79 protein-coding genes and 1 pseudogene are annotated in these 89,751 nt (G+C 61.8%); 32 read left to right on the forward strand and 48 right to left on the reverse strand.

Translation table 11 applies throughout. The features are described from left to right. The 4 genes from ACEK02_RS12910 to ACEK02_RS12925 all read left to right on the forward strand — a co-directional run. Positions 1-336 (forward strand): flagellar basal body P-ring protein FlgI (locus ACEK02_RS12910; RefSeq protein ID WP_371422087.1); only part of this gene is annotated, 336 nt, incomplete at its 5' end. Continuing rightward, entirely contained in the window at positions 336-683 is a 348-nt protein-coding gene (gene flgJ / locus ACEK02_RS12915) for a flagellar assembly peptidoglycan hydrolase FlgJ (protein ID WP_371422088.1), read from the forward strand. The genes ACEK02_RS12910 and flgJ, both read left to right, overlap by 1 nt. Before the next feature lie 17 nt (positions 684-700). Continuing rightward, positions 701-1,195: a hypothetical protein gene (locus ACEK02_RS12920; RefSeq protein WP_371422089.1), complete on the forward strand. Its 495-nt coding sequence runs from the start codon at positions 701-703 to the stop codon at positions 1,193-1,195. 164 nt (positions 1,196-1,359) lie between these two features. After that, positions 1,360-1,746, forward strand: coding sequence for a hypothetical protein (locus tag ACEK02_RS12925; RefSeq protein ID WP_371422090.1), 387 nt, complete (start codon positions 1,360-1,362; stop codon positions 1,744-1,746). A gap of 9 nt (positions 1,747-1,755) precedes the next feature. Here ACEK02_RS12925 and ACEK02_RS12930 read toward each other — a convergent pair whose 3' ends face one another. The 10 genes from ACEK02_RS12930 to ACEK02_RS12975 all read right to left on the reverse strand — a co-directional run bounded on the left by ACEK02_RS12930 (position 1,756) and on the right by ACEK02_RS12975 (position 14,712). After that, the gene (locus tag ACEK02_RS12930) at positions 1,756-2,115 is read right to left on the reverse strand and encodes a hypothetical protein (protein WP_371422091.1); all 360 of its coding nucleotides are present in this window, start codon (positions 2,113-2,115) and stop codon (positions 1,756-1,758) included. Positions 2,116-2,210: 95 nt separating this feature from the next. Further along, positions 2,211-2,576: a flagellar biosynthesis regulator FlaF gene (gene flaF / locus ACEK02_RS12935; RefSeq protein WP_371422092.1), complete on the reverse strand. Its 366-nt coding sequence runs from the start codon at positions 2,574-2,576 to the stop codon at positions 2,211-2,213. Between the two features lie 3 nt (positions 2,577-2,579). Further along, positions 2,580-2,957, reverse strand: a complete 378-nt coding sequence (flbT, locus tag ACEK02_RS12940) for a flagellar biosynthesis repressor FlbT (protein WP_089265190.1) — start codon at positions 2,955-2,957, stop codon at positions 2,580-2,582. Positions 2,958-3,216: 259 nt separating this feature from the next. Then, complete coding sequence (locus ACEK02_RS12945) at positions 3,217-4,815, reverse strand: flagellin (RefSeq protein WP_371422093.1); 1,599 nt, start codon at positions 4,813-4,815, stop codon at positions 3,217-3,219. A gap of 375 nt (positions 4,816-5,190) precedes the next feature. Continuing rightward, entirely contained in the window at positions 5,191-6,765 is a 1,575-nt protein-coding gene (locus ACEK02_RS12950) for a flagellin (protein ID WP_371422094.1), read from the reverse strand. 281 nt (positions 6,766-7,046) lie between these two features. Then, positions 7,047-8,660, reverse strand: coding sequence for a flagellar biosynthesis protein FlgL (locus ACEK02_RS12955; protein WP_371422095.1), 1,614 nt, complete (start codon positions 8,658-8,660; stop codon positions 7,047-7,049). Between the two features lie 7 nt (positions 8,661-8,667). Next, a complete protein-coding gene (gene flgK / locus ACEK02_RS12960) occupies positions 8,668-10,569 on the reverse strand; it encodes a flagellar hook-associated protein FlgK (protein WP_371422096.1) in 1,902 nt (633 codons plus the stop codon). A gap of 58 nt (positions 10,570-10,627) precedes the next feature. Beyond that, positions 10,628-12,484 carry a flagellar hook-basal body complex protein gene (locus ACEK02_RS12965; RefSeq protein WP_371422097.1) on the reverse strand — a complete coding sequence of 619 codons (1,857 nt, stop codon included), beginning with the start codon at positions 12,482-12,484 and terminating at the stop codon, positions 10,628-10,630. A 217-nt stretch (positions 12,485-12,701) separates the two neighbouring features. After that, a complete protein-coding gene (msrB, locus tag ACEK02_RS12970) occupies positions 12,702-13,208 on the reverse strand; it encodes a peptide-methionine (R)-S-oxide reductase MsrB (protein WP_371422098.1) in 507 nt (168 codons plus the stop codon). Positions 13,209-13,338: 130 nt separating this feature from the next. After that, a complete protein-coding gene (locus ACEK02_RS12975; RefSeq protein WP_371422099.1) occupies positions 13,339-14,712 on the reverse strand; it encodes an NAD(P)/FAD-dependent oxidoreductase in 1,374 nt (457 codons plus the stop codon). A gap of 135 nt (positions 14,713-14,847) precedes the next feature. Between ACEK02_RS12975 and ACEK02_RS12980 the strand changes: the two genes are divergently transcribed. Beyond that, positions 14,848-15,384 (forward strand): histidine phosphatase family protein, encoded by a 537-nt coding sequence (locus ACEK02_RS12980; RefSeq protein ID WP_371422100.1) that lies wholly within the window; start codon positions 14,848-14,850, stop codon positions 15,382-15,384. A 59-nt stretch (positions 15,385-15,443) separates the two neighbouring features. Beyond that, a complete protein-coding gene (locus ACEK02_RS12985; RefSeq protein WP_371422101.1) occupies positions 15,444-15,902 on the forward strand; it encodes a universal stress protein in 459 nt (152 codons plus the stop codon). Here ACEK02_RS12985 and ACEK02_RS12990 read toward each other — a convergent pair. Further along, a complete protein-coding gene (locus tag ACEK02_RS12990; protein WP_371422102.1) occupies positions 15,871-16,485 on the reverse strand; it encodes a hypothetical protein in 615 nt (204 codons plus the stop codon). The genes ACEK02_RS12985 and ACEK02_RS12990 overlap by 32 nt on opposite strands. A gap of 70 nt (positions 16,486-16,555) precedes the next feature. Here ACEK02_RS12990 and ACEK02_RS12995 point away from each other — a divergent pair, with 70 nt between their 5' ends. Beyond that, the gene (locus ACEK02_RS12995; protein WP_371422162.1) at positions 16,556-16,990 is read left to right on the forward strand and encodes a hypothetical protein; all 435 of its coding nucleotides are present in this window, start codon (positions 16,556-16,558) and stop codon (positions 16,988-16,990) included. 70 nt (positions 16,991-17,060) lie between these two features. Here ACEK02_RS12995 and ACEK02_RS13000 read toward each other — a convergent pair whose 3' ends face one another. Continuing rightward, the gene (locus tag ACEK02_RS13000; RefSeq protein ID WP_371422103.1) at positions 17,061-17,567 is read right to left on the reverse strand and encodes a ferritin-like domain-containing protein; all 507 of its coding nucleotides are present in this window, start codon (positions 17,565-17,567) and stop codon (positions 17,061-17,063) included. A gap of 402 nt (positions 17,568-17,969) precedes the next feature. On the opposite strand from ACEK02_RS13000, the gene ACEK02_RS13005 reads away from it, so the two are divergent. Together ACEK02_RS13005 and ACEK02_RS13010 are read left to right on the forward strand one after the other, a co-directional pair. Beyond that, positions 17,970-19,046 carry a YbhN family protein gene (locus ACEK02_RS13005; RefSeq protein WP_371422104.1) on the forward strand — a complete coding sequence of 359 codons (1,077 nt, stop codon included), beginning with the start codon at positions 17,970-17,972 and terminating at the stop codon, positions 19,044-19,046. Between the two features lie 79 nt (positions 19,047-19,125). Continuing rightward, positions 19,126-21,084 (forward strand): hypothetical protein, encoded by a 1,959-nt coding sequence (locus ACEK02_RS13010; RefSeq protein ID WP_371422105.1) that lies wholly within the window; start codon positions 19,126-19,128, stop codon positions 21,082-21,084. Between the two features lie 60 nt (positions 21,085-21,144). On the opposite strand, the gene ACEK02_RS13015 is transcribed toward ACEK02_RS13010, so the two are convergent. Then, on the reverse strand, positions 21,145-22,689 hold the full coding sequence (locus tag ACEK02_RS13015) for an MFS transporter (protein WP_371422106.1): 1,545 nt from the start codon (positions 22,687-22,689) through the stop codon (positions 21,145-21,147). Positions 22,690-22,847: 158 nt separating this feature from the next. On the opposite strand from ACEK02_RS13015, the gene ACEK02_RS13020 reads away from it, so the two are divergent. After that, on the forward strand, positions 22,848-23,705 hold the full coding sequence (locus tag ACEK02_RS13020; RefSeq protein ID WP_371422107.1) for a LysR family transcriptional regulator: 858 nt from the start codon (positions 22,848-22,850) through the stop codon (positions 23,703-23,705). Here ACEK02_RS13020 and ACEK02_RS13025 read toward each other — a convergent pair. The 3 genes from ACEK02_RS13025 to ACEK02_RS13035 form a co-directional block, all read right to left on the reverse strand. Then, positions 23,702-24,271, reverse strand: coding sequence for a DUF4865 family protein (locus ACEK02_RS13025; RefSeq protein ID WP_371422108.1), 570 nt, complete (start codon positions 24,269-24,271; stop codon positions 23,702-23,704). The genes ACEK02_RS13020 and ACEK02_RS13025 overlap by 4 nt on opposite strands. A 268-nt stretch (positions 24,272-24,539) precedes the next feature. After that, entirely contained in the window at positions 24,540-25,157 is a 618-nt protein-coding gene (locus tag ACEK02_RS13030; RefSeq protein WP_371422109.1) for a DUF2147 domain-containing protein, read from the reverse strand. 251 nt (positions 25,158-25,408) lie between these two features. After that, the gene (locus tag ACEK02_RS13035; protein ID WP_371422110.1) at positions 25,409-26,437 is read right to left on the reverse strand and encodes an NAD(P)/FAD-dependent oxidoreductase; all 1,029 of its coding nucleotides are present in this window, start codon (positions 26,435-26,437) and stop codon (positions 25,409-25,411) included. Between the two features lie 199 nt (positions 26,438-26,636). On the opposite strand from ACEK02_RS13035, the gene ACEK02_RS13040 reads away from it, so the two are divergent. After that, on the forward strand, positions 26,637-27,089 hold the full coding sequence (locus ACEK02_RS13040) for an acyl-CoA thioesterase (RefSeq protein ID WP_371422111.1): 453 nt from the start codon (positions 26,637-26,639) through the stop codon (positions 27,087-27,089). A gap of 19 nt (positions 27,090-27,108) precedes the next feature. On the opposite strand, the gene ACEK02_RS13045 is transcribed toward ACEK02_RS13040, so the two are convergent. Further along, entirely contained in the window at positions 27,109-27,429 is a 321-nt protein-coding gene (locus tag ACEK02_RS13045; RefSeq protein ID WP_371422112.1) for a 2Fe-2S iron-sulfur cluster-binding protein, read from the reverse strand. 166 nt (positions 27,430-27,595) lie between these two features. After that, complete coding sequence (locus ACEK02_RS13050) at positions 27,596-27,943, reverse strand: Hpt domain-containing protein (protein ID WP_371422113.1); 348 nt, start codon at positions 27,941-27,943, stop codon at positions 27,596-27,598. Positions 27,944-28,368: 425 nt separating this feature from the next. Here ACEK02_RS13050 and ACEK02_RS13055 point away from each other — a divergent pair, with 425 nt between their 5' ends. After that, complete coding sequence (locus tag ACEK02_RS13055; protein WP_371422114.1) at positions 28,369-33,780, forward strand: hypothetical protein; 5,412 nt, start codon at positions 28,369-28,371, stop codon at positions 33,778-33,780. 108 nt (positions 33,781-33,888) lie between these two features. Here ACEK02_RS13055 and ACEK02_RS13060 read toward each other — a convergent pair whose 3' ends face one another. Genes ACEK02_RS13060 through ACEK02_RS13080 form a run of 5 tightly spaced genes read right to left on the reverse strand, consistent with a single transcriptional unit; the run spans position 33,889 to position 38,144 of the window. Next, positions 33,889-34,293, reverse strand: a complete 405-nt coding sequence (locus tag ACEK02_RS13060) for a GFA family protein (RefSeq protein ID WP_371422115.1) — start codon at positions 34,291-34,293, stop codon at positions 33,889-33,891. Positions 34,294-34,346: 53 nt separating this feature from the next. Next, entirely contained in the window at positions 34,347-35,222 is an 876-nt protein-coding gene (locus ACEK02_RS13065; protein WP_371422116.1) for an aldose 1-epimerase family protein, read from the reverse strand. Between the two features lie 30 nt (positions 35,223-35,252). Then, positions 35,253-36,176: an MlaD family protein gene (locus tag ACEK02_RS13070; RefSeq protein ID WP_371422117.1), complete on the reverse strand. Its 924-nt coding sequence runs from the start codon at positions 36,174-36,176 to the stop codon at positions 35,253-35,255. A gap of 19 nt (positions 36,177-36,195) precedes the next feature. Continuing rightward, positions 36,196-37,008, reverse strand: coding sequence for an ABC transporter ATP-binding protein (locus ACEK02_RS13075; protein ID WP_371422118.1), 813 nt, complete (start codon positions 37,006-37,008; stop codon positions 36,196-36,198). A 5-nt stretch (positions 37,009-37,013) separates the two neighbouring features. Then, a complete protein-coding gene (locus ACEK02_RS13080) occupies positions 37,014-38,144 on the reverse strand; it encodes an MlaE family lipid ABC transporter permease subunit (RefSeq protein WP_371422119.1) in 1,131 nt (376 codons plus the stop codon). A gap of 254 nt (positions 38,145-38,398) precedes the next feature. On the opposite strand from ACEK02_RS13080, the gene dgcA reads away from it, so the two are divergent. Continuing rightward, positions 38,399-39,370, forward strand: a complete 972-nt coding sequence (dgcA, locus tag ACEK02_RS13085) for an N-acetyl-D-Glu racemase DgcA (protein ID WP_371422163.1) — start codon at positions 38,399-38,401, stop codon at positions 39,368-39,370. Here dgcA and ACEK02_RS13090 read toward each other — a convergent pair. Then, positions 39,340-40,551, reverse strand: a complete 1,212-nt coding sequence (locus ACEK02_RS13090) for an MFS transporter (RefSeq protein WP_371422120.1) — start codon at positions 40,549-40,551, stop codon at positions 39,340-39,342. The genes dgcA and ACEK02_RS13090 overlap by 31 nt on opposite strands. Positions 40,552-40,627: 76 nt before the next feature. Here ACEK02_RS13090 and ACEK02_RS13095 point away from each other — a divergent pair, with 76 nt between their 5' ends. Beyond that, complete coding sequence (locus tag ACEK02_RS13095; protein WP_371422121.1) at positions 40,628-41,863, forward strand: hypothetical protein; 1,236 nt, start codon at positions 40,628-40,630, stop codon at positions 41,861-41,863. 15 nt (positions 41,864-41,878) lie between these two features. On the opposite strand, the gene ACEK02_RS13100 is transcribed toward ACEK02_RS13095, so the two are convergent. From ACEK02_RS13100 to ACEK02_RS13115, 4 genes are read right to left on the reverse strand one after another with little or no spacing between them, the layout of a single operon-like run. After that, positions 41,879-42,865 carry a threonine/serine dehydratase gene (locus tag ACEK02_RS13100; RefSeq protein ID WP_371422122.1) on the reverse strand — a complete coding sequence of 329 codons (987 nt, stop codon included), beginning with the start codon at positions 42,863-42,865 and terminating at the stop codon, positions 41,879-41,881. Between the two features lie 53 nt (positions 42,866-42,918). Continuing rightward, a complete protein-coding gene (locus tag ACEK02_RS13105) occupies positions 42,919-43,968 on the reverse strand; it encodes a glycosyltransferase family 4 protein (protein ID WP_371422123.1) in 1,050 nt (349 codons plus the stop codon). A gap of 14 nt (positions 43,969-43,982) precedes the next feature. Beyond that, entirely contained in the window at positions 43,983-44,780 is a 798-nt protein-coding gene (locus ACEK02_RS13110; RefSeq protein WP_371422124.1) for a UDP-2,3-diacylglucosamine diphosphatase, read from the reverse strand. Positions 44,781-44,836: 56 nt separating this feature from the next. Beyond that, on the reverse strand, positions 44,837-45,496 hold the full coding sequence (locus ACEK02_RS13115) for a class I SAM-dependent methyltransferase (protein WP_371422125.1): 660 nt from the start codon (positions 45,494-45,496) through the stop codon (positions 44,837-44,839). Between the two features lie 469 nt (positions 45,497-45,965). On the opposite strand from ACEK02_RS13115, the gene ACEK02_RS13120 reads away from it, so the two are divergent. Next, entirely contained in the window at positions 45,966-47,693 is a 1,728-nt protein-coding gene (locus ACEK02_RS13120) for a methyl-accepting chemotaxis protein (protein ID WP_371422126.1), read from the forward strand. A 41-nt stretch (positions 47,694-47,734) separates the two neighbouring features. Here ACEK02_RS13120 and thiD read toward each other — a convergent pair whose 3' ends face one another. After that, positions 47,735-48,535: a bifunctional hydroxymethylpyrimidine kinase/phosphomethylpyrimidine kinase gene (gene thiD, locus ACEK02_RS13125; protein WP_371422127.1), complete on the reverse strand. Its 801-nt coding sequence runs from the start codon at positions 48,533-48,535 to the stop codon at positions 47,735-47,737. A gap of 211 nt (positions 48,536-48,746) precedes the next feature. Between thiD and ACEK02_RS13130 the strand changes: the two genes are divergently transcribed. Then, entirely contained in the window at positions 48,747-48,983 is a 237-nt protein-coding gene (locus ACEK02_RS13130; protein WP_068735543.1) for an Lrp/AsnC ligand binding domain-containing protein, read from the forward strand. Between the two features lie 24 nt (positions 48,984-49,007). Here the strand turns inward: ACEK02_RS13130 and yfcF are convergent, their stop codons facing one another. Both yfcF and ACEK02_RS13140 read right to left on the reverse strand, forming a co-directional pair. After that, complete coding sequence (gene yfcF, locus ACEK02_RS13135) at positions 49,008-49,643, reverse strand: glutathione transferase (RefSeq protein WP_371422128.1); 636 nt, start codon at positions 49,641-49,643, stop codon at positions 49,008-49,010. Positions 49,644-49,772: 129 nt separating this feature from the next. Further along, positions 49,773-50,384, reverse strand: coding sequence for a MarR family winged helix-turn-helix transcriptional regulator (locus ACEK02_RS13140; protein WP_371422129.1), 612 nt, complete (start codon positions 50,382-50,384; stop codon positions 49,773-49,775). A gap of 75 nt (positions 50,385-50,459) precedes the next feature. On the opposite strand from ACEK02_RS13140, the gene ACEK02_RS13145 reads away from it, so the two are divergent. The 4 genes from ACEK02_RS13145 (at position 50,460) to ACEK02_RS13160 (ending at position 55,798) form a co-directional block, all read left to right on the forward strand. Then, the gene (locus tag ACEK02_RS13145) at positions 50,460-51,527 is read left to right on the forward strand and encodes an amidohydrolase family protein (RefSeq protein ID WP_371422130.1); all 1,068 of its coding nucleotides are present in this window, start codon (positions 50,460-50,462) and stop codon (positions 51,525-51,527) included. Then, positions 51,499-52,848 (forward strand): MFS transporter, encoded by a 1,350-nt coding sequence (locus ACEK02_RS13150; protein WP_371422131.1) that lies wholly within the window; start codon positions 51,499-51,501, stop codon positions 52,846-52,848. The genes ACEK02_RS13145 and ACEK02_RS13150 overlap by 29 nt, the downstream gene beginning before the upstream one ends. A 242-nt stretch (positions 52,849-53,090) precedes the next feature. After that, the gene (locus tag ACEK02_RS13155) at positions 53,091-53,561 is read left to right on the forward strand and encodes a (2Fe-2S)-binding protein (RefSeq protein WP_371422132.1); all 471 of its coding nucleotides are present in this window, start codon (positions 53,091-53,093) and stop codon (positions 53,559-53,561) included. Next, on the forward strand, positions 53,558-55,798 hold the full coding sequence (locus tag ACEK02_RS13160; RefSeq protein ID WP_371422133.1) for a molybdopterin cofactor-binding domain-containing protein: 2,241 nt from the start codon (positions 53,558-53,560) through the stop codon (positions 55,796-55,798). Before ACEK02_RS13155 ends, ACEK02_RS13160 begins: the two co-directional genes overlap by 4 nt. Positions 55,799-55,894: 96 nt before the next feature. On the opposite strand, the gene ACEK02_RS13165 is transcribed toward ACEK02_RS13160, so the two are convergent. Beyond that, positions 55,895-58,279 (reverse strand): transketolase, encoded by a 2,385-nt coding sequence (locus ACEK02_RS13165; protein ID WP_371422134.1) that lies wholly within the window; start codon positions 58,277-58,279, stop codon positions 55,895-55,897. A 152-nt stretch (positions 58,280-58,431) separates the two neighbouring features. On the opposite strand from ACEK02_RS13165, the gene ACEK02_RS13170 reads away from it, so the two are divergent. Further along, entirely contained in the window at positions 58,432-58,893 is a 462-nt protein-coding gene (locus ACEK02_RS13170; protein ID WP_371422135.1) for an Lrp/AsnC family transcriptional regulator, read from the forward strand. A 10-nt stretch (positions 58,894-58,903) separates the two neighbouring features. On the opposite strand, the gene ACEK02_RS13175 is transcribed toward ACEK02_RS13170, so the two are convergent. From ACEK02_RS13175 to urtA, 10 genes are all read right to left on the reverse strand, one after another. Then, positions 58,904-61,321 (reverse strand): EAL domain-containing protein, encoded by a 2,418-nt coding sequence (locus tag ACEK02_RS13175; protein ID WP_371422136.1) that lies wholly within the window; start codon positions 61,319-61,321, stop codon positions 58,904-58,906. Positions 61,322-61,568: 247 nt separating this feature from the next. Then, entirely contained in the window at positions 61,569-62,522 is a 954-nt protein-coding gene (locus ACEK02_RS13180; protein ID WP_371422137.1) for a DMT family transporter, read from the reverse strand. Between the two features lie 186 nt (positions 62,523-62,708). Beyond that, positions 62,709-63,548, reverse strand: coding sequence for an aldo/keto reductase (locus tag ACEK02_RS13185; protein ID WP_371422138.1), 840 nt, complete (start codon positions 63,546-63,548; stop codon positions 62,709-62,711). A gap of 68 nt (positions 63,549-63,616) precedes the next feature. Next, positions 63,617-63,958: a zinc ribbon domain-containing protein gene (locus tag ACEK02_RS13190; protein ID WP_371422139.1), complete on the reverse strand. Its 342-nt coding sequence runs from the start codon at positions 63,956-63,958 to the stop codon at positions 63,617-63,619. A gap of 79 nt (positions 63,959-64,037) precedes the next feature. Further along, a complete protein-coding gene (gene fmdA, locus ACEK02_RS13195; RefSeq protein ID WP_371422140.1) occupies positions 64,038-65,267 on the reverse strand; it encodes a formamidase in 1,230 nt (409 codons plus the stop codon). Between the two features lie 49 nt (positions 65,268-65,316). Continuing rightward, a complete protein-coding gene (gene urtE / locus ACEK02_RS13200) occupies positions 65,317-66,006 on the reverse strand; it encodes an urea ABC transporter ATP-binding subunit UrtE (protein WP_371422141.1) in 690 nt (229 codons plus the stop codon). A 10-nt stretch (positions 66,007-66,016) separates the two neighbouring features. Next, entirely contained in the window at positions 66,017-66,772 is a 756-nt protein-coding gene (gene urtD / locus ACEK02_RS13205; RefSeq protein ID WP_371422142.1) for an urea ABC transporter ATP-binding protein UrtD, read from the reverse strand. A gap of 11 nt (positions 66,773-66,783) precedes the next feature. Then, a complete protein-coding gene (urtC, locus tag ACEK02_RS13210) occupies positions 66,784-67,929 on the reverse strand; it encodes an urea ABC transporter permease subunit UrtC (protein WP_371422143.1) in 1,146 nt (381 codons plus the stop codon). A 36-nt stretch (positions 67,930-67,965) separates the two neighbouring features. Next, positions 67,966-68,892: an urea ABC transporter permease subunit UrtB gene (urtB, locus tag ACEK02_RS13215; RefSeq protein WP_371422144.1), complete on the reverse strand. Its 927-nt coding sequence runs from the start codon at positions 68,890-68,892 to the stop codon at positions 67,966-67,968. 133 nt (positions 68,893-69,025) lie between these two features. Then, positions 69,026-70,285 carry an urea ABC transporter substrate-binding protein gene (gene urtA / locus ACEK02_RS13220; protein ID WP_371422145.1) on the reverse strand — a complete coding sequence of 420 codons (1,260 nt, stop codon included), beginning with the start codon at positions 70,283-70,285 and terminating at the stop codon, positions 69,026-69,028. A 159-nt stretch (positions 70,286-70,444) separates the two neighbouring features. Here urtA and ACEK02_RS13225 point away from each other — a divergent pair, with 159 nt between their 5' ends. The 11 genes and pseudogenes from ACEK02_RS13225 (at position 70,445) to ACEK02_RS13275 (ending at position 83,514) form a co-directional block, all read left to right on the forward strand. Continuing rightward, the gene (locus tag ACEK02_RS13225) at positions 70,445-73,819 is read left to right on the forward strand and encodes an ATP-binding protein (RefSeq protein WP_371422146.1); all 3,375 of its coding nucleotides are present in this window, start codon (positions 70,445-70,447) and stop codon (positions 73,817-73,819) included. Beyond that, complete coding sequence (locus ACEK02_RS13230) at positions 73,809-74,732, forward strand: response regulator (RefSeq protein ID WP_371422147.1); 924 nt, start codon at positions 73,809-73,811, stop codon at positions 74,730-74,732. Before ACEK02_RS13225 ends, ACEK02_RS13230 begins: the two co-directional genes overlap by 11 nt. Before the next feature lie 193 nt (positions 74,733-74,925). Further along, positions 74,926-76,131: pseudogene (locus ACEK02_RS13235) on the forward strand (ABC transporter substrate-binding protein). Positions 76,132-76,137: 6 nt separating this feature from the next. Then, positions 76,138-77,865, forward strand: coding sequence for an FAD-dependent oxidoreductase (locus tag ACEK02_RS13240; RefSeq protein WP_371422148.1), 1,728 nt, complete (start codon positions 76,138-76,140; stop codon positions 77,863-77,865). Continuing rightward, on the forward strand, positions 77,862-78,632 hold the full coding sequence (locus ACEK02_RS13245; protein ID WP_371422149.1) for an SDR family NAD(P)-dependent oxidoreductase: 771 nt from the start codon (positions 77,862-77,864) through the stop codon (positions 78,630-78,632). Before ACEK02_RS13240 ends, ACEK02_RS13245 begins: the two co-directional genes overlap by 4 nt. 27 nt (positions 78,633-78,659) lie before the next feature. Further along, a complete protein-coding gene (locus ACEK02_RS13250) occupies positions 78,660-79,445 on the forward strand; it encodes an IclR family transcriptional regulator (protein ID WP_371422150.1) in 786 nt (261 codons plus the stop codon). 55 nt (positions 79,446-79,500) lie between these two features. Beyond that, positions 79,501-79,782, forward strand: a complete 282-nt coding sequence (locus tag ACEK02_RS13255; protein ID WP_371422151.1) for a type II toxin-antitoxin system HigB family toxin — start codon at positions 79,501-79,503, stop codon at positions 79,780-79,782. Continuing rightward, entirely contained in the window at positions 79,770-80,195 is a 426-nt protein-coding gene (locus ACEK02_RS13260; protein WP_371422152.1) for a type II toxin-antitoxin system HigA family antitoxin, read from the forward strand. Before ACEK02_RS13255 ends, ACEK02_RS13260 begins: the two co-directional genes overlap by 13 nt. 225 nt (positions 80,196-80,420) lie before the next feature. After that, positions 80,421-81,743 (forward strand): ABC transporter substrate-binding protein, encoded by a 1,323-nt coding sequence (locus ACEK02_RS13265; RefSeq protein ID WP_371422153.1) that lies wholly within the window; start codon positions 80,421-80,423, stop codon positions 81,741-81,743. Next, positions 81,740-82,699: a carbohydrate ABC transporter permease gene (locus tag ACEK02_RS13270; protein ID WP_371422154.1), complete on the forward strand. Its 960-nt coding sequence runs from the start codon at positions 81,740-81,742 to the stop codon at positions 82,697-82,699. The genes ACEK02_RS13265 and ACEK02_RS13270 overlap by 4 nt, the downstream gene beginning before the upstream one ends. A gap of 2 nt (positions 82,700-82,701) precedes the next feature. Next, on the forward strand, positions 82,702-83,514 hold the full coding sequence (locus tag ACEK02_RS13275; RefSeq protein WP_371422155.1) for a carbohydrate ABC transporter permease: 813 nt from the start codon (positions 82,702-82,704) through the stop codon (positions 83,512-83,514). 4 nt (positions 83,515-83,518) lie between these two features. On the opposite strand, the gene ACEK02_RS13280 is transcribed toward ACEK02_RS13275, so the two are convergent. The 6 genes from ACEK02_RS13280 to ntrB all read right to left on the reverse strand — a co-directional run. Beyond that, a complete protein-coding gene (locus ACEK02_RS13280) occupies positions 83,519-86,224 on the reverse strand; it encodes a molybdopterin-dependent oxidoreductase (RefSeq protein WP_371422156.1) in 2,706 nt (901 codons plus the stop codon). Beyond that, on the reverse strand, positions 86,224-87,441 hold the full coding sequence (locus ACEK02_RS13285) for an NAD(P)/FAD-dependent oxidoreductase (RefSeq protein WP_371422157.1): 1,218 nt from the start codon (positions 87,439-87,441) through the stop codon (positions 86,224-86,226). The genes ACEK02_RS13280 and ACEK02_RS13285 overlap by 1 nt, the downstream gene beginning before the upstream one ends. 9 nt (positions 87,442-87,450) lie before the next feature. Beyond that, positions 87,451-87,876, reverse strand: coding sequence for a globin family protein (locus tag ACEK02_RS13290; RefSeq protein ID WP_371422158.1), 426 nt, complete (start codon positions 87,874-87,876; stop codon positions 87,451-87,453). An 85-nt stretch (positions 87,877-87,961) separates the two neighbouring features. After that, positions 87,962-88,387: a globin family protein gene (locus ACEK02_RS13295; RefSeq protein WP_371422159.1), complete on the reverse strand. Its 426-nt coding sequence runs from the start codon at positions 88,385-88,387 to the stop codon at positions 87,962-87,964. Between the two features lie 74 nt (positions 88,388-88,461). After that, positions 88,462-89,256 carry an ABC transporter ATP-binding protein gene (locus ACEK02_RS13300; protein WP_371422160.1) on the reverse strand — a complete coding sequence of 265 codons (795 nt, stop codon included), beginning with the start codon at positions 89,254-89,256 and terminating at the stop codon, positions 88,462-88,464. Between the two features lie 25 nt (positions 89,257-89,281). Next, positions 89,282-89,751: nitrate ABC transporter permease (gene ntrB / locus ACEK02_RS13305; protein ID WP_371422161.1), on the reverse strand; the 470-nt coding region annotated here is incomplete at its 5' end.

The following is an 89,751-nucleotide window of genomic DNA, read 5'->3' on the forward strand; positions in this document are numbered from 1 at the left end:
ATCATCGACGAACGCTCCGGCATCATCGTGATGGGCCGCGACGTCCGCGTCGCTACCGTCGCCGTGGCGCAAGGCAATCTCACCGTGACGATTTCGGAGAGCGCCAATGTCAGCCAGCCCAATGCATTCTCCAATGGCCGCACTGTCGCCACGCCGAGCACGCGCGTCGGCGTGACCGAGGACGGCAAGAAGTTCGCTTTGGTGAAGGACGGCGTCTCGCTGCAACAGCTCGTCGATGGTCTCAACGGTCTCGGCATCGGCCCGCGCGACCTGATCGGCATCCTGCAGGCCATCAAGGCTGCCGGCGCCATCCAGGCCGACATCGAGGTGATGTGATGAACGTCAACACCGCTGTCGCCGCCTATCAGACCAAGCACCCGACGATTAACGGGCGTCCCGACCAGACGCTGATCGATGCCCTGCAGAAAGTGTCGCCGCAAGCTCAGGCCAAGACGCGCAAGCAGTCCGAAGACTTCGAGGCGATGTTCATCAACACGATGTTCTCGCAGATGACATCGGGCATCAAGGGCGAAGGCCCGTTCGGCGACACCACCGGCACCGGCGCATGGCGCTCGATGCTGACCGACGAGTATTCGAAGTCGTTCGCCAAGGCTGGCGGCGTCGGCATCTCCAACGAAGTCTTTCGTTCGCTCATCATCCAGCAGGCCAACCGCGCCAGCTGATCGCAGAGGACACCGCCATGAACAACGCGCAACGCAAGCAAGCCGCACCGATCGTCGCACCGCGTTCGGTCGCGACGCTGATGGAAGCCCGCCAGCTCGCCGACGAACTGATGAAGGTGATGAACGAACTGCTCGCCGTCATCGAGCAGGAGACGACGCTGGTCCGCAACGGCCATATCCGCGAGGCTATCAAGCTCGAAGCTCCGAAGGCGGATATTTCGCGTCGTTACATCGCGATGATCTCGCTGCTCAAGATCAGCCAGACATATCTCGCGCAGACGACGCCAGACCTGCTCTCGGCCTTGCGCAAGCACCATGACGTGTTCCGTGCGATGCTACAGGTCAATCTGACCGTGCTCGCCACCGCGCATGCGGTGTCGGAAGGCATTGTCCGCGGCGTCAATGCCGAGGTTCAGAAGCGTAATATCCCGCAGACCTATACGGCGGCCGGTCGACAGGCTCAGCCCGGCCGAGCCAACATGACGCCCATTGTCGTCAGCAGGTCACTTTGATCGCATAGTTGGTCATACGACTGTGGGCGCGTGAGACGCGCCGCGGCATTGCTGTCTTTTGAATTAAATTGCAACGCGCAGGTAAGCACCGGATTCAGCCGTTCGGTGCATAATGTCGTTTGGGAACGGGTCGGGATTGATCTAATGGAGCCAGGAGGGCTGCCATGGGTGCCGACTTCAATATCAAACCGGTGGGGGCACCGGTTGCCACGCCTGTCATCAGACCCGCACCAGAAGCGGTGCGTGAAGCCGTGCCTACGCAACTGCCACCCGACAAGACTGTGTCGGCAGCGCCCCGCGTGCTGCAGCCCAATATCTCTGCGGCGAACTATCAGCAGATGGATAGCGACCGTATCTCGAAGGAAGTCGTCATCGACAAGGGTGCAGGCGAGATCGTCTTTGTGTCCGTGGACAAGAAGTCCAACCAGGTGATCGATCAGTACCCCGAGGAATCGCGACTGCGTTCCCGGGCCTATCTACGCGCCATGGATACGCTCAAGCAGGACGCGAAGCAGCAGAATCGACGCATGGAGACAGACCGCAGCATCTAATGCTGCTGATCACACGTTGCGCGTTGCGTAAGCCGTATCAAGATACGTACCGCCGGTGGCGGCATCGGTCACGACGTTCTTGATCGTCGCCTTGTTGTTGGCCGTCATCTGAAACTTGGTGTCGCCCACGCGAAACGAGTTATCCTTGATCAGGACCTGCTGATACTTGACGGTCCCCTCGCTCTGATACTTCACCTGCGCGCGAAAGCCTTCGACTTGCGAAATCGCGATCTCGAACTTCTTGCCGTTGGCGTATTTGCCTTCCCAACTGCCCTTATAAGCCTCAGGATCCACGGCCACATACTTGCCTGGGGTCACCGGCGTCGTCGTCTTGTAGGCCGTCGCCAGGATGCTGAGAGCGTCTGCCATTGCTGCCTCGTACCGCGCGGTCCGAATCACCGCGCATCTCTGCCGGCGATTAGGCCGCTCAGACCGTTAAGCTATCGTTACGGAGCCACTCAGGCTCACGGGCGACCGGACAGTCCCGCCGCAATATTGCGGTTGATATCGATGAGCGCTTGCAGATGTTCAACCTGGCGGATCTGCTGAAGCGCGGTGCACTGCGTCAGAACGAAAATGCCGATATTGGCGATGTTCTGACGGATCTCGATCGATTCCGGATTCTGGTCATTCATGGCATCGCCGACGAAGATGGACCAGAGCTTGCGGTTGAAGAGAAGAGCCTCATCAAGGCCAGCATCGGTGTGGGCCCAATTGGTCACCACGTCCTGCAGCTTGCGCGCTGCCTTCAGAAGGGCTTGGGCTTCGATGTCTCTCGGTGTCGCCGTGGTCTGGGCAGTACGCGCGTAGGCTTGAGCACCGATCGACATTCGCTACCTCAAAAACTCTTCTTCCCGCTTGATCAGCGGACGCAATTCCTTGAGTGCTTTGTAAAGTGCGCCGCTTAAAATAAGCTTACTGACGTCCTCAATCGTCTCGCGAAAACTCGGAACCGCTTCAATCAATTCCTTGATGAAGCCGAGATACAGTTCCTGATAGGCGGGGATATCATTCTCCAGATACATCATCTGCACGCAGAGATAGACGCGCTTGACCGGTGTCGTTGCAGTCTCCGCGGTGAGGATGTCCTTTTCACGCATGATTGGCGCATCGCCATCAATCAGGAACGCCGTGCGCGTATCGGAATTGGTGATCACGCTTTGGCCGATGATGATTCGCTCACCCGGCTTCAATTCGACTCGCAAAGGCATTCAGCTCTCCTTTTCCCTCACCGGCTCCCCAGAGACCGCATGCAAAAGCCGGCGGTATCTGGTGCCGCGCTTCGGGCGGGCATGCACTATCCAGGAACCCGGAAAATACGCTTGCGATATGAATAATACCAGCGTTCAGCGGCGTACATCTCAGGCCCGGGAAAGCTCCAGCCCCGACAAAGCGCCGCTTATGATGCGCTACTAACGAAAAACGGCGGGGTTTCCCCGCCGTCCGATAATCCCAGTGCGGCTGTCAGACTTACTGGAGCAGCTTGAGCACGCTCTGCTGCGACTGGTTGGCCAGCGCCAGCGCGGACACCGCTATCGACTGCCGGGTCGACAGCGCCTGACTGTTGGCAGCCTCCTCGTTCGTGTCTGCCAGCGTCAGGTTGGACGAACCGGTCTGCAGCACATTGATCAGGTTCTTGGCAAATTCCTGACGGATCTGCACGATCGACAGGTTGGAGCCGAGCGCCGAGGCCTGCGCGCGGAGAACCGAGCTGGAGATATTAAGCGCAGCCAGCGTGTTGTTCGCCGATGTGTTGTCGAGGAAGTCCGCGCCCTTGGCGAGCTTGCTGAGGCCCAGACCTGCCGGCGTCAGGGTCGTGCCGGCGATGTTGAGCGTGGACTTGCCTGTCTCGTTGAACACCAGCTTGAGCTGATCGCCACCCAGCAGGTTGATGCCGTTGAAGGAGGCATCCTGCGACGTGGTCGTGATCTGGTCGATGATGTTGTTATACTGCGCGACGAGATTGGCGCGCGAGGTCTGCGACGCGAAGTCTTGAACCGGCGTGCTCGGCACCAGGCCGTTGAACAGCTTGCCGACGCCCGCGGCTGTGCCGCCAATGGCGCCGATCGTCGACGACGCAGCATCGTTCGAGGTCGTGATGGTCATGAAGCCGGCGGGATCGATGACCGCCTGCAGATTGTTCGGTGCCAGCGCCGCGTTAAGCTGCGCCAGTGTCGAGACCTGACCGCTCGCAGTGCCGAAGGTGATGTTCGTCGCGGCGCTCGATGGATTGGTTGCCGCGATCGTCAGCGTCAGCGCAGGCGGACCACCCAGGGCCGTCGGGCCTGAAGTTCGCGCCTGGGTCACCGACGTACCCAACCCGAGCCCGGCGAGCGCGGCGGTGTTCGAGCTCGTGATCGACAGATCGGAAGCAGTACCCGTGTGCAGCGTGATCGCTCCAATGGGCGCTGCCGTGTTGACTGCCGAGCCGGCACCACCCGACAGCGCATCGATCTTGCTCAGCAGCGTGGTGACGCTGTCCGTGATATTGATCTCGTTGGCGCCCGAAGCGCCCGACGCTCTGAAGGTCAGGCTCTGACCATTGACGGTGATGGTGTCGTTCACCGCGAAACTGGTGGCGATCGAATCGGTCGCCGCTCCGCCCGACAGCAGCGTGGCGCCCGTAATGGCAGCCGCATTCTTGTTATTCGCGATGGTACCAACGAAGGTGTTGTCGGTCTTCGCGGATGTACCCAACAGATTGTCCGCGGTCGCGCCCGGATTGATCGGCGTCGTGATCGACGACTTGGCGTTGTAGCCGACAGGTATCTGCAGCGCCTGATTGGCGATCGATTTCGCGGTATCGACCAGCTTCTGCAAGGAGGTGATGCCGGTATTGGCCGCCTGCAGCACCTGCACGCCGTTACCGATGCCGTCGAGCAGGCTGTTGATGTCGCCGGCGCGGCTATCGAGCCCTGCTGCCGTGAAGAAGTTGGTGGGGTTGTCGAGCGCGGTGTTGACCTTCTTACCGGTCGCAAGACGATTCTGCGTCGTGGACAAGAGGTCCGCCGTCGACTGCAACGACAGCAGGTTCTGGCGAACCGAAGCCGAAAGAACGATGCCTGACATATGGAAACCTTCCTGTTCCCAGCGCGGTCGACCTTCAGGTCGCACAAGCGCATGGTGCATCTGACGAGACCCATCTCGCCGCGACGCTGCCGGTTAAATTTGACGCCCTTCTGGAAGAGGAATCTCGGTCCGCCTTGCGGCAATGCCCGGATTAAACGCGGCCGATTCTCGGCCTACCTGCTTCCTACTCAGGCCGAATATGACCGACGACCATTTAAGATATGGTTAACAGCGGATTAAGGCTTTCGTAAAACTGCCCCAAAACGGCAAAGCCCCGGAAAGCTTAAGCTTTCCGGGGCTTTGCGACGATTGGACAACGAAAAACGGCGGGGCTTTCTGCCCCGCCGCCTTCTGTTTCGACTAGTCCGCTGAAGTTTAGCGGAGGAGCTGGAGAACGCCCTGCTGCGACTGGTTGGCCAGCGACAGCGCGGAGACGGCGATCGACTGGCGGGTCGACAGCGCCTGGCTGTTGGCCGCTTCCTCGTTGGTGTCGGCGAGCGTGAGGCTCGATGCACCGGTCTGCAGCACGTTGATCAGGTTCTTCGAGAAGTCCTGACGCATCTGCACGACCGACAGGTTCGAGCCGAAAGCCGAAGCCTGCGAACGCAGCGTGGAGCTGGCGGTGTTCAGCGAGGCCAGGAGCTTGTTGGTACCAGCGTTATCGAGGAAGTCGGTGCCCTTGGTCAGCGACGCCAGACCGAGGCCAGCCGGATCGAAGGTGACGCCGGTGATGCTCAACTTCGACTTACCGGTCTCGTTGAAGGTCAGCGCGAGCGTATCGCCGTTCAGCAGGTTGACGCCGTTGAACGACGAGTCGCTTGCGGTGGTCTTGATCTGGTCGATCACCGTATTGTACTGCGCGACCAGGCCAGCGCGGGTGTTCTGAGCGTTGACGTCAGCCACCGGAGCGGAGGTGTTCAGCGCGCCGAACAGCTTGCCCGAGCCGGTCGCCGTGCCACCGATGATGCCGCTGGCCGTCAGATCGAACGATGCTTCATCGTTCGTGGTCTGGATGGTCAGCTTTCCGGACGTGTCGAGCGTCGCCTGCAGATTGCTGGTTGCCAACTTCTTGTTCAGATCGTCGAGCGTATTGACCTGATTGGCGCCCTTGCCGAAGGTGATCGTCTGGGCAGCGCTACCGTCGATCGCACCGATCGTCAGCGCCTGACCAGCGAACGAGCTCGTCGCTGCCGTGGTGCCAGCCGTGAGGCCCACCTTGGCAAGCGCACTACCACCCAGGACAATGCTGCCCGTGGCGTTGCTGTTCGTCAGCGTGAGCTTGTTGCCGGTGATCGACGCGGCCGCGGTGCCACCACCGAGAGCCGTCTTGATTGCAGCGGTCAGATCGTCAGTGGTCGCTGCAGTGGTCGCGGTGGTGTTCAGGTTGATGGTGCCGTCTGGATCAGTCGTGGACGCAGCGGTACCAGCACCTGCAGCCGTGATCTTGATCGTCGTACCGTTCACGATGAGTGTATCGTTGGCCGCAAAGCTGCCGCCAGCCGCAGTCGTCAAAGCAGAAGCAGCCGCAAGAGTACCAGTCGCCGTGCCAGTGAGCGTGGCTGCGGTATCGGGCGTGCCGAGCAGGTTGGTGGCAGTCGCACCGGCGATCGTCGAGGAGAACTGCGACTTGGTCGAATAGCCCGAGGTCGCCTGCAGCGCCTGGTTCGCAATCGACTTGGCGGAGTCGACGAGCTTCTGCAGCGAGGTGATGCCGGTGTTGGCGGCCTGCAGGATCTGCACGCCGTTACCGATACCATCGAGCAGGTTGTTGATGTCGCCAGCGCGGTTGTTCAGGCCCTGCGCGGTGAAGAAGTTCGTGGGATTGTCGAGCGCCGAGTTGACCTTGTTGCCGGTCGCGAGGCGGTTCTGGGTGGTGGAGAGGAGGTCCGCGGTCGACTGCAGCGAGAGCAGGTTCTGACGGACGGAAGCCGAGAGTGTAATGCCGGACATGTTTGGTTACCTTCCTGGTAGACACAACGAGCGACCTTCTTGGTCGACAGAGGGAAGATGAACCGCAGGTTCTAAAATTGCGTAAAGGGAACTGTGCGGATTTAATGCTCCCTGCGCGTGTATTTAGCTACCTGCACCCGCCCCGGAAACGACAAAGCCCGACTCGTGAGAGTCGGGCTTTGTCGTTTGTTATCAGTGCTTTTGTGAAGCTGGGAGGTTGGCTTCCCGGACTTTGGCGAAGAAGCCAAAGCCCGGCGAAGTTGTAAACACGAGGCAACCCGTTAAAGAAACTTAACCAAGCTCATCTGATAAAGATTTGACGTTGTCTGATACGAGGCCTGCAAGGCGGTCTGCAGCGCCAGAATTTTGGTCGCGACCTCGTCGTTATTAATGCCCTCGATGGAGTCGAGCATTGTCTGGGCCATCGCCTTGGTCTGCACCTGGCGATCTGTCGTCGATTTGATCGATGCCTGCGCGCCGGCAAAGTCGGCCTGGATGTCCTGAATGGTCTGCTGGCCAGGGACAGCCGCCAGATTCTGCGCCACGCGCTGGTTCAGCGCCGCGATCTGCGCATTGGCGTTTTTTGCATAGGTCGCATTGCCGAGTTGTGCCGGATCGACGGCCACGGCCGCGAACACCGCGACGGTCTGCAGTTGCGAGCGCAGGGCCTGCTCGTCGGCGCGCGCGCCATATTGCACCGTGATCGATGTATCGATCTGGGAGATTGCCGATCCGCGGGCCGAGCCATTGGCGGCCGTGTTCTGCTCGCCCTGATACCAGATCACGGTATTGGCAGCCGTACCGGCAACCAGCGACGTCGCTGCGCTGGCGGGCGAGCCCTGCACGCGCATCGGCGGCTGATCGAAGAATTCGTTACCGGCCTGGATCGACGAAGCCGCGACCAACGGGCCGTTGGCAAGGCTTTTCACCGCCGATGTCAGCGCTGTATTCAGATTGGCAGCGGTGACCGCCGATGACGGGGCCACGGGAGGCGTCGCATTCGGCTGCCCCGGGTCGATCGCAAACGAGCCCGCCGGCGTTGGCGTCGCCGACGACGCGGTCAGAACGATGTCTTCGGTGGTGCCGTCAGGCAGGTTGAATGTGAACTTGATCTGATCGCCATCTTTCGGATTGGTCGCGCCGAGATCGACCGACATCGCAAGCGGCGACGGTGGCGTGGTGGCCGGCGGTGTTGCGGTCGGCTGGGTGACCGTCGCACCGGTGATCGTGGTCGAGATCGCATTCAGCTTGAGGCCGAACGGCGTCGCTGCGACTGGCGGCGTCGCCGTTGGATCGGCAGCGAAGTCTTCGCCGATCTGCACCGAAGTGGTGGTCGGCTGCGACAGCAGCATGTGGCCCATACCGGATGCTCCGAGGTCGGCCTGGTTGCGCTCCGAGATCACCTGCTTGAGGCCGGCAATCGCCGCACCGTTACCATTCATGATCTGGTCGGCCGGCGCGACCGGTGCCGTGTCGGTGGCCCGCCCGGAGAACAGGTAACGGTCGCCCGACTTGGCATTGAGCATGTCGACTGAGTCATAGAAATCGAGCGAGGCGGTCTTCTGCCCCGGCGTCTGACCGGTATTGTCGAAATTGCTGCCGGCGCTGACGGCAGCGCCCTTCACTTCCGATCCGATCGCAACGAGCCGCTGCAGCGACAGATTGGCCACGCCGATGCGCGTGTTCAGATTGACTGCGGTATCGGCATAGGCGGCCACATTGCTGATCTGCGCGCGCAACGCGATCGCGAGACTGCGACCGCTGCCCTGCCCTGCATAGGTGTTCGAGACCTTGCCGCTCGACAGCTGCTGCGTCAGCGTATCGAGCTGATCGCGCAGACTGGTAATTCCGGATCCGATATAGGATGTACGTCCGCTGACACCGCTGATCGTCATGATTACCTCAGAATGCCTGCATCAGGGTTTTGTACAATTCGTTGACCGTCGACATCACGCGCGCATTGGCCGAATAGGCGTTCTGCAGCGACAGCAGATGCGCCATCTCGTCATCCATATTCACGCCGGACGCGTCTGCCATCTTCTTGTCGAGTGTGTTGAGAACGACGTTCTGGCCATCCGCCAGTTGCTTGGCGGAATCTGCAGCAGCGCCCTGCTGCCCGACGAACTGGCGCATATAGCTCAGCAGCGTCCCCTTGAACGGCGCCGTAGCGCTGCCAGTTCCCGTCGCCGGCGAATAAGTGAAACTGGCATTGTTCAACTGGTTGAGCAGGAGGGCCGACCGCGTCGTGTCGCCTGCTGCCGTCGATCCGCTGTAAACCACCAGCTTGGACGGATCGGCGACGATCCCATTGTTGATCGTCAGCCGGCCCGCGAGACCGGTCATCTGCGAACCGTTCTTGCTGATGCCACCGCTATAGGCGGCGCCGTTATCGGTGAACAACGCCAGCTCCGGGCTGCCGTTGCTCAGATCGTTGGGACCTTGCGTGACCGTCACCGACGCCGCGTTGATGTTGGCGAATGCGGGATTGTTGACGACGGTGAGTGCGCCGGCCGTGCCGGAGAACGTAGCCTGCCCGCCAAGCGCCGCGTTCAACTGATTCAGAACCGAGCCGAAGCCCGAAGAAAAATCGAGGCCGATGACGGTATCATTCGGATTGGTTGTTGCCGTGTTCGGCAGCGGCAGCACGCTGGGATCATCGACCCGCATGAACGAAATCTCGCGCTGCGTGTTGGTCGCCGTATCCGTATACGTGAAGTGAATCACATTGCCCGGCTTCATCTGCGAGACATCGAGCGTAAAGCCGGTCGGCGTCCCCGGAGGCAGCGCCGTCGGCGGCACCGTCGGCACGGGAAAGACGCTTCCAGCTGTCGTCTTGTCCGAGAGCGCGCTCGAGATCGACCCAGCGAACTGATCGAGCTGGTTCTGCGCCTCGACAAGCGTCTTGTCGCGAAGTTCGGTATATGCGGCGATCGTGCCCGACTTGATAGCGCCGGTGGCAGTCAGATCGATCGATCCGCCATTCGGAAATTCGATCACCACCGAGCCGAGATTACTCTTGCTGGGATCCGCGCTCCACGTCGTGCCGGCCGATACTGTGCCCTGGGCATTAAACGCCAGTGTCGCCGCTTCGTTGCCCACCAGCTGCACACCGGAACCGGTGAAGATGGTAACCTGATTGGCGCCATTGGTAGTGACGCGGATATCCATCAGCTGCGAGAGCTGCGTGACATATTGATCGCGCTGATCGAGCAGCGCGGCGGTGTTGGAGTCCGTCGATGTCCCGCCTTGCGGATTGGCCGTCAACTGATTGTTGATCGTGGCAATCTGCTTCATCAGAGTGTTGGCGGTCGTCACGGAATCCTTGATGCCGTTTTCCGCCGCGCCGCGCAGGTTCTGAATGCCCTGCGTCATCGAATTCAATTGTTGCGCAAGTGTTTGCGCGGCATTGAGCACGCCGATCCGTGCCGACTGACTGTCCGCACTCGTAGACAGCGCCTGCACTGCCGTCGTCAGGGCGTTGAAGGAATATTCGAGCGAGCCGACTGAACCAGGATCGCCGTAGAGGCTCTGCATCTGCTGCAGGAAGCTCGAACGGAGCGTGGCATAGCCCGCGCCCGACGTTTCGGTGCGGAGCTGCGCCTGAATATACTGATCGAGCTGGCGATTGACGCCGACGGTGCGGACGCTGCTGCCGTTGCCGGAATTGACTGCGACCTGATCTGTCGACTTGCGAATGTAGCCGGGCGTTTCCGCATTGGCCACATTCGAGGATACCAGCGACATCGCGGCCTGATTGGCGCGCAGGCCGGACATGGCGATGGAGAGTGCGTCGTTCAGACTCATAACTAACTGTCGCTCTCAAGGTTCACGCGGGAAGAAGGCCGCAGCCGCGGCTTTCCGGTTAACGCATCACGTTCAGCAGATCCTGAACCATGGTGTTGGTGGTCGTGATCACCTTGGTATTGGCTGAATAAGCCTGCTGGGTGACGATGAGCTTGGTGAATTCATCGGCGATATCGGTGTTGGACGACTCCAGCGACGAGCCGGAAATGCTGCCACCCTTGCCGTACAAGGCTTCGCCGGATTCGTTGGTCGTCTCGAATGCGCCACCGTCGATGCGCTTGAGGAAGTTGGCGCCGTTGAAGGTGGCAATGCTGACTTCGGCAAGATCGATGTTGCGGCCGTTGGAGTAGCTGCCGACCACACGTCCTTCATTGCTGACCGACACGCTCTGCAGCTGCCCCGCAGCGTAGCCGTCCTGCTCGAGCTGATTGACCTGGACGTTGCCGTTGGTGTCGGCGAATTGCGTGAGACCACCGGTGCCGAATGCCATGGTGACATTGCCAAGGCTCTTGCCGCTGACGGTCAGGCCGGTCAGCGTGATCTGGCCGACGACCGGCTGCATCTGGCCGTTCGGCCCGAACTTGAAGTCGGTGCCGACATTCTGCCAGGCAGCGGTCGCGCCCGTGGCCGCGGGGTCGGTCTGGTAGAACAGGTTCCAGGTATCCGTTCCGCCCTGCGTAGCGGATTCGACTTTCGCCCACCTGAATTGCAGGCTGACCGGCGCACCGTTGCCGTCATAGACCGTCTTGGCCCCGCCGCTGATCGATTCATCGAGGAAGGTCTGAGAGTCGCTGCCGATCACGATGCCGGTGCCCGCCGTACCGCCGCCCGAACGAAGGCCGGTGACGGTGCCGGTGAAACCCAGGGCCTGGAATGCGGCGACCGCCGTGGTCGTCGACCCTGCCGCCAGCGTAAAGTCGTTCGCCGTACCGGAGTTCAATGTGATCACACCGGTGGGGGACACGCTCGATAGCGGCGACGTGTTGCCGGTCGCGGTGTCGATGGCGGTGAGCACGTCGCCGACAGTGGCCGTATCGATCGGGATGAAGGTCGTGCCTGGCACGGGCGCGGGAGCAACGCCGCCCGTGTAGAACGAAAGCGTCTTGGTCGTGGTGACGCCGGCACTTGTGGTCTTCAGGACGAGCGTATCGCCGTTCGCGAAGCCGACCGGCAGCGTATCGCTGCCGGATACGGGCGCGAGTTTGGTAGCCGCCGAGATCGGCGCCGGCGTCGTCGCGAAATTGTTGCGCGCGTTGCCGGGAACACCCGTATTGCCGAAAGGCGTTGCCGCGGTGCCCAGCACGCGCGGGTTCGACACGAAGTCGGCCGATCGCAACAATTCGGAACCAGGCACCGACGTCTGATGCTTGGTGGTCAGCGGATAGCTGGCGAGGTTGGCGCGGTAGTCGATCTTGGTGGTGGCCTGCGACGGCAGGAAGTCATTCTGGAAGCGCAGCACTTCCGGCGTACTGCCGGCCGGGTTGCCGGTCGAGGGATCGATCTTGACGCCCTGCAGATAGTAGCCAGCGCCGTTGACGAGATAGCCGTTCTTGTCGAGCGAGAAGTCGCCGCGACGGGTGTATTTGTTGACGCCGTCAAAGATCGGCGTGGAGTCGGAGACGTTGCCGGGCTTCTGCACCGCAAAGAAGCCGTCGCCGTTGATCGCCATGTAAGTCGCGACCGAAGACGACTGCACCGAACCTGCGATGGTGTTGGTGCTGCGCGATTGCGCCGTCACGCTGCCGGCCACCTGTGCGGATGTGCCGGCATCGGGAATGAGGTCGAGGAAGCTGGTATCGATCCGCTTGAAGGCGGTGGTCTGCGAGTTCGCGATGTTGCCGGAAATGTTTTCCAGCGCATAGGAGTTCGCCCGCAGGCCCGCAACGGACGTGGTGAGAGCGCCGAAGATACCCATTACATCGTCTCCAACTTCGATCCGGGCGGCCCGCCGGATGGTGCCAAATTCGCAGCCGCTGTCGGAGGAGATGTCGCAAGCGCCGTGCCAAGGGGATAAATGCAACGAATTCAACGCACTAAACAAAGAACCCCGGTCCATGGACCGGGGCACATTTGCCTAGCAGGGTAATAATTGCCGGATCGGCGCCTGATTTCGCCGGGGTCTGCGCAGTTGCTCAGGTCGCCGACGGCGCGGCCGGTTTGAAGATCATCGCGAAGCCATCCATGCAGTAACGCAAGCCAGTCGGCTTCGGGCCGTCATCGAAGACGTGACCAAGATGGCCGCCGCAGCGACGGCAATGAATCTCGGTGCGGACCATACCGAGCGTCGAATCCTTGCGCTCGCCGACCGCGTTGTCCAGCGGCTTCCAGAAGCTCGGCCAGCCGGTGCCGCTCTCGAACTTGGTCTCCGACGAGAACAGTGGATTGTCGCAGCCGGCGCAGGCAAAGGTGCCCTTGCGCTTTTCCTTGTTCAGCGGGCTCGAATATGGCCGCTCGGTGCCTTCCTTGCGCAGGATCTCGTATTGCTGCGGCGTCAGCTGCTTGCGCCATTCCTCATCGGTCTTCATGACCTCGAACTTCTCGTCCGAGGCAGCCCGCGCCGGCGAAGCCGTCAGCCATTTCAGCGACAGCAATCCGCCCAGGCCAGCAGCGGTCGTCAAAAGAAAGCGGCGGTCGATCATGGTTGGTCTCCCTGACAATCGAGACGATCATCTCGTTCGCCTGAAATACGGGCGGACGGGGCGGAAGTTACATGCCGGTTCAGAAATATTACTCACGTTTTGTTGCGCGCCGGAAGCCCGGCGGACCGGCCTAGCCTGGCCGCGGGCCACGTGTTCCCGCGCGCAGATTGGCCTCGGCCAGCCGCGCCTCGCGGATCCGCTCTCGCGCCCGCGCCCGTTCGCGATACCGGGCCAGCGTGCCGGCCAGCGCCGAACTCTGCCGCTCCCATAGCCCGACCGCGTGGCCAACGGCCCGCCCGGTCCTGCCGCCGGCCCAGACCAGTTCGAACGGCGCAAACAGCTTGAAGCGATCATCGTAAGCCAGCATGCCCCCTGCGATCAGCCGACCTGCCATGGCGGTGGTATTGAGGCCACGATGGCTGAACCCGCTGGCGACCCACAGTCCCTGACGGAGTTGCCCGATCTGCGGCATGCCATGCACGGTCTGACCGAGCGCGCCGCCGAAGGTCTCGGCCATGGCAACCTTGCCCAGCGCCGGAAACACGGTGCGGATGCGGCGCGCGATCGCACCGGCATAGCGCTTCGGCTGCCCGGCCCAGGTCGTTTCCGGGCTCGACCACATCAGCCGATCGCCGTCGACGATACGAAAGTGATCGACACCGTCACTGTCACTCACCGAACCTTGAAACGTGACCACCTCGGCAAGACGCTCGCCGAGCGGCTCTGTGATGCCTGCATAGCGCCACACCGGCAGCAGCGTGTCCGACAACCGTTGTGCCGGCGCACCAAGATGGATGTTACCCGCCAGCACGATATGCGATGCCCGCATCTGCGCCGACGGCGTCACGATACGCTTGCGGATGCCGTCGGCATCGATGCTGACCACCGGCGTATCCTCGAAGATGCGCACACCAGCCTGCTTCGCCAGCGCTGCCAGGCCCAGCAGATATTTGCGGCCGTCGAGTTGAAACGCCCTCGGATGATACACGCCGTGGAAGTAGCGTCCGGTTTTCAGCACATCGCGGACCCGTTCGATCTGCCAGCCTTCCACCTCGGTGTCGAAATCCTCGCTGAGCATCTGCAGCTGCGCGATCAAGCGATCTCCGACATCGACATTGGAGACTTCAAGTGCGCCTTCCGAAACACCAAGACCTGGGATCACGCCCTCGGCGGCCAGGATCCGCACATATTCCGCACCTTGCTTCGACAGCGTCCACAACTCGCGCGCGTCTTCCAGACCAACACGCGCAACCAGATCGGCGAGCGGCAGGCCAAAGCCCGGCATCACGGTTCCCAGCTGGTTGCCGGACGCGTTCCAACCGACGTGACGCCCTTCGAGCACCGCGACGCTTGCACCCAGACGCGCCGCCTCAAGCGCAATGCTGAGCCCGGCGAGCCCGGCCCCGACCACGCAGACATCCACATCGAGACTGAAGGTCAGTCGCGCGCGGTCGGCGTCGGCGACCTCAGGTCCAAATGTCACGCTTGCGGAAGGGGCGGTCATGACGTTTTCTTACGGACAGGTGGGGCGCTTGTCACCTTGTCCTCACGGTTCATGTCCATTAATCCGCAGACCTGACGTCTGGCGCGACCGCGCCGCCTGCCTCTCTACCACCTCCTGCCGAATCGAGATCGCGCCATGCGCCGTTTACTGCTGCTGCGTCACGCCAAGACTGAAACGAACGCGCCAAGCGGCAAGGATTTCGATCGCCGACTCGATGACCGCGGCCGGCTGGACGCGGCTCTCATGGGGGCCTGGCTCAGCAGAAATCCGCCCCTGCCCGACCTGGTCTGCGTCTCCATGGCGGTACGCGCCCAGCAGACCTGGAGCCTCGTGGCCGCAGCAATGCCTGCGGCGAAACCGACGGTCGCAAGCCTTGATGAACTCTATGGCGCCGGCCTCTCCGAATTGCTGGCGGTGATCCGCGGCGCAGCCGTGGAAGACCCAAAGCAACTGATGCTGGTCGGCCACAATCCCGGCCTGCATGAAATGGCGCTCAGCCTGATCGGCGGCGGCGATGCAGCAGGCCGGAAAGCGATCGCCGACAACCTGCCGACCGGCGCCATCGTGGTGATCGACTTTACCATCGAGGACTGGAACGACGTTGCCTTCCGCGGTGGGCGACTCGTGCAATTCGTCAGCCCGAAACTGCTGAAAAGCGCCGCGGGCCAATAAGCCGCGCCCATCGGAACACGGTTTGTGCTATCCTCTTTCGGACGACGATGGAGGTGCGCATGTACAAATCCATTCTGGTTCCGATTGATCTGGCCGAGATCGACGTGGCCAAACCCGCGATCGCTCAGGCCGCAACATTGTCGCAGATCTTCGATGCGACCGTCCGCCTGCTCAACGTGATACCGATGACGCCGGTGATGCTGGCAGAATATGTCCCGGCGGATTTCGACACCCAGCAACTGGAATCATCGCAAGCGGCCCTCGCCGCAGTTGCCCGCGATTGCGGCATCGACGGCGCTCATGTCTCCAGCGTGGTGCGACAGGGCGGCATCTATCACGAGATTCTCGAAGAGGCCTCGGCGATCAAAGCCGACCTTATCGTGATGACCTCTCACCGCCCGGCGATGCGCACCTACTTTCTCGGCTCCAATGCCGGCCATGTGGTGCGCTATGCCAAATGCTCAGTATTGGTGGTGCGGCCGTGCACTACGGCAACAGCTCGGCCGGTACAGTATTGAATGTGTAGTTACGTGGCTTGTTGCAGCGAATGAAGCCGCTGATCTGCCAGCCGAAAAATATGGCGAAGCCGGCGATGAAGACCACGCCGGCGAATTCACCTATGAACAGCGCGCGCAGCAGCAGCGCCGTCATCGCAAGACCGACAAAAGCCAGCGCAGCGACGATCATGGCATAGATGCCTGGTCGCAGACCGGCACTCAGCTTCGCCGTGCTCCCTGCGGCTGCAAGATGTCGATGTAGTTCCAGGATGAAAGCGCCGTAGCCCGACTGGGGCTCCATCAGTGCGACGGTCTGTTTCGACGTCGAGAAGATCGTGATGTGGCGACCGTCGGCATGATCGAGGTCGGCACGAAAGCGGCGGTGCTGCATTCCCATCGGCCGATAGGACAACCGGATCGCGGCGATATCCGCATAAGCCCAGACGCCGGAGCGACGACCGGTGCGCCATGACAGACCGTCATCGGTCAATTCATAGCGATGCGCAGCGCCGATCAGGGAGGCCTTGTAGGCATAGGTGTGCCCCGGCGCTGCCGCTACCGCGGCAGACGACGCGTTCCTGCGCCTGAAGAGGGTCTTGAGCAAACAGAACGTCCCTGCGCTGGCCGACCTCGCTTGCTTGCGCGATCGCCTGCATGTCCCTTACAAGCTTGCCATGGCCGAGACGACCACTTTTCCGCGCCGCCTGATTCTGGCCGGTGCGATGATTTCCGGATTGCTGCTGGCGCTGGCCGTGCACATGCTCGGCCAGCGCTTCGGCCTCGATCTAGGCGGCCTCTGGCGCAACGATCCCGACAATTTCATGCCGATCGGATCGGCGGTGGCTTGGTGGCTGATCGCGGCCATGGCGTTTGTCGGCGGTTACGTCACCGCGAACCTGTTGCACAGCGCCGCCTCCGGCCGCATCCCGCAGCGCATGCGGCAGTTCCTGATCGCGATCGGCGTACTGTTTCTGGCCGGTGCTGGTCAGGCCGCCTCGGCGCCCGACGCGACACCGACCGCATCAGGCGTTCTGGCAAGTCTTGCCGCGCTTGGCCTCGGCGGCATCATGGCATTCTGTGGCGCCCGGTTCGCGTTACGAAAGGCGTAAGCAAATATCCACAAAAAATCGCGCAGGCTTTCACCCGCGCGATTTTCCCCCGTGATAATCGCCGCTGCGATCAGCTTGCGGCGCGCATATTGACCTTGCCTTCGGCCAGTGAGGTCAGCTTCTTGTCCGCGGTCTTTTCCTCGTCGAGCGTTTTCTGCAGCACGGCTGCGCAGTCATTGCGGCCAAGCTGGCGCGCCCAGGCGATCAGGCTGCCGTAACGCGCGATCTCGTAGTGCTCGGCGGCCTGCGCGGCATTGATCAGGGCGGCGTCGAGTACCTTCTTGTCCTCGACTTCCCCGGCGGTCTCGTCGGCTTCCTTGATGATACCGTCGATTGCCGGGCAGGTAACCGCCTTCACCTCGGCGCCGTGCATGGCGAAGACCTGTTCAAGCCGCTGCACATGTACTTCGGTTTCTTCCAAATGCGTCATGAACCCCTGTTTCAACAGCGGTTCGGTCGCCTTGTCAGCCATCTTCGGCAGCGCCTTCAGAAGCTGCTTTTCTGCGTAATAGACGTCCTGCAACTGATGCACGAACAGATCGTCCATGGTCTTGATGTCCTTGGTGAACAGTCCCATCGTTTTAATCCCGGTGTTCTGGAACGGGAGGGCTGCTGCGGCGCATTGTCCCGTTCGGTTGCGATAGGCCGGTAACCATCGATATTGGGACGTGTTCCGAGGACGTCTTGATTTGCCGCATGGAACATTCGACTTGCCCGCCTATATGAAATGCGGGACGAATGGATCCGAATTGTCTGTGTAATTGTCTTGTAGGGTCAGAACTTTGCAGCCGGCGCGGGTATGTGGCGACCTTGCGGCGCAGCATTAACGCTGACGTTGTCAAGGACTGCACAATGGAACGTTTTTGCCGTAAGGGTTTGGGCTTGATGAGTGAACTTCGCGTATGAGTGAATTGGTCGCCGCTTGCCACCTGTTACCCTGTTCGGCTTTCCACCTGTTCGCGCTCCGCCGGGAGGACGAATGCAACGATTGCTGACCGCGCTCGGGCGCGGCTTCAAGCAACACGTCGGCTGGAAACGGCTGGGTGTTGTTGCAAGCCTGATCGTCATCGCCCTCGCCATCTCCCACCTCGTGCATACGCTGAAGGGTCTCGATACCGCGAAGATCCTGGCGGCGATGGCCGCGAAGTCGACGATGCAAATCGCCATGGCCACGCTGTGCGTGATCGGCGCCTTCTGCACCCTCACATTTTACGATTACTTCGCGCTCAGAACGATCGGCAAGAAGCATGTGCCGTACCGGATCGCGGCACTGGCGGGTTTCACCAGCTACACCATCGGCCACAATATCGGCGCGACCGTTTTCACGGGGGGCGCCATCCGCTTCCGCATCTATTCGGACTACGGCCTTAACGCCATCGACGTCGCCAAGATCTGCTTTATCTCCGGACTGACCTTCTGGCTCGGCAATCTGTTCGTGCTGGGCATCGGCATGATCTGGCATCCACAGGCCGCCTCGGCCATTGATCTCCTGCCCAACGCCATCAACCGGCTGATCGGCTTCGGCTGTCTGGCCGGCATCATCGGCTATCTGATCTGGCTGTCGATCGGCAAACAACGTCGTGAGCTCGGCCAGAACGGCTGGAAGGTCGTGCTTCCGTCAGCGCAATTGACGTTGTTGCAGATCGCCATCGGCGTCGTCGATCTCGGCTTCTGCGCGCTGGCGATGTATCTGCTGATGCCCGATCAGCCTTACATCGATTTCATCTCGCTGGCCGTGGTGTTCATTCTCGCCACCTTGCTGGGCTTTGCCAGCCATGCGCCGGGCAGCCTCGGCGTGTTCGACGCCGCCTTGCTGGTGGCGCTGCCGCAGTTCCGCCAGGAGGAACTGGTCGCCACCGTAGTGATGTTCCGGATCCTGTATTTCATGATCCCGTTCGCCATCTCGATCTGCATCATGGGCACCCGCGAGATCTGGCTCGGCGTCATCCAGCCATGGCACAGGCGCCGCCTGGATGACCGCAGCGAACGCCGCGCGACCGAAGCTGCCCCGGCTGTGGTGCATCAGCAGCCTTTGAAGCGGCAGTCGCAGGGCTGAACCACCCGCGGGCGCCATCCGCGCCCTATTTGCAGCTCGATTTCTTACTTCCGCCCCATACGTGACGTTCAACACCGCCATGGCCCCCATTTATTTCAGACGTTCATTGATCAACTGCGCAGTGCTGCTCGGCTTGCTGGGCGCACTTCAGGTCGGACATGCCAAAGCCCAAGGCATGACCAACAGCTCGATCCAGATTTCCTGGGAGGTCCGCAACCGCTTCCGGCTGTTCCGCGAGGAGCGTGACTTCCAGCTCCAAGTCGAGGCCATGCGCAATCGCAGCGTGCTGGCCGCCGAACAGGCGCTCGGCGTTCAAAGCGACGGCCGCGGGTGGGCGCGCAACACCGTCAACCGCCTGTGTATCGATCTCGCCGGGAAGGTCAGCGAGCCTTGCACCCGCGACACCGTCAAGGAAAGCTACCTGACGCCAACCGAACATCCGATCACCGTCCGCCTCACCGGCGAAGTGCCCGTCGGCGCGGTCTGTGCCTGGACCTTCGATGATGGCGAAGGCCCACGGCAATCCACCCTCGACTGCGCCGAGCCGATCAATTTCCGCGCCATCTATGGTCGCCGCACGGTGACGACCGTCGACGTCACCAGCGGTGCCGAGGCGCCTGTCCGCATCTCCGCCGACATCGCCGTGCGCGACATTCTGATCGCCGGCCTCGGCGATTCCATTGCGTCGGGGGAAGGCAATCCGGACCGTCCGGTCGCGCTGTCCGACGACGGCTTCTGCTTCCGCTCTTATCTCGGCGGCCCCAGCGGGCAGTTCTACCGCCCAAGCCGCGCCGGCTTCAAAGGCGGACGCTCCTGTGATTCCTACGAGTCGCTGCAGGCGTGGCAGCGCGCCGGCGCACAGTGGTTCAATGCCGCCTGCCACCGCTCGCTCTATAGCTACCAGACCCGCGCCGCGCTGGCGCTCGCTGTGCAGTATCCGCACATCGCCGTCACCTATCTGCCGCTGGCCTGTTCGGGCGCGACCATCGCTGAAGGCCTGCTCGGCGGACAACGCGCGCGCGAGTGCCTCACCACCAAGAATGCCAGCACCTGCGCCGGCAGCGTCAACGCGCAGATCGCCGAACTACGCGAGGCCATCGGCGCCGCCAAGCGGCGCCAGCCGACCCGCCGGCTCGATCTCGTGCTGCTGTCCATCGGCGCCAACGACATCAACTTCTCCGGCCTCGTTGCCGACGTCATCGTCGAAAATGCAACCGAACGTGCCCTGTTCAAGCGCGGGGGCATCCTCGGCTCGGTCGAGGACTCGCGCAGCGCGCTAGCCCGCGAACTGCCCGCGAGCTTCGGCAAGGTGCGTGAAGCGCTGAAACCGCTGCTCGGCGGGGACATGTCACGCGTGGTGTTTGCCGCCTACGCCAACCCGGCCCTCGCCAATGGCGCCCCCTGTCCCGGCGGTCCGGCCGGCTTCGACGTGCATCCGTCATTCTCGGCCGATCCGCGGCGACTGGCCAATGTCGCGAATTTCGTCGAGTCCGAATTCCTGCCGCAGCTGAAATCCATCGCGCTCTGCCAGGGCGGCGTGCTGTGCCGCGATCCCGAAACCGACCGCATGACCTTCGTCGATCAGCATCAGGCGACCTTCGCCAATCATGGATTCTGCGCACGGTCGTCGTCCGATCCTGAATTCGACCGTGCCTGCTTCTCGCCAAAGGGCGACAGCTTCGAGAGCAGTCTGGTCGAAGCCGCCGCGCAGCCGATGGTATGCGGTCGCGGCGCCAGCGAATTCCGCCCCTATCTGCCGCGTGGCCGCTGGATCCGCGATGCCAATGACAGCTACTTCGCGGCGATGACCTATCCGCAGGGCTATTCGGCGGCGATCCAGCCGGCCGATATCCATGATGCGACCTGGGGCATTCTCTCGGCGGTCTATGGCGGCGCGATCCATCCCACCGGCGAAGGTCACGCAGCCATGGCCGATGCCGTAGTGCCGGCAGCGGCCAGCGTCCTGCGATTGGGCGCTGAAGCCGATGTCACGCAGGAGCCGCTGGCACCGATGGTGCTGCAGCCGGCAGCACGCTAGGGTTATCAGCTCAGCTATCCAGCGAGGTCCCGGCAAAAGCGAGGACCTCGTCGGTCGGGACTACGCCCGACCGTCGCCTTCGACACAGCTTTGGCCATGAGGGGCACGTCTCGGCAGCCCGTTGCCGAAGACAACAAAGCTGATGGCCGCGAGAATCCACACACCCATTCCGCCATAAAGCAGGACCCAGCCGAACCCTCGGGTCAGGGCGTCTTGAATGACGACTCCGCCGAGATTGTATTCGGACGCAAGCGCCGTACCGGCGGCGACACTCTCTGCCAGCGAGCGTAATAGCTCGACACTGGTACCGCTCGGCAGCGCAGCCTTCAAAGACGCACTCACCCCCTCGACAAGTACGAGGCCCATGAGCGCGATATTGATGGCGAGCGCAATCATGCGCGCACTCATGTCGATGCCTGACGCCATGCCTGCGCGTTCCTGCGGCACCGATCCGGTCGTCGTGTTGGTCACGGGCGTATTGGTCAGACCCAATCCGATGCCGGCAAGGACGCATCCCGGCAGCATCGTCAGCCAGCTCGCATGCTCGACCCAACTGCCGATCTTCATGGCGAAGAACCCCGTTCCGATCGTGAACAGGCCGAGCGGGATGACCAGACCCGGATGGAAACGTAGCATGAGGCGTTCGGCAACCGGCGGCACGACCAGCGTCGGCAACGTATAGGCCAGAAGCGACAGTCCGGCGCCGACGCTGCCATAACCCAGCCCTGCCTGGAAATAGATCGGCAGATAGATCATGAACGGCCAGAAGCTGAAGTTCATGGCCATCGAGCCGATCAGCGCGCCGGAAAAATTACGGATCCGGAAGACGGTGAAGTCGAACATCGGCCTCGGGCTGAGACGCTCTGCGAAGACGAAGCCGATCAGGCTTGCAACGAAGACGCCGACGACCGCAAACGCCGTCCGGCTGTCAAATCCGATATCCGGGCCTTGCGTAATGAAGAATGCGAGGCAGAAGACCGCGAGCGAGAGCGTGATGATCCCTGCGAGATCGAGGCTGCTGGCCTCCGGATCGCGCGACTCGCGAACTCCGCTCCCGGCGAGGATCAGGGCGATCACCGCAAGCGGGACATGGATGAGGAAGGCCCATTCCCAGCTCGACAAAGCCACGATTGCGCCGCCAACGATCGGGCCGAAGCCCAGGCCGATGCCGAAGATGATCCCCCACCATCCGAACGCAATGGCGCGTTGCCGCCCTTCCGGAAATTGATGGGACAGCACCGCGACCTGGCAGATCAGCATCGCCCCGCCGCTCATGCCCTGGAGAAATCTGGCAACGATCAGCACCAGTATATTTTCGGTCAGGCCGCAAAGCAGCGATGCAGCGGCGAACGCGACGATCGAACTCAGATATACGCGCTTGCGCCCATAGCGATCCGCGAGCGTGCCGGTTGCCATCAGCACCGTCGTCACCGCGATCGTATAGGCATTCATGACCCATTGGAGCTGCTTGAAATCGGCATGAAGCACCCGCTCCAGTGTCGGCAGGACCGCGGGAATGCTGGAAATCTCCAGACCGAACATCAGGGAGGTGAGACAGGCAGCCGCCAAAGCCAATGTGCTTTGTCGTGTCGATTCGGAGAGCATGGGAGCCTTTCGGGATAATAACGCGCCACAGTGAAGCCCGACGACAGAGGACGAGGTCCACCCGGTTTGCGTTGCGATGAACGCAACATAGGCAGAGGTTGACCATTTCAGAATTGGATGATTGGATATTTCAGAGACAACAAATCTGGATAGTCCCAATGAACGCCCTGGACGTGGATGCCGTGCAGGCATTCGTGACCATCGCCAATCTTCAAAGCTTCACGCGTGCGGCGGAAGCGCTCGGCACGACGCAGGGCGCCATCAGCGTGAAGCTGAAGCGACTGGAAGACCGCCTCGGCCATAAATTGATCGAGCGAACCCCGCGAATGGTGCGCCTCTCGGCGCAAGGCGCATTATTCGTCGATTCAGCCCGCGACTTCCTGGCCGCGCATGATCGCGCCGTCGCAGCTTTGTCTGCGACCCGTCGCCGTTTCGCACTCGGCATTGCGGCCCATGTGGCCGGGCCGGAGGTTCCGACGCTGCTGGCTCGCCTGAACGCGCATGACCCCACGCTCACGATCGAGGTTCGCCTCGATAATTCACGCAACCTGCTGGACGCTTTCGATCGCGGGGAAATCGATGCGGCCATTGTCCGGCGTGAGGATGATCGCCGCGATGGCGAAGTGCTTGCGCCGGAGCATTTCGGCTGGTTCGCAGCGCCAGGTTTCGTGCACCGGCCGGGTGAGGCATTGCGACTGGCGGCGCTGACGCCAGTATGTGGCGTGCACGACGTTGCCATTCATGCGCTGGACGCGGCTGGCATCGCATGGACGGAGGTGTTTCTCGGTGGCGGCTCTTCGGTCGTGTCGGACGCAGTCTCGGCTGGCCTCGCCACCGCGGTCTTCTCCTGCCGGCTCGCACCGCCCGGCACCATCGAAGTCAGCCAGAAGTTTGGCCTGCCGCCGCTGGCGTCATCGGAAATTGTACTTCTCTCGACACTGTCGGATATGCAGTCTCGCCAAGCGCTGCGAACCCTCGCGGCTGCGTTCCGTGAACACCGCGCGCATGCGAGCTAGGTAGCGTTCGGAAGGCGATCCAGCAGCGGCTGCGCCAGATGCAGGATCTGATAGCAAGCACCAGCATCGGTGCATTCATTCTCCGAGAGCAGGACGCGGGTGAATATCCACTTTTCGGCATCCAGTCCGACGATTGCTGCAACAATTCCGGCACGCGCCGAGAGATCCGCGTTACGCTCGATCTCGCCTGCCATTGCCGCTCCAGGATCGACATCGTGCGGGATGGCGGCATCCTGCCGATAGGCGAAGCGGGCCTCCCGTCCAGTGCCCTTCCGGGCATCGAGCGCAATGCGGGTTTCGATCTGCGCCCGACCGAACATATCCACGACGATCTTGTATGCCCCCTTTACGAGAAAATTGCGAAACGCCTCGTCGTGCCGCCACAGGTAAAGCGACGAATAGCTCGAGGTGGTTGCCCCGAAGCGCCCGCTTTCCCGCAAAAGAAATCCCTTGAAATATAGGTCCGGCACCGCATTCCAGAGCGGTCCGCGCTCCCCCGCGCGTGAGCGAATCAAGCCGAGATCATAGTCGGCGGGCAAGCGATGCTCGTAATGGGCGACGATCATCGTGATGGATTCCTTCAGCAGCCATTGTCATTGGATCGATGCACGATATCGATCGACGGGCCGCGAAGAACAGATATGGAATCATATTTCTATGATCCGGTATTCAAATGAATGACGTCCGGGAGGAGCGGCCAAGCAGCATTTGAAGCTGGCGCGCCACGATTGAATTGGCAACGGAATGGCCGACGCGCCATGGCGTCGGCTTCCAGAATGTGCGGTGCGGAACAGTCCTCGCTTTGTGGCAGAGCCACAAGCGAGTTAGCCGCTATCAGCGCAGAGATTGAGGACCAGCGCTCGCCTTCTTCATCGGCGCAACGGGAGCCTTCGCGTTACCAACGGTCGGCGGCTTCACGGCGGCGGCCGCGAGGGTCGGCACATACTTCGCAAGGACAGTCGGATCAAGCGAGGCCATTTCGGTGTCGGGCAGACGGTACCAGGTCTCGTCCTTGCCGAGCAGCGCGATGCCCCAATAGCCACGCACGGTGAGTGCACGGCCATCGGCGCTGACGCTCATCTTGGCCTTATAGACCTTGCCGTCACGCGGATCGAGAATGTTGCCGTTCTCGTACTTCATTCCCTGCTGTTGCATGTTGCGGATGAAGGAGATGCCCAGCACGGGCTGGCCCTTCCGGTCATCGACGCATTTGCTGCAGACGTCATCGCCCGGCTTGTCATCCGCGCTCGGGAATGTCTTCGCGATTGCACCTTCGAACATGCCGCCATGATCGACCATCAGCACCCAGACCACCGGCTTGCCGTTCTCGACCTTCTGCCAGAGTCCGGCGGCCGTCGGTTCCGCTGCGTGCAGAGGGCCGGTGAACATGGCACATGCGGCCAGACCTGAGGCGACTGTGAGTGCCAGACGTCGGGATCGGAATTTTGCCATCGTCTTCCCCAGTGCAGTTTGTCGTCCAAGCATCCGCACTTGATGCGACTGCATAGATTGTCAATCTTGCGCGACGGGAGAGTGACCGCGGTTGATGGCATTTGCAAGATTGCCGATCGCGCGTCAGATGTCAGATTATGTCGCGGCCACAGCTTTGCCACAAGCTGCCCCCGCAGACCCCGACGCGACTACCGGCGATCCGAACAGCCTTCGCATCCCCGTCATACAAGACGATCCCAAATTAGGCGAAGTTAGTTAACGCCGAGCTTCTTCTGCAGGCTTGAAGAGGACGTCGTGTACTGAAACACGAGTCGCTTGTCCGGATAGACGTAGCGATAGGCCTTCTGCGCCATCAACGCACCCTCGTGGAACCCGGACAGAATGAGCTTCAGCTTGCCGGGATATGTATTGATATCACCGATGGCGAAGATGCCGGGCACGTTGGTCTCGAACGCCGCCGTCTCCACCGGGATCAGGTTGTTCTCCAGCGTCACGCCCCAGTTGGCGACCGGACCGAGCTTCATGGTCAGGCCGAAGAACGGCAGGATCGTATTGCAGTCGATCCGGACGCTCTCGTTATCGTTGCCCTTGATGACGGCCCCGGTGAGATGGCCTCCCTCGCCTTCAAGCGCTGTCACTTGGCCAATCTGCAAATCGATGTGACCGGCTGCCACGAGCTTGCGCATCTGCTCGACACTGTGGGGCGCGGCACGAAAATCATCGCGCCGATGCAACAGCGTGACGCGCCGCGCGACCGGATGCAGGTTGAGCGTCCAGTCCAGCGCGCTGTCGCCGCCGCCGACGATCAGCAGATCCTTGTCCCGGAATTGCTCCATCTTCCGCACCGCGTAGAACACCGACGTGCCTTCATAGGCCTCGATGCCCGGCACCGGCGGACGCTTCGGCTGGAACGAACCGCCGCCGGCGGAGATCACCACCACCTTGGTTTCGAACACCTGGCCGGCATCCGTCGTGACACGAAACAAGGGATCGCCGATCTTCTCGATGGTCTCGACCATCTCATTCAGATGAAAGGTCGGATTGAACGGCTTGATCTGCTCCAGCAATGCCTCGGTCAGCCCCTGGCCGGTGACCAGCGGGATCGCGGGAATATCGTAGATCGGTTTTTCCGGATAGAGCTCGGCGCATTGGCCACCGATCTTGTCGAGAATATCGACGAGGTGGACTTTCATGTCGAGCAGACCAAGTTCAAACACGGCGAACAGCCCGCAGGGGCCAGCGCCGATGATCAGCACGTCCGTCTTGATCGTTTCGCCCATGGTGTTTTGTCTCGGTTGAACCTGGTCCACGCAATCGCAGAGCCCGGCGCCATCCGGCTGTTGCGTGCAGCCTAGCGGCGCTACACGAGGAAAGCCACAGCGGCACGGCCTGAAAACAGCACGCGCCGGCCCTTGCCTGCGCTATTCAACTGCGCTGTAACAGGCGCAAACCTGCCGAGCCTTGCTGGAGATCAATTTCGTGAACGCACCTGCCCGCGCCCCGGCGCCCGTCCTCGAGGACTATCCCTATCGCCTGTCGGACAATGTGCGCTTTGCGGATCTCGATCCGAACAACCACGTCAACAACGCGGTCTATTCCAGCTATTTCGAGACCAGCCGCGTGCTGCTGATGCGGGATCCCGCCTGCGGGCTGATCTCGCCGGGACAGAGCTGGGTGCTGGCACGGCTCGATATTCACTTTCGCGCCGAATTGCACTGGCCCGGCAAGATCGAACTCGGGCTCGGCGTCACCAAGATCGGCCGGACCTCGGTGACCTATTCACAGGTCGTGTTTTCGGAAGGCAAGTGCATGGCCTCGGCGATCGCAACGACCGTGATGGTTGGTCTCACCAGCCGTCAGCCAACGCCGATCCCGCCCGACGTCATCGAACGGTTTCAGCCATGGATGCTGCGCGGCTTGAACGCGCAGTAAATCACAAGTCCGGATAAGCTCAGGCCTGGCGCTCCGGCGTGATCACAACCAGGCCATCGAGCGCCTCGGTGATCTTGATCTGGCACGACAGCCGGGAGTTCGGCTTGATGTCGTAACCGAAGTCCAGCATGTCCTCTTCCATCGGCGTGGGTGCGCCGACGCGCTCCTGCCAGGCTTCGTCAACATAGACGTGGCAGGTGGCACAGGCGCAGGCGCCGCCGCATTCGGCTTCGATACCCGGGATGGCATTGCGAATGGCGGCCTCCATCACCGTGGAGCCGATCTCGGCGTCAATGCTGCGGGTCTCACCGGAGTGATCGACAAAGTTTATCTTGGCCATGATGCTCGCGCTGCGGAAAGGAAGATACCGGCTGTCCTATAACGGGTCGATCCGGATCGCGCCAGCGCTCCGCAGCAAAACCGTCATCTGGAAAAGATGGATCAAGCATGCCCCCCTGGGGGGATCAAAAACGATCCCTTTGGGATCAAAGCTGATCCCTTGGGGATCAGGACCGCTTCAGAAGGACGTCGATCTCCGCCCGCGCCTCGAGAACAGCGTCGGTGAGCGTCATCAGAGCCTCAGCGGTATCGCTGTTGTCGCGCAGCGTGCTTTCCAGCCACTCGGCGGCTTCCGTGATGCGGAATGCGCCGACCGCCTGCGCCGAGCCCTTCAGCTTGTGCGTAAGCTCAGCCGCATTTGCCGGCATTTTGACGATCGTCTCGATCAGCTCGCTCGACTGGGCCGCGAACATGGCCAGAACTTCGCGCTCCAGGCTGACATCGCCCATAGTCATACGCTGAAGGTGGGTAAAATCGATCGGCCCGTCATCGGGAACCAGCGGCGGTGACGGCATCCATTGAACCCGTTCGAGGTGAAGCGGCATTGATGATGGCCCAGATTCCCGCCAGCCGGCAAATCCAGCTGCGATTTTTCGCAGCCAAACATGGAATTGGTTAACGGAACGTTCTGGGTACAATCCGCCGGGATGACGCAGTTTTGACGCAAACTCGCCACGATTGAGGGCCGGTTCCGTTTATTTGAGGCGCCACAAGACGTTACCGGGGGAAGCCGTTAACTATCATTAAGAATGTCTTAACCAGAACCATTTCATTCGCACGACCAAGCCAATAGGATGTTTGCGGAAGTAGCGGACAAGCCGAGCGACCGGCAGTCCGAAATTCGTCCCGCGGGGTGCACATGGCCAGGTGCCATGCTGCAAGCGGGGCCGAATCACGGGGACTTCCGAGTAGTTGCGTAATCAGGGGGCGTGGAACGAGCATGGCAAACAACACCAAAAAGGCCAAGGATCCGACCGAAGTCGCGCTCTCTGCCATCCAGGAAGCACTCAACATCAGTGACCCCGCGCCGGTCGATCGCGATCAATCCGCGATCCGTGCCGATAACGCTTCCATCAATTCATCGTCCCCCATCGATCTCGACGACAACGCCCTCGACGCGCGTATCGCCAATGATCGGAGCTTCGAGCCACTGGAAGAGCAGCGCTTTGCGCGCCGTCCGGCGAACGACGACCGCGAAACCATCGGCCAGATCCTGCAGGCGCTGCAGAAGAACCGCCCTGCCCGCAACGTCTATACGCTTGCCACCCTGTTTGCCGGTCTGTGGATCGTCGGCGCAGGCCTGCTGACCGTTGCGTTCCTGCCGTCGCTGCAGGCCCTGATCGGTCAGGGCTCGGGCGGCACGCTGGCGCTGGCTGGCCTTGCTGCGTTGCTGTTCGCTCCGATTTTGCTGTTTTACTTCCTCGCCAGCCTCGCCTGGCGCGGGCAGGAAATGCGCCTGATCGCCCAGTCGATGGCACAGGTCGCGATCCGCTTCTCGGAGCCCGAAGGCGCTGCCAGCGACTCGATGGTCACGGTCGGCCAGGCGATCCGCCGCGAAGTCGCTGCGATGGGCGACGGCGTCGAGCGCGCGATTGCGCGTGCCGGCGAACTCGAAACCCTCGTCGCCAACGAAGTTTCCGCGCTGGAACGCGCTTACTCTGACAACGAAGTCCGCATCCGCGCCCTGCTGCAGGACATCGCGCATCAGCGCGACAACCTGGTTGGTCAGGCGGAGCAGGTTCGCTCCGCCATTTCAGGCGTGCAGATCGATCTCCGTCACGACATCGCGCTGATTTCAGATGCCATCGCCTCACGCGTCGATGAAGTCGCCAAGAGCATCACCGGTGCCCTCGAAGAGCGCGGCGAACACATCACCCGTGCGCTCGGCAATGCCGGCGACAACATGATCCTCGCGCTCGGCGAGCGTGGCGGCGACCTCCTCGACCGTCTCGAAGAGGCCAGTGCGGAGACCACCCGCGCGGTGCTCGACGCCAGCGAGCGGCTGACCACCAGCCTCAATTTCAAGACCGGCCACGTGCACGACGAATTCGTCGATCTCGCCGACCGCGTCCACGAAATGCTCAACGAGCGTATCGACCGCATCACCAACGAATTCGAACAGCGGTCGGCCACGATTGTCGATCGCGTGTCGGATCGCACCGAGCAGGTCCATGACTCGCTGAAGAATTCCAGCGATAGCTTGCTGCTCGAACTCGAGCTGCGCAGCGGCGACCTCGTCAGCAAGATCGACGATGCCGGCAACCGCCTTGCCAACCAGATTCTCACGTCGGGCGACAAGGCCAGCGAGTCCCTCGACGCCACCGTCAACGCGCTGGTGGCCAAGGTCGCGAGCCAGACCGAAACCGCGCACGACACCATCAGCCTGCAGATGAACGCCTTCGACGAACTGGTGAAGGAACAGGGCTCTGAGCTGGCCGAGCGTTTCTCGCGCGACAGCGGCACGCTCGGGGCGCTCATCACCAAACACATCTCGGAATTCGACCGCACGGTGAAGACCTTCGGCGGCGAAGTCGTCGACCGTCTCGGTCAGCGCACGCAGGACATCAGCGAGACGCTGAAGACCTATGTCGACAACTTCGACACCCGCGTCGCATCCAATGTCGGCGGCATCACGTCGTCGCTCGACACCCGCCTCGCAGAATTCGAGACCAAATTCGAAGGCCGCGTCGTCAATCTCGATGCATCGCTCGACACCAGGATCAAGTCGTTCGACGAGACCGTCGATGGACGCCTCAAGAGCCTTGAAGAAACGTTCGACGCGCGCGCCCAGTCGGTCACCGCGACCATCGATACGCGTCTTGAAAACCTCGCATCGACGCTTTCGGCAGGTGCCCATCAGGCCGTCCAGTCGGTCGACTCACGCCTGACGCATCTGACCACTGCCCTGACCGAAGGCGCGAAGCTCGCAGTCAGCTCGGTCGACGACCGCCTGACCCATCTGACCACCGCGCTCACGGAAGGCGCCGTACAGGCGATCCACTCGATCGACGACCGCCTTTCGTACTTCACGAGCTCGCTCACCGAAGGCACGACGCAGGCGATCACCGCCATCGACAGCCGCATCAACAACGTCACCGACGCCATCGACAGCCGCAGCACTCAGTTCGCGGATACCATCACTGCACGCTTCCAGACGATCCACGAAGGCATGGAAGGTCGTATCGGCATTGTTGCCGGCGAGATCGAAACCCGTGTCGAACAATTCGAGGAACTGCTCGGCTCGCGCATTGAGGCTGTTGCCGGCCGTATCGAAACGTCCGGCCGCACGGCCAGCGACTCGCTCATGGCCCGCGCCGAAGAACTCTCGATCGGCATCAAGACCAATGTCGAGGACGCCGAGCGTTCGCTCACGCATCTCATGGTCAATACCAGCGAGACCATTCAGGCCGGCGCCCGCGCCGCGCAGGAATCCCTCGTGTCGGTCTCGACCGATGTCGGCGCACAGCTGAAGCTGACTGCGTCGGATATCGAGAGCTCGCTGACCGCCGTCGGCACCACTGCCGCCACGGCCATCGTCAACAGCGCCCGCGATGCGCAGGCCACGCTGGTCAACGCGTCTTCGGAAGCCTCGCTGCAGGTGAAGTCACTGTCGGCCGATGTCGAACGCGCGCTCACTGCGGCCGGCTCGGCCACCGCAGCTTCAATGCTTTCGGGTGCCCGCGACGCCCAGTCGACACTGGTTGCCACCTCTTCGGAAGTCGCCAGCCAGATCCAGTCGCTCTCGGCCGATATCGAACGCACCCTGACCTCTGCAGGCACGGCAACGGCCGACTCGGTGCTGTCCGGCGCCCGCGCCGCGCAGAGCACGCTCGTCGCCGCATCGACCGACGCCTCGCAGCAGGTCCGCACCCTTGCGGCCGATGTGGAGCGCACGCTGATCGCCGCCGGCACCGCCAGCGCGGAGTCGATCCTGGCCAGTACGCGCAATGTCCAGGCCTCGCTGATCGATGCCTCGACCGAAGCATCGAACCACGTCCGCAACCTCGTAGCCGACATGGAACGCAGCCTCACGACGGCCGGCACCGCCACCGCCGAGTCGATTGTCGCCGGCGCCCGCGAAGCCCAGAGCACGCTGGCCACGGCATCTTCCGAGGCATCGAACCATGTGAAGTCGCTCTCGATCGACGTGCAGCGCACACTCACCGCGGTCGGCGCCGATACGGCGGCTGCGATCCTCTCGAGCGCCCGCGAAGTGCAGACCTCGCTGGCGACCTCGTCGGCGGATGCCGCAAACCAGATCAAGGTGATCTCTGCCGACATCGAGCGTTCGCTCTCGAACGTCACCGCCAACACCACCGACAACATCCAGGCCAGTGCGCTCAATGCGCAGAACTCGCTGCTCGCCGCTTCGAACGAGATCACCACCAAGATCAAGACGACCTCGTCGGAGATCGAGCGGTCGGTATTCGCCGCTTCGGGCAGCTTCGGCACCACGATGACCGGCAAGACCGACGAAATCGTCACCTATGTGCAGCAGCAGACCGACCGTCTGTCGCAGATGGTCGATGCCAAGCGCGGTTCGCTGGTCGATGCGCTGGGCGCCAAGGCCAATCAGCTCACCGTCGATATCGACCGCGTCACCGCCGACGCGCTCAAGGCGATCGAGACCCGTGGCCAGACCTTCTCGCAGACCATGGTCACCAACAGCACCGACGTGGCTCGCGCCATCACCACGGCTGGCGAACTCGCCACCGGCGCGGTCAACAAGTCGCTGAAGGATCTCGAGCAGAGCTCCCGCACTGCCATCGAGCAGTCGCGTCAGGTCTCGATCACTGCGGTCACCGAGATGCAGGAAACCAGCAAGATCCTGCGTACCGATACCGTAGCGCTGTTCGAGCGGCTGCGTGAAGGCAACATCCTGCTGCAGGAAGTCCTCACCGGCGCCCACGACAACCTCAACTCACTGGAGCGCGCGCTGGTCACCCGCGTGGCGGACTTCGTGTCCACCATGAACGACGTGACCTCGCGCAACGGCCTGGCGACCCAGACGCTGGAAGAACAGCTCACCGTGTTCACTTCGAAGACCTCGAAGGCCCTGGAAGATCTCGGCTCGCTCTCGGGCCAGTTCGAAACCCATGGCCACGCCCTCGTGGATGCCGCGGCTCTGGTCGAACAGAGCAACCGCTCCACGATGTCGTCGGTCGGCGAACGCAAGGCCGCGCTCGAATCGCTGGTCACCACCATCGACCTGCGCACCACCGATCTCGATCAGCGCCTCACCCGCTTCACCAGCCTGCTCGATGAATCGCTGGCTGCCGCCGAAGAGCGTGCCCGCGATATCGCCCGCGTCGTTGCGGAGACCGCAGGTCAGGGCTCGGCTGCGATCAGCCGGCAGTTCGAAGCCGTCCGCACCGCGGCGGAAGAAGAACGCCGCGCGACAACGCAAGCCATGAGCGAAATTTACCAGCAGGGCACGCAGGAAGCCGATGCCATGTTCAAGCAGTCGGCCGACAAGTTCTCGTCGATGGTCGCCAGCATGAAGCAGATGGCTGCCGAAATGCACAGCGAACTCGAGAGCACCCGTACCGAACTGCGCCGTGGCGTTCTCGACATGCCACAGGAAGCCGCCGAGAGCACGGCGCAGATGCGCAAGGTGATCGTCGACCAGATCGAGGCGCTCGCCGAGCTGAACCGCATCGTCGCCCGTCATGGTCGCGGCCTCGACGTGGTCTCGACCAGCCGCACCACCAGCGTGCAGCGTGACGAGGAGCCGGCAATGGCGATCGCCAGCAGCCGTAGCGAAGCGCGTCACGAGGCTCCGCGTCCCGCCCCGCGCCGCGAGGAACCATCGGCCCGCAGCGCGTCGAGCCTGCCGATGCCAGATATCGGTGGTCCCGGCCCGCGCCGCACCGAAGCGCCGTCGGTCGCCCCGGCAAGTTCCGATCAGGGCCGCGACGGCTGGTTGTCGGATCTGCTCGGCCGTGCCGATCACGTCGAGGAAGATCGCACGCCGCCGCGCCGCGCCCCTGCGTCGCAGCAGCCTGCTGCCTCGGCCAATCCACTGGAGTCGCTGTCGCTCGACATCGGCCGCCTGATGGATCGCACACTGGCTGCCGAAATGTGGGATCGCTATCAGCGTGGTGAGAGCAAGGCCTTCAGCAAACGGCTCTACACGCCTGCCGGCCAGAAAGCCTTCGACGAGGTCGCCCGCAAGTATCGCGCCGACCGCAACTTCAAGGGCACGGTGGATCGCTACATCACCGAGTTCGAACGTCTGCTCGACGAAGTCGCCCGCGATGAACGCGGCCCGGCAGCGCTGCGCAGCCATCTCACCTCGGAAACGGGCCTGGTCTACACCCTGCTCGCGCATGCAGCGGGCCGGCTGGGCTAAGCAAGATCAAATACGAACGCGAAAAGCGGAGGCAGCAATGCCTCCGCTTTTTTGTTGAGCCTGCTGCTGTGCCGGAGCGCTATACGCGGGGCCAGGCCCGTGCCATCATCACGCGGGATCCTTGTCGTGAATACTGACACCGAACGGCAAGGACACCCAGGCATGCCGCCGGCAATGATAAACGGAGATCTCCGGAGGCGGAAAATCCGGATCGGCAAAGCAACCGACCGCCACGGCTACCGAGCGCGCTTCATGTCCTTCTTCGGTGTGGAAGAGATTGGTGCCGCAGACGGGACAGAAACGGAATCGGAAGCGCGCGCCCTGATCCCCGGTGCGGACATATTCGGTTGCGATGCCGCTCACCTTGTAATGCGGCCCAAAGCCTGCGAGTGCGGCGAAGACGCTGCCGGTCCGGCGCTGGCAAGCGAGACAGTGGCATATACCGACGCCCCTCGGCTCGCCTTCGAGCACGATGGACAGCTGACCGCACGAACAGGACGCAGTTCTCGACATAACGGACCTCCTCGATGCAGCGGTCTGCTGGATCACGGGCCGTGACAGTTACCTTATGCGAACCCGATGCGTTGGGTGAAGCTGCGCGTATCGCCCACCGCGATATGCATCACCCCCGGCTTGTCGGCGAACTCGCCGTCGAAATCCACCGGGCTGGCATAGCCGTACCATGGCTCGATGCAGAGGAATGCAGCCCCGGATGGTTTCGACCAGATGCCGAGTTCGCGAAAACCTTCCCAGGCGAAGGTGATCGTCGGTCCGCCAGGCGCGCTATAGCTCAACGATGTGCTGGCGAGATGATCGAAGATCATCGCATCCTTCACGAACAGCGATTCCGACAGCGCCAGCGCGCCGCCCTGCACCGGTGATGGTTCTGGTTCCCTCAGCAACAATCCACCCTTGAGCCGTCTGATCGGCGCCGGCTCAGCATCGGAGAAGATGATCGTATGTGCCCGCTTGTCGGCGCCGTCCGTCAGCGGCCAGTGAAAGGCGGGATGCGCGCCGATCGAGGCTGGCAGCGTCTCATCGCCTGTATTGGTCACGGCATAGCCGATCACCAGTTCATCACCTTCGATCGCATAGGTCACGTCCAGCCTGAAGGCGAACGGATATTTCGCGCGGCTGGCGTCATTGTCCGACAGCGAAAGCGCGCAGGACGACGGTCCCTGCCCGGTCCAGTTGAAGCGCTGGTCGCGCGCAAAGCCGTGCTGGGTCATCGCATAGGTCTGGCCGCGATGGCGCAGCACATCGTCCTTCAGCTTGCCGACAATCGGAAACAGCAGCGGCGCATGGCGCGGCCATTCCTCGCCGGCCTGCCAGAGCACTTCATGCCCGTTGGCATCTTTCAGCGAGCATAATTCCGCGCCATCCGCCTTGATAGTCGCCGTGACACGGCCGTTGCTGATGGTGAAACGATCATCGGTCTCCATCAGCATTCTCCAATCTATTGAACGCGATCGCTATTGGGCCTGACGACGACGCGGAGCAGCAGGAACTGGAGTCGCCGGGACTGGTGCTGCTGCAGGTGTACTGCTGCTGCTCGCACCGAACAACAGGCGCGTCGGATTGCGATCGAGATTGTTCACGGCGCGGCTGATATCCGCGAGGGTACGGCGGCCATCGAGCATCAATGCACCGGAACGCTTGTCGAGATTCTCCGTCAGCTCATGGAACGACTTCACGGCCGCGGTCAGCTCACCGCCGTCCTTGCCACCCGCAAGCGCATCCAGGCCGAGCAGGATGTTGTCGGTTCGCCCGACGACGCTGTCAGCCTTGCCCATGACACCGTCGGCCTTTCCCATCACGCTGTCGATCTTGAGCATGATGCCGTCGATCACTTCGGAATTTTTCGCCAGCGTCGCCGTGAAGGTTTCGACGTTCTTCATAGCGCCCTTGAGAGTATCCTGATTGTCGGCGACCAGACGATTGACATTGTTCAGCGTTGCCCGGATCGATTCAGAAATATCCCGCAGCAGCTCCGGATCGGCCGTCAGGACCGGCACGCCGTCGGTGTCCAGCGGGACCGCAGGCGCAGCTTCATCGCCGCCCTTCAGCGCGATCGCCGCTACACCCGTGAGCCCCTGGAATTCCAGGCCGACCAGCGTGTCCTTGCGGATGGGCGCGATATTCTCGACCATCGCCAGCGCAACGACCCGCTTCGGGTTGTCGAGCTTCACGGAGACGACTTCACCGACCCGGATACCATTGAAATTGACATTGCCGCCGTTGCGCAGGCCCGACGCCGCGCCTTCGAAGATGATGCGCAGGGGCGTGCGCTGCGTGGTCGAATGCAGATTCTGGAACCACAACACGAAGCCGAACGCTGCGGCAATCACCGCCAGCGTGAAAGTTCCGATCAGGACGAAGTTCGCCCGCGTTTCCATCAAACCAACTCCAGTACAACTAGCCGATAACAGCGCGTGCGCGCTTGCCGTGGAAATATTCCCGTAGCCAGGGATGTTGCGAGGCCAGCATGTCGGCCATCGTTCCCTGCGCGATGATCTTGCCATTGCCGAGAACGGCGATCCGGTCGCAGGCTGTATGCAGGCTGTCGAGATCATGAGTTACCATGAAAACGGTCAGCCCCAAAGTTCGCTGCAGCGTGCGCACCAGTTCGTCGAAATCGCCGGCGCCGATCGGATCGAGACCCGAGGTCGGCTCATCCAGGAACACGATCTCCGGATCGAGCGCGAGCGCCCGCGCCAGCGCCACGCGCTTGATCATGCCGCCCGAAAGTTCCGACGGATAGCGATCGGCGACCTCCGGCTTGAGACCGACCATGGTGAGCTTGGCCATGGTGATCTCATCGAGCAGACGCTCCGAGACCTTGAGATATTCGCGCACCGGAAACTGGATGTTCTGTCGCACGCTGAGCGACGAGAACAGCGCACCGTGCTGAAACAGGATACCCCAGCGTCGCTCGACGTCACGGCGCGCCTTGTCGCCGCTATCGAGATCGGTGCCGAACACTTCGATCGTGCCGGAGACCTTCGGAACGAGGCCAATGATCGTACGCATCAGCACGGACTTTCCGGCGCCGGATGCACCGACGAAGCCGAGGATTTCGCCGCGGGTGACATCGAGATGGAGGCCGTCGAGCACGCGGCGGCTGCCGAATGCCACGGTGAGATCGCGCACGCTGATGATCGCGTTGGCAGAGGTGGAGGCAGCAGCCGTCGGCGTCTCGGTAATGGGGGTCGCAGTCGTCGAGGTCATGGCCGTCAGATCCCGATCGATGCGAAGAAGATCGCGAATACGCCGTCCATCACGATCACGAAGAAGATTCCCTTCACCACCGACGACGTGGTGTGCTGCCCCAGCGACTCCGCGCTGCCCTGCACGGCAAGACCTTCGACGCAGGCCACGATGCCGATCACCATGGCCATCACGGGCGCCTTCACCATTCCGACGATGAAGTGGTTGATCGAAATCGCCTCACGCAGTCGCGACAGAAACGACGACGGGTCGACGCCGCCATAGAGCCAGGCGACCAGGCCGCCGCCATAGAGCGCAGCCATCGCGCCGAGAAATGCGAGAATGGGCAGCGCCAGCACCAGCGCCACCATACGCGGAAGGATCAGGACTTCGATGGCATCGAAGCCCATGGTGCGCAGCGCATCGATTTCCTCGCGCATCTTCATGGAACCGAGTTCGGCGGTATAGGCACTGCCGGAACGACCGGCGACCATGATCGCCACCAAAAGCACGCCGAGCTCGCGCAGCACCAGCACGCCGAGCATGTCGACCACGAAGACGTCGGCGCCGAAGCGGCGGAAATGGAACAGGCCCTGCTGGGCGACGATACAGCCGATCAGGAATGTGATCAGCACCACGATCGGGACCGCGTTCCAGCACACCTGCTGCAGGTGATGCACTACCGAGGTCAGCCGGAACTTCGACGGATGTCGCCAGACGCGGAACCAGGCGGCGATCACGGCGCCGATCATATCGACGAGGGCGACGAGGGTTTCGCCGATGCCGTAGATATTGCGGCCGATCCCATCGAGCACGGCGGTCAGGGCGCTACCGCTTGGCGGTAACGGGACGGCAGGCTTCACGCGGCGGACCTCGTCGACCAGGGTCGCGTAATTCGCCGAAAGGCCCGCGATCTGCGCCTCGGGGCCGCCATTGGTCAGCGCCCGGCGCAACCTTTCGATCAGCCAGGCGCCAAATGTGTCCAGCTTGGAGACCTGCGACACGTCGATGAAGATGTTGGGACGGCTGCCGGTCAGCTTTTCGGCCTCGCCCACGAGTTTTTCGAGCGCGGGGGCAAAACGCGCCGTCCACGACCCAGCCGCGCACAGCGCCAAGCCGTCGCCTTTCGCGATCTTTTCCAGGGTCGGGCCGCTCAAAACAGGCTCCCGCGGGCGTTCAGTCTGTGCATGAACAAAGTATTAACACGCCCAAATACGTTTCTGAGAAGCCAAGTGAAGCCAACACGTTGCTATGGTTAATATAGCCTTAATCCGCCATGTCAGACACTGGCATTGCGTCGCAAACAAGTTCACGGCGATCAAGTAAACTTATAGACACGTCATTACCCTGCCGTTGCCGGCACAGCCCGAAAGACGCCGCATTGTCCGCATCCGACGCTGCCCCCGCCCTAATGACCGCCCGGATCGAGCAATGGCCGATCGCTGGCGCCTTCACCATCAGCCGCGGCGCCAAAACAGAGGCCGTCGTCGTGGTCGCCGAGATCCACCGTGGCGGTTTGACCGGCCGCGGCGAATGCGTCCCCTATGCGCGCTATGGCGAGACCCCGGAGGCCACGCTGGCGGCCATCCTGGCGATGCAGGACCGATTTGCCGCCGGCCTCGACCGAAGCGCCCTGCAATCGGCCATGCCTGCCGGTGCCGCCCGTAACGCCGTGGATTGCGCCCTCCTCGACCTCGAAGCCAAGAGCCAGGGCCAGCGCGTCTGGGACATGCTGCAGCGGCCGGCACCGCGCGCCTGCACCACCGCCTATACGATCTCGCTCGGCACGCCCGAGGCGATGGCCTCCGCCACCGCAAAGGCCGCCTACCGGCCGCTCCTGAAGATCAAGCTCGGCAGTGACGACGACATCAGCCGTATCACGGCCGTGCGCCAGGCTGCACCGGAATCCGAGTTGATCGTCGATGCCAATGAGGCATGGACGCCGGACAACCTGAAAGCCAATCTCGATGCCTGCCATAACGCTGGCGTCACGCTGATCGAGCAGCCCCTGCCCGCCGGCAAGGACGATGCGCTGATGCATGTGCATCGGCCGATCATGGTTTGCGCCGACGAGAGCGTGCATGGCCTCGCTTCGCTCGAGGCGTTACGCGGGCGCTATGATGCGATCAATATCAAGCTCGACAAGACCGGCGGCCTGACGGAGGCGCTGGCGATGGCCGACGCGGCACGTGCCATGAACCTCGACATCATGGTGGGCTGCATGGTGGCGACGTCGCTGGCGATGGCGCCGGCGATGCTGATTGCGCACTATGCGCGCTTCGTCGATCTCGATGGTCCGCTGTTGCTGGCCGGCGATCGCGATGATGGTTTGCGCTACGACAAGAGCACAGTCTATCCGCCCGACACCGCGCTCTGGGGCTGAATCTCGCCGAGCCGCTGGCCCGCGCGCCTGCGGCCAAACCAGATCACGCAGGCGCCGCACAGGCCGAGCGCGGCCATCACGTAATAAACACCCTCGCCATAGCGCGCATAGATCGCGCCTGACAGAACCGCCATACTGCTCATCACGAGACCGGTGCAGGCGGTGACATAGCCCTGCGCGCGCGCCATCACATGTGGTGGGACGTGATGCAGCAACAGGCCCATGGTGCCGAGCTGCGTCAAGCCATAAGTCGCGCCGTGCAGCAACTGGACGACCACGAGAACGGGTAGCGGCAGTGTCTGCGCGGTCAGGGTCCAGCGCAGCAATGCGCCGAACCCGCCAAGGATGACCATGGTCGCGGGTGCCAGTGTCAGACGCGGCGACACTGCGAACAGGACGATCTCGGCGAGGACGCCGAGCGTCCAAAGGCCCGCGATGGTCAGGCCGTCAAGACCTGCCGCCTGCCAGGTGATCGAGGCGAAAGTGTAGTAGCCGGCGTGGCTGCCCTGGATCAGCGCGGCGGAGATTGCGATCGCCAGAAAACCGGGATCGCGCAGCAGCGTGCTCGCCTTGGACAGCGTCGTGCCATCGCCGACCGGCGCACCCAGCGGCTGCAGACCGAGACTGACGATAGCGGACAGCACCATCGCCGCGACGATCACCCAGATCAGGTGCTGGCCGTCGAGCCAATTGACGACCATGCCGCAGGCGAGCGCCCCGACGACGAAAGCCGCCGAGCCCCATAGCCGCAGCGGCCCGTAATCGAAGCCAAACCGCACGACACCCTTCAGCGCATAGCCGTCGGTCAGCGCCGTCAGCGGCGTCCACACCACCGCGGTCAGCGCGAACACAACGAGCACTGCAAGCGGCGCATGCAACGTGCCAACCAGCGCGAAACCGATCATGGTGAGAAAGGCGCAGGCGATCATCGTCTGGCGCAAGGCGTGACGCCGCTCGGCAAAGGCGGTGATGAACGGCAGCGTCGTGAAGCGCGTCATCGACGGCACCGCCAGGATGGCGCCGATCCATGTCGGGTCGATCCCGATCGCCTTCAGCCAGACCGGGAAGAACGGCAAATAGAAGCCGCTGGAGCCGAACACGGTGCCGTAGAACATCGCCAGCCGCAGCGCGAATTTGCGGCGGATTTGCGGGGCGCTATGGGTGGCAGATTCGGCTATCATGAGGTGAACTGCGATTCGCTACGGGATCGTGGTGATGGTTACATACCGCGCATCCCCCCGCGCGCCACGAGTTATCATGATGGCCGAAGAAGCATTTGCCCTGTCGCCGATCTCTGCCCGCCCCAATGTGCCGGGCGAGGCAGACTATGACGCGATCCGCGAAGCCTTCATGGAGACTGCGCGCGGCCGCTGGTTTCTCGCTGAATATGCCAAGCGTAACCGCACGGCCGATACCAGCCTGGTACTCGAGGCGGTCACGCGACTGGAAGCCAATCTCGCCGCCCAGAAACAGGCACCGGCGCTCAGCCTGATCGCCGCGCTCGGCGCGATCCGCTCTGCCGTCCGCCAGGCCAAGGCAACCGCCATCGAGGCGATGCCCCGCGTCGATACCGATGAGACACTGACGGGCGCCCGCAATGGCACCCGCATCATTCGCGAGATCGCCTGGACGCTGCGCGAATGCGGCGCGGATATCCGCATCTGCGATCTGCTGGACACCCAGGTGAAGGCCATCGAGGCCGGCCAGCAGGCGCTCGATGGCAACGGCCGTGAGGATGTGTTGGCGAGCTACGATCTGCTGATGCAGCGGATCGAGCAGATGGTAGACGGCAGCGCGGCGACGATTGCGCAGGCCGAGCAGGCACCGGTTGCTGAAAAGGCCGAGCCCGTCGTCACCGAAGCACGCGAAGCATCCGTGACGCCGCTGTTCAAGTCGCAGGCAAGCGAAGTACTGGCCGAGACGGTCACGATCTCCAACGCACCGCCGCGCATGACAGCGCAGCCGGTCGTTGCGGACTCGGTCGCAGCGGAAGCCGTTGCCGAAGCGGCTGCGCCTATCGCAGAAGCCACCACAGAGCTCGCCGCGACGATCGCTGAAGCCTCTGCGGCCATGACCGCAGCCGACATCGCGCAGGCGCCCGAGATCACGAGCGATGTTGAGGACGAACACGACCTCGCCGTGCTCGACATGGTCGCGGCGGAGATGGGCGCGCTCGATCTGAGCGAGCCTGATTTCATCGAGCCTCAACTTGCCGAGGCTGAGGTCATGCAGCTGGAAGCTGCCGCTGTTCAACCAGCCGAGCCTGAGGCCATCAATCCCGATCTGATGACGCTGGCGCAGATTGCAGAGGTCGCGCTGGCGCCCGAGCCACCGCAACCGGACCTGATCCCTCAGGTGGAAGCGGCCGCGCCCTCGCTTGGTGCTGCCCTGATTGCCGGTGGCGTAATCGCGGATCCGAACGCGCCGGCATCGGACCCGCTGGCGCCAATTCGCAAGATGACGCAGGCCGAGAAGATCGCGTTCTTCTCGTAGGCGCTTCTGTCCCGATCAGGCGTTGATGATCCTGGCGTAGAGATCCGCATCGACATTGCCGCCCGACAGAACGATCACCACGGTCTTGCCGCGCGCGTCGAAACGCCCGTGCATCAGAGCGGCCAGCGCCACAGCGCCGCCGGGCTCAACCACCAGCTTCAAGTCGCGGAACGCAAAAGCCATCGCGTTGCCGACTTCCTCGTCAGTAGCGGTGACGGCGCCCGACAGCAGATGCCGATTGACGGCGAAGGTGATTTCGCCGGGCGTCAGGGCCATCAGCGCATCGCAGATCGTGCGCCCTGCATTGCTGTGGGCGACGCGCTTGCCGGCCTGCAATGAGAGGCCGTGATCGTCAAAGCCTGCGGGTTCAGCGACGATGACCGAGGTCTCGGGGAATCGGGCCTTCACCGCCGTCGCAATGCCGCCGATCAGACCGCCGCCGGACGCCTGCGACGACACGATGTCCGGTACGATACCCAAGGCGGCCATGTCTTCCGCGATCTCGCGCCCGACAGTGCCCTGCCCTGCCATCACGAAGACATCGTCATAGGGTGGCACGACCGTGGCGCCGCTCTTGCCGGCGATATCGCGGGCAATGGCTTCGCGATCTTCCTTGACGCGATCATAAAGCACGACTTCGGCGCCATAGCCCCTGGTCCGTTCGACCTTCGACACCGGCGCATCGGACGGCATCACGATGGTCGCCTTCATGCCGAGAATCTGCGCTGCGGCGGCGACACCTTGCGCATGATTCCCGGACGAGAATGCGACGACGCCCCTGCCGCGCTCCCCCTCGGGGATCGACGAGATCTTGTTGAAGGCGCCGCGGAACTTGAACGAGCCGGTTCGCTGCAGCACTTCCGGCTTCAGGAACACTGTCGCGCCGGTCAGCGCATCGAGCGCAGGCGACCGGAGCAACGGCGTGCGCACTGCATAAGGGGCGATGACGCGCGCGGCGGCATCGATATCGGCGGATATAATCGGCAATGGGGTGCTTGTCATGCGCGCGTTTTATCGCGCGGCACAACCAGCGGGCAAGCTATACAAATCGCAGATCAGGCAGCGAAACGCGGATGCTTCGCTGCGGACGGTGCACGGGCGGCGATTTCGGCCCGCACATGGCTGATATTGCTGACGAAAGCGCGCGCCGACGCTTCCCAGGTGTGGCCGGCAGCAAAGGTGAGACAATCCTGCGGCGAAATGTCGAGCGCCTTGAGACAGGCCTGCCGCAAGTCGTCCGACAACACACCGACCGGCGACGCGCCGATCACGTCCTTCGGACCCGTCACCGGGAAGGCTGCCACCGGCACGCCGCTCGCCAGCGCCTCGAGCAATACGAGACCATAGGTGTCGGTCTTGCTCGGAAACACGAAGACATCGGCTGAGGCATAGGCAACGGCCAGAGCCTCGCCCTGCAATGCGCCCATGAACAGCGCCTCGGGATATTTCGCTTCGAGCGCCGCACGGGCCGGGCCATCGCCGACCACGACCTTCGTACCCGGCAGATCGAGATCGAGAAAGGCTTCGAGGTTTTTCTCGACGGCGACGCGGCCGACCGAGAGAAAAATCGGCTTCGGTTTGCCGAGATCGACCTGGCGCGGATGAAACAAATTGGCATCGACGCCACGCGGCCACAGCACGACATTGCGAAAGCCGCGTTCGCGCAGCTCGGTCGCCAGCGCCGGCGTCGCCGCCATCACGGCAGAGCTGGCGCCATGAAAGCGGCGCAGGCCGGCCCAAACCCAGGATTCCGGGATCGGAAAACGCGCCGAGATATATTCGGGAAAGCGCGTGTGAAAACTGGTGGTGAAGGGAATGTTGCGACGGCGGCAATAAGCGCGCGCAGAAAATCCGATCGGGCCTTCCGTCGCGATATGGATGTTGTCCGGTCTGGCCTCGTCAATCAGTTGCGCGATCTTGCGGCGGGTGGGGATCGCAACCCGCAGATCCGCGTAACTTGGCAACGCGACCGTGCGAAACGATTCCGGCGTGAGAAAACTCACATCGACGCCAAACCCCTTCGCCGCCTCGGCCATCATCGTCAGCGTGCGCACGACACCGTTGACTTGGGGATGCCAGGCATCGGTAGCGACGAGAATGCGCATCAGGCAGCCATCCTTCAAGCCGCCTTGGCCGGTGCGAGCGCCTGCACCGGCATGCCGCGACGGACCGGATCGGTCCAGGTAATAATCTCGAAGCGGCCATCCTCATGTTCGACCAGCGCCGTGCAGCTTTCGACCCAATCGCCGCAATTCATGTAGCGGATGCCGTGCTCGTCACGGATCGTCGCGTAGTGAATATGACCGCAGATCACGCCGTCAGCGCCATGCCGCCGCGCTTCACCCGCCAGCGTCTCTTCGAACGCACCGATATAATTGACCGCGTTCTTCACCTTCATCTTGGCCCATTTCGAGAGCGACCAGTAAGGGAAGCCAAACAATTTGCGCAGCGCATTGACCAAGCGGTTCATCTGGATTGCGAAGTCATAGGCCTTGTCGCCGAGATGGGCGAGCCAGCGCGCGTTCTGCACCACGAGGTCGAAGATGTCGCCGTGGATGACGAGATATTTCTTGCCGTCCGCGCCTTCATGCGTCGCGGTCTCGACGACCTCGATACCGCCGAAATGCGTACCGTAATAGCTGCGCAGGAACTCGTCGTGATTGCCGGGGATATAAACGACCTTGGCGCCCTTGCGCACCTTGCGCAGCATCTTCTGCACGAAGTCGTTATGGGATTGCGGCCAGTGCCAGCCGGATTTCAGCGCCCAGCCATCGACGATATCGCCAACGAGATAAATGGTATCGGCATCATGTATACGGAGGAAGTCCAGCAGCCGGTCAGCCTGCGATCCACGGGCGCCGAGGTGGACGTCGGAGATAAACAAGGTGCGAAAGCGCTTTTCGTTGCCTTCACTCATCACGTCTCTTTCCATGTCGAGCAGCTAACTGATTTGCATGACACGGCGATGACGATTTACGCCGCCAGTGCCGCCGCGGTTCGCTCAAAAGTAACCAATGTGTAGATACCGAACGGCGCCACCTTGCGGCGTTCGATGAGGATCGATTCAGCGTTCGCCTGCGACCATGCCTGCAACCGCGCGAACGGGAATTCCGGACGCAGACCGAGGGAACGGGTCTTCACCGCCGCCCAACGCTCGACAGCGGCTGCAAGGCCAGTCTCCGAATACAGATGATTGACGAGGATGATGCGTCCGCCCGGCTTCACCACGCGGTGGCATTCGGAGAGCACCTGCTCGGGATTCTCGACCAGCGTAATCACGAACTGCGCGACAACACAGTCGAAGGTCGCGTCTGCAAAGCTCATTGCATGGGCGTCCATCTCCTGGACGTCCTTGACCCATGGATAGCGGCCGGTTGCCATCTTGGCGCGCGCCTTGGCAAGCATGGGTGCGCTGAGATCGATACCGGTAATTTCGGTACTCGCATCGTAGTCATCGAATGACAGACCGGTGCCGACACCGACTTCAAGCACCTTGCCACCCACAGCACGCGCTGCTTCCGCAGCCGCACGGCGTCCCTTCAGCATCACCGGACCGCACACCGCATCATAGATCGGAGCCCAGCGCGCATAGGCTGTTTCAACAATGGATTTTTCCAGATCCAGCGTCGCCATCACAGGTTCCGTCCAGCGTGTCCGAAAGAATCGGACAACCAATTCTCTGCTCGGCTGATATCAAGCGGGGATGACAGATCGACGACAGAGTGTCGCAGGAATCTCCTGCGAGGCATCGATGGGCAACTGGCGCTTCGGTGGATGTTACTCTTGGTAGGCGGACAGCGACGGCCAAGGACAACGCGGCCGACATAGGCGCCGCTTGGCGCACGCGCTTTGCCGGCCTGGATCGCGACAGCCATCGGACTGGTCATGGGTGATTGGAAGGCATAGCGGCCGGTGCGGCGTACGCCTTCAGCATTGCCAGGCTACACACGGACGCGATGGGCATAAGCACACCACCACGATAGGACGCCACACAAGCTATACTACCTTTAGTTTCATTAAAGATTAATCCCCCGCTGCCAACATCGGCGTGATCGATGTCCGCGAAACCGAACGGGCATGCAAGCCAACACTGGAGGCGCTCGTGACGTTTCTTGCCCGTTTCAATGTGCTCACCAAAATCCTGGCGATCGTCGGCCTGATGGCATCGATCGCCATCGGTCTGAGCTGGCTCGGTATCAGTGCGATGGCCAGGCTCAATGAAGGCGCAACCAACATGAGCCTGTCGTCGAAGCGCGCCTTGACGGGAGCGCGCGCGAACCAGGAAGTCATCGGGCTCAATCGCGCCGAATTCCGTCTTGCGCTGGACCCCCGGCCGCAGAACGTCGCGCAAACCAAACAAGACATCGAAACGCAGTTGAAATCGCTGGAGGCCGGCATCGCCAACATCCAGGAAACCCGCGACGAGCAGACACGCGCCATATTGCCGGCCGTGAACGATGCACTGGCCGTGTACAAGAGCAACCTGGAGAACACCATCAAGCTCGCCAGCGCCGCCACCGACGTGCACCTCGACGAGCAGACCAATCGGCTGCGCGAAGCCGCCGTGAAGGGCCGCGAGGCTGCGGAGAAGGTGCGGACCGCAATGCGCGCCGTCTCGAACCGCCTGCTCGATCGTGTGGATCTCTACACACAAGCCGCATCGGAGGAGTATGTCACGACCTCGCGGCTGCTGATCATCGCAACGGTGATCGGCGTGCTGTTCGGACTGGCGGCGGGCTTCCTGATCGGCCGCTTCGGAATCGTCAAACCGATGATCGAACTGGTAAGAGATTCCGTGCGCCTGGCGGGCGGCGATACGACCGCCGCATTCGACACTGCACGGCGTGCCGACGAGATCGGCACGGTCGCCGGCGCCGTCGCCAAGTTCCGCGACAATGTCGTTGCGCAGCAGGATGCCGCGAAAGGCATTGCGATCGAAGTGGCTGAACGCGAGGCGCGCAATCGTCACATCGAGCGCACCGTTGAGAGCTTCCGCGTCACCGCCGACGGATTGCTGACAACGGTGGGCGAGAATGCCGGCACACTCAAACAGACCGCGCAGTCTCTGACGGGGATTGCCGGCGACGCAGCACAGCAGGCTATTTCTGCAGCAGGCGCGTCGGAGGAAACGGCAACCAACGTCCAGACCGTAGCGTCGGCAGCGGAGGAGTTGACGAGTTCGATCATGGAGATCGGCCGTCAGATCGAGCGTGCGACATTGACCGTCACCACGGCGGGTGCCACGACCAGCCGTTCCGAAGCAGAGATCGAAGGCCTCGCCGAGGCCGCGCAACGGATCGGATCCGTGGTCGACCTGATCCAGGCCATCGCCGCACAGACCAACCTGCTGGCGCTCAATGCCACTATCGAGGCAGCCCGCGCCGGTGAATCCGGCCGCGGCTTTGCTGTAGTGGCATCCGAGGTCAAATCGCTGGCCAGCCAGACCGCCCAGGCAACGAGCGAGATCGCGCAGCAGATCGCCAGCATTCAGGCCACCACAACGACGGCCGTGGCCTCGGTCAAGGAGATTGCACTGTCCATGCGCGAGATCGACGAGGTTACCACCGCGATCGCCAGCGCCATGGAGCAGCAGGGCGCAGCGACGCGGGAAATCTCCCAGAACGTGCAGATGGCCGCAGCCGGCACCCAGATGCTGGCGTCGAACATCTCGGCGGTCAACATGGCGATCAGCGAAACCAACCGCTCCGCCGATGACGTGTTCAGCGCCTCCGGCAACGTCTCCTCGGCCGCCGGCGATCTCGCCGAACAGGTGAAGCAGTTCTTTGTCACCCTGCGCGAAACGCCGACCGATCGCGCCAAAGCTGCTTGAGAAGGCGGCCTGAGGCCCGCGCGCGGGCGACGAGATGGGGATCAGTAAGAGCCGTGGAAGTGATGCACCGGCCCGTGGCCGTGCCCGACTGTAAACCGATCAGCTGCAGCAATCGCGGCCATGACATAGGCCTTCGCTGAACGCACCGACGCCTCCAGCGTCTCGCCTTTGGCAAGCCCGGCCGCGATGGCTGACGACAGCGTGCAGCCCGTGCCATGCGTGTTCTTGGTCGCAACGCGCGGTGCCGGCAACGCAATGGCGCGGTCCGGTGTGATGAAATAGTCGGTGCTCTCCGGGCCGGTCCCGTGGCCGCCCTTGATCAGCACAGCCTTGCAGCCGAGCGTGAGCAAACGCTTGCCCTGCGCTTCGATGGCCGCATCACCTTCCACCATCGGCTCGTCCAGCAGCGCAGCTGCCTCCGGCAGGTTCGGCGTGATGATCTGCGCCAGCGGAATCAGTGTGCTGCGCAGCGCCGCGATCGCCTCCGGCGCCAGCAGGCGATCGCCTGAGGTCGCCACCATCACGGGGTCGAGCACCACATGTTTCGGCTGCCACGTAGCGAGGCCCGCCGCGATGGCCTCGATCACGTCGCGCTGCGCGACCATGCCAATTTTAACGGCGCCGACCGCGAGATCGACGAACACGGCGTTGATCTGTTCGGCCACAAACTCCGCCGGCACCTGATGGATGCCGGTGACGCCCTTGGTGTTCTGGGCGGTCAGCGCGGAGATCACCGAGGCGCCATAGACGCCCAGCGCCGCGAAGGTCTTGAGGTCGGCCTGGATCCCGGCGCCGCCCGAGGAATCCGAACCGGCAATGGTCAGCGCAATGGGCGTGGGCATCGGGAAAACTCGCGCAGGATCAAGGGATAAGCGGATGCCTCAGTCCTAGCCCGCCATCGTCAGGCCGGCAAGGCGGCGACATGCTGGCGGCTTGCGCCGCCCCCTGTTTTGGGCTTGATGATCCCATCTCTTTTTTGAGCACGATCTTTCGGAAAACCGGTTCCCCCTTTTCCGGATCATGCTCTCAATCGCCCGTTTCCGGAGAATCCCGATGGTCCCCTTCTTTGTCCAGTTCAAGTGCAAGCTTGGCCAATCCTACGCCGTCGCCAACGCCCTGGCCGAAGCCGAAATCGCCTCGGAAATCTATTCCACCGCCGGCCATTACGACCTGCTGGTGAAATTCTACGTCGATAACGCGACGGATATCGGCCATTTCGTCAACGAGAAGGTGCAGACCATCCCGGGCATCCAGGACACGCACACGATCATTACGTTCAAGGCGTTTTGAGGCGGGCCACGGCGCGTTCCCGCTTCAGCGCGCCCGTTTGACCCATTGTTGCACGGACGCCCGCTGCCATTGCCGCTCCGCATAGGCCTTGAGGCTTGATGGCACCGCATCACCGTTCATAATCAGCCTGTTCAGCATCAAGGCCAGATCGGTATCGGCGATACACCAGTGGCCGAAAAGATGGCCAGTCCCGTCGCGCACCAATTCACTGGCGACCGCGATCAGCTTATCTGCCGACGCGCGCGCCTGAGCTGTCAGTGGACGATCGATTGGCTTGTTGAAGAAAATCGACTGCGTCGACCGCTCCTCGCGGATGGGAGACAGATCGCTGCGAAGCCACGCCTGAACCTGCCTTGCCACAGCACGTTGCCCCGGCTCTCGGGGATAGACCGGTGCGTGCAGTGGCACGGGAAAAACCTCCTCGAGATATTCAGAGATGGCGGATGACTCTGACAGATGAAAGTCACCATGAGCCATTGTCGGCACCCGCCGGGTGAGCGACAGGCGCGCGTAAGGTTCGGCTTTGTTCTCGTCCGAATCCAGGTCCACTGTTTTGATCTGGAAAGGAATGTCCTTCTCGGTCAGAGTCACGAAGACCGACATGACATAAGGGCTCGTGAAATGGGAATCTGCGTAGAGCGTCAAGCCATGGGTCATCATCACTCCTCTCGACTTTTAGCTGCGCGCTCCACGCTTCGACAAAGCGAGTGCTGTCGCTAGCCCGCCAATCCCACCGCCGACAACGATGACGGTTTCGTTTGGCACGCCTCTCGCCCGATTTCTTCGTTTCTATTTTCTTGTCTTGGCTGCGGTGCCCTTTTTCCGGCTTCCTGGCTTTTCGGTTCCTTCAATGATCGCGTCAATTTCGCCTTGCGAGACTTTTGCCTCGATCAGATCCAGGTTTTCGTACAACTGACGGAGTATGTCCTTCAGTGCCTGCGTGTCGGCTGAAGAGAGATTGGTTGTAGCCAGCTGCTCGAAGTGGGCGGCCACTGGCATGTATCGCGCGGCGAGCATTCTTCCTTGGTCAGTCAGGCTAACTTGGAGCGACCTTTGATCGTGCTCCGGTCGTTGACGGAGCAAGACACCTCGACGGTGAAGATCAGCAACCACCCGCGAAAGGGTCGAAAGATCGGCTGAAGTCAGCGCAGCAAGCTCGCCGAGCCTTAGCGGGCGATCTTCCTCCGTAAGCGCCGCAAGAACGCGATACATCTGAAGACTGAGGCCGTCCCTTTTGATCACACGGGCAAACAGGTCACCGGTGCGAATGCCGAGTCGGGCGATCAAGTAAGGGAAAGATTTCGATAGACGATACATATCGCTGGACCCGGTGGAGTGAGGAGCCACCGGCCTAATCGCGTTTGTTCGCGGACGCAACATTTGCATATTAATCATTTGCATTTGCAACTTTCCCACTGACAAGTTAATGTACGAACGGTCTGATCCCGTCAAGCGATGGTTACGAGCGGATGAACGATGCAAAACAAGATTGCGCTTGAAGAACATTTTGCGACGGAAGAGTCTCTTGGAGACAGCGCTCTTTTCGCGCCGGAGGCTGATTGGCCAGAACTGAGATCTCGCCTGCTGGATATCCATGAGAAGCGATTGCGCGAGATGGATAAGCACGGCATCGAGTTGATGCTGCTGTCGCTGAATGCACCTGCTGTGCAGGCAATCATGGACCCGGCGGATGCGAGCGACACCGCGCGGCGGGCGAACGACTTCCTAGCAGAGCAAATTGCGCGACGGCCGACACGATTTCAGGGCTTGGCTGCCATCGCGATGCAGAACCCCGATGGTGCCGCGCAAGAAGCCCGGCGTTGCGTACTTGAACTCGGGTTCCGCGGAGTCTTGGTCAACGGCTTCAGTGACACCGCCGATAGCGCCAAGCCCCTGTACTACGACGCGCCCGCATTTCGCCTGTTTTGGGCTGAGCTCGAGCGTCTAGACGTGCCGTTTTACCTGCATCCGCGGAATCCAAGACCGCAAGATGCTGGCATTTATGAGGGACACCCTTGGCTGCTTGGTCCGACATGGGCATTCGGCCAAGAGACTGCCGTGCACGCGTTACGCCTGATGGGCACCGGTCTTTTCGATGAGCATCCTCGCCTTCAGATCATTTTGGGGCACATGGGCGAGGGGTTGCCGTACTCATTGTGGAGGATCGACAACCGCAACAAGTGGATGAGCCGTCAAAATCAGTATCAGGCAAAGCGCAAGATCGCGGACTACTTCAGAGAGAACTTTCACATCACGACTTCGGGGAATTTCCGAACACAGACGTTGATCGACGCCATGCTTGAGATTGGCGCCGACCGCATCCTGTTTTCTGCGGACTGGCCGTTCGAGAACATCGATCACGCCGCAGATTGGTTCGACAACGCCTCGATCTCTGAAGGCGACCGCCAGAAGATCGGCTACGGCAACGCACGCAAGCTCTTCAAGCTCGATTCCAATACCAAATTAAATAGCCGCCAAAGAAGCGGTGATAGCAACCAATACGGGAGAAACGACCATGACAGATGTTGCGATAGACGTTCATGAAGAATTGGCCGAAGCGAAAATAGGGCCCATGCATAAAAGCCTTGGTGTACTTATCACCCTGATTACGCTCTTCGACGGCTACGATACCTTCAATCCCGCTTACGTGATTCACTATGTCGCTCAGCCATGGGGGCTACAACCTGGCCAGGCCGGATTTCTCGTCAGTTCCGGCCTCATCGGCTTTCTCTTCGGCGCAGTGGGGCATGGCGCCATCGCCGACCGCCTCGGACGGCGCGGCACGCTCCTTGCCGGACTTTGGGTGATCAACGTCTTCACAGTCGCCACCGCCATCTTCGCAGATAGCTTTTGGAGCTTTTGTTCGCTTCGTTTCCTCACTGGATTGGGCCTCGGAGTCCTTTTGCCTTTGGGAACAACATTCATAAACGAACTAGCCCCGCGTCGTGTCAGCAACACGTTCTCTCTTTGGGGGGTCACACTCGGATGGTCGCTTGGCGGTATGCTCGCAGGTGTGGCCGGGGTATTTCTGACGCCGATCTACGGCTGGCAGGCACTTTACTACGTTGGCGCACTCTCTATTCCACTGACGATCGTCGCCCATAAAATCCTGCCAGAAAGCCCGAAGTTCCTCGCTTCCCGAGGGCGTTGGCATGAGCTGAAAGCCTTGCTTGGCAAATTGCGGCCCGAACGCGCCGAAACGTATGCGAGTGCAAAATTTATCGCTCCAGGCGAGACAAAGGCGCAATCTGGGATCGCACGATTGTTAGGCGGACGCTATCGACGTCAATCGCTGACGCTTTGGCTCACGGCGTTCATGAGCCTCTTCGCAATCTTCGGCCTTACGGGCTGGATACCGACCGTGATGATGCACCGCGGAGAAACGTTCGCGGCTTCGTTCGGGTTTGGTGCTCTCATGCAGGCGACTTCCTTCTTCGGAGGGCTGACGCTCGCGTTTCTCGCCGATAGGAAGTTGGCAAACGCCCCTCTCTATTTGGCTTCGTGGTGGTTTGTCGGTGGCGTCGCTGTCATCACGCTCGTTTTTGTCAATCAGCATAGTCCCAATTTGGCAATCGTCGCGGTAGCAGGGTTCTGCATCATCGGAGCACAGCACGTGCTGAACAACTTTACTGCGGGGACGTACGACACCAGCATCAGAGCGAGCGGCGTTGGGATGATGCTCGGGCTCGGCCGCGTAGGCGCGATCTTGGGCCCTTTCGTTGCCGGCCTCCTTCAGCAAACGGTCTACGGCTCGAATGCGGTGTTTTGGGCTATCGGGTGCGCTGCTGCGACTGCGGCCGTCGCGATAGGATCGCTGTTGAAGAGCATCGGCCCGGCTCAAGACCGAAGCACCGTGATGGTGTGAACCATGAGATCATTCAACTCCGTTCAGTCTCCGATACGCGTCATATTTGGCTACGGCACCTCTTTACCCGTGATCGATGAACCATGGTTCTTAGGCCTTCGACGCGCTGTGGTTCTTTCCACCGCCGATCAAGCCGATCGAGCTCGCAAGCTCAGCGCCGACATTGGCCCTGGTGCCTACAGTATGGAACGAACTTCAAGGCGATAGCCGTCGGAACAAACTTGCAATAGTGGGTGAAGAAAATGACGAGATATTTGTCGCTCGACGTCGACAACAAGAAGGTACAGGTGCACTGCGATGAAGATGTGCCCGCATTATACGTATTGCGCAACGATCTCGCGCTCAACGGCCCCAAATTTGGTTGTGGGCTGGGCCAGTGCGGCGCCTGCGTCGTACTGGTGGACGGCAATGCAACGCGATCTTGCGTCACGCCGGTGAGTGCTTTGGAAGGCACCAAGGTCGTTACGCTCGATGGCCTGGCCGTGAACGGGAAGCTAGACGCGTTGCAGAGAGCTTTCATTCAACTCGAGGCAGCGCAATGTGGTTATTGCACGAATGGCATGATCATGACGGCAAAAGCCCTCTTGCTTCGAGAGAAACATCCGAGCGAAGAGCAGATCAGGAGCGCGTTGAACGGTAATCTCTGCAGATGCGGCGTACATAATCGTATTGTTGCGGCTGTGCAAATGGCATCGATGGATAAAGCACAATGAGCCGTTCTCAGAACCGTGGTACGACGCGGCGGGACTTTTTAGTTAGCGCTGGTATACTTGTTGCGAGTTTCAGCCTGTCGCGACCGACAGCGATGGCTCAGATAGTGGAAGGCGCCGCTCCGATAAGTTTCGCCAAGACGAAGCGGCTGGACGGTTGGATACGCATATCGGCGGATAATGTGGTGACTATCTTCACCGGCAAGGCTGAACTTGGCCAGGGTATTTTGACAGCCCTCGCTCAGATAGCTGCCGAGGAGTTGGATGTCGGAGTGGAAATGATCCGGGTGATTTCCGCCGACACCTCGCGTGGGCCTGACGAAGGCTACACTTACGGTTCTCAATCGATTGAACAGAGCGGATCCGCGCTGCGCATTGCGAGTGCGCAGGCTCGAGCTGTGTTCGTGGCTGCCGCGTCCTCTTATTGGTCGATAGATGCCCGCGCCATAACGATCGACAAGGGAGTTATTGTCGCTGCCGATGGCCGTCGCATCACTTACGGTGCTCTTGCGGCACAGGATAAGGATCTGCTGTCGCGCGACGTCACCAGCTCGATAAGGCCGAAATCGACAGATGAATACCGGATCGTGGGCAGGTCCACTGCTCGCATCGACCTCCCAGACAAGATTCTGGCAAAGGGCGTGTTTCTGCAAGATATGCGCCAACCCGGTATGGTGTTTGGCAGGGTGATCAGACCACCCACCCCCGGCGCGAAGCTTGTTGGTTTCGACCCGTCCGCGGTACGCGCTATGCCCGGTGTTTTGTCAGTAGTCCATATCGGTAGTTTTTTAGGCGTCGTAGCTGAGCGTGAAGAGCAGGCCATCCGCGCATCAGACGCCGTGCGGGCCAATGCGAGATGGGAGGGAGGTGAGAAACTTCCAAACGAGAATGAACTAGCCGCTGAGCTATTGAGGTTTGCCAAGGAGGATTTGATCGTCGCCCAGACGGGGAGGACAACACAGACGGCTCCCATCGCGCACTGGGTAGAGGCGACCTACACTCGACCGTATCTTTCGCAGGGAAGCATCGGCCCCAGCTGTGCGGTCGCACGTTTTAGCGCCGGGCGATTGACTGTGTGGTCGCATACTCAAGGAGCCTTCCCATTGCGCGCCGATCTGGCGAAAGTGGTAGGGCTACCCGTCAATTTGGTAGATGTAGTCCACGTCCAGGCATCCGGCTGTTACGGCCACAACGGCGCAGACGACGCCGCTCTGGACGCCGCGTTGCTTGCCTTGTCTGTAGAAGGGCGTCCCGTAAAGCTTCAATGGATGAGGGATGACGAATTTGCTTGGTCGCCGATATCTCCAGCCATGGTAATGAGTGCGAAAGCTGGTCTTTCCGCCGAGGGCAGAATCGTTGATTGGAGCTACGACGTCTGGAGTAACACACATGCGACCCGTCCCGGACAGCCAGGAGGGACAAATCTGCTTGCGGCCTGGTACCTCAATAAAGGTTATACCGTCTCTCCGCCGTTGCACATCCCGCAGCCATTCGGGAACGGCGATCGCAACGCAGTGCCATGCTACGATCTTCCCCGTGTGAACATCGCGCATCACGTCTTGACCGCGATGCCCATCAGGACGGGCTCTCTGCGGACATTGGGCGGGCATTCCAATATTCTGGCTATCGAGTGTTTTATGGACGAGCTAGCCGCCGTAGCTGGCGAGGACCCGATCGCATTTAGGTTAAAGCACCTGACGGACGTTCGCGCGAAGGCCGTTGTCGAGGCGGTGCGCAGCGCGACCGGGTGGCCTGTCGATCGGAAACGCGACGGCAAGACAGGCCGTGGGTTCGCTTATGCACGCTACAAAAATATATCGACGTATGCTGCCGTAGCGGTCGAAGTTGAGCTCGATCGAACCACATGTAACGTGACCGTCAAGAAGGTCCATGCAGCGGTCGACGTTGGTCGAGTGATCAATCCAGACGGCGTCAAAAGCCAAAGCGAAGGCGGTATTGTGCAGGGCATCAGTTGGGCAATGAAGGAGCGCATGCGCTTCTCCCAACACAAGATCACCTCCACGGATTGGTCGACTTATCCAATCATTACATTCGATGAGATACCTCAGATTGATGTCGTTGTGCTGGATCGTCCAAAAGAACCGAGCCTTGGAGCGGGTGAGGGCACGATCGGTCCAGCGTCCGCGGCATTTATGAATGCGGTCGCCGACGCCGTCGGTCGGCCGATCCGCGACCTGCCGATAACCTCAGAACGTATTCGCGACGCTTTGCGCATTTGATCAGGCGGTACAACGAATGCAGATTGTGAGCACGTACGATGCCCCCCGCCGCGAAGACGCGGCGACCTCTCCCCGCAAGCGGGGAGAGAGGGAGAGCTACACAGCCATCTTCCGGTGCAGGACCGGAATGCCGCTCAGCTCCTCCGCCGCATCGACGATCGCATTCGCATCGATGCCGTGATGGCGGTAGAGATCGCCGATGGTGCCGGTCTGGCCGAACTGCTCGACCCCCAGCGCCTCCATGCGATGACCGCTCACGCTGCCGATCCACCCCAAAGTCGCGGGATGGCCGTCCAACACCGTGACGATGCCGCAATCGCGCGGCAACGGCTGCAGGAGCCGCTCGATATGGCTGAGATGCTGCGGGTTGCGTTTGTCGCGGCGAATCTTTCGCGCTGACGTCCAGCCGGCATGGAGGCGGTCGGCTGACGTGATCGCCAGCAGGCCGATATCGCGATGGCTGTCGCCGAGCAGTCCCGTCGCCTCGATCGCCTCCGGCGCCAGCGTGCCGCTATAGGCGATCACCAGATCGCAATTTGCGCCGGGCTTGCGCAGCCAGTAGGCGCCATCGGTGATGCCCTCCCGCAGTTCCGGCGTCATCATCCGCTGCGGCTGTTCGATGGTGCGCGTGGAGAGCCGCAGATAAACCGATCCGCCCGCGCGCTGGCCGGCCTCATCGATGCCCGCGTCACGCTGCATGTGCTGGAAGCCCCAGCCCATGATGACCGCGAGTTCATCGACGAAGGCCGGCTCGAACGATGCAAGACCGTCCTGCGCCATGCCGATCAGCGGCGTCGCGATCGACTGATGCGCGCCACCTTCCGGCGCCAGCGTGATGCCCGACGGCGTTGCGGCCACCATGAAACGGGCATCCTGATAACAGGCATAATTGAGCTGATCGAGACCACGCTCGATGAAGGGATCGTACAGCGTCGCGACCGGCAGCAGGCGGACGCCGTTGATGCTGCTCGACAGGCCCAAGGCCGACATCAGGATGAACAGATTCGCCTCGGCAATGCCGAGTTCGAGATGCTGGCCCTTCGGCGAGAAGTCCCAGTTGAAGGTCGACGGAATCTTCTCGCTGCGGAAGTGATCCGCCTTCTCTGCGCGTGCGAACAGCCCGCGTCGATTCACCCAGGCGCCGAGATTGGTCGATACAGTGACATCGGGCGATGCGGTGACAATACGCGACGCCAGCTCGGTATCGCCGCGCGCCAACTCGTGCAGGACGAGGCCAAAACCCTGCTGCGTCGACATCGCCGGCGACGGCTTGAACGACAGATGCGCGGGAACCTCGACCACATCAGCGCTCAGGCGTCGCCTGCCCTGCTGCACGAAAGGCACATCCTTCAGAAACGCATCCAGCATCGCCGGGTCCTGTGTCAGGCCTTCATACTTGTCCCACTCATGACCAGGCCGGATATTCTGCGCTGCGCGCCAGGCCTCCATCTGCGTCGGCGTCATCAGGCCGGCATGGTTATCCTTGTGGCCCTGGAACGGCAGTCCGACGCCCTTGATGGTGTAGGCGATGAAGCAGACCGGACGATCGTGATCGATCGCCTCGAAAGCCTCGATCATGCTGGCCATGTCATGGCCACCGAGATTGGACATCAGCGCCAGCAGTTCGTCGTCGCTGCGCGCCTCGATCAGCCGCGACACCGGGCCCTGATCACCGATCTCGTCATTAAGCCGCTTGCGGAACGCCGCCCCGCCCTGGAAACACAAAGCCGAATAGATCTGGTTCGGACAATTGTCGATCCAGGTCTTCAATGCAGCTCCGCCGGGCTCGGCGAAAGCCGTCTGCATTAGCCGGCCGTACTTCACGATCACCACATCCCAGCCGAAGTTGCGGAACATGGATTCGAACTTCTCCCACAGGCCCTCACGCACCACGGCGTCGAGGCTCTGGCGATTGTAGTCGACAATCCACCAGGTGTTGCGCAGCCCGTGCTTCCAGCCTTCAAGCAAGGCTTCGAAGATGTTGCCCTCGTCCATCTCGGCATCGCCGACCAGCGCGATCATGCGGCCTTCGCGGCGGTCCTTCATCCAGCCGTGAGCCGAGACGTAGTCCTGCACCAGCGACGAGAACAGCGTCTGCGCGACGCCAAGACCGACCGAGCCGGTGGAGAAATCGACATCGTCGATATCCTTGGTGCGCGACGGATAGCTCTGCGCGCCCTTGAAGCCGCGAAAATTCTCGAGCTTCTCGCGTGTCTGGTTGCCGAACAGATATTGAATGGCGTGGAACACCGGACTGGCATGCGGCTTCACCGCGACGCGGTCTTCCGGCTTGAGTACGGCGAAATACAGCGCCGACATGATCGTTGCCAACGACGCCGACGAGGCCTGATGGCCCCCCACCTTGAGGCCATCGGTGTTGGGACGGATGTGATTCGCGTTGTGGATCGTCCATGACGAGAGCCAGAGCACCTTGCGCGCCAGTGCGGTCAGGGTCTGCAAACGATGATGATCGATCGGCATGGTGGGCTCCCGCGTCGGCCAGCTGTACTGGTTCGTGATTAGGTCGCCATTCTAGCAGGCGCCCCAAAGGGATTTTCTCAATTCATCGCGACAACCGGGGCCATACTGGGATAAATGAATGGTTCAGGCTCCTGTTTCATGGAATTTTACCAATGTCAGCCCTCGACGCGATTGACCGCAAGATTCTCGCTGCGCTGCAGATCGACAGCCGCATCACCATGCAGCAGCTCGCCGACAAGGTCGGCCTGTCCATATCGCCCTGCCATCGCCGGGTGAAACTGCTGGAAGAACGCGGCGTCGTTACGCGCTACATGGCGCTGGTGGACCAGAAGGCGATCGGGCTTCCGGTCAGTGTCTTCATCTCCATCAAGCTTGTCAGGCAGAAGGAGGAAGACCTCAACCGTTTCGCGAAAGCGATCTCGAAATGGGAGGAGGTGCTGGAATGCTATCTGATGACCGGGAACCGCGACTACCTCTTGCGCGTCGTAGCGGCGGATCTGTCATCCTATGAGGCCTTCCTGAAAAACAAGCTGACCCGGCTCGACGGCATCGCCTCAATCGAATCGAGCTTCGCGCTCAGCCAGGTGAAGTATTCGATTGCGCTGCCGGTGTGAGGGCCCGGAGCTAGCTCGCACGTTTCACCGCGGCGGCGGTACCGCCAGGGGGGCCGACGACACTCTGGTAATGCGCAATCGGCTGCGGACGGCCGATCAGAAAGCCCTGGACCTCCGCACAGCCCTCCGCCGCAAGAAACGACAGTTGGGCAGCGGTCTCGACGCCCTCGGCGATCACCGGAAGCTTCAAGGAGCGGCCGAGCCCGATAATAGCGTGAACAATGGCCGCAGACTGCGTATTGTCCTCGAGCCTGGCGACGAAGGTCTGGTCGATCTTGATCTTGTCGAAGGGGAAGGCCTGCAGATAGCTCAGGCTCGAATAGCCCGTGCCGAAATCGTCCATGGCGACGCGAACGCCCTGCTCCTTGATGGCGCGCAGGATCGCGATGGCGCCAGCAAAGTCGTCAATCAGCACGCCCTCGGTGATCTCGATCTCGACACGCTTTGGGCAGAGACCGGTTTCCGCCAGAACAGCGGCGAGCATCCCCGGTACATCGCCGCGCCGAAAGTTGACCGGCGACAGGTTGATGGCGATCGACAGCGGATTGCCCCAGGTAACCGCCTCGCGACAGGCCTCTCGCACCACCCACTCGTCGATGGCGCCGATCAGACCGGTCTCCTCCGCCAGCGGAATGAACACCGCCGGCGAGATCATGCCGCGCTCGGGATGCCGCCAGCGCAGCAGAACCTCGAAGGCAACGATGGCTCCCTCGGTGGTCGCCTGCGGCTGGAAATAGAGCTGGAATTGCTTGTTCTCGATCGCAACCACGAGATCCCGCTGCAGCAATCGCTTCTCGCGGATGTGCTGATCCATCGCAGCCTCGAAGAAGCGGATGGTGCCGCGCTCCTCGGCCTTGGCGCGATCGAGCGCCAGATCGGCATGCGCAATGAGAGCTTCAGTATCCTGGCCATCCTGCGGATAGACCGAGATGCCGATGCTACAGCGAACATTGATATGCTGGCTGCCGATCTGAAACGTATTGTCGAGAATGCCCGACAACCGCGCACAGAGATCTTCCGCTGTTTGCGGCTCCGCACCGAGATGAGACACGATCGAGAAGATATCGCCGCTCGGCCGTGCCAGAAATGCACCGTTGCAGGCATGCGCCAGTCGCTTCGCCAGTTCGGCCAGTACGGCGTCGCCGGTGGCCTGGCCATATACATCATTTGTCTCCCTGAAGCGATCGATGTCGATCCGCGCGATGGCGAACGAGCCATGCCCGGCCGACGCTTCGCTGAAGACGCGCGCCAGATGCTCGTTGAAGGCAACACGATTGGGAAGATCGGTGATCGGATCGTGCCGCGCGAGATGCACGATCCGCGCTTCGCTGAGTTTGCGGTCAGTGATATCGGCATGGGTCACGACCCAGCCGCCATTCTGCATCGGGCTGAAGCGCACGTTGATCGTGCGCCCATCCGGCAATTCGGCGTTCTGGCTGCTCGGCACGCGATCCGCGATCGCCGCCCGCAGCTTCGTCTCATGATCATCCATATCGACGAACAGCATGCCTGCGGCCGCGCGCAGCGCCAGCACCTGATCCACAGTCGCGCCGACGAGCATTTTCTCCGGCGGGATATTGTACATGCGCATGTAGCTCTCGTTCCACAATTCGAGCAGGCCATCGGCGCTATACATGCATAGCCCCTGCCCCATATTGTTGAGCGCCGCATCGAGCTGCAAATTGCGCTTGCTTATGCTGCGGCGGGTACGCTGATCCGAGATAGCGACAATCAGGCCTGCGATGACGATCGTGGCCGTAAAGGCCGCAATCGCCAGCGACAATTCGATTGGCGACAGCAGGCTCCCGCTGGCCGCCGCCTCAGCCCGGTAGACGAGATCGACAGCGCCCATCGCCACGAAGTGATGAACACTGATGGCCAGTGTCAGGAGTAGCGCGGCAAGGAGGAGTTTGGCCGGACCGTCGCTGCGCTGCGCGACGAGCACGGCCCCCGCGCCAAGCAGCACACTGAACAGGATCGAGGCCACGACCATATCGGGCAGCCACACGATGGTGGCGGGAATCCGCAGCGACGCCATGCCCATATAGTGCATGCAGGCGATGCCGATTCCGATCAGCGATCCGCCGGTCAGTGCGCCCTGCCGCGTCTGCCCGAATAGCGCCACCGCAAAGCCGGCAGTGGTCATCACCGTCGCTGCCACCAGCGAACACGCCGTGATGATCAGATCATAGTTAATCGCAAAGCCCGGCGTGTAGGCCAGCATAGCAATGAAGTGCGTCGCCCATGTACCGAAGCCGGTGACGAAGCCGGCGGTCATCAGCCAAGCCAGACGCGTATCGGGCGATGACGTTCGCGCACGTGTGAACAGATTGACTGCAGCGAAGCTGGTGAGGAAGCATACCGCAGCCGCCAGCAGGACCTGCCGCCAGTCATGCTGCAACTCGATGCAATTCCAGACCCGTAGCATAAGGATACCAACATATGACGAGGTATGAAAGCATAGCGCGTGCGGCGTTCAGAATGTTTAAAACTCGCGCAAAACGTGCGTGGAAAAGGTGTTATTCTTAAGCTTCGATAAAGCCGGACATGTGCTTGGTATCATCCTCCATGTTTGCAGAAATATGTGCAACACATTCGGATATAGCTACCGCAAGCGCCATGGCTCAGGGAAAATCGGGCGCCGGGGACAATCTGTTTCGTTCAACAGCTTGTCGCTACGCGCTCGGATAAGGTTCTGCCGGCACGGTGACCTGCGCGCGACGCACGCGTTCGCGATGTGCGGTGTAGACACCGCTGGCGATGATGACCGCAGCACCTGCAAAGGTCACCGCATCAGGCACTTCGCCGAACACGAAGAAGCCGATCAGCGTCACCCACACCAGCTGGACGTAAGAGAATGGTGCCAGCACCGATGCGTCCGCATAGCGGAACGCCTGCACCACGATCCAGTGACCGATCGTGGCCGCAGATCCGATGCCAACGCCGAGCGCGATCTGTGTCCAGGTGGGTACGATCCAGTAGAACGGCACGATGACGCTGAGCACCAGAAAGCCGGTGATCGCCGAAAACGCCATCGTGGTGATCGCGCGGTCAGCGCCACTGATCTTCCGGGTCAGCACCAACGCGGTGGCCCATCCCAACGCGGAAATGATCGGAAAGATCGTGCCAGGCTGAAAAGCCGCGGTGCCGGGCCGCACGATGATCAACACGCCCAGAAGCCCGACGATGGTGGCGGTCCAGCGGCGCAGACCAACCTTCTCCCCAAGGAACAGAACCGAAAGTCCCGTGACGAACAGCGGCGAGATGAAACCGGTCGCCGTCGCCTCCGCGATCGGCAGATAGCCGAGCGCCATGATGAAGAAGATCGACGAACACAACAGGCCCAGCCCGCGAAACACCTGTAGCAGCGGGCGCGTCGAGCGCATCGCATTGCCCGATGCCGGCGCCAGCACGATCGGCAGCAGGATCAGAACGAACACCAGAAACCGGATCCAGGCAATTTCCACCGATGGCATGCCTGTGCGCGACAGATATTTCGCCATCGCGTCCGATGAGGCCAGAAACGCCGTCGAGCAAATGATCATCAGGATGCCGTGCAGCGGCCGGTCGGTATGGCGATGGGCCGATACACGGGCAGCAGTCTTCGGCGGCGGAACATGGCTTGTCACGAGCGGGGACCAATATGCGGGCTCGTCGAAGCATGCGAGCCGAATCGAATACAGCTCACAAAACGACGATCACGATGCCGGGACAACTGCCGATATCAGGACACGGATATGCACGCAGGCAAAAATCCATGTCGGCTGATGGATCGGCTGGCCAGAGTGCGGCGCAGCATCGATCTTACCGCTACCCTAGAGCATCGGCAGACTGGAAGGCTCCCGGCCGCGCGGAAATGCCTTTTCAATATCAGCCAGTTCGGCTGCGCTGAGCGTCAATGCACTCGCCGCCGCGTTGTCCGCGGCATGAGTGGACGACGAGGCCTTCGGAATTGCGAAGACCGATGGTTGGCGGATCAGGAAGGCCAGCGCTACCTGCCGTGGCGTGGCCTGATGCGCATCGGCGATTTGCTGCAGGATTTTGCCGCCCGGCGAGCGGGCCGACGGAAAATCATTATGACCGAACGGCGAATAGGCCACGACGGCAACGCCATGTCTCTCGCACCACGGGATCACACGGTGTTCGATGGCGCGCTCCTGCAGATGATAGAGTACCTGATTGCAGGCGATGGCACCCTTGCCTGCGAGTTTTGACAACTCATTGAGATCGTCGGCGTCGAAATTGCTGACGCCCCAGGACGCAATCTTGCCGGCCGCCTTCAAATCTCCAAAGGCGGCGACAGTCTCGGCAAGCGGAACCTGACCGCGCCAATGCAGCAGGTAGCAATCGAGCCGGTCGGTCCCCAGCCGCTTCAGCGAGCGCTCGCAGGCGGCGATGGTGCCCTTTCGCGATGCGTTGCTCGGCAGAACCTTGGAAACCAGGAATACCTCGTCGCGACGGCCGGCGATGGCCTCTGCGATCACGAGCTCGGCGTCGCCATACATTTCGGCCGTGTCGATATGGCTCATGCCGGCATCGAGGCCGGCCTGCAGCGCCCTGACCGCCGCAGCGCGATCACTGTGGTCGATATACCAGGTGCCCTGCCCGATGACTGACACGTCGCGCTTGGTTTGGCCGAATGGATTGTGTCGCATGGTGCGCCTCCGCCTCCCGCGGCAATGAGGCACACGGGAGTGGACTTTAGCGCATCAATTCAGAGGAGTCAGTGGCTGATCATCCACGGCCGCGCTGTCGGGAAGCTCTTGGCGCCCGAGCGGGTCTGCTTCACCAGCCGCGACGGCTTCTTGCCGGAACAGCAGCCGCAACCGGCCCCATGCGACGCCTTGTACTCCGCCGATGTCTTCGGCGCATTGCGGCTGCGCTCGTTAGTGGCGTGGGCCTTGCGCTTGTCAGAGGGCATGCAGAAGAACGCTGGTGCGGTCAGGATCACGCGCGGTGCCTGTGTCGCGCAATGCGGGCAGTCCTGCGGATCGTCGCATTCGGCCATCGGCCGCGTGTCGGTGAACGGGCCGCAATCGTCGCACAGATATTCATAGACCGGCATGGCGCTTCACTCTCGTTCGCACATCAGGAAAAAGTGGCTACGGGGCTGTGACTCCCACCCCGCAGCCGAGTTGACCGCGTTACTTGTCCGGCGAGAGCGGCATCTGGATGTCGCCCTTGATGTGTTTGACGGGTCCGGCCGACGACGGATTGATGTCGAAATCGAAAATCTGCGTCGGCAACCACAGCGTGGCGCAGGCATTGGGCACGTCGACGACGCCGGAGATGTGGCCCTGCACCGGCGCGGTGCCGAGGATCGAATAGGCCTGCGCGCCGGAATAGCCGAACTTCTTGAGATACTCGATGGCGTTCAAACAGGCCTGGCGATAGGCGATGTGTACGTCGAGATAGTGCTGTTTGCCCTGCTCGTCGACGGAGATGCCTTCGAAGATCAGGAAGTCATTGTAGTTCGGCGTCATCGGCGACGGCTTGAACACCGGGTTCTTGATGCCGTATTTCGACACGCCGTCCTTGATGACATCGACCTTGATGTGCAGCCACCCGGCCATCTCGATGGCGCCGCAGAAGGTGATTTCGCCGTCGCCCTGGCTGAAGTGCAGATCGCCCATGGAGAGACCGCCGCCGGGGACATAGACCGGGAAATAGACCTTGGAGCCACGCGACAGATCCTTGATGTCGCAATTGCCGCCATGTTCGCGCGGCGGCACGGTGCGCGCGCCTTCCGCCGCGGCCTTCTCCTTTGCCTCACCCTTCAGCCGGCCCATATGGGCGGTCGGGCCGAATGGCGGATTGGCAAGGCCGGGCACGCGGGTCGGGTTGGTGGCAATCAGTGCGGTCTCGCGCTCGTTCCAGGTGGCGAGCAGTTTCGGATCGGGCAGACAGCCGATCAGGCCGGGATGGATCAGCCCTGCGAAGTTCACGCCCGGGATATGACGCGACGAGGTGTACATGCCCTTGAAGTCCCAGATCGACTTCTGCGCTTCCGGGAAGTGATCGGTGAGAAAGCCGCCGCCATTCTGCTTGGAGAAGAAGCCGTTGAAGCCCCACAGCGACTCTTTCATGGGGCCGACATCCAGCAGATCGACCACCAGAAGATCGCCGGGCTCCGCTCCCTTGACGCCGATCGGGCCCGACAGGAAGTGCACGATCGACAGATCGATATCGCGCACGTCGTCGGCCGAGTCATTGTTCTTGATGAAGCCGCCGGTCCAGTCATAGGTCTCGACGATGAAGTCATCGCCCGGATTGACCCACGCCACCATGGGAATGTCCGAATGCCAGCGGTTATGAATCATGTCGTTGTCGTAGGCCGATTGCGTGAGATCGACCTTGATGAGTGTTTCTGGCATTCAATGCTCCCCTTCGGTTACTGGTCCTGGTGGTTGAACGTAAGGCTGGTTAGACGGACAGGTATTTTGCGATCTGTGCGGCATCGATGCCTTCGCGCGCTTCGTCGCGAACGATTTCGCCATTCTCGATCACCAGCACCCGGTCGGCGACGTCGAGCGCGAAGCTCAGCACCTGTTCGGAGACGATGATCGACAGACCCCTGGTGTCGCGGATGTGCTTCAGCGTCCGCGCCATGTCCTTGATGATCGACGGCTGGATGCCTTCGGTGGGCTCATCCAGCAGCAGCACCTTGGGCTTGGTGGCGAGCGCGCGTGCAATGGCGAGCTGCTGCTGCTGACCGCCGGAGAGATTGCCGCCGCGGCGCCCCTTCATCTCCAGCAGCACCGGGAACAGCTCGTAGAGATCGCCGGGCACTTCCTTCTCGCCGGAGGCGACAAGGCCGGTCTCGATATTCTCCTTCACCGTCATGTGGGAGAAGATCATGCGACCCTGCGGCACGTAAGCGAGGCCGCGCGCGACGCGCTCATAGCTCTTCAGCGCGCCGAGCTCCTTGCCTTCCATGGTCACCGAGCCCGACTTGGTCGGCACGATGCCCATCAGCGATTTCATCAGCGTGGTCTTGCCCATGCCGTTGCGGCCCATGATGGCCACGATTTCGTTGGGCTGCACCGAAACGTTCAAGCCGTGCAGAACTTCGCTCTGTCCGTAGGCGACGTGGAGATCGTTAATGGCGAGCATGGTGATCTCCTCAATGACCCAGATAGACTTCGATGACCTTGGGATCGTTCTGGACCTTCTCCATGGTGCCTTCGGACAGGATCTGTCCCTGATGCAGCACGGTCACCTTATGGGCGATGTCCTCGACGAATTTCATGTCGTGTTCGATCACCAGCACCGAACGATTCTTGATGATCGTGTTCAACAACTCCGCAGTCTTCATGCGCTCGCTCACGCTCATGCCGGCGACGGGCTCGTCGAGCATCAAGAGGTCCGGATCCTGGATCAGCAGCATGCCGATCTCGAGCCACTGTTTCTGGCCATGCGAGAGCACATCGGCATACATGTCGAGACGATCCTTCAGGAAGATCATCTCGGCGACCTCCTCGACGCGCTCGCGCACCGCAGCATCGCGCTTGAACATCAGCGAGCCGAATACCGAGCGTCCGCGCGGATAGGAGATCTCCAGATTCTCGAACACCGTGAGATCGTCATAGACGGACGGCGTCTGGAACTTGCGGCCGACACCAGCCTGCACGATCTGGTTCTCCTTGAGCTTGGTGAGCTCCTTGCCGCGGAACTGCACCGACCCCGACGTGGCTTTGGTCTTGCCGCAAATCAGGTCGAGCACCGTGGTCTTGCCGGCACCGTTGGGGCCGATGATGACGCGGATCTCGTTCTCCTCGACATAGAACGAGAGATCGTTCACCGCCTTGAAACCGTCGAAGGAAACGGTGAGCCCTTCGACTGCGAGCAGAAAGTCCTTGGGCTGATGACCGACAAGCATGACGTGTCCCCTTATTCAGCCGGCGCGCCGTCGGCGGTGGATTTGATGGCCCAGGCTTTTCGCGCCTTCGACGTGCGTAGTGCCAACAGCCGATCGACATGACGCGCCACGTGATCGCGCCAGATGCCGGACAGGCCATTGGGGAAGAACAGCACGACGGCAATGAACAACCCGCCGAGGCCGAACAGCCAGAGTTCCGGGAAGGATTCCGACAGCATCGTCTTGGCGTAGTTGACCAGCAGCGTGCCATAGACGGCGCCGAAGATGGACATACGGCCGCCCACCGCCGTGTAGATCACCATCTCGATCGACGGCACGATGCCGACGAAGGACGGCGACATGAAGCCGACCTGCAGCGTGAACATGGCGCCGCCGATGGCCGCAAACATCGCCGCGGCACAGAAGGCGAAGATCTTGAAATTGGCGACGCTGTAGCCCGAGAACCGCACACGATCTTCCTGCTCACGCATCGCCACCAGGATTCGGCCGAGCTTGGTCAGCCGGATGAACTGCGCAGCGATGATGCAGGCGAACAGCACGAAGACTTCGAAGAAGTAGAGAATGACCTTGGCGTGATCGGTGCGGATGTCCCAGCCGTTCAGCGTGCGCAGGTCGGTCATGCCGTTGATGCCGCCGGTATAGCCCTGCTGGCCGATGATCAGGATGGTGGCGATTGCCGCGATGGCCTGGGTGATGATGGCGAAATAGACGCCGCCGACACGGCGCTTGAACATCGCAGCGCCGATGATGAAGGCCAGCAGCGTCGGCACGACGAGAATGGCGATGATGGTCAGCGGCAGCGAGTGGAACGGCTTCCAGAACATCGGCAGCGACGTGATCTGGTTCCAGTCCATGAAATCCGGAATGCCGGGGGTCGACTGGATCTTGGTATTCTCGACGCTGGAGGCTTCCAGCTTCAGGAACATCGCCATGCAGTAGCCGCCGAGGCCGAAGAACACGCCCTGCCCGAGGCTGAGAATGCCGCCATAGCCCCAGCACATCACAAGGCCGACCGCGACAAAGGCATAGGTCAGATATTTGGCGACGAGGTTGAGACGGAACACATCGAGGAACAGCGGCAGGATCACCGCGAGCAGCAACAGCAGTGACAGGAAACCGATCAGCTCCGAGCGGTTGAAGAAGCGAGAATTGATCATGATGCGTATGCCCTGCTCTGTCTGTACTGCGCGCGCTTACTTGCGAACCTTGAGGGCGAACAGGCCCTGCGGCCGGATCATCAGGATCGCGACGATGGTGAGCAGCGTCAGCACCTTGGCCATCGAGCCGGACATGAAGAACTCCATGGTCGACTGCGCCTGGGAGATGGTGAAGGCCGAGGCAATGGTGCCGAACAGGCTGGCCGCGCCGCCGAACACCACGACAAGGAACGTGTCGACGATATAGAGCTGGCCTGAGGTCGGCCCGGTCGAGCCGATCATCGTGAAAGCGGAGCCGGCGATCCCGGCGATGCCGCAACCGAGGCCGAAGGTGTAGCGGTCAACCTTCTCGGTATTGATACCGACGGCGCCAGCCATCACGCGGTTCTGCACCACGGCACGGACCTGACGACCCCAGCGGGATTTGTACATGATCCAGGCGACGACCATGGTGATCGCCAGTGTCAGGCACATCACGAAGATGCCGTTGATTGGCACTTCGATCGTATCGGTGACCTGTTTGGAGCCCATCATCCATTGCGGCAGCTCGACGCCGACTTCGCGGGCACCGAACACCGAACGATAGGCCTGCTGCAGGATCAGGCTGAGGCCCCAGGTCGCCAGCAACGTGTCGAGCGGGCGCTTGTAGAGATGCCGTATGAGCCCCCATTCGACGAGCATCCCCAGCGCACCGGAGGCAATGAAGGCGAGGACCATGGCGACAAAGAAGTAGCCGGAGAACAGTGACGGCAGGTGGGACTGGAAGAAGCTCGACGTCATCCAGGTGACGTAGGCGCCAAGGATCATGAATTCGCCATGGGCCATGTTGATGACGCCCATCTGGCCGAAGATGATCGCGAGGCCGAGCGCCATCAGGACATAAACTGAAAACAGGATCAGGCCGGCAAAGCCCTGCATTGCAAAGATGGCGCCTAGGTCGCCAATCGAATAGTCGCCGAACATCGATCCGTCCTCCGTCAGGGAAAGGGTCCCGCGCCGCGCGATGAGACGCGACGCGGGGTTGTCGTGCGCGGATAGGTCGTCCGCGCCAGGGAGAAGCTGCGCGGAGACACGCTCCGCACTTGAGGAGGAAGGCTTACTGATAGCCCTTCGGGAACGGATCCGGCTCGATCAGTTCGGGCGTCTCGTAAACCACCTTGAACTGGCCATCGAGCTGGGCCTGGCCGACGCGGGCCTTCGACCACAAATGGTGGTTCGGATGGATCTTGACGTAGCCCTCCGGCGCCTTGGTGAATTCGATGCCGGCAGACGCGGGCGCTATCTTGTCGATATCGAAGGATCCGGCCTTTTCGACCGTCATTTTCCACAGCCAAGGACCGAGATAGGCCGCCTGCGTCACGTCGCCGATCACCGTCTTCTCGCCCCACATCTTCTTGAAGGCGGCGACGAATTCCTTGTTGTTCGGATTATCCAGCGACTGGAAGTACTTCATACAGGCATAGGCGCCCGCGATGTTCTCGCCGCCGATGCCGTCGATCTCGTCCTCGGTGACCGAGATGGTCAGCAGGGTCTGCTTCGACAGGTCGATGCCAGCCGCCTTGAGCTGCTTGTAGAAGGCGACGTTGGAGCCACCGACCACCGCCGCATAGATCACGTCCGGCTTGGTCAGCTTGATCTTGTTGATCACCGAGTTGAACTGGGTGTGGCCGAGCGGGAAGTATTCTTCGCCAGACACCTTGCCGCCGAGCTTGCCCTCGATGTGCTTGCGCGCGATCTTCATCGAGGTGCGCGGCCAGATATAATCCGAACCGATCAGATAGAAGCTCTTGCCGTTCTTGGTCTTGGAGACCCAGTCGAGGCCGGCGAGGATCTGCTGGGTAGCTTCCTGACCGGTATAGATGACGTTCTTGGACTGCTCGAGACCTTCATAGAAGGTCGGATAGTAGAGCATGCCGTTATACTGTTCCATGACCGGCAGCACCGCCTTGCGGGAGGCCGAGGTCCAGCACCCCATGATGGCGGCGACCTTGTCGTTGACCAGGAGCTTCTTGGCCTTTTCGGCGAAGGTCGGCCAGTCCGAGGCGCCGTCTTCCTGGATGAACTTGATCTTGCGGCCGAGCACACCGCCCATGGCGTTGATCTGCTCGATGGCGAGCTTTTCAGCCTGCACCGAGCCGGTTTCCGAGATCGCCATGGTACCGGTGACCGAATGCAGGATGCCGACGGTAACTTCCGTATCGGTCACCGCGAGGCCCGTGGTGTTGATGGCCGAGGTGGCCGGCGCCTGCGCAAAAGATGTGCGCGGAAGCATGGACATTGCTGGCAACGCGGCCATTCCCATCAGCAACTTGCGCCGTAACGGCGACCGCAGGCCCGGTTTCTTCTCGTCTGACATGACAACCCCACTGGTTTGGACGCTTATTGGTGAGGCAAGCATTGCCGAACTTGAGCGCTACCCGGATACGCGAGATCGCGTATACTGCACCGCAAAATGCCGACGTAGATTTTTGCATCACGCAAACATGCGTAGTCGAACAGGGTCAGGAGCGAAGTAGTGGCAGGGCGGCAGCGTATCGACCGCGTCAGACGCCAGTACAACCAATGGGTCGCCAACCAGACCCTGGAAGATTACGCACTCCGCTTCACCGCGAAGAGCGCCCGGCGCTGGTCCGCCGCGCGGGTCGCCAATACGGCCCTCGGCGCCATTTCATTTCTCGCCCTCGAAGCCATCGGCGGCACCATCACCATCAATTACGGCATGACCAACGCCACGGCGGCGATCCTCGTGGTCAGCGTCATCATCTTCTGCTGCGGATTGCCGATCGCCTATCATGCCGCAAAATGCGGCATCGATATTGACCTCCTGACCCGCGGCGCCGGCTTCGGCTATATCGGCTCGACTGTGACGTCGCTGATCTACGCGTCGTTCACCTTCATCTTCTTCGCCATCGAGGCGGTGATTCTCGCCTCCGCGCTGGAGATGTGTTTCGATATTCCGCGCCCCATCGGCTACCTGATTTCGGCCGTGGTCATCATCCCGCTGGTGACCCACGGCATCACGCTGATCAGCCGCTTCCAGCTCTGGACCCAGCCGATCTGGCTGGTGCTCAATCTGCTGCCCTTCGCTGCCATCGCCTATGCGAGCCGCGACTCCTTCGTGGCGTGGACGAAGTTTCCCGGCGATCATGGCAGCGCCGCCGGTCACCTCGATCTCCTGCTGTTCGGCACCGCCGCGTCCGTTGTGTTTTCGCTGGTCGCGCAGATCGGCGAACAGGTCGACTTCCTGCGCTTCCTGCCGCGCGACCGCCGCAGTTCGAAGGCGAGCTGGTGGGTGGCACTGCTCTGTGCCGGACCGGGCTGGATCATTGTCGGCGCCATCAAGCTGCTGGCCGGCTCGTTCCTCGCTTATTTCGCGCTGACCCACGGCGTCTCGGCCGAACACGCCGCCGAGCCCGCGCATATGTATCTCGAAGCCTTTCGCTATGTGCTGTCGCAGCCCGACCTGGCCCTGGCGCTGACCGGTACCTTCGTGATCCTGTCGCAGCTCAAGATCAACGTCACCAACGCCTATGCGGGCTCAATTGCCTGGTCGAACTTCTTCTCGCGCCTCACCCACAGCCATCCCGGCCGCGTGGTCTGGCTGGTGTTCAACGTGCTGGTCGCGTTGCTGCTGATGGAGATCGGCGTCTACAAGGCGCTGGAGCAGACGCTGGCGCTCTATTCCAACGTGGCGATTGCCTGGGTCGGCGCGCTGGTTGCTGATCTGGTCATCAACAAGCCGCTCGGGCTGCGCCCGCAGCAGATGGAGTTCAAGCGCGCGCATCTCTACGACATCAACCCGGTCGGCGTCGGCGCCATGCTCGCCGCCACAGTAATGTCCGTCAGCGCCTTCTATGGATTGTTCGGACCCACGGCCAAAGCGCTATCGCCATTCGTGGCGCTGATCACGGCGCTCGCCACTGCTCCCATCATCGCCTTTGCCACGGGCGGGAAATACTACATCGCCCGCAAGCCGAAACGGGCCTGGCAGAATATGGCGACGATCCAGTGCTGTATCTGCGAACACTCGTTCGAGCCCGAGGACATGGCCCACTGCCCGGCCTATGCGGGCCCCATCTGCTCACTGTGCTGCTCGCTCGATGCCCGCTGTCACGATCTCTGCAAGCCGCATGCGCGGATCGACGCGCAGATGTCCGCAACCTTCGGCAGATTACTGCCGGAGCCGGTTCTGGCGCGGCTCAATTCGCAACTCGGGCATTATCTCGGCGTCTTCGTGATGGCTGCCGGCCTCGTCGGTCTGACGCTGGGACTGATCTATCTGCAAACCTCCGCGGCTGCGCCGGGGGACAGCGCACAGGTCTCGGAAGTGCTGTGGAAAGTGTTCTTCGCGCTGGCGATCATCATTGGCGTGGTGGCATGGCTGTTCGTGCTGGCCAAGCAAAGCCGCCGCGCCGCCGAAGCCGAGACCAGGCGGCAGACCACGTTGCTCATGCAGGAGATCGACGCCCACAAGCGCACCGACGCCGAATTGCAGCGCGCCAAGGAAGTCGCCGAATCCGCCAATCTCGCCAAGAGCCGCTACGTGGTCGGCCTCAGTCATGAACTACGCTCACCGCTCAACGCCATATCAGGCTATGCGCAGCTCCTGGAACAGGACGACAGCCTGCAGACGCGCCCGCGGGATCAGGTTCGCGTCGTCAAGCGCAGCGCCGATCATCTCTCCGGCCTGATCGACGGCATTCTGGATATTTCCAAGATCGAGGCCGGCCGTCTCTATCTATCACGCGACGAAGTCCGCCTGACCGACTTCCTGGATCAGCTCGTCGGCATGTTCCGCCTGCAGGCCGCAGCCAAGGGCATCGACTTCGTGTTCCGGCGGCCCAACATCCTGCCGACCGTGGTCTATGCGGACGAGAAGCGGCTGCGCCAGATCCTGATCAATCTGCTCTCCAACGCGATCAAGTTCACACAGGCCGGCAGTGTTCAGTTCGTGATCCATTATCGAAGCCCGGTCGCCGAATTCGAGATTACCGATACCGGACCAGGCATCCGGCCCGATGATCTCGAACGCATCTTCGCGCCCTTCGAGCGCGGCGCCCTCGGCGCCGCGCAGCCGCATACGGGTACGGGTCTGGGTCTCACGATCTCCAAACTGCTTGCCGGCGTCATGGGCGGCGACATCCGCGTCACCAGCGAGGTCGGCAGCGGCAGCACCTTCCGCGTCAAGATGCTGCTGTCCGAAGTAACCAACCCCACGCGTATCGCGCCGGTGGACGCGCCGATCTATGGCTATCACGGCCCGCGCAAGACCATCCTCATCACCGACGACGATCCGACGCAGCGGGACCTGCTGCGTCAGGTGCTGACACCACTGGGCTTCATCCTGCTCAGCGCGCCGGATGGTCAGGCCTGTCTCGGCCTCGCCCAGCATTGCCGACCCGATCTTTTCCTGCTGGATATTTCCATGGCGGGCATGGACGGCTGGACCGTCGCGGAGAAGCTGCGCTCATCCGGTCACCATCAGGCGCGTATCCTGATGGTCTCGGCCAGCGCGCTGGAAGCCCATGGCGCACCGCTCGCACAGCCGTTCCATGACGGCTATCTGATGAAGCCCATCGAACTGCCGCGGCTGCTGGAACAGATCGGACAACTCCTGAAGATCGAATGGCAATACGAACGCGACGAAGTGGCACCGCTGCCGCAATGGACACCACATAGCGGTGCCCGCCCGCCCGTGCATCATGTGGAGGAGCTCATCAGCCTCGGCCAGATGGGCCACATCCGCGCCATCCAGATGAAACTCGACGAAATCGGCAACAATCACCCCGAACATGGCGATTTCGTCGCGCAGATGCGCTCGCTGATCGACCGCTTCGACCTCGATCAATACATGGCCACCTTGAAGACGCTGTACACCTATGACCACTGACAACAAAAAACGCGACGTCGCGCTGGTGGTCGATGACTCGCCGGAAACATTGCGGCTGCTGACCGATGCGCTGGACGGCGCCGGCATGACCGTGATGGTGGCCATGGACGGCGCCGCCGCCATGCGCATCGTCGAGCAGATCACGCCGGACATCATCCTGCTCGATGCTGTGATGCCGGGGATCGACGGCTTCGAGACCTGCCGCCGGCTGAAGCGCGATGCCGGCCTCGGCGACGTGCCGGTGATCTTCATGACCGGGCTCTCCGAGACCGAACACATCGTGCGCGGGCTCGAGGCCGGCGGTGTCGATTACGTCACCAAGCCCATCGTGATCGAGGAAATGCTGGCGCGCATCCGCGTCCATCTTGCCAATGCACGGCTGACGCAGAGCGCGCGCACCGCGCTCGATGTCTCCGGTCGCTTCCTTCTCGCGGTGAGCGGCAAGGGGAACATCCTGTGGGCCACGCCGCAGGCGCAGAAGCTGCTCAACGATCACCTGATCGCAGCGCCTGACGATGAACTGCTGCTGCCCCCGGTGATGCTGCAATGGCTCGAGCAGATGCAACGGCCGGGCGCCAAGCCGGCGTCGTCATCGGGCTTTCCGAACAACGAGCTATTGCGTCTGCAATATATGGGGAAAGTCGGCTCCGACGAATTCCTGCTGCGGCTCGCCAAGGAAAACGCGCCAACCGCTCCCGCCGAATTCAGCAAGGAGCTCGGCCTCACCGGCCGCGAGGGCGAGGTGCTGTCCTGGCTCAGCAAGGGCAAGAGCAACCGCGATATCGCGCAGATCCTCGGCCTCTCACCGCGCACGGTCGACAAGCATCTCGAGCAGATCTACGCCAAGCTCGGCGTCGAGAACCGCACCGCCGCTGCGGCCATTGCGGTGAATGCGAGTCATAGGCGGCAATAGCCCCGGCGTGGCATTCGGGTAGTTCGACGCCTCTTCCATCAAGTTGATAGTGCACTGCACGCGCGATAGCCCCGCGCAGGCAAACGCGTCGCTGCGAACGAATTCGCTATTGACAAACTTTTTCGCCAATATCTAATTTAGCAAAACAGAGAATGAATGGCCCGACACGAGGCCGCATTGGGGAGAAAAACACATGACACGCCAGTTCCTGGTGTGCGCAGCTGCGCTCACGCTTTGGACATCTGCCGCCTCCGCTCAGGTCTCCGACGACGTCGTTCGCATCGGTGTCCTCACCGATCTCTCAAGCTGGGGGCGTGACAATAGCGGTCCCGGTTCGGTCGAAGCCGCCAAGATGGCGCTCGAGGAATTCGGCCCGACCGTTCTAGGGAAACCGATCGAGATCATCAGCGCCGATCACCAGATGAAGTCTGACGTCGGGATCCAGATCGCGCGCAACTGGTTCGACGCCGGCAAGGTCGATGCCGTTGTCGATATCCCGAACTCCGCCATCGCTATCGCGGTACACAATCTCGCGAAGGACCGTAACAAGATCGCGTTGCTCTCCGGCCCGGGCGCAAGCACGCTCACGGATGAGCTGTGCAGCCCGAATACAGTCCACTTCACCTACGACACCTACGCGCTCGCGAAGGTGACCGCCTCCGCCGTAGTCGCCGGCGGTGGCAAGTCATGGTTCTTCATCACGGCCGACTACGCCTTCGGCAATCAGCTTGAACAGGACGCAACGCGCTTCATCAAGGCGAGCGGCGGCACCGTGCTTGGCAGCGTTCGTCATCCGACCAACACCGCCGACTTCTAATCCTTTGCGCTACAGGCACAGAACTCGAAGGCCGAAGTCGTTGCTTTCGCCAATGCCGGCCAGGACACCGATAATTCCATCAAGCAGTCTGGCGAATTCGGTCTCGTCAAGGGCGGCCAGAAACTGGTCGGCCTGCTGATGTTCGACACCGATGTCCATGCAATCGGACTGGAGGCGGCCCAAGGCACCTATCTCACCACGGCGTCGTACTGGAACATGGACGACAAGACGCGGGCCTGGTCGAAGAAATTCTACGAGCGCACCAAGGTGATGCCGACCATGATCCAGACCGGCGTCTATGGCTCGGTGCTGCATTATCTCAAGGCCATCAAGGCTGCAGGCACCGACGATCCGGCCAAGGTGATGGCCAAGATGCGCGAATTGCCCATCGAGGACACGTTCGTCCATGGCGGAAAGCTGCGTGAGGACGGCCGTGTCATCCGCGACATGTATCTGGCCCGCGTCAAGAAGCCGTCGGAATCCAAGGAGCCGTGGGACTATCTCGACATCGTCAAGACCGTGAAGGGCGACGACGCGTTCCGGCCCGTCTCTGAATCGAAATGCCCGTTGCTGAAGAAGTAAGGTCTCATGGCTGTTGATCCCAAGGCGAATATCGAACTCTACGAATGCGACGTGCTGGTCGCCGGCTCCGGTTGTTCCGGCATGTCGGCGGCGATCACCGCCAAACATAGCGGGCTCGATGTTCTGATCGTCGAAAAGGAGCCGCGGTTCGGTGGCACAACCGCGCGCTCCGGCGGCTGGCTCTGGATCCCGGGCACATCGCTGGCGCGCGCCTGGGGCATCAATGAGAGCCCCGATGAGGCGCGCACCTATCTGCGCCATGAAGCCGGCAACAGTTATGACGCCGCACGCGTCGATGCGTTTCTCGCCGCAGGGCCCGAGGCCATCGACTTCTTCACCACCAAGACGGCGGTGCGCTTCGATATGCCGCTGACCTTTCCCGATTACGACGCGGAAGCGCCCGGCGGCAAACAGGGCGGCCGTTCCATGGTAGCGCGGCCGTTCGACGGGCGCGAACTCGGCGACCACATCAAGGACCTCGGCGCGCCGCTGCCCGAACTGACGGTGTTCGGCATCATGCTCGGCTCCGGCAAGGACATCATCCATTTCATGCGTGCGACGAAGTCACTGACCTCGGCGGTCTATGTCGCCAAGCGGCTGTCGAGGCATTTCATGCACGTGCTGCGCTATGGCCGCGGCATGACCCTGACGAACGGCAACGCCCTTGCCGGCCGTCTCGCCAAATCCGCCTTCGATCTCAAGATTCCGCTCTGGCTATCGTCCCCGGTGCGTGAACTGATCATCGAGAACGGCGCGGTCCGCGGTGCCATCGTCGAGCGCGACGGCAAGCGTATCCGCATCTTCGCACGCCGCGGCGTGGTACTTGCCTGCGGCGGCTTCCCGCATGACATCGAACGGCGCAAGGCGATGTTTCCGCACGCACCCACGGGGCGCGAGCACACGTCGCCGGGCCCGACCTGCAATACCGGAGATGGCCTTCGTCTGGCAGAGTCCGCTGGCGGCCGGGTCGAGGACTCGCTGCCGAACGCCGCCGCCTGGGTGCCTGTCTCGGTCACCCATCGCAAGGACGGCAGCAAGGGCGTGATGCCGCATTTCATCGACCGTGCCAAGCCCGGCGTGATCGCCGTGATGCGCGACGGCGCCCGCTTCGCCAATGAGGGCAATTCCTATCACACCTTCGTCCAGCAGATGATGAAAGCCGCGAAACCAGGTGAGGAGATTGCGGCCTGGCTCGTCTGCGATCACCGCGCTCTCAGGCAATACGGGCTCGGCGCCGTGCCGCCCTTCCCGATGCCGATCGGCCAGTATCTGAATTCCGGCTATCTCATCAAAGGAGATACACTCGAACAGCTCGCGAGCAAGGCCGGCATCGACGCGGGCGGCTTCGTCACCACCGTCGCGCAATTCAACAACACCGCCGCCGAAGGCCGCGATCCCGCCTATGGCAAGGGCTCGCGCGCCTATAACCGCTATCAGGGCGACGCCAACCATGGGCCCAACCCCTGCGTCGCGCCGATCGAACAGGGGCCGTTCTATGCCATCAAGATGGTGATCGGCGATCTCGGCACTTACGCCGGCATCAGGACCGATGCGCAGGCACGGGCACTCGATGCCGGCGGTCAGGTGATCAACGGTCTCTATGCAGCCGGCAACGACATGGCGAGCATCATGGGCGGCAACTATCCCGGCGCGGGTATCACGCTCGGCCCCGCGCTCACCTTCGGCTATATCGCCGGCCGCCATCTCGCCGGCATGCCGGTGAAGGCAGCATGATGGCCAGCTTCGCCCCCGATCTGCTGAAGGACCAGTTGGCTCTTGTCACCGGTGCCGGCGCGGGCAACGGCCGCGCCATTGCAGTGGGTCTGGCCGCGCATGGCGCCGATGTCATCGTGGCCGACATCGACGACGACAGCGCCGCACGCACGGCGCGCGAGATTGCAGCCACCGGGCGGAGGTCGTGGCATCACCATCTCGACGTCACCGACGTCGATGCCTGCCAGCAGCTCGCACAGACCATCAAGGCGAGCGCCGGCGATATCTCGATCCTGATCAACAATGCCGGCATCATCATTCGCGAAGGCATCGATTCCGAGCGCGCGGTTGAGAACTGGCGGCGCGTACTCGACGTCAACCTCAATGGCGTGTTCAACGTCACCCATGCGTTTCTGCCGGCATTGCGCGCGCGACGCGGCAGCGTGATCAATCTTGGCTCCATCGCCTCTTTCGTCGGAGTTGCAGATACGCTCGGCTATTCGCCCTCCAAGGGCGGCGTGAAGCTTCTGACACAGGCACTGGCGCGCGAACTTGCCAGGGACGGCGTGCGCGTCAATGCCATCGCGCCGGGCGTGATCGAGACGGCCATGACCGAGGCAACGCGCAACGATCCCGCACGGCTGGCCGGCTTCCTCGGCCGCACGCCGCTGGGCCGCGTCGGCCAGCCCGATGAGCTGATCGGCCCCGTGGTCTTCCTCGCCTCCCCCATGGCGTCCTATGTCACGGGCGCGACCTTGCCAGTGGATGGAGGCTTCCTGGCCGTGTAGTGTCCGCGGCACTGGTTTGGGGCAAGCATGGCTAAAGAGAGTCGCGGCATTCAGTCGATCGAGGTCGGAGGTGAATTGCTGCAAGCGCTGGTGCGCAATGGCGAACCGATGATGCTGCGGGATCTGGCGCGCGAGGCCGGCATGTCGCCGGCCAAGGCGCATCCCTATCTCGCCAGTTTCTCCCGCATCGGCCTGATCGAACAGAATCCGTCCACCGGCCGTTATGAATTCGGTGCGCTCGCCCTCGAACTCGGCATCGTCACGCTGCGGCGGCTGTCGGCGGTTCGCGTTGCAACGCCAGCCATCATGGCACTGGCCGGCACGATCGACCACGCCGTCTCGCTGGCGATCTGGGGGACCCACGGACCGACCGTGGTGCGCCTGGAAGAGCCCAGCCATCCCGTGCACATCGCCATGCGTGTGGGTTCAACGGTATCCCTGCTCGAAACCGCAACGGGACGGGTTTTCGCAGCATTCATGCCGCCTGCGACCATCAATGCCGCCCTCGCCGAGGATCTCGATCGGCTGTCGATCGGCTACGACCCGAATCGCAAGGTAAAAGGCCCGGCCATCGACAAGATCCTCGCCGATGTGCGCACACGCGGGCTGGCCCGCGCCGTCGGCGAGCCCTTGCGCGGCGTCAATGCATTCTCCGCGCCGGTGTTCGACCATAGCGGCGCAGTGGTCCTGGCCGTGACAGCCATGGGCGCGGTGGGCACATTCGACGTCAACTGGAACAGCCCCATCGCCAAGGCCCTGCTCGATTGCACCAATACGATCTCGCGCCGCCTCGGCCGCGACGTCAAGGACTGAGCAGCGCGGCAGGCGGCCTTGCGAACAATCTCAATTTGAGATATTGAGGAGCCGCATGCGGGTTATCTCAAACAGCGCATTGGTGAGGTTCTCCGCCACCCATTCTGCGGCATCGATACCGCTGCAGGCGTGGCGCAAGATCGTGGAATCGCGCTTGTTCAAGAATTTCGCTGAGATGAAGGCGACTTTCAATGCCATCGATCGTGTCGGCCGGTATTACGTTTTCGATATCGGGGGCAATAAATTCCGTATCGTTGCCGCCATCCATTTCGATAAACAACGCCTGTATGTCAGGCACGTGTTCACACACAAGGAGTACGACGCATGGAAACCATGACGCTGACCCGTGCGGAGGTCGATGATCTCGCCGAGCATCTGAGCGCCATTTCAGCGCGCATTCCACTCCAAACGATCAGATCAAAGCGCGACTACAAGACAGCGACGGCTGCGATGAATGCACTCCTCGATGCAGGCGGCGCCGATGAGAGCAATCCACTGTCGGCACTCGTTAGCCTCCTGGGCGAACTGATTGCCGATTATGAAGACGCGCATTCTTCACCCAAAACAATATCGCCAGCCGACATGTTGCGTTTTCTGATGAATCAGCACGGCCTCAGCCAGGGCGACTTGCCCGAGGTTGGAAGCCAGGGCGTTGTGTCAGAAATCCTCAATGGAAAACGTGACCTGAATGTGCGTCAGATCAAGCTCCTATCCGAGCGTTTTGGCGTTGGACCGCAGGTATTCGTCTAACGAGCACGTCCGGCCTCACCGTCACCACCCTGCCTTGAGCAAGCGCGTCGGTGTCGGCCGGCAAGTCAAGCCGCCCAGGACAACGGGTGCAAAGTTGTCTGACAACCCGACACCTGGCCTTGTCGCCCCACTCCATCGTGTTACGATCCGTCAGGCGCATCTCCGGTCCACGGAGAGCAACCATAAAATCACCGCCGGTCAAGGCGGCTTGAGGGAGGATGACATATGGCTCTTTACGGCCCGACACGTCGTGCCTTTGTGCAGGGAACGCTCGCCACCAGCGCGCTTGGCCTTACCGGCATCCCAGCTTTCGCCGATCCCGCCTGGAAGAAATATGCGGGCACCACGATTGAAGCCAATCTGATCAAGGGTCCGCGCGGCGAATTGCTGCAGAAATACGCCTCCGAATTCACCGAGCTGACGGGCATCAAGGTCGAATCCGAGCTGATCCCGGAGCAGCAGCAGCGCCAGAAGGCGGTCATCGAGCTCACCTCCGGCAAGCCCAGCTTCGACGTCGTGCATCTCAGCTACCACGTCCAGAAGCGCCAGTTCGAAAAGGCCGGCTGGCTCGCCGATCTCACGGGCTTCATGAAGGATCCGAACCTCACCGCACCGGATCTGAAAGTGGAAGACTTCTCCGCCGGCGGCCTGCAATTCGCGCAGAACGACAAGGGCGAGATGCACTCTCTGCCGTGGTCGGTCGACTATTTCATCCTCTATTACAACAAGGAGATGTTCGCGAAGAAGGGCGTCTCCGTGCCCAAGACCATGGACGAGATGGCCGTCGCCGCCGAGAAGCTGAACGATCCCGCCAACGGCATCTATGGCTTCACCGGCCGGGGCTTGCGCAACGCCAACATGACGCTGTGGACCAATTTCTTCCTGAATTATGGCGGCGAATTCCTCGATGCCAAGGGCAATATCCTGACCGACGGGCCCGAGGCCATCGAAGCCACCAAGATGTATCAGCGCCTCCTTACCAAGACGGCGCCTCCCGGTGTCGCCGGCTTCAACTGGATGGAGTCGATGGCCTCGCTCACGCAAGGCCGTGCGGCCATGTGGATCGACGGCGTCGGCTGGGCACCGCCCATCGAGGACCCCAATGCGTCGCGCGTCGTCGGCAAGATCGGCTACACCGTCGTGCCCGCCGGGCCAAAGGGGCAATTCTCCGCTGCCTATGGCGACGGCATCGGCATCGCCAAGACCAGCACCAAGAAGGAAGCCGCCTATCTCTATTGCCAATGGGCGGTGTCGAAGACCATGGGCGCCCGGCTGTTGCAGAGCGGCGGCGGCGTGCCGTTCCGCAACTCGATCCTCAATGACGAGACAGTGCGCAAGGGCGTGAAGAACCAGGAATGGCTCGATTCGGTGATCGCCTCGGCCAAGATCAGCAAGCTCGGCCTGCCGGTCATCGTGCCTGTCGCCGAATTCCGCGACCTTGTCGGTGCCGCCGTCACCGCCACGCTGGCAGGCGCCGATCCGGCTACCGAACTGAAGAAGGCCCATGAACAGTTCCGGCCGATCCTGGAGCGTAGCGAAAAATCGTGAGCGAACTGACAGCGGGAAAGGCAGTCGCCAAAACGACCGCAACGGTCGCGGCCGAAACGGCGACTGCGAAAAAGAACGAGTGGCGGCCGATTTCCTATTGGCCGTTCGTACTTCCGGCGATGATCGTCGTCATGGCGGTCATCATCTTCCCGTGGGTCTATACGATCTGGATGAGCCTGCACGAATGGAAGGTCGGCCAGGCGCCGACCTTCGTCGGCTTCGCCAATTATCTCAGATTACCGAGCGACGCGCGGTTCGTGGAATCCGTTGGGCATACGCTGGTCTATACGGCGCTGTCGGTCGCGCTGCCGCTGATCCTCGGCACATTGGCGGCGGTGATCTTCAACAACAAGTTTCCGCTGCGCGGCTTCTTCCGCGGGCTCTTCATCCTGCCGATGATGGCGACGCCGGTCGCCATCGCCCTGGTGTGGACGATGATGTTCCACCCGCAGCTCGGCGTGCTGAACTATCTGCTGTCGCTGGTGGGCCTGCCGCCATCGCTGTGGGTGTTTCATCCCGCCACCGCAATCCCGTCGCTGGTGCTGGTGGAGACGTGGCAATGGACGCCGCTGGTCATGCTGATCGTGCTCGGCGGCCTCAGCGCCATTCCGACCGAGCCCTATGAAAGCGCGCAGATCGACGGCGCGACTCCGTGGCAGACCTTCCGCTACATCTCGCTGCCGATGATCATGCCCTTCCTGTTCATCGCGGCGATGATCCGCATGATCGACGCCGTGAAGAGCTTCGACATCATCTTCGCCATCACCCAGGGCGGCCCGGGCAGCGCCTCGGAAACCATCAATCTCTATCTCTACAGTGTTGCCTTCGTCTATTACGACGTCGGCTATGCCTCGGCGATCGTGGTGGTGTTCTTCGCGCTCATCATCGCGCTCGCCGGTGCGCTCTTGCATCTGCGCCAGCGCACCCACTGGAACGACGCCGGAGGCAGTGCCTGACCATGCGGGACTTTCTCAACAAACTCGGCCTGACCTTTGCCTTCATCATCATCGTCTCGCCGGCGGTGCTGTTCTTTCTCTGGATGCTGTCGCTGTCGCTGAAATTCGAGATCGACAACGCCTCTTATCCGCCGGTCTTCATCCCCGAGCGCATCAATTGGGGCAACTACGCCGCAGTGATCGAGTCGAAGCGGTTCGCCACCTATTTCTTCAACACGCTGATCGTCACCGGCTCGGCGACCTTGTTCGCTCTCATCGTCGGTGTGCCTGCCGGTTACGGCATCGCACGCATGCGCGCGCGCAAATCGGCCATCGTGATCCTGATCGCGCGCATCACGCCCGGACTGTCCTATCTGATTCCGCTATTCCTGCTGTTCCAATGGCTCGGCCTGCTCGGCACGCTGTGGCCGCAGATCATCATCCATCTCGTGGTGACGGTCCCGATCGTGATCTGGATCATGATCGGCTATTTCGAGACGACGCCGATGGAGCTCGAAGAATCCGCCGTTATCGACGGCGCCACCCGCTGGCAGGTGTTCCGCCACGTGGCGCTGCCGATTGCTCGCCCCGGCATCGCCGTCGCCTTCATCCTCTCGGTGATTTTCTCCTGGAACAATTTCGTATTCGGCATCGTGCTGGCAGGGCGGGAAACGCGGACACTGCCGGTCGCGGTCTACAATATGATCTCGTTCGATCAGTTGAGCTGGGGGCCATTGGCCGCAGCGGCACTGATCGTGACGCTGCCGGTGCTGTTGCTGACGATGTTCGCGCAGCGCCAGATCGTGGCCGGGCTAACGGCGGGCGCGGTGAAGTGACGAGTTAACTCGCAGCCACCTTCCTCTTCTCATCCGGCGCCGTTTCGCTCGCCACGATCAGGCGCTTGAGCTCCGGAATGCACGAGCCGCAATTGGTGCCGGCCTTGAGCCTCGCGCCGATGTCCGCCGCCGTCCCTGCACCGGCTGCAATGGTATCGCAGATCGTATTGCGGCCGACGCCGAAGCAGGCGCAGACGATGGGCCCTGCACTCGCAGCGCCATCGGCGGACTTTCCAGAGAGCAGCATGCGGCGCTGGTCGTCGCTGACGGTCTCGGCGGCGAACAATTCCTTCACGGCATCCCAAGAGAGCGCCCCCTCGGTCGGGCCGATGAACAGACAGGTCTCGATCCGGTCATCCTTGAACGACACCGCGCGATACACACCCTGGCCGGTGTCTTCGTATTCAGCGGCATCATCGCCGAGCAACGGCGTCAGCCAGCTCTGCCAGGTCTCGACATCGGTATTGTCAGACAGAAGATAGCCGACGCCGCCCGTGACGGCGACGCGCGCCCATTGCACACCGAACGGCATTTCCAGCGGACTGCGCGAGAGTATGAAGCCGCGCTGCGCAAACACCGCAGGCGTGATGGACACCGGCGTCGCCTTGTTCTCGGGCTGGCCGGAAAACGGATCGGTGATCGGTGCAATCAGTGCACCGACACGTGCGAAGCCGGCGGTCTCGTCGTTCCAGTGGATCGGCGCGAACAGCATGCCGGGTTGCTGGCGTTCGCTGACAGTAACTCTCAATATGCATTCGCCGTAATCAGTCGTCAGCCGGGCATGACCGCCATCGACGATCCCGCATGCCGCAGCATCATCGGGATGAATCTCGACGAAGGGCTCCGGAATATGCTGGCCGAGCCGCGGGCTGAGGCCCGTGCGCGTCATGGTGTGCCACTGGTCGCGCACGCGGCCGGTGTTCAGCCGCAGCGGCCGCTCGGCCGACACCTGCGTGCGCAGCTCCGGCACTTCCGGCGCGATGAAACGCGCGCGCCGGTCATTGGCGTAGAATTGGCCATCGGCAAAGAACCGTGCCTGCGGCTTCGTCGTCCCCTCCCGCACCGGCCATTGTACCGGCGCCATGGTGTCGAAGGCCTCATCCGAGACCTTCATCAGCCCGCCAATATCGAAATCGCGATGGCCATTATTCTCGAAGGCCGAGAGGCTGGCATGCTCGCGGAAAATCTCCGCGGCCGATGTGTAGGCGAAGGATGCGCCATAGCCCAGGCGTCTGGCGACTTCGCTCAGCGCCCACCAGTCCGGACGCGCCTCGCCCGGCGCGCGCAGGAACGAGCGCTGCCGTGACACGCGGCGCTCGGAATTCGTCACCGTGCCGGACTTCTCGCCCCAGGCCAGCGCCGGCAGCAGCACATGGGCTCCGGCATTGACGGTGTCGTTGGAGCGCACATTCTCCGACACAACAAACAGATCAAGCTTGCTCAGCGCCGCGCGCACGGCGTCCGCGTCCGGGAGCGACACGGCGGGATTGGTGCCCATCACCCACAACGCCTTGATCTCGCCACGGCCGATGGCCTCGAACATCTGCACGGCCTTGAGGCCTTCATGGGTGGCGATATGCGGCGCCTTCCAGAACCGGCGCACGCGGTCGATATCCGGTGGCGTGAAACCCATATGGGCGGCAAGCTGGTTGGCGAGGCCGCCGACCTCGCGGCCGCCCATGGCATTAGGCTGGCCGGTCAGCGAGAACGGTGACGCGCCGAGCTTGCCGATGCGTCCCGTCGCCAGATGACAGTTGAGGATTGCATTGACCTTGTCGGTGCCCTGCGCCGACTGGTTGACGCCCTGCGAATACAGCGTGACCACCCGCGGCGTCGCCTTGAACATCTGGAAGAAGGTCGCGACATCGATCTCGTCAAGCCCGGTTGCTCTGGCTGTCGCAACCACGCTGCCGGCGATGGTCCGAGCCCGCGCCAGCGCTTCCTCAAAGCCCCCGGTGTGCTCGGCGATGTAAGTCTGATCCAGCGCGTCGTTGTCGGCGAGATAGACGAACAGCCCGCTGAACAGCGCCGTATCAGTGCCGGGCTTCAAACCAAGAAACAGATCGTCATCGCCGACCGTATCGGTGCGACGCGGATCGATCACGACGATGCGTGCGCCCCGTGCCTGTTTGTTGGCCAGCATGCGCTGATACAGCACCGGGTGGCACCAGGCGGCATTGGAGCCGACCAGCACCAGCAGATCCGCCTGATCAAGATCCTCGTAGCACCCCGGCACCGTATCGGCGCCAAACGCACGCTTGTGGCCGGCCACGGACGAGGCCATGCAGAGCCGCGAATTGGTATCGACATTGGCGCTGCCGAGAAAGCCCTTCATCAGCTTGTTGGCGACGTAGTAATCCTCCGTCAGCAACTGGCCGGAGAGATAAAAGGCCACGGCACCGGGGCCATGTTCGGCGATGGTCTTGCGAAAACCTTCCGCGACATGATCCAGCGCATCGCTCCAGGCGACCTGTACCATTTCGCCATCGTCGCCGCGCATCATCGGATGCAACAGGCGCTCGTCGAGGCTCAGCGTTTCGCCGAGCGCCGATCCTTTCGAACAAAGCCGGCCGAGATTGGCGGGATGCGCGGGATCACCCGCAATCGCTGCGCCACCGTTGCCGTCCGGCGTTGCCAGCACACCGCAACCGACACCGCAGTAAGGACATGTGGTGCGCGTGGCATGCAGATGCGGATCGATCGCGTTCATCACGCCGCCTCCGCACGGATGGCCAGCGCGCGACCGAACATGATGTCAGCGCGGATATCGGCGACGCCCTGACCGCTGCGGATCAGTTCGAGATACCACAGCGCATCCTGCGTATCGCCCACCAGCACGGCGCCGGTCAGCGCGCCATCCGCAATCACCAGCTTCTTGTAGGTGCCGCGGCGGACATCATTGAGCAGCAGCGTCTCGCTGCCTTCGCCCGCCATGAAATCCCCAGCGGAGAAAACGCTGACGCCGGAGACCTTCAGATTGGTAGAGAGCACGCTGCCTGTATAGGCAGCAGCCTTGCCCGCGAGATGGCGCGCCAACACCCTGGCCTGTTCGTAAGCGGGCTCGACAAGGCCATAGCAGGTGCCACGATGTTCGGCGCATTCGCCGAGCGCGAAGACGTCGCCGGTGCCGGTCGCCATCTGGTCGTTGACGACAATGCCGCGATTGACGGCGATGCCGGCGTCCTTGGCCAGCGATATATTGGGGCGGATGCCGGCGGCGAAGATCACGGCGTCCGCATCGAGCGTGCGGCCGTCGGCGAGCTCAACGCTCTCGACACAATCGTTGCCATGAATACGCGCCGTGTTGGCATTCAGCAAAATCCTGATGCCCTTGCGCTCGACCAGCGTCTTCAGGAGGTTCGCTGCAGGCGCATCGAGCTGACGCTCCATCAGCCGGTCCATCAGATGGATCAGCGTGACCTCGGCGCCGGCTTTGGCGAGGCCATAGGCCGCTTCGAGGCCAAGCAGGCCGCCACCCACCACGACAACACGCTTTCTCCGTGCAGCGAGTTCGAGCAGGAGATCGACATCGCGACTGTCGCGAAACACATGCACGCCCTTGAGGTCGCCGCCCGGCACCGGCAGCCGCAGCGCCGATGAGCCTGTGGCGATGACAAGCTTCGAGAACGGCACATGCTTGCCGGTCGATGTCGTGACTTCGCGTACGGCCATATCGATGGCAGTTGCCGTTGCGCCGTATTTCAGCGTGACGCCACGGTCCCGCCACCAGGCGGCAGGCTTCAGTTCGATTTCCTGCGATGTCGCCTCACCGGCCAACACCGACGACAGTAATACGCGATTGTAGGCAAGCCGCGGTTCGTCTCCGACGACGGCGATGGCATAACGACCGAGCGCGTATTTTGCCAGCTCGTCCACGAGCCGGGCCGCTGCCATTCCATTGCCAATAATAACCAGCGGCTCGCTCACACCATGTCCTTACTCAGCCGCTTGCGCGGTGCCGTAGGCTTCTGCAATCATGTAGCCGGACAGCGTGCCATAGGCCGCGGTCCAGGCGCTCGCGAGCTCAGGTGTCCAGGCGTCGCCGAGGCCCTTCTCCAGCGTCCACAGCAGCGCACCGCCGACGATCGGATAGTGCTCGGCCTTCACGCCATAGGCCACGTGCTGCTTGGCGAGTGCACTTGCGGCAGGCAGCACAGTTTCAAGCCGCGTCAGCCCGGTGACGACGACGCCAAGCGTCGCCATCAATTTGCGGCCCTGCTCCTTCATGTCGCCGCGAAACATCGGCTTCACTTGCGGGGCGATTTCGAAGAGACGGCCGTAGAACAGATCGGCAGCAACGTCGGAGATCGGCGCGACTTTCTTGAAACTATCCTGAACCAGAGCGACGTCGGACGCATTCATGCTAACTCTCCTTGCAGTGGAAGGTGAGCTTGTGTGTCGCGCCGCGTGAGCAAATGTTCAGCGCGCGATAAAATGCGATGTGATTCTAGTGATAGGCCGCAGAAATCATGCGGACCGACAGGAACTTGTAGACCTTGTGCCACGAGGCCTCGACCTCGGGCGTCCAGCGCTCGCCGAGTCCCTGCTCCAGACTCCAGAACAGTGCCTCGCCGACTGGCTCGTAGTGCGCGGCCTCCACGCCATAATGCACGTGGTCTTTCGCGAGCTTGCCAATCACTGACAGCAGGCCTGTGATGTTGTCGAGACTGCCGACGATCACCGCTAGCGTCGCGATGAACTTGTGCTTGAGCTGCGCCATATCGCCGCGAAAGAGCGGGCGCGTTTCCGGCAATGTTTCGAACAGCCGCGCATAAAACAGATCCACCATGACCGAGGAGTTCGGCCACATCTGATCGAATGAGGATTGCACGCGCATGATTTCTTCGCGCGTCAGGCCTATCGAACGAGTCATGATTTGCAGCTATCCGGAAAGTCTGAGCCGCATTCATTCGGTTTACCCTCGGAAGTCAAGAGGTAATAAGATGCTTACGCGGCCTCGACGAATTTGTGGCGCTCATACAGGAATTCGAGTACGCGCTTGCGGCAATCGAGATAGACGGCGTTGCTCGCCAGTTCGAGGCGCTTGCGCGGACGCTCCAGCGGCACGTCGAGGACTTCGCCGATGGTCGCTGATGGCCCGTTGGTCATCATGACGATGCGGTCCGACAGCAATACGGCCTCGTCCACGTCATGGGTGATCATGACGATGGTGTTTCCGAGTTTCTGATGCAGTGCCATCACCGAGTCCTGCAGATGCGCGCGGGTCAGCGCGTCCAATGCACCGAACGGCTCGTCGAGCAGCAGCACTTTCGGCTCCATGGCCAGCGCGCGGGCAATGCCGACGCGCTGCTTCATGCCGCCGGAGATTTCCGAGGGACGCTTGTCCTTGGCATGGGTCATCTGCACGAGGTTGAGATTGTGCATCGTCCATTCGTCGCGCTCGGCGCGCGACTTGGTCTTGGCAAATACCTTGTCCACGCCAAGGCGGACGTTCTGATAGACCGTCAGCCAGGGCAGCAGGCTGTGATTCTGGAACACGACGGCGCGATCCGGACCTGGCGAATTGACCTCGCGCCCCTCGAGGATCACGCCGCCGATGGTTGCACGCGTCAGGCCGGCGATGATGTTGAGCATCGTCGACTTGCCGCAACCGGAATGGCCGATGATGGAGACGTAGTCGCCCTTGCCGAGATCGAGGTTGATGTCCTTCAGCACCTCGGACGAGACCTTGCCGCGGGTGAAGACCTTGTCGACATGGTCGAGCTTCAGATATGGCGTCATGACATTGTCTCCTTGGCTGACCTGATTAACTGACAGACGTGCCGTGAGTGACCAGCTTGCCGAGGCCCGCGATCACGCGATCCAGCACGAACCCGATGATGCCGACATAGAACAGCGACAGGATGATCTCGCTGATATGGCTGGAATTCCAGGCGTCCCAGATGAAGAAGCCGATGCCAACGCCGCCGATCAGCATCTCGGCCGCGATGATGGCGAGCCATGACAGGCCAATGCCGATGCGCAGACCCGTGAAGATATAGGGCGCAGCCGATGGCAGCATGACCTTCCAGAAGAACTCCACCGGGTTGAGCTGCACCACTGCGGCGACGTTGCGATAGTCCTGCGGAATGTTGCGGATGCCGACGGCTGTATTGATGATGATCGGCCAGATCGAGGTGATGAAGATCACGAAGATCGCCGAGGGTTGACCGTCGCGGAAGGCGGCGAGCGCCAGCGGCAGCCAGGCCAGCGGCGGGATCGTGCGCAGCACCTGGA

The sequence above is a fragment of the Tardiphaga sp. genome, from assembly GCF_041424195.1.
In the GTDB taxonomy this organism is placed as follows: Bacteria; Pseudomonadota; Alphaproteobacteria; order Rhizobiales; family Xanthobacteraceae; genus Tardiphaga.

What these genes read in the sequence shown, in the direction of transcription:
- ACEK02_RS12925 (WP_371422090.1), top strand. Translation starts at nt 1,360, where the DNA reads ATGGGTGCCGACTTCAATATCAAACCGGTGGGGGCACCGGTTGCCACG.
- ACEK02_RS13265 (WP_371422153.1), top strand. Translation starts at nt 80,421, where the DNA reads ATGGCTCTTTACGGCCCGACACGTCGTGCCTTTGTGCAGGGAACGCTC.
- urtE (WP_371422141.1), bottom strand. Translation starts at nt 66,006, where the DNA reads ATGCTCGCCATTAACGATCTCCACGTCGCCTACGGACAGAGCGAAGTT.
- ACEK02_RS13090 (WP_371422120.1), bottom strand. Translation starts at nt 40,551, where the DNA reads ATGATAGCCGAATCTGCCACCCATAGCGCCCCGCAAATCCGCCGCAAA.
- ACEK02_RS13105 (WP_371422123.1), bottom strand. Translation starts at nt 43,968, where the DNA reads ATGCGCATTCTCGTCGCTACCGATGCCTGGCATCCCCAAGTCAACGGT.
- ACEK02_RS13165 (WP_371422134.1), bottom strand. Translation starts at nt 58,279, where the DNA reads ATGCCGATCGATCATCATCGTTTGCAGACCCTGACCGCACTGGCGCGC.
- flbT (WP_089265190.1), bottom strand. Translation starts at nt 2,957, where the DNA reads ATGCCTTTGCGAGTCGAATTGAAGCCGGGTGAGCGAATCATCATCGGC.
- ACEK02_RS13255 (WP_371422151.1), top strand. Translation starts at nt 79,501, where the DNA reads ATGCGGGTTATCTCAAACAGCGCATTGGTGAGGTTCTCCGCCACCCAT.
- ACEK02_RS13010 (WP_371422105.1), top strand. Translation starts at nt 19,126, where the DNA reads ATGGCCCCCATTTATTTCAGACGTTCATTGATCAACTGCGCAGTGCTG.
- ACEK02_RS13055 (WP_371422114.1), top strand. Translation starts at nt 28,369, where the DNA reads ATGGCAAACAACACCAAAAAGGCCAAGGATCCGACCGAAGTCGCGCTC.
- ACEK02_RS13250 (WP_371422150.1), top strand. Translation starts at nt 78,660, where the DNA reads ATGGCTAAAGAGAGTCGCGGCATTCAGTCGATCGAGGTCGGAGGTGAA.
- ACEK02_RS13020 (WP_371422107.1), top strand. Translation starts at nt 22,848, where the DNA reads ATGAACGCCCTGGACGTGGATGCCGTGCAGGCATTCGTGACCATCGCC.
- ACEK02_RS13060 (WP_371422115.1), bottom strand. Translation starts at nt 34,293, where the DNA reads ATGTCGAGAACTGCGTCCTGTTCGTGCGGTCAGCTGTCCATCGTGCTC.
- ACEK02_RS13015 (WP_371422106.1), bottom strand. Translation starts at nt 22,689, where the DNA reads ATGCTCTCCGAATCGACACGACAAAGCACATTGGCTTTGGCGGCTGCC.
- ACEK02_RS13290 (WP_371422158.1), bottom strand. Translation starts at nt 87,876, where the DNA reads ATGAATGCGTCCGACGTCGCTCTGGTTCAGGATAGTTTCAAGAAAGTC.
- ACEK02_RS13100 (WP_371422122.1), bottom strand. Translation starts at nt 42,865, where the DNA reads ATGACAAGCACCCCATTGCCGATTATATCCGCCGATATCGATGCCGCC.
- ACEK02_RS13300 (WP_371422160.1), bottom strand. Translation starts at nt 89,256, where the DNA reads ATGACGCCATATCTGAAGCTCGACCATGTCGACAAGGTCTTCACCCGC.
- ACEK02_RS12950 (WP_371422094.1), bottom strand. Translation starts at nt 6,765, where the DNA reads ATGTCCGGCATTACACTCTCGGCTTCCGTCCGTCAGAACCTGCTCTCG.
- urtD (WP_371422142.1), bottom strand. Translation starts at nt 66,772, where the DNA reads ATGCTTGTCGGTCATCAGCCCAAGGACTTTCTGCTCGCAGTCGAAGGG.
- ACEK02_RS13150 (WP_371422131.1), top strand. Translation starts at nt 51,499, where the DNA reads ATGACAGATGTTGCGATAGACGTTCATGAAGAATTGGCCGAAGCGAAA.
- ACEK02_RS13095 (WP_371422121.1), top strand. Translation starts at nt 40,628, where the DNA reads ATGATGGCCGAAGAAGCATTTGCCCTGTCGCCGATCTCTGCCCGCCCC.
- ACEK02_RS12955 (WP_371422095.1), bottom strand. Translation starts at nt 8,660, where the DNA reads ATGACGATCAGCGGTGTCAGCGGACGTACATCCTATATCGGATCCGGA.
- thiD (WP_371422127.1), bottom strand. Translation starts at nt 48,535, where the DNA reads ATGCCCACGCCCATTGCGCTGACCATTGCCGGTTCGGATTCCTCGGGC.
- ACEK02_RS13050 (WP_371422113.1), bottom strand. Translation starts at nt 27,943, where the DNA reads ATGCCGTCACCGCCGCTGGTTCCCGATGACGGGCCGATCGATTTTACC.
- ACEK02_RS13005 (WP_371422104.1), top strand. Translation starts at nt 17,970, where the DNA reads ATGCAACGATTGCTGACCGCGCTCGGGCGCGGCTTCAAGCAACACGTC.
- ACEK02_RS13240 (WP_371422148.1), top strand. Translation starts at nt 76,138, where the DNA reads ATGGCTGTTGATCCCAAGGCGAATATCGAACTCTACGAATGCGACGTG.
- msrB (WP_371422098.1), bottom strand. Translation starts at nt 13,208, where the DNA reads ATGATCGACCGCCGCTTTCTTTTGACGACCGCTGCTGGCCTGGGCGGA.
- ACEK02_RS13190 (WP_371422139.1), bottom strand. Translation starts at nt 63,958, where the DNA reads ATGCCGGTCTATGAATATCTGTGCGACGATTGCGGCCCGTTCACCGAC.
- ACEK02_RS13035 (WP_371422110.1), bottom strand. Translation starts at nt 26,437, where the DNA reads ATGGGCGAAACGATCAAGACGGACGTGCTGATCATCGGCGCTGGCCCC.
- ACEK02_RS13075 (WP_371422118.1), bottom strand. Translation starts at nt 37,008, where the DNA reads ATGACCTCGACGACTGCGACCCCCATTACCGAGACGCCGACGGCTGCT.
- ACEK02_RS13295 (WP_371422159.1), bottom strand. Translation starts at nt 88,387, where the DNA reads ATGACTCGTTCGATAGGCCTGACGCGCGAAGAAATCATGCGCGTGCAA.
- ACEK02_RS13275 (WP_371422155.1), top strand. Translation starts at nt 82,702, where the DNA reads ATGCGGGACTTTCTCAACAAACTCGGCCTGACCTTTGCCTTCATCATC.
- flaF (WP_371422092.1), bottom strand. Translation starts at nt 2,576, where the DNA reads ATGTCGATCGGTGCTCAAGCCTACGCGCGTACTGCCCAGACCACGGCG.
- flgJ (WP_371422088.1), top strand. Translation starts at nt 336, where the DNA reads ATGAACGTCAACACCGCTGTCGCCGCCTATCAGACCAAGCACCCGACG.
- ACEK02_RS13000 (WP_371422103.1), bottom strand. Translation starts at nt 17,567, where the DNA reads ATGGGACTGTTCACCAAGGACATCAAGACCATGGACGATCTGTTCGTG.
- ACEK02_RS13140 (WP_371422129.1), bottom strand. Translation starts at nt 50,384, where the DNA reads ATGCAAATGATTAATATGCAAATGTTGCGTCCGCGAACAAACGCGATT.
- ACEK02_RS13065 (WP_371422116.1), bottom strand. Translation starts at nt 35,222, where the DNA reads ATGGAGACCGATGATCGTTTCACCATCAGCAACGGCCGTGTCACGGCG.
- ACEK02_RS13280 (WP_371422156.1), bottom strand. Translation starts at nt 86,224, where the DNA reads ATGAACGCGATCGATCCGCATCTGCATGCCACGCGCACCACATGTCCT.
- ACEK02_RS13245 (WP_371422149.1), top strand. Translation starts at nt 77,862, where the DNA reads ATGATGGCCAGCTTCGCCCCCGATCTGCTGAAGGACCAGTTGGCTCTT.
- ACEK02_RS12985 (WP_371422101.1), top strand. Translation starts at nt 15,444, where the DNA reads ATGTACAAATCCATTCTGGTTCCGATTGATCTGGCCGAGATCGACGTG.
- ACEK02_RS12945 (WP_371422093.1), bottom strand. Translation starts at nt 4,815, where the DNA reads ATGTCAGGCATCGTTCTTTCGGCTTCGGTTCGCCAGAACCTGCTGTCG.
- ACEK02_RS13030 (WP_371422109.1), bottom strand. Translation starts at nt 25,157, where the DNA reads ATGGCAAAATTCCGATCCCGACGTCTGGCACTCACAGTCGCCTCAGGT.
- ACEK02_RS13045 (WP_371422112.1), bottom strand. Translation starts at nt 27,429, where the DNA reads ATGGCCAAGATAAACTTTGTCGATCACTCCGGTGAGACCCGCAGCATT.
- ACEK02_RS13070 (WP_371422117.1), bottom strand. Translation starts at nt 36,176, where the DNA reads ATGGAAACGCGGGCGAACTTCGTCCTGATCGGAACTTTCACGCTGGCG.
- ACEK02_RS13110 (WP_371422124.1), bottom strand. Translation starts at nt 44,780, where the DNA reads ATGAGTGAAGGCAACGAAAAGCGCTTTCGCACCTTGTTTATCTCCGAC.
- ACEK02_RS12980 (WP_371422100.1), top strand. Translation starts at nt 14,848, where the DNA reads ATGCGCCGTTTACTGCTGCTGCGTCACGCCAAGACTGAAACGAACGCG.
- ACEK02_RS12920 (WP_371422089.1), top strand. Translation starts at nt 701, where the DNA reads ATGAACAACGCGCAACGCAAGCAAGCCGCACCGATCGTCGCACCGCGT.
- flgK (WP_371422096.1), bottom strand. Translation starts at nt 10,569, where the DNA reads ATGAGTCTGAACGACGCACTCTCCATCGCCATGTCCGGCCTGCGCGCC.
- urtC (WP_371422143.1), bottom strand. Translation starts at nt 67,929, where the DNA reads ATGATCAATTCTCGCTTCTTCAACCGCTCGGAGCTGATCGGTTTCCTG.
- ACEK02_RS12975 (WP_371422099.1), bottom strand. Translation starts at nt 14,712, where the DNA reads ATGACCGCCCCTTCCGCAAGCGTGACATTTGGACCTGAGGTCGCCGAC.
- ACEK02_RS13260 (WP_371422152.1), top strand. Translation starts at nt 79,770, where the DNA reads ATGGAAACCATGACGCTGACCCGTGCGGAGGTCGATGATCTCGCCGAG.
- ACEK02_RS13230 (WP_371422147.1), top strand. Translation starts at nt 73,809, where the DNA reads ATGACCACTGACAACAAAAAACGCGACGTCGCGCTGGTGGTCGATGAC.
- ACEK02_RS12995 (WP_371422162.1), top strand. Translation starts at nt 16,556, where the DNA reads ATGGCCGAGACGACCACTTTTCCGCGCCGCCTGATTCTGGCCGGTGCG.
- ACEK02_RS12930 (WP_371422091.1), bottom strand. Translation starts at nt 2,115, where the DNA reads ATGGCAGACGCTCTCAGCATCCTGGCGACGGCCTACAAGACGACGACG.
- yfcF (WP_371422128.1), bottom strand. Translation starts at nt 49,643, where the DNA reads ATGATGACCCATGGCTTGACGCTCTACGCAGATTCCCATTTCACGAGC.
- ACEK02_RS13155 (WP_371422132.1), top strand. Translation starts at nt 53,091, where the DNA reads ATGACGAGATATTTGTCGCTCGACGTCGACAACAAGAAGGTACAGGTG.
- ACEK02_RS13175 (WP_371422136.1), bottom strand. Translation starts at nt 61,321, where the DNA reads ATGCTACGGGTCTGGAATTGCATCGAGTTGCAGCATGACTGGCGGCAG.
- ACEK02_RS13130 (WP_068735543.1), top strand. Translation starts at nt 48,747, where the DNA reads ATGGTCCCCTTCTTTGTCCAGTTCAAGTGCAAGCTTGGCCAATCCTAC.
- ACEK02_RS13170 (WP_371422135.1), top strand. Translation starts at nt 58,432, where the DNA reads ATGTCAGCCCTCGACGCGATTGACCGCAAGATTCTCGCTGCGCTGCAG.
- ACEK02_RS13160 (WP_371422133.1), top strand. Translation starts at nt 53,558, where the DNA reads ATGAGCCGTTCTCAGAACCGTGGTACGACGCGGCGGGACTTTTTAGTT.
- fmdA (WP_371422140.1), bottom strand. Translation starts at nt 65,267, where the DNA reads ATGCCAGAAACACTCATCAAGGTCGATCTCACGCAATCGGCCTACGAC.
- ACEK02_RS13185 (WP_371422138.1), bottom strand. Translation starts at nt 63,548, where the DNA reads ATGCGACACAATCCATTCGGCCAAACCAAGCGCGACGTGTCAGTCATC.
- ACEK02_RS13115 (WP_371422125.1), bottom strand. Translation starts at nt 45,496, where the DNA reads ATGGCGACGCTGGATCTGGAAAAATCCATTGTTGAAACAGCCTATGCG.
- dgcA (WP_371422163.1), top strand. Translation starts at nt 38,399, where the DNA reads ATGACCGCCCGGATCGAGCAATGGCCGATCGCTGGCGCCTTCACCATC.
- ACEK02_RS13025 (WP_371422108.1), bottom strand. Translation starts at nt 24,271, where the DNA reads ATGATCGTCGCCCATTACGAGCATCGCTTGCCCGCCGACTATGATCTC.
- urtA (WP_371422145.1), bottom strand. Translation starts at nt 70,285, where the DNA reads ATGTCAGACGAGAAGAAACCGGGCCTGCGGTCGCCGTTACGGCGCAAG.
- ACEK02_RS12965 (WP_371422097.1), bottom strand. Translation starts at nt 12,484, where the DNA reads ATGGGTATCTTCGGCGCTCTCACCACGTCCGTTGCGGGCCTGCGGGCG.
- urtB (WP_371422144.1), bottom strand. Translation starts at nt 68,892, where the DNA reads ATGTTCGGCGACTATTCGATTGGCGACCTAGGCGCCATCTTTGCAATG.
- ACEK02_RS13145 (WP_371422130.1), top strand. Translation starts at nt 50,460, where the DNA reads ATGCAAAACAAGATTGCGCTTGAAGAACATTTTGCGACGGAAGAGTCT.